Raw genomic sequence first — 114,405 nt, 5'->3', positions numbered from 1 at the left:
GCGGCCCGTCCGCCCCGTGACCCCCGGCGGCCCCGCCGCCCGGTGAGTCCGCGGGCGCCCAGGGCCTGCGCACCGCCCCGCGGACCCTCCCGGACCGGGAACGTGCCCGTCGCCGCCCTCGCGTACCCGTACCTGCATTCCGTAGCCGGATCCGCACCCGCACCCGCACTCGCACCCGCATTCGTACCTGAACCCGGACCCGCACCCGATGCGCGTCGTGCAGCGCCACCTCACGCTCCAACGGCCGCTCCGTGGCACCCGCCGCGCCCGCGCCGTCCTCGTACCTCTATTACTTCCGCTGCGGAAATAACATGCCCGCGGCCCTGAACAGGGAGTTCTCATGGCCACTGTCACCCAGACCGACATCACCGTCACCAAGATCGGCGGCCGCATCGGCGCCGAGATCGACGGCGTACGGCTCGGCGGCGACCTGTCCGACGCGACCGTCGCCGAGATCCGGGCCGCGCTCCTCGCCCACAAGGTCGTCTTCTTCCGCGGCCAGGACCACCTCGACGAGGACGGCCACGAGGCCTTCGCCGGGCTGCTCGGCGCCCCGGTCGCCCACCCCACCGTCCCCTCCGCCGACGGCCGCTACGCCCTCGGCATCGACTCCCACCACGGCGCCCGCGCCAACCAGTGGCACACCGACGTCACCTTCGTCCCCGCCTACCCGGCCTTCTCCATCCTGCGCGCGGTGACCATCCCGCCGTACGGCGGGAACACCCTGTGGGCCAACACCGCCACGGCCTACAGTCACCTCCCGGAGCCGCTGCGGGTCCTCGCCGACAGCCTGCGCGCCGTCCACACCAACGAGTACGACTACGCGGCCCTCAAGCCGGACGCCCTGCCCGAGGCCCTGGCCCAGTACCGCGACGTCTTCACCTCCACCACGTTCCGCACCGAGCACCCGGTGGTCCGCGTCCACCCCGAGACCGGCGAGCGCACCCTGCTGCTCGGCAACTTCGTCGAGCGCATCAACGGCCTCACCGGCCGCGACTCCCGCGTCCTCCAGGACCTCTTCCAGTCGCACATCGAGAGCCCCGAGAACACCGTCCGCCGGCAGTGGCGGGCCGGCGACGTCGCGATCTGGGACAACCGCGCCACCCAGCACTACGGCGTCGACGACTCCGACGACCACGAGCGCACCCTGCGGCGCGTCACCGTCGACGGCGACGTCCCGGTCGGCCCCGACGGCGAGCCCTCCCGCCTGCTCAGCCCGGAGACCGTCCCGGACCCGTCCTTCGGCATCGCCTCCGGCGCCTCCACCGGGGCCTGAGCCACCGCGGCCCGACCGCCTCGGCCCGGGCTGCGGCGGCCCGACCCGCCGCGCCCGGCCGCCGGGCCCGACCTGCCGGGCCGGCTCGCGCCCGCCCGCCCGCGCCCGCTCGCCCTCGCCCCCTCCCCGCCCGATCGCCCCGCTCCCGTACGACACCCAAGGAGCCCCCGTGCCCCGCTTGCTCGCCATCACCGGCAGCCCCTCCGCCCACTCCCGTACCGCCGTCGTCGCCGACCACGTGCTGCGCCGCCTGTCCCACTCCGGCTTCGACACCGCGCTGCTCGCCGTGCGCGAGCTCCCCGCCGCCGACCTGCTCGCCGCCCGCCGCGGCGAGCCCGAGATCCGCCGGGCGCTCGAAGCCGTCGCCGAGGCCGACGGCGTGGTCATCGCGACCCCGGTCTACAAGGCCTCGTACACCGGCCTGCTCAAGGCCTTCCTCGACCTGCTCCCGCAGGACGGCCTCGCCGGCAAGACGGTGCTGCCACTGGTCACCGGCGGCAGCCTCGCCCACGTCCTGACCATCGACTACGCCCTGCGCCCGGTGCTCACCGCCCTCGGCGCCCGGCACGTCACCGCCGGCCGGTTCGTCCTGGACTCCACCGTCGAACGCGGATCGGGCCCCGACCGGCTGCGGCCCGAGGTGGAGCTGGACCTCTTCCAGGCCGTCGACGAATTCGCCGGGGCCCTCGGCTCCGCGCCCGCCGCCGCACTCACCGCCACCCCGTAACCCAGCCGCCACCCCGCACCCCGCACCCCGCACCGACAAGGACCCGTCATGCCCGCTGCCTTCACCTCGACCACCACCTCCAGGCGCCAGTTCCTCGCCCTGCTCGGCATCTCGGCGGCCGCGGTGAGCTGCGGCACGGCCACCGCCAACGGCGGCGGATCCGGCGCGCAGGTCAAGACCCTGAAGTACCAGGGGGCGGTCGGGTCGGTCACGCTCCCCGAACTCGCCCTCGACCTCGGCTACTTCGAGGACGTCAAGCTCGAATGGGTCGGCAACACCATCAGCGGCCCCCAGGACATCCAGTCCGCGGCGACCGGCCAGACCCACTTCGGCAGCGCCTTCAACGGTGCGGTCATCAAGCTCGCCGCCGGCAAGGCCCCGATCAAGGCCGTCATCTCCTCCTACGGCTCCGACCAGCACTCCTACGGCGGCTACTACGTCCTGGAGGACAGCCCGATCCGCTCCGCCCGGGACCTGATCGGCAAGAAGGTCGGCATGAACACCCTGGGCGCCCACTACCAGGCACTGCTCGACATCTACCTCAGCCGCAACGGCCTCTCCAAGGCGGACGCGACCAAGGTCGAGGCCCTGGTGGTACCGCCCGTCAACACCGAGCAGGCGCTGCGGGCCAGGCAGATCGAGGTGGGTGTGCTCACCGGGATCCTGCGCGACAAGGCCCTCGCGACCGGCGGCATCCGCCCGCTGTTCACCGATGTCGAACTGCTCGGCCCGTTCAGCGCCGGCACCTACATCATGACCGAGCGCTTCATCAAGCAGAACCCGGACACCGTACGGACCTTCGTGACCGGCGTGGCCAAGGCCATCGAATGGGCCCGCACCACCCCGCGCGAGGAGGCCGTCGCCCGGATGACCGAGATCGTCAAGAAGCGCGGCCGCAACGAGGACACGACCGCCCTCCAGTACTGGCGCTCCTACGGCGTCGCCGAGACCGGCGGCCGGATACCGGACCAGGAGTTCCAGCTGTGGCTCGACTGGCTCGGTGAGCGAGGAGAGATCAAGCCCGGGCAGTTCAAGCCGTCGGACCTCTACACCAACGAGTTCAACGACCACGGGAAGGGCTGACCGGCATGGCGAAGATCGTCTTCGAGGGAGTGACCAAGACCTTCCCGACCAAGGACAAGAAGAACAAGAAGGGCAAGGGGGAGTTCACCGCACTCGACAGCATCGACCTGGAGATCGGGGCGGGGGAGTTCGTGGTGGTCGTGGGCCCCAGCGGCTGCGGCAAGTCCACGCTCCTGGACCTGCTCGGCGGACTGTCCCGGCCGACGTCCGGCCGGATCCTGCTCGACGGGAAGCCGGTCACCGGACCGGGCCTGGACCGGGGCATCGTCTTCCAGCAGTACGCCCTGCTGCCGTGGCGGACGGCGCTCGGCAACGTCGAATTCGGGCTGGAGGCGACCGGCGTCCCACGCCGTGAACGAGCGGACAGGGCCCGAGAGTTCCTGGACCTCGTCGGCCTCACCGGCTTCGAGGACCGGCACCCCCACGAACTCTCCGGCGGGATGCGCCAGCGCGTCGCGATCGCCCGCTCGCTGGCCTACGACCCGGACGTGCTGCTGATGGACGAGCCGTTCGCGGCGCTCGACGCGCAGACCCGCGAGTCCCTCCAGGACGAGCTGCGGCGCATCTGGCAGCGCACCGGCAAGACCGTCGTCTTCATCACGCACGGCATCGAAGAGGCGGTCTACCTCGGCCAGCGCGTGGCCGTCATGACCTCCCGTCCGGGCCGGGTCAAGGAGGTCGTCCCGGTCTCCTTCGGCGACCGCGACGGACTCCTGGGGGAGGCCCTGCGGTCCAGCCCGGAGTTCGCCCGCTACCGGCACGAGATCTGGAACCTCCTCCACGACGAGGTGGCCCGCGCCCAGCAACTGGAGAAGGAGGCGGCAACCGTATGACCACCGGAACCGACACCACCGTCCTGGCGGCCACGGGCCTCGCGGCCCCGGCCGGGTCCGTCCCCGAGGCGGCGGCCGACCCGGCCGCTGCCGGGGCGGCCCCGGCCGGAGCCCCGGTCCTCAAGACCCCGGCAACGACCACCCCGGCGCCGGCCGCGGCACCCGACCCGGATCCGGCATCCGACCCGGCCCCGGCACCCGCCCGCGTCCTCGCCCGCACGAAGTCCGGCGCACTGGCCGTCGTACGCGTCCTGAAGGCCGTAGCCGTCCGGACCGCCGCGATCCTCGCCCTGATCGCCCTCTGGGAGATCGCTCCGCGCGCCGGCCTGGTCGACGCCACCTTCCTGCCCCCGTTCAGCGAGGTGGCCGTGGCGTGGTGGGAGCTGCTCGGCGACGGCCAGCTCGCCGACCACACCAGGGCCAGCCTGGTCCGCTCCTTCGGCGGCTTCGGCATCGCCGTGGCCGTCGCCGTCCCGCTCGGCCTGCTCATCGGCTGGTACCGGCCCCTCGCGGACTTCCTCGGGCCGCTGCTGGAGGTCTTCCGCAACACCGCGGCCCTCGCGCTGCTCCCGGTCTTCGTGCTGCTCCTCGGCATCGGCGAGACCTCGAAGGTGTCGATCGTCGTCTACGCCTGCCTCTGGCCCGTCCTGCTCAACACCATCAGCGCCGTCCGGAACGCCGACCCCACCCTGATCCGGCTCGCCCGGTCGATGGACCTCTCCACGCCGCGCCTGTTCCAGAAGGTGATCCTGCCGTCCTCGGTACCGGCCATCTTCACCGGAATCCGGCTGGCCGGCGCCGTCTCCATCCTCGTCCTGGTGGCCGCCGAGATGATCGGCGCCAAGGCGGGACTCGGCTTCCTGATCAACGCCTCGCAGTTCAACTTCGCGATCCCGCAGATGTACGCGGGCATCGTCACGATCTCCGCCATCGGCCTGGCCTTCAACCAACTGCTGGTCACGATCGAACGCCGCCTCAGCACCTGGCGCGTCCCGGCCTGACGGCCCGCCCCGTCCCGCCCGCGCCCGCCCCCTGCCACTGAACACAAGGACCCGTCATGACCGCACCCCGGACCCTCCACCTCAACGCCTTCCTCATGAACGCCGGGCACCACGACGCCGCCTGGCGCCACCCCGACAGCAGCCCCGAGCGGGTCACCGACCTGCGGTACTTCCAGGAACTGGCCCGCACCGCCGAGCGCGGACGGCTCGACTCCATCTTCTTCGCCGACGGACTCGCCCTCTGGGGCAAGGCCCGCTACAACGCCCTCGGCGGCTTCGAGCCGCTCACCCTGCTGTCCGCCATCGCCGCCGTCACGGAGCACATCGGGCTCATCGCCACCGTCTCCACGACCTTCAACGAGCCCTTCCACACCGCCCGGAAGTTCGCCTCCCTCGACCACATCAGCGGCGGCCGCGCCGGCTGGAACATCGTCACCTCCGGCACGGTCGACGAGGCCCGCAACTTCAACCGCGACGAGCACCTGGAACACCGCGTCCGCTACGAGCGCGCCCGCGAGTTCCTCGACGTCGCCACCAAGCTCTGGGACAGCTGGGAGGACGACGCGATCGTCCTCGACAAGGAGCGCGGCATCTACGCCGACACCGACAAGCTCCACCCCGCCGCCCACCGCGGCGAGCACTTCTCCGTAGCCGGCCCGCTCAACGTCCCGCGCTCGCCCCAGGGCCACCCGCTGCTGGTGCAGGCCGGCTCGTCCGAGGACGGCAAGGAGTTCGCGGCCCAGTACGCCGAGGCCGTCTTCACCGCGCAGCAGACCCTCGCCGACGGCCAGACCTTCTACAAGGACCTCAAGTCCCGTCTGGCCAGGTACGGCCGCGTCGAGAGCGACCTGCTCGTCCTGCCCGGCATCGCGCCCGTCATCGGGTCCACCGAGGCCGAGGCGAAGGCCCTGGAGCAGCAGCTCACCGACCTCCAGGTGCCGGAGTACGGGCTCGCCCAGCTCTCCGGCATGCTCAATGTGGACCTCACCGGACTGCCCCTCGACGGCCCGCTGCCCGAGCTGCCCGAGGAGCGGGACATCAACGGCAACAAGAGCCGCTTCACCCTCGTCGCCGAACTGGCCCGCCGCGACGGCCTGACCCTGCGCGAGCTGATTGCCCGCCTCGGCGCCGGCCGCGGCCACCGCGTCTTCGCCGGCACCCCCGAGCAGATCGCCGACCAGCTGGAGCAGTGGTTCACCCAGGGGGCCGCCGACGGGTTCAACATCATGGCACCGGTCCTGCCCACGGGCCTGACCGACTTCGTCGACCAGGTCGTGCCGATCCTCCAGCGGCGCGGGCTCTTCCGCACCGAGTACACCGGCCGCACCCTGCGCGAGAACTACGGCCTCGCCCGACCGGCCAACCGCCACACCGGGGAGACCGGATGACCGGGCCGAACGGGCCCGCCGGGCTCACCACCGACGTGCTGGTCGTGGGCGGCGGCCCGGCCGCCACCTGGGCCGCCCTCAAGGCCGCCGAGGCGGGGGCCCGGGTCGTCCTCGCGGACAAGGGCTACTGCGGTACGAGCGGCGCGACGGCCGCCGGCGGCACCGGGGTCTGGTACGTCCCGCCCGAGCCCGCCGCCCGCGAGGCGGCCATGGCGAGCCGCGAGGGCCTCGGCGGCCACCTGGCCGACCGGCGCTGGATGGCCCGGGTCCTCGACGAGACCTACGACCGGGTCAACGAGCTGGCCACCGCAGGCCGTTACCCCTTCCCGACCGGCCCGGACGGGCAGCCGCTGCGCGGCGGCCTCCAGGGGCCCGAGTACATGCGGCGGATGCGCATCCGGGTCCGCCGCGCCGGGGTCCGCATCCTCGACCACAGCCCGGTGACCGAGCTGCTCACCGACGCGGACGGGGCCGTCGCGGGTGCCGCCGGATACCGCCGCCAGGCCCACGAGCCGTACCGGGTCCTGGCCGGCGCCGTGGTCCTCGCCACCGGCGGCTGCGCCTTCCTCAGCGGGGCCCTCGGCACCAACACCAACACCGGCGACGGCGCGCTGTTCGCCGCCGAGGCCGGGGCGGACCTCTCGGGCATGGAGTTCTCCAACGCCTACGGGATCGCCCCCGAGGGCACCTCGGTCACCAAGACCGCCTTCTACTCCTTCGCCACCTTCTACCAGGAGGACGGCGGCGTGCTGGAGGGCGCGGCGAGCCAGGGGGGCCGCTCGGTCATCGCCCGCGAACTCCTCACGGGCGCCAAGGTGTACGCGCGCCTCGACCGCGCCGACGACGAGGCCCGGGCGGCGATGCGCCGCGCGCAGCCCAACTTCTTCCTCACCTTCGACCGGCTCGGCATCGACCCCTTCACCGACCGCTTCGCCGTCACCCTGCTCGCCGAGGGCACGGTCCGCGGCACCGGCGGCATCCGGATCACCGGCGACGACTGCGCCACCGGCGTCCCCGGGCTGTACGCGGCCGGGGACGCGGCCACCCGCGAGGAGATCTGCGGGGGCTTCACCGGAGGCGGCAGCCACAACGCCGCCTGGGCCATCTCCTCGGGCAGCTGGGCCGGCCGGGGCGCCGCCGGACACGCCCTGTCCCTCGGCTCCGGCGACCGGGCCGCCCGCCGCCCCGTCACCGGCGCCGGCGGAGCGGGCCTGCGCCCGACGGGGAGCCCGGCCGGGCCCGGCGGCCACCGGGCGGCGGTGGCACTCGTACAGGCGGAGGTCCTCCCGTACGACAAGAACTACCTGCGCCGCGGTGACGTGCCGGCTGCGTCGCTGCGGACCCTCGACGCGGCCTGGTCCCGGCTGCGGGCCACGCTCCACGGTGAGGGAGCGGATCTGGTCAAGGCCCGGCAGGCGGCCGCGATGACGGCGCACGCGCGGTGGATGTACGCGGCCGCCCTCGCCCGGCCCGAGTCCCGGGGGATGGCCAGGCGCCTGGACCACCCGGACCGGGACCCGAGGTTGCACCACCGGATCGTGGTGGGCGGTCTGGACCGGGTGTGGACCCGGCCCGCGGCCCTGGCGGGTACGGGGAGCACGGGGAGCACAGGGGGCGCGGGGTGATCGAGCTGATCTCGGACGACCGGTGCATCGCCTGCGACAAGTGCATCGAGGTGTGTCCGACGGACGTGTTCGAGCGGGGGCCGCAGGGAATTCCGCTGCTCGCCCGGCACGAGGACTGCCAGACCTGTTTCCTGTGCGAGGCCAACTGCCCGGTGGACGCGCTGTTCGTGTCCCCGCTGACCCGGCCGCTGCCGGAGGACCCGGCCGTACGGGACGAGGCGGGGCTGGCGGGCCGCGGGCTGCTCGGCAGCTACCGGCGGGAGATCGGCTGGGGCGAGGGGCGGACCCCCGGGGCCCTGCGGGCGGTCGGGCCGGCCCTGGGCCCGGCGGCGCCACCGATCACGTCCTGAGCGGGCGGGGTCGAAGGAGGGAGGGGCCCGAAGGAGGGAGGGGCCCGAGGGGGAGAGGGGGCCGAAGGGGGAGGGCGGGTCCGCCGGAGCGCGGTGTTCCGGCGGACGCTCCCGTCCGCTCAGAGCGTCAGGACGATCTTGCCGCGGGTGCGGCCCGCGGCGCTGAGCTCCCAGGCCCTGGCCGCCTCGGCGAGCGGCAGGGCGTGCTCCACGTTGACCGTGAGGCTGCCCGCGTCGGCCAGTTCCGCCAGGAAGGTCAGGTCGGCGGTGTCGGGGCGCACCCACAGCTGGTGGGCGCCCTTGGCCGCGGCCTCGTAGTCGGCGATGGAGACCACCCGGTCGCGCTCCTTGACCAGCGACTGGAGCGTCTCGATGACGCCGTCGCCGTAGAAGTCCAGGCCCGCGTCGACGCCTTCGGGGGCCAGTTCGCGCACCCGGTCCGCCAGACCCTCGCCGTACAGCACCGGCTCGGCGCCGAGCGAGCGCAGGTAGTCGTGGTTGTGCGCGCCCGCCGTGCCGATGACGCGCAGGCCGAGCGCGACCGCGATCTGCACGCCGAAGGATCCGGTGCCGCCCGCCGCGGAGTGGATGAGCACGCTCTCCCCGGCCTTGAGGCCCGCTCGGGTCAGCGACTGGTAGGCGGTCAGACCGGCCAGCGGAAGGCCCGCGGCCTGCTCGAAGGTCAGCTCGCGGGGCTTGCGGGCCAGGGTGCGGACCGGGGCACTGACGAGTTCGGCGTAGGTGCCGAGCTCCACCCACTCCTTGCGGACGTACCCGTACACCTCGTCGCCGACGGCGAAGTCGAAGGTGTCCGGACCGACCGACTCGACGACTCCGGCGACGTCCCAGCCGGGTATGACCGGGTAGCGGACTTCGAGGATCGGGTCGAGGTATCCGGCGGCGAGCTTCCAGTCCACCGGGTTGACGCCCGCGGCCTTGACGCGGACGAGCACCTCGCCCGGCCCCACCTTGGGCTGCGGTACGTCAACGAGCTTGAGGCTGCCGGGAGTTCCGTATGCGCTGTACGTGATGGCCTTCATGATCGTCCCCAACGCGGGTCCGCGGCCGCGTATTCCGGGCCCTCCCCGCTCCGGCCGTTCAGGCCGGCAGCGTGTTGCGGTGCGAGCGGCGCCGGGCCGCGCTGAAGAGCGCCTGGATCTGCGTGCCCGCCTGCTCGATGTCGTCGAGGGGCGAGGGGAAGGGCAGCCGCACGTCGCGGTGGCCGCGCCGCTCCTCCAGTCGCAGGGTGATCCCGTACCGGTCCATGGCGACCGGCAGCGCGCGGACGACCGCGGCGGCGGTGGGCAGCGGCTGGACCAGGCGCAGCAGCAGGGTGACGAGGTCGTGGTGGTCGTCGAGGAGGTGCGTGAGCATGCCCGCCTCGTACGGGGCGAGCGGGTCGGGGCAGGCCGCGTCGAGCTCTTCGAGGCCGACGTGGGAGCGGCCGTCCGGGGTTTCGAGGACGGCCCGGTCGAACTCCATGCAGGTGGAGTCGGCGCCGGAGCCGGCGGACGCGTCGGAGTAGGGGTCAGCAGGCGGCCCAGCACGGTGACGCGGGCGCGCACCCGGTCCCGTACGGGTGTGGGGGCGACGTCGGTGAACTCCAGCCGGATCGCGGGCCGGTACTCGGCTTCGCCGCCGGGCTCGGCGGGGTGCAGGTGCAGCCGGCCCATCGGGTCCGCGCCGTCGAGGTGCCGGACCTCGGTGCGCAGCCCGTCGGTGACGACGGTCATGGAGTGGGCGGCGGTCAGGATCGACCGGATTCGCTCGGCATCGCTGGGCCGGGCGGCCGGGGTGGCGGGGGCACCGAACAGGCGCATGCGGATCTCTCCATCGTCCGAATAGGTTAGGCATGCCTAACCTAACCTATCTCGGTCTCCGAGAGTACCCGGCGTGGTTCGTGTCGTTGTTGGGCTGAACGGGTGAAACGCGAGAGGATGGGGGGATGCACATGAAGCGCGCGGCCGAGGCGGCCCGGTGAGCAGGTACGACGTCACCGACGAACAGTGGGAGGGGCTCGCGCAGGTGGTCCCCCTGCGCAGCCGCAACGAATGGCCCTCCCGGGTGGACCACCGCACGATCCCGAAGGTGCCCGGCGCGTCCGCGGCGGAGCAGCGGCGCTTCGTGGTGATCAGAGTTCAGATCTTCGCGGACGCGCGGGAGGTGGCGGAGTACCTGATCGCGCAGATCCCGGTGCTGCTCGACCTCACCGGCGCGGACAGCGAAGTGGCCAAGCGGATCCTGGACTTCAGCAGCGGCGTCGTCTTCGGGCTGGGCAGCGGGATGCACCGGGTGGACCGGAACGTCTTCCTGCTGGCGCCCGTGGGGACCGAGGTCGAGGGCATCGCGGCCGCGGCCGTCCCCCGATCGTAGGAAGGTCGCCGCGAGGGAACGGTTCGCCGGAGCCACGGGGGGTCCGGCGGCCCGTACCGTCCCGCGCATGGACGCCACCCTGGACGCGGCGGTGGGGCGCATCAGCGCCGCCACCGCCGTCGCGTTAGCCGACCCCCTCGCCGTTCCCGCCCAGGCCGACCCGGCGGACGGGGCCCCGACGGCCTCCGCCGCCGCTGCCTCCGCCGCCCCCGCCTCCGCCGTACGGGCCGATGCCGCCGCCGATGCCGCCGCCGAACCTGCGCGGCAGCAGCCGCACCGGCGGCCCGTGCTCACCGAGTTGCGGCTCTCCGCCTTCGGGCCGCACCGCGCCGCGGCCTTCCCGCTCGGGCCCGTCACCCTCTTCGCCGGGCCGAGCGGCAGCGGCAAGTCCCAGGCCCTGGCCGCCTACGAGGCCCTGGCCGCGCTGGGATCCGGCGCCACGCTGGAGGAGGCCTTCCCGGACCCGCGCGCACGCATCCCCGACCGGGCCGTCCCCGACGCGCAGCGGCGACGCGGATTCCGCCTCGGCTGCACAGTCGACGGCCCCGCCGGGCCGGTCCGGCTCGACCTCGCCGTCCAGGCCGAGCCCACGCTGCGGATCGTCGGCGAACGCCTCTCGCAGGACGGGCAGATCCTGCTCGCCACCGCCTTGCGCGACCCCGGGCGGCGCTCGGTCCAGGCCGCCTGGCTGACCGGCGGCGCCATCGGCGTCACCAGGGCCCCGCTGCCCGACGACCGGCTCGGCACGGCGCTGCTCCCGCTGCGCGTCGCCGGATCCACCGCCGGCCAGCGGCAGGTGCTGGCCGCCGCCGAGCAGGCGGTGGTGGCCCTGCGCTCGGTGTTCCCGTGCGACCCCCGCCCGGAGCGGATGCGCGCGGCCGTCCCGCGGGGGGAGGGCCGGCTGCTCGGCGACTGCGCCAACCTGGCCGACGTGCTGCGCCGGACCCGCCACGAATGCGGCACCCGGCACGCGCTGCTGGCCGGGGCCGCCCGCACCGGCTGCGCGGGACCCGTCGCCGGGCTGGACGTCCGGGCCCCGGCGGGCGGCCCCGTCACGGCGGTACTGGACCGCGGCCCCGCCCGTCCCGCCACGGAACTGGCCCGCCTCGGCGCGGGCGAACTCCGCTTCCTCGCGCTCGCGCTGGTCCTGCTGACCGGGCCGGGCGTGCTCGCCATGGACCCGGCCGCCGAACTGCTCTCCGCGCAGCAGGCCCTGACCGTGCTGGCCGACGGCTTCGACCGCGGCCTGGACCGGCGGCAGGGCGCCGAGCTGCTGCGCCTGGCCCTGCTGTCCGGCGGCCGCGGCCACATCCGGCTCGTCGCGGCGGTGGGCGAGGAGACCGCGGCCACCGCCCGCCGCCTCGCGGGCGTCTCGGTGGTAGACCTGACCACATGAACGAGACGCAGGAACCGCCCGGGCAGCGGCCCGACGAGCGGCCCGACGAGCGGCTGGACCGACTGCAGCGCCGGCTCGCACAGTTCGCGGCGGCGCGCGGCTGGGAGCCGTACCACACGCCCAAGAACCTGGCGGTGGCGCTGAGCGTGGAGGCGGCCGAACTGGTCGAGATCTTCCAGTGGCTGACACCGGAACAGTCGGCGAAGGTCATGGAGAAGCCGGAAACCGCCCACCGCGTGGCCGATGAGGTCGCCGACGTGCTCGCGTATCTGCTGCAGTTCTGTGAGGTCCTCGGGGTGGATGTGCTGGATGCGCTCGCCGCGAAGATCGAGAGGAACGAACTCCGCTTCCCTGTGGCGGGTCCACCGACACCGAATCGTCACTCTTCGGAGTGATGGGCTCATCCACAATCACGTTTGTGTCCACATTTTCCGAATACCCCTGGCTTTACTGACTCGTTGCCCTCACTCTGGGTAGTGGTGAGGATGGCGGGATGTCGTGCGGACGGGGGACGGCATATGGATGCGGTACGGCTCATCGCGGCCGGCCGGCACGCGCTGGCACAGAGCGGGGCTGCGTGGGACATCGTGGGCGAGGCCTGGCAGGCCCAGGCACTCGCGCAGGGAATCGGGAGCTGTCTGGCGGTCACCGGGCCGCCGGAGCTGAGATCGGAGGCACGGGGACTGGGGGAAGCGGGAGGCAGAGGATGCGGGGTGCTCGACCGGGCGGCCCTGCGCGGCGAGGGCAGCGCGCCCGAGTATCCGCCGCGGGCGGCACAGTTGAGCGAGGTGTCGGATGTCCGGCAGGCGCTGCTCGGGCTCCAGGCACTGCTGGGCGAGGTGGGCATAGCCCTGGTCGGGGTGGCCTGCGGGACGGACGAAGAGGCCCTGTACTGGCAGTGCATAGAGTCGATCGACGCGGCGGACGAATCGAGCGACCGGGTGCGGGCGATCCTGCGCCGCATGGCGGTCCGTGAGCGGGGGTCCGCCTCGGGCGTGGCCTGAAGCGGCGACGGGGGCGGCTCGGCCGTGGGAGGTTCGAGTGGGTCCCACCGTGCGCGGCGGGACCCGCACGGTCAGGACGACCGGTAGGAGGGGCGCCCGCCCTCGGGGGTGCGGTTCGTGGAGGACTGGAGATCGGCGTCGAGCTGCGAGAGGTCGGCGTTCAGCGCCGCCATCAGCTCTTCCATCTGCTGCAGCAGGCCCTTCGGCGCGCCGTCGCCCTGGGCGGGCACCGCGGACTCCTGGCGTGCCGGGTCGTGTGCCGCCTGCCCGGTCTGTCCGGTCTGGTGGGGGGTCTCCGGCCCGGCCTCGTGGGACATGGCGGCCTCCTCGTGCCCTGGCCCTTCCGGGGCGGAAGGGTGCGGTGGACGCACCGGCGAAAGCCCGCCGGGCGCGGGCCGGGCGGTCCGGCTCCGTCCGAGCCAACGATCCCCGTCCGGGCCGGTCACTGGCGGGCCCGGGGGCGGCGCGTCCGGTTGACGAGGATTCACCCTGCCGGGGCGGGAAGTGCAGGATGGGGTCATGGATCTCCGCATTTTCACCGAGCCCCAGCAGGGCGCGAGCTACGACACCCTCCTGACCGTCGCCAAGGCCACCGAGGACTTGGGCTTCGATGCGTTCTTCCGCTCCGACCATTATTTGCGGATGGGTTCCGCCGACGGCCTGCCCGGACCCACCGACGCCTGGATCACCCTTGCCGGCCTGGCCCGCGAGACCCGGCGGATCCGCCTCGGCACCCTCATGACGGCCGGCACCTTCCGGCTGCCCGGCGTGCTCGCCATCCAGGTGGCCCAGGTCGACCAGATGTCCGGCGGCCGCGTCGAACTGGGGCTGGGAGCAGGCTGGTTCGAGGACGAGCACAAGGCTTACGGGATCCCCTTCCCGGCGGACCGGATGTCCCGGCTGGAGGAGCAGCTGGCCGTCGTCACCGGCCTGTGGGCCACCGAGCCCGGCGCCACCTTCGACTACGCGGGCAGCCACTACCAGGTGGAGAACTCGCCCGCGCTCCCCAAGCCCGCCCAGGCGAAGGTGCCCGTCCTCATCGGCGGCCACGGCGCCAAGCGCACCCCGCGCCTCGCCGCACGGTACGCGGACGAGTTCAACATGCCGTTCGCCTCGGTCGCCGACAGCGAGCGGCAGTTCGGCCGGGTCCGCGAGGCCGCCGAGGAGGCCGGGCGCAAGGCCGACGACCTCGTCTACTCCAACGCTCTCGTGGTCTGTGTGGGCAAGGACGACGCCGAGGTGGCCCGCCGGGCCGCCGCGATCGGCCGGGAGGTGGACGAGCTCAAGGCGAACGGCCTGGCCGGCTCCCCGGCGGAGGTCGTGGAGAAGATCGGTGCCTACGGCGCCATCGGTGCCTCCCGCGTCTACCTCCAGCTGCTCGACCTCGACGACCTGGACCACCTGGAGCTGATCTCCGCCCAGGTGCTCTCCCAGCTCCGCTGAGGGGTACGGGAACCGATGCCGCGCGCGTCCGGTCCGCTCGCCGAAGCCCTGGGCCACAGGACCGTGCTCCTGGACGGCGGGCTCAGCAACCAGCTCGCCGCCCAGGGCTGCGACCTGTCCGGAGGCCTCTGGTCGGGCCGGGTGCTCGTCGAGCGGCCGGACCAGGTGGAGGCCGCCCACACGGCGTACGCGCGGGCCGGCGCCGAGGTACTGATCACCGCGAGCTACCAGGTCGGCTACGAGGCCTTCGCCGCCCACGGCCACGACCGCGCCGCGACCACCGCCCTGCTGCACCGCAGCGTGGCACTGGCCGCCCGGGCGGCCGAGGCCGCGGACCACGAGGTGTGGGTGGCCGCCTCGGTGGGCCCGTACGGGGCGGTGCTCGCGGACGGCTCCGAGTACCGCGGCCGGTACGGCCTGAGCGTGCGCGAGCTCGCCGCCTTCCACCGCCCCCGCATCGAGGCCCTGCTCGACGCCGGCCCCGACGTCCTGGCCGTGGAGACCCTCCCCGACCCGGACGAGGCCGAGGCGGTACTCGCCGTCCTCGCGGAAACGGACGCCCGCGCCTGGCTGAGCTACACCGTCGCCGGAGGCCGCACCCGGTCGGGACACCCGCTGCCCGAAGCCTTCGCGCTCGCCGCGCAGGCCCCGCAGGTCATCGCCCTCGGGGTCAACTGCTGCGACCCCGCGGAGGTCCTCCCGGCCCTGGAGGCGGCGGCCGCCCTCACCACCAAGCCCCTGCTGGCCTACCCCAACGACGGCTCCGTCTGGGAGGCGGCCACCGGCACCTGGCGGGCACCCGAGGTCATGCCCCCCTGGCCGACCGCCGCCTGGCGCCGCACCGGAGCCCGCCTCGTCGGCGGCTGCTGCCGCATCGGCCCCGCCCGCATCGCGGACCTGGCCCGCGAGCCGGACATGTGAGGGACCGGCAGTCATCGTCATCTGCGCATGAGTTCATGTCGCCGGCGACTGCGCCCGATGGGTCGCCCCGGTCTCGCCGTAGCGCCGCCGAGTTCTAGCTTTCGCAGCCGACGCCGTCGCCGTCGCGGTCGAGGTGGCGGGCGTAGCCGGGGTCGCCGCGGCGGATGGGGGCCGCGCCCGCCGCCTTCACGGCAGTGCAGTTCTTGTACGAGACGCTGCCGCCCCCGCTGCCGCCCGTCTCGTCGTCGGGCGCCGGGGCGGTCGTGGGTGCGGTCGTGGGTGCGGCCGACGGGGCGGCCGGCTTCGGGCGCAGGTCCGTTCCGGGCGCCGCGGGGCAGCCGGTGCCCGGCGCCACCAGGTGCACGGCCGGAGCGGCGCTCTGCGGCGCGAGTCCGGTGCCGGCCACGACGTCCTGGAAGCAGACGAGCCAGGTCCCGTGGTCGGTGGGGAGGGTGACGTCGGTGTAGGCGCTCAGCGCTTTGAGTTCGCCGTCGATCAGTTCCTCCACCGTCTTCTCCGCCTGCGCGTAGGGCCATCCGACGGCCGAGGGCATCTGCGGTTCGGCGCTCGGTGTGGGCGCCGCCGTCTGAGTCGGGCTCGGGCTCGTGCTCGGGGTGGGGGAGGCGGAGGCCGCCGCGGTGGCCTGCGGCTTGCCCTCGGCCTCCTTTGGCGGGTCCGACAACAGCGGTATCAGGAACCAGATGCCGGACAGCACGGTGGCGAGGATCTTCTGCGTCCGCTCCCACTGGCTCGTCCAGGCGAGCGCGATCCCCACGGGCGGAAGGAGGACGAGCGCCGTGATGATCAGGGCGGGGTGCTGCCACCAGCGCCGCGGCGGCTTGGGCGCAGGCGCAGGCGCGGGCACGGGGGCGTAGGCGTGCGGGGGCGGGTACATGGCGCTCCTGGAGGGCTGGTGCAGGGCGTGGGGGTGCAGGGTGTGGGGCGCGCGAGCCTATCCAGAAAGTTGAAGATTGTATGTGTTTTCTTCGAAGTCGGCGCGCGCGGACGCCACACCCCATGAAAACCGCTGGCCCGAGCACCACCCGGCGGTCATGCTGAACCGCATGTTCCTTACGATCACCACCACCGGGACCGCCGAGAATCCGGCGACTGACCTGGGCTTTCTCCTGCACAAGCACCCGGACCGGGTTCGCGTGGAGAACCAGTCCCACGGCACCGCCCACGTGTTCTACCCCGAGGCCACGGCCGAGCGGTGCACGGCGGCCCTGCTGCTGGAGGTGGATCCCGTCGCGCTCGTGCGGCGCGGGCAGGGCAAGGGCCGGGGCGGGGCGCCCGACGCCGCGCTCGCGCAGTACGTCAACGACCGCCCGTACGCCGCGTCCTCGCTGCTCGCCGTCGCGCTGAGCGGGGTGTTCCGCACCGCGCTCAAGGGGCAGTGCGCCCTGCGCCCGGAACTGCCGGAGCAGGTGCGGCCGCTGCGCATCGAGATCCCGGTGCTGCCCGCGCGCGGCGGGGCGGAGCTGGTGCACCGCCTCTTCGGACCGCTCGGCTGGGACCTCGTACAGGCCGAGGCCGTACCGCTCGACGAGCAGTTCCCGGAGTGGGGGGACTCCCGCTACGTACGGCTCGTACTGGAGGGTGAACTGCGCCTCGCCGACGCCCTGCGCCAGCTCTACGTGCTGCTGCCGGTGCTCGACGACTCCAAGCACTACTGGATCGCCCCCGACGAGGTCGACAAGCTGCTGCGCGCCGGAGACGGCTGGCTCGCCGCCCACCCCGAGAACGGGCTGATCAGCTCGCGCTACCTGGCCCGCCACAAGCGGCTGACCCAGGACGCCATCGAGCGCCTGGAGCTGGTCCGCCTCGCCGAGGCCGACGGCAGCGAGGTCGAGGAGATCGACAACGCCGTGGACGAGACCCGGGACACGGAGGAGCGGCCCGTGCCGCTCGCCGTGCAGCGGCGCGATTCGATCCTCGCCGCGCTGCGCGGCGCGGGCGCCGCCCGGGTCCTGGACCTCGGATGCGGCCAGGGCCAGCTGGTGCAGGCCCTGTTCAAGGACGTGTCCTTCACCGAGATCGTCGGCATGGACGTGTCCGTGCGGGCCCTGAACATCGCGGCCAAGCGGCTGCGGCTGGAGCGGATGGGCGAGCGGCAGAGCGCGCGCGTCACGCTCCTGCAGGGCTCGCTCGCGTACACCGACAAGCGGCTGGCCGGCTACGACGCGGCCGTGCTCAGCGAGGTCATCGAGCACCTGGACCTGGAGCGGCTGCCCGCGCTGGAGTACGCGGTGTTCGGCTCGGCCCGCCCCCGTACGGTCCTCGTCACCACGCCGAACGTCGAGTACAACGTCCGCTGGGAGACCCTGCCCGCCGGGCACGTCCGCCACGGCGACCACCGCTTCGAGTGGACCCGCGAGGAGTTCCGCGCCTGGGCCGGCCAGGTCGCGCAGCGCCACGGCTACGAGGTGGCGTACGTCCCCATCGGGGACGACGACCCCGAGGTCGGTCCGCCGACCCAGATGGCCGTCTTCACCCAGACCGAGACCATCGGCACCACCGACACCATCGACACCACCGACACCCCGAAGGAGGGCGAGGCAGCATGACCGACACCACCGACACCACCGACACCACCGACACCACCGACACGACCAGCACCACCGGCACCGAGACCCACCGCACACGTGTACTTCCCGTCACCGACCTGTCCCTCGTCGTCCTGATCGGGGCCACCGGATCGGGCAAGTCCACCTTCGCCCGCAGGCACTTCAAGCCCACGGAGGTCATCTCCTCCGACTACTGCCGGGGCCTGGTCTCCGACGACGAGAACGACCAGAGCGCCAGCCGGGACGCCTTCGACGTCCTGCACTACATCGCCGGCAAGCGCCTCGCCGCCGGCCGCCTCACCGTCGTGGACGCCACCAGCGTCCAGGCGGACGCCCGCCGGCAGCTGGTCCAGCTCGCCCGCGCGCACGACGTCCTGCCCATCGCCATCGTGCTGGACATGCCGGAGCAGGTCTGCGCCGAGCGCAACGCGGCCCGCCCCGACCGGGCCGGCCTGCCGCGCGCGGTCATCCAGCGGCACCGCCGCGACCTGCGGCGCTCGCTGCGCGGCCTGGAGCGCGAGGGCTTCCGCAAGGTCCACGTGCTGCGGTCCGTCGAGGAGGCCGAGACCGCCGAGGTGGTGCTGGAGAAGCGGTTCAACGACCTTACCCACCTCACCGGCCCCTTCGACATCGTCGGCGACATCCACGGCTGCGCCTCCGAGCTGGAGACCCTGCTCGCCAAGCTCGGCTACGCGGACGGGGTCCACCCCGAGGGCCGCACCGCCGTCTTCGTCGGCGACCTGGTCGACCGCGGCCCCGACAGCCCGGGCGTCCTGCGCCGCGTCATGGGCATGGTGAAGTCCGGCAACGCCCTGTGCGTGCCCGGCAACCACGAGAACAAGCTCGGCCGTTACCTGAAGGGCTCCAAGGTCCAGCGCACCCACGGTCTCGCCGAGACCATCGAGCAGCTGGAGAAGGAGCCGCCGGAGTTCGTCGAGGAGGTACGGGAGTTCATTCGCGGCCTCGTCAGCCACTACGTCCTCGACGGCGGCAGGCTGGTGGTCTGCCACGCCGGGCTGCCCGAGAAGTACCACGGCCGCACCTCCGGCCGGGTCCGCTCGCACGCCCTGTACGGGGACACCACCGGCGAGACGGACGAGTTCGGCCTGCCGGTGCGCTACCCGTGGGCCGAGGACTACCGCGGCAAGGCCGTCGTGGTCTACGGCCACACCCCGGTCCCGAACACCGCCTGGATCAACAACACCATCTGCCTGGACACCGGCGCGGTCTTCGGCGGGAAGATGACCGCCCTGCGCTGGCCCGAGCGCGAACTGGTCGACGTACCGGCCGAGAAGGTCTGGTACGAGCCGACGCGCCCGCTCGCCGCCGAGGCCCCGGGCGGCCACGACGGCCGTCCGCTCGACCTGGCCGACGTCCACGGGCGCCGGATCGTCGAGACCCGGCACCTGGGCAACGTCAACGTGCGCGAGGAGAACGCGGCGGCGGCCCTGGAGGTCATGAGCCGCTTCGCCGTGGACCCGCGGCTGGTCCCGTACCTGCCGCCGACCATGGCACCGACCGCGACCTCGCGCGAGGACGGCTACCTGGAGCACCCGGCCGAGGCCTTCGCCCAGTACCGCAAGGACGGCATCGCCCAGGTGGTGTGCGAGGAGAAGCACATGGGCTCCCGCGCCACCGTCCTGGTCTGCAAGGACGCCGACGCGGCCCGCGAGCGCTTCGGCGTCGACGGCCCGACCGGCTCCGTCTACACCCGCACCGGGCGGCCCTTCTTCAAGGATCCGGAGGTCACCGAGGAGGTCCTCACCCGGCTGCGCTCGGCGGTCACCGGCGCCGGCCTCTGGGAGGAGCTCGGCACGGACTGGCTGCTGCTCGACGGTGAACTGCTGCCCTGGTCGCTCAAGTCCACCGGCCTGCTGCGCAACCAGTACGCCGCCGTGGGCGCCGCCTCCGGCGCCGTCTTCCCAGGCGCCATCGCCGCCCTGGAGGCGGCCGCCGCGCGGGGCGTCGACACCGGCGCGCTGCTGGCGCGCCAGCGGGACCGGGCCACCGACGCGGCCGCCTTCACCGACGCCTACCGGCGCTACTGCTGGACCACCGACGGGCTGGACGGCGTACGGTTCGCGCCGTTCCAGCTGCTGGCGGCGGCCGGGCGGTCGCTGGCCGCGGTACCCCACGACGAGCAGCTGTTCTGGCTGGACCGGCTGGTCGCCGCGGACGAGGCGGCCGGTACCGGGCTGCTGCGCCGCACCGGCCGGATCCTGGTCGACACCGCGGACGAGGACTCCGTACGGGCGGGCACCGACTGGTGGCTGGAGCTGACGGCCGCCGGCGGCGAGGGCATGGTCGTCAAGCCGCTCCAGGCGTACGCCCGGGACGGCAAGGGCCGCCTGGTGCAGCCCGGGGTCAAGGTCCGCGGACGCGAGTACCTGCGGATCATCTACGGTCCGGAGTACACCCGCCCCGACCACCTGGAGCGGCTGCGCGAGCGCTTCCTCGGGCACAAGCGCTCGCTCGCCCTGCGCGAGTACGCGCTCGGGCTGGAGGCGCTGGACCGGCTGGCGGCCGAGGAGCCGCTGTGGCGGGTCCACGAGGCCGTGTTCGCGGTGCTCGCGCTGGAGTCGGAGCCGGTCGACCCCCGGCTCTGAGGGGGCGCGGCGTAAAGGCGGCACCCCCGTACGGCCGCTAATTAGGTCGTATGGGGGAACTTTCGCGGAGAACTCCGGGAAAACCACCGGCGGGATCGTTCATCCAGGGCAGCGGAATGTCCGCGACCCTGGAAGGACGGAACATCACCTATGAAGATGACCGCGCGCGGAAGCATTGCGGCGCTCATGACCTGTATGGCCGCGGCCGGCGCGGCCACTCCGGCCGTGGCCGACTCGGTCCCGGTCGGTGTCCCGCTCGACGCCGTGAGGACCACGCTGGGAGTGGACACCCCCCGCGTGGCCACCGGAGTGCCGGTCCCGGTCGTCGGCGCTCCCGAGGCGCCGGTCCACCACAAGGGGGACATGCTCCCCACCCCGCTCCTTCCCACGGTCCCGATCGCCACCGAGCTCGGCAACACCCTCGTCACCTCGCCGGTGCCGAACCTGCTGGGCAAGCCGGAGACGGACGGCGAGGGCTCCCTGGACGCCCCGGCCAGTACCGTGCGCACCCGGACGCCCGGGCTGGTCCTCGGCTCCCCGCTGACGATGCCGGACGGCTCCAACTTCGGCCTGCCGAACCTGACCAAGCCCGAACTGGGCCTCGTCGCACCGGAACTGACCGGAACGCCCACCGCGCTTTTGGGCCTCGGCACCCCCCGCTGAGCCGACGCCGCGTCAAAAAGCCGTTCGGTCTGGGAACGTGTACGGCATGGGATTCCATGTCGACTCCGAGACCGGGCGGCTTCGCCGCGTCATCCTCCACCGGCCCGACCTGGAGCTGAAGCGGCTCACACCGAACAACAAGGACGCGCTCCTCTTCGACGACGTGCTGTGGGTGCGCCGGGCCCGCCAGGAGCACGACGGCTTCGCGGACGTGCTGCGGGACCGGGGTGTGGAGGTCCACCTCTTCGGTGACCTGCTGTGCGAGGCCCTCGACATCCCGGAGGCGAGACACCTCGTACTGGACCGGGTGTTCGACGAGAAGGAGTACGGGCCGCTCGCCACCGACCACCTGAGGTCGGTCTTCGACGGGCTGCCGTCGACCGAGCTGGCGGAGGCGCTGGTCGGCGGGATGACCAAGCGGGAGTTCCTGGACCGGCACGCGGAGCCGGTGTCCGTGCGCTTCCACGCCCTGGATCTGGACGACTTCCTGCTGGGCCCGCTGCCCAACCACCTCTTCACCCGGGACACCTCCGCCTGGATCTACGACGGGGTGTCCATCAACGCGATGCGCTGGCCGGCCCGGCAGCGCGAGACCGTCCACTTCGAGGCGATCTACAAGCACCACCCGCTCTTCACCACCTCCGGCGCCTTCCACTACTGGTCGCAGGGGCAGGTGGACTACCCCTCCACCATCGAGGGCGGGGACGTGCTCGTCATCGGCAACGGCGCGGTGCTGATCGGGATGAGCGAGCGGACCACGCCGCAGGCGGTGGAGATGCTGGCGCGGGGCCTGTTCGCCGCCGGTTCGGCGACCTCGATCGTGGCGCTCGACATGCCGAAGCACCGGGCCTTCATGCACCTGGACACGGTGATGACGATGGTCGACGGAGATACGTTCACTCAGTACGCCGGGCTCGGGATGCTCCCCTCCTACACGATCGAGCCGGGCGACGGGGCGCACGACCTGAGGGTGACCGACCACCCGGCGGAGCAGATGCACCGGGCCGTGGCGGCGGCGCTCGGTCTGGACTCGATCCGGGTGCTGACCGCGACCCAGGACGTGCACTCGGCGCAGCGCGAGCAGTGGGACGACGGGTGCAACGTGCTCGCCGTGGAGCCGGGGGTGGTGGTCGCGTACGAGCGGAACGTGACGACCAACACGCACCTGCGCAAGCAGGGCATCGAGGTGATCGAGATCCCGGGCAGTGAGCTGGGGCGGGGCCGGGGCGGGCCGCGCTGCATGAGCTGTCCGGTCGAACGGGACGCGGTGGCCTGACGGCGGACCCGATAGAGGGTCTGTATATCAATACGGAGGATCGTATAGACTTCCATCATCCCCTGTCACCGTGACGCTGGAGCGACCCCATGGCCACCGACCTCACAGGCCGCAGTTTTCTCAAGGAGCTCGACTTCACGGCCGCCGAGTTCCGCGGCCTGATCGAGCTCGCCGCCGATTTGAAGGCGGCCAAGAAGGCCGGGGTCGAGCAGCGCCTGCTCCAGGGCAGGAACATCGCGTTGATCTTCGAGAAGACCTCGACGCGGACCCGCTGCGCCTTCGAGGTCGCCGCCGCGGACCAGGGCGCCCACACCACCTACCTCGACCCCGCCGGCTCCCAGATGGGCCACAAGGAGTCGGTCCGGGACACCGCGCGGGTGCTCGGCCGGATGTTCGACGGGATCGAGTACCGCGGTGACAGCCAGGAGGCCGTCGAGCAGCTCGCCGTCCACTCCGGCGTGCCCGTCTTCAACGGCCTCACCGACGACTGGCACCCCACTCAGATGCTGGCCGACGTCCTCACCATGACCGAGCACAGCACCAAGCCGCTGCACCGGATCGCCTTCGCCTACCTCGGCGACGCCCGCTTCAACATGGGCAACTCCTACCTCGTGACCGGCGCGCTGCTGGGCATGGACGTACGGATCGTCGCGCCCAGGGCGTACTGGCCGGCCGAGTCGGTGGTGGCCGCGGCGCGGGCGCTCGCGGCGGAGAGCGGCGCCCGGATCACCCTGACCGAGGAGGTCGCCGAGGGGGTCTCCCGGGCGGACTTCGTCGTGACCGACATCTGGGTGTCCATGGGGGAGCCCAAGGAGGTCTGGGACGAGCGGATCGCGGCGCTGTCCCCGTACGCCGTGACCATGGACGTGCTGCGCGCCACCGGGAACCCGGACGTGAAGTTCATGCACTGCCTGCCGGCCTTCCACGACCTCGGCACCAAGGTGGCACGGGAGATCCATGAGCGGCACGGGCTCGAATCGCTGGAGGTCACGGACGAGGTGTTCGAGTCGGAGCACTCCATCGTCTTCGACGAGGCCGAGAACCGGCTGCACACCATCAAGGCCGTGCTCGTCGCCACGCTCCGCCGCCCCGGCCGGAGTGACGCATAGTCATACGCCGGCCGGAGGGGTCCACCGCGCGGACAGGGTGAACCACACCGCCTCGGACGAACGTGTCGCGTTTCTGTGACGGCAGTCACGATCTGGTGATACCGTCGATCGTGTGAGCCCCTTCACCGGTTCCACACCAGCGACCGAACGGTGGCACCACCTCCGGGTCACCCGGCAGGACGGCGTCGCCACCGTCACCTTCGACCGCCCCGAGAAGCTGAACGCGCTCACCTTCGGCGCCTACGCCGACCTGCGTGATCTGCTCACCGAACTGTCCCGCGAGCGTTCCGTGCGCGCCCTCGTCCTGGGCGGCGAGGGGCGCGGTTTCTGCTCCGGCGGGGACGTGGACGAGATCATCGGTGCCACCCTCGCCATGGACACCGCCCAGCTCCTCGACTTCAACCGGATGACCGGCCAGGTGGTGCGCGCCATCCGCGAATGCCCCTTCCCGGTGATCGCCGCCGTGCACGGGGTGGCCGCGGGAGCCGGCGCCGTCCTCGCGCTCGCCGCAGACTTCCGGATCGCCGACCCCACCGCCCGCTTCGCCTTCCTCTTCACCCGCGTCGGTCTCTCCGGCGGTGACATGGGCGCCGCGTACCTGCTGCCCCGGGTCGTCGGCCTCGGCCACGCCACCCGGCTGCTGATGCTCGGAGAGCCCGTACGCGCCCCCGAGGCCGAGCGGATCGGCCTGCTCAGCGAGCTCACCGAGGAGGGCAAGGCCCACGTACGGGCCGCCGAACTCGCCGCGCACCTGGCGTCGGGCCCCGCCCTCGCCTACGCGCAGACCAAGGCGCTGCTCACCGCCGAGCTCGACATGCCGCTGGCGGCGTCCGTGGAACTGGACGCCGCCACCCAGGCCCTGCTGATGAACGGCCAGGACTACGCGGAGTTCCACGCGGCCTTCACCGGGAAGCGGCCGCCGGAGTGGAAGGGCAGGTAGCCACATGTCCGCGGGTTCCATGCGGGTAGCCGTCATCGGCGGGGGACCGGGCGGGCTGTACGCCGCCGCGCTGCTGGCCCGCCAGGGCCACACCGTCGAGGTCTGGGAACGGGGTGCGCCGGACGAGACCTTCGGCTTCGGCGTGGTCCTCTCCGACGAGACCCTCGGCGGCATCGAGCGCGGCGACACCGTGGTCCACGCCGCGCTGAGCGCCGAGTTCGTGCGCTGGGACGACGTGGACGTCGTGCACCGGGGCCGGCTGCTGACCTCCGGCGGCCACGGCTTCGCGGCCGTCGGGCGGCGCCGGCTCCTGGAGATCCTGCACGAGCGCTGCGCCGGGCTCGGCGTCCGGCTCCGCTTCCGTACCGGGCCGGTGACCGCCGCCGCGCTCGCGGCCTCGTACGACCTGGTGGTCGCGGCGGACGGCGTGCACAGTGCGACCCGGGAGGCGGGGGCCGCCCACTTCGGGCCGACCGTCACGGGCGGCCGCTGCCGCTACATCTGGCTCGCCGCCGACTTCGCCTTCGACGCCTTCCGCTTCGAGATCGCGGAGACCGAGCACGGCGTGATGCAGCTGCACGCCTACCCGTTCGCCCGCCCGTCGCCCGACCACCACCCCTCATCGGGGCCCTCCGGGCCGCACAGCCCATTCGGCGCCTCCACCGTGATCGTGGAGATGCGGGAGGAGGTGTGGCGGGAGGCCGGCTTCGACCTGTGCGACGAGATCGAGTCCGCGGCCCGCTGCGCCAAGATCTTCAGCGAGGCCCTGCGCGGGCGGCCGCTGCACGGCAACCGCTCGGCATGGACGCAGTTCCGTACCGTCGTCAACGCGCGCTGGTCCCACGGCAACGTGGTGCTGCTCGGCGACGCGGCCCACACCGCGCACTTCTCCATCGGGTCCGGCACCAAACTGGCGGTCGAGGACGCCCTCGCCCTGGCCGGGGCCCTGGCCGCGGAGGACGGCGTACCGCAGGCCCTCGCCGCGTACGAGACGGCGCGGCGGCCCGCGGTCGCCAGCACCCAGCGGGCGGCGGCCGCCAGCATGCGGTGGTTCGAGGAGATCTCCGGCTACGTGGAGCAGCCCGCCCGGCAGTTCGCCTTCAACCTGCTCACCCGCAGCCGCCGCGTCACCCACGACAACCTGCGGCTGCGCGACGAACGGTTCACCCGGGCCGTGGAACGCGACTTCGGCTGCCCGGACGACGCCACCCCGCCCATGTTCACCCCCCTCACCCTGCGCGGCCTGACCCTGCGCAACCGGGTCGTCGTCTCACCGATGGACATGTACTCGGCCGAGGAGGGCGTGCCGGGAGACTTCCACCTCGTCCACCTGGGCGCCCGCGCCCTCGGCGGCGCCGGCCTGGTGATGACGGAGATGGTCTGCACCAGCGCCGAGGGCCGGATCACCCCCGGCTGCGCCGGCCTCTACACCCAGGAGCAGGCGGCGGCCTGGAAGCGGATCGCCGACTTCGTGCACACCTCCGCGCCCGGCACCGCGCTCGGCGTCCAGCTCGGGCACGCGGGCCGCAAGGGATCGACGCGGGTGATGTGGGAGGGCATGGACGACCCCCTCCCGGAGGGCAACTGGCCGCTCGTGGCCGCCTCCGGGCTGCCCTACCGGCCGGGCGTCTCGGCGGTCCCGCGCGCCCTGACGCGCGCCGACATGACGGCGCTGCGCTCCGAGTTCGCGGCCGCCGCCGTCCGGGCCGCCGACTGCGGATTCGACCTCCTCGAACTGCACTGTGCCCACGGCTACCTGCTCTCCGGGTTCCTTTCCCCGCTGACCAACCACCGGGACGACGCCTACGGCGGGCCCCTGGAGAACCGCCTGCGCTTCCCGCTGGAGGTCTTCGACGCGGTCCGCGCGGTCTGGCCCGGGGACCGCCCGATGACGGTGCGGCTGTCGGCCACCGACTGGGCGCCCGGCGGCACCTCGCCCGAGGAGGCCGTGGAGATCGCGGCCGCCTTCGCCGCCCACGGCGCGGACGCCGTCGACGTCTCGACCGGCCAGGTGGTCGCGGACGAGACCCCGGAGTACGGGCGCTCGTACCAGACCCCGTTCGCCGACCGGATCCGCAACGCGCTCGGCGTCCCCGTCATCGCGGTCGGCGCCATTTCCTCCTGGGACGACGTGAACTCCCTGCTGCTGGCCGGCCGCGCCGACCTCTGCGCGCTCGGCCGCCCCCACCTCTACGACCCCCACTGGACGCTGCACGCGGCCGCCGACCAGTCCTACGAGGGGCCGGGCGCCCCCTGGCCCGCCCCCTACCGCGCGGGCAGCCGCAAGCCCCCGACGGGCCGCGGCTGAGGCCGGTTCGGCGGCCGGGCCTCACACGGGGACGACCACGGCGCGGTCCTCGACCGGGGTGTACCCCAGGCGCTGGTAGACGCCGTTGCTGGTGGGGTTGGCCAGGTCCGTGAAGAGGAGCACCTCCGAGGCGCCGGCCGCGTACGCCGCTTCGCTCGCCGCGTGGGTGACCCCGGCGGCGTAGCGACGGCCGCGCTCCCCGGGCGGGGTGTAGACCGGGCCGACGCGGCAGGCCGCGCCGATCGGGCGGGAGAAGGACGCCAGCGAGACGGGGGTTCCGGCGTGCTCCCACAGCAGGGTCCCGCCGTACGAGAGCCGGTCGCGCAGCGAGGCCTCGGAGGCGGGTCTCGGAATACCCAGCTCCACGTGGAAGGCCTCGATCCACTCCCGGAGCAGCGGGAGGTCCGCCCCGGTGGCGGGCCGGGCCCGCCCGGCCGGGGCGGGATCCGGGGCTACCAGGCCGGCCAGCCGGTACAGACGGAGGTCCTCGGCGATCCGGCCCGGCCGCCCCCAGGCCCCGGCCAGCGCCTCCGCGTCCGGGCGCCGGGCGTTGAACCCGGGGATCCCGGCGAGCAGCGGCTCGGTGACGAGCGCGTCCCCCAGCGCCCGGACCGCCTCTTGCGGCACCACGCCGAGCACCATCGGGAACGGCGGCGTGCACAGCAGTGCGCCGGCGACGGCCCCGTCGGCCCCGGTCCACCAGCCGAAGAGGGGAGCGCCGGAGCCGTAGGCGGCGGGCCCGCGCCGCTCCAGCCCGTCGGTCACGGTCAGCAGGAGGGTGTTGGAGACGGGCCGCGCGGCCACGGCCGGGCCCGCCGCGGCCCGATAGGCGGCGAGGTCTGAGGTGAAGGTCCAGGTCATGACCCATCCTGGCGAGGCGCGCAGGCCCCGCGCATCCGGATTTCCCGGGCGCCGGGGCCCGTCTCGTCGATCAGGCAGGGATCAGGCCGGGAGCATGCCGGGCCCGGCGCGCGCTCCGGCCTCTCACGGCTGCGCGAACCGCGCACCCGGTTCCCGCAGCCGCGCGTGCAGGTCGGCGAAGACGGCCGCCGACCGGTCGCCCGGCCAGTCCGCGGGCAGCAGCTCGCGCGGCAGGCCCGGGTCGGCGTACGGCAGGCGGCGCCAGGAGTCCAGGGCGAGGAGGTGGCCGCGGTAGGCCTCCTCCGGGGTCGGCTCCGGGCCCGAGTGGAGGGCGCGCAGAGCGGGTTCGTGCAGGTCGAGGAACTCCTCGTGCTGCTTGGCCAGGGACGCCAGGTCCCACCAGCGGGCCACCGCCTCGGCGGTCGGGGCGAAGCCGAGGTGCGCGCCGCGGAAGAGTTCCACGTACGGGGTCAGGTGCAGGCGCTCCAGCGTGTGCGCGGTCTCCTCCGACAGCCGGGCCGGGGCGATCCAGACGCCCGGCGCCACCGCGCCGAACCCGAGCCGGGCCAGCCGGGAGCGCAGCAGGTGCCGCTTGTGCCGTTCCTGCTCCGGCACGGAGAACACCGCCACCAGCCACTCGTCCGACAGCTGCGGGCTGCCGTAGATCCGGCGGTCGCCGTCGTCCAGCAGCTGCCGCGCCTCGTCGGAGAGCCCGTACGCCGCCGAGCCGTCCGCCGCCCGCTCGGGCAGCAGGAAGCCGCGCCGCTTCAGCCGGGACACCGACGAGCGGACCGACGGGGCGTCCACGCCGACCGCTCCCAGCAGGCGGATCAGCGCGGACACCGGGACCGGGCCCTCGAAGGCCCGCCCGTAGGCTCCGTAGAACGTGACGATCAGGGATCGCGGGGTGTGCTCGGCCACGGCTTCACTCTAGGACCTGTCGGGCGGGGTCGGGCCGGGCCCCGGGCTCCCGCAGGCGGAAGCGCTGCAGCTTGCCCGTCGCGGTACGGGGGAGTGCGGGCAGGAAGACGAAGGAGCGCGGGCACTTGTGCGGGGCCAGCTCCGCCCGCATGAAGGTGCGCAGGACCTCCTCCGTCAGCACCACGCCCTCGCGCGCGACGGTGTACGCCACCACGATCTGCCCGCGTCGCTCGTCCGGGCGGCCCACCACCGCCGCCTCCACCACGTCCGGGTGGCGCAGCAGGGCCTCCTCCACCTCCGGGCCGGCGATGTTGTACCCCGCCGAGACGATCATGTCGTCGGCCCGGGCGACGTACCGGAAGTAGCCCTCCGGATCGCGCACGTAGGTGTCGCCGGTCAGGTTCCAGCCGTCTCGTACGTACTCCCGCTGCCGGGGATCGGCCAGGTAGCGGCAGCCCACCGGGCCGCGCACGGCCAGCAGCCCCGGCTCGTCGTCCGCGACCGGCCGCCCGGACCGGTCCACCACGCGGGCCTGCCAGCCCGGGACCACCCGCCCGGTCGTACCGGGCCGGATGTCCTCGTCGGCGGAGGAGATGAAGATGTGCAGCAGCTCGGTCGCCCCGATGCCGTTGATGATCCGCAGGCCCGTGCGCTCGTACCAGGCCTGCCAGGTGGCGGCGGGCAGGTTCTCCCCGGCCGACACGCAGCGGCGCAGCGAGGACAGGTCGTAGGCGCCCACGTCGTACGGGCCCAGCGCGTCCAGCATCGTCCGGTACGCGGTGGGCGCGGTGAACAGCACGGTCACCCGGTGCTCCGCGAGCGCGGGCAGCAGCCGGCGCGGCACCGCGTCCTCCAGCAGCAGCGCGGACGCGCCGGCCCGCAGCGGGAAGACGACCAGCCCGCCGAGGCCGAAGGTGAACCCGAGCGGCGGACTGCCCGCGAAGACGTCGTCCGGGCGGGGGCGCAGCACGCTGCGGGAGAAGGTGTCGGCGACGGCGAGCAGGTCGCGGTGGAAGTGCATGCAGCCCTTGGGCTGCCCGGTGGTCCCGGAGGTGAAGGCGATCAGCGCGACGTCGTCCGCGGAGGTCGGCGCGGCCGGGAACGGCTCGCGGTGTCTCTCGGCCAGCCGGAGCAGATCGTCCGGGGCCCCGCCGCCGTACGCGGTGATCCGCAGCCCCGGCACCTCGGCCTTCACCAGGTCGTCCAGCACGTCCGCGTGGCACAGCGCGTGCCCCACGCGGGCCATCGCGCACACCGTGGCCAGCTCCTGCGCGCGCTGCTGGGGCAGCACGGTGACCGCCACCGCGCCCGCCTTCATCACCGCGAGCCAGCAGGCGGCGAGCCAGGGGCCGGTGGGCCCGCGCAGGAGCACGCGGTTGCCCGGGACGACACCGAGGTCGGCGGTGAGCACGTGGGCGAGGCGGTCCACGCGCTCGCGCAGTCCGCCGTACGTCCACACCTCGCCCGCGGTGCTGCGGATCGCCGGACGGTCGGCGCCCCCGGGCCCGAACCGGGCGATGGTGGCGTCGAGGAGCTCGGACCCGCAGTTCAGCCGGTCCGGGTAGGCCAGTTCGGGCAGATCGAAGACAAGCTCCGGCCAGGTGTCCGCGGGTGGCAGATGGTCACGGGCGAAGGTGTCGATGTGAGCGGAAGGGTTGAGGTCCAAGGCGGGTCGCCCCCTGCAGCGGTCCGGAATGGGTGGAGCCGGCCGTGCTGTTGCCCCACGAGCGTATCGTGATGGTGACGGCAGTCAACAGGACGCGATAGATGCGGGGACATTCGGATGACCGGATTCGCGCTCGGGGTGGACCAGGAGGAGTGGTGCGGGCAGTTGCGCGCACTGGCGGCCGATCGGCTCAGGCCGCTGGCCGAGAAGGGGGAACCGGGAAAGGTCAACCGGCCGCTGCTGGCGGCGCTGGGCGAGCTGGGCCTGCTGCAGCGGGTGTTCGCCTCGGGCGCGCTGGAACTGTGCCTGCTGCGGGAGTCCCTCGCCTACGGCTGTACGGAGGCCGAGACGGCCCTCGCGCTCCAGGGGCTCGGGGCGTACCCGGTCCTGCGGGCGGGGAGCGAGGCGCAGCGGGAGCGCTGGCTGCCGCAGGTGCGCGCCGGGCGGGCGGTGGCGGCCTTCGCGCTGAGCGAGCCGGGGGCGGGCTCGGACGCGGCCGCGCTGGCGCTGGCGGCCGAGCCCGACCCGGCCGCCCGGGGCGGCTGGCGGCTCAGCGGCGAGAAGCGCTGGATCTCCAACGCCCCGGAGGCGGACTTCTACACGGTGTTCGCCCGAACGGGTGAAGGGCCGGGCGCGAAGGGGGTGTCGGCCTTCCTGGTCCCGGCGGACCGCCCCGGACTCTCCGGTGAACCGCTGGACATGCTGTCCCCGCACCCCATCGGCTCCCTGTCCTTCGACGGGGTCCCGGTCGGCCCGCGGGACCTGCTCGGCGAGCCCGGGCGGGGCTTCCGCGTCGCGATGGACACCCTGAACCTCTTCCGGCCGAGCGTCGGCGCGTTCGCGGTGGGCATGGCCCGGGCCGCGCTGGACGCGACGCTCGCGTACACGGCGGGCCGGGCGGCGTTCGGCGGCACGTTGAGCGACCTCCAGGCGGTGGCGCACCGGGTGGCCGAGATGGCCACCCGCACGGAGGCGGCCCGGCTGCTGGTGTACGCGGCGGCCGGGGCCTACGACCGGGGAGCGGCGGACGTCCCGCGGCACGCGGCGATGGCGAAGCTGCTCGCCACCGAGACGGCCCAGTACGTGGTGGACCACGCGGTCCAACTGCACGGAGCGGTCGCCCTCCAGCGGGGCCACCTGCTCGAACACCTCTACCGGGAGGTACGGGCGCCGCGGATCTACGAGGGGGCGAGCGAGGTGCAGCGCACGATCATCGCGAAGGAGCTGTACGCGGCCCTGCCCGGGACGCAGAACGGCGCGCTGCCCGGGGCTCCGGCGGGGCCACTGCCCGGGGAACCGTCCGGGGAACTGTCGGGGGAGGTGGCCGCGCGATGAGTCTCGACCGGATCAATCCGGAGGAGCTGTCGCCCGCGACCGGCTTCTCGCACGCGGTCGCGGCGACCGGATCCCGGCTGGTGTTCCTGGCCGGCCAGACCGCGCTGGACGGCTCGGGCAAGGTGGTGGGGGAGGGCCTGGCGGAGCAGTTCGAGGTGGCGCTGGCCAACCTCCTGGCCGCCCTCGCCGCGGCGGGCGGCGCCCCGGCGGACCTGGCCCGGGTCACCGTGTACGCGGTGGACGTGGCGGCGTACCGGGAGAGGGCGGGCGAACTGGGCCGGATCTGGCGGAGATTGGCGGGCCGGGACTATCCGGCGATGGCCGTGATCGGAGTGGTCCGGCTCTGGGACGAGCAGGCCATGGTGGAACTCGACGGGGTCGCCGTCCTGCCGTAGCGGTGGGGGCGGTGCCCCGGCAGGTCCGGCCTGCCGGGGATCCGCCCCCGGTCACCGCAGGGTGAGCGGGGTCTCGGAGGCGACGCGCGAGAGCTTCTCCGGGTTGCGGACGTAGTAGAGGCCGATGATGCGGCCGTCCTCGACGCGGACCGCCATGATGCCGTCGATCACCCCGTCCAGGTGGACGACGAGGGCCGGGCTGCCGTTGACCACGGTGGGGGCGAGCGTGATCGGGCTCTTGTTCTTGCCGAGGCCGCCGATCATGAAGCGGGCCACCTTGTCGGCGCCGGCGATCGGCCGCAGCGCGGCCTGCTTGATGCCGCCGCCGTCGCTCATCAGCACGACGTCCGGGGCGAGCACGTCGAGGAGGCCCTGCGGGTCGCCGGTCTCGAGGACGCGCCGGAACGACTCCAGGGCCTCCCGGGTCTGGCGGGCGGAGACCGTCCGGCGGGGTCGGCGGGCGTCGACGTGCTTGCGGGCGCGGTGCGCGATCTGGCGGACGGCCGCGGGGCTCTTGCCGACGGCGGCCGCGATCTCGTCGTAGTCGACGTCGAACACCTCGCGCAGGACGAAGACGGCGCGCTCGGTCGGCGACAGCGTTTCGAGGACGAGCATCAGCGCCATCGACACGCTCTCGGCGAGCAGGGCGTCCTCGGCCACGTCGGGCGCGGTGAGCAGCGGCTCGGGCAGCCATGGGCCGACGTAGGCCTCCTTGCGGCGGCTCATCGTGCGCAGCCGGTTGAGCGACTGCCGGGTCGTGATCCGGACCAGGTAGGCGCGCTGGTCGCGCACCTGCTCCAGGTCGACCTCGATCCAGCGCAGCCAGGTCTCCTGGAGCACGTCCTCGGCGTCGGCCGCCGAACCGAGCATCTCGTAGGCGACGGTGAAGAGCAGGTTGCGGTGGGCGACGAACGTCTCGGTCGCCGCGCCGGCGGCCCGGTCGCTCATGTCCCGATCTCCGTCCTGGGCGGCCGGCCCTGGTCGCCGGCGGTCGTGAAGCGTGCATCCACGGCAAGGTCCTCACGGTGTTCTCGTACATGATGTCCCCTTCGCTTCGAGGGGTACGGCCTCAAGACACCGCGTGACCGAACGCTGTGACAGCTTGTGAGCCAGGTCACCCCGGCCGGCGGCGGTGGGCCGCCGGCCGTGGGGGCCGGCCGTGGGAGCTAGCCGCGTGCGCGGTTGCGGCGGCGGTACTCCTCCGTCGGGACGCCGCCGATGCCCCAGTCCTCCAGGTCGACCTCGTCGATGAGGACGAAGGTGGTGGACGGGTCCTTGTCGAGGACCCTGACCAGCAGGTCGGTCACGCCGGCGATGATCTCGGCCTTCTGGGCGGCGGTGGCGCCTTCGCGGGTGATCTTGACGTTGACGTACGGCACGGTGTGGATGTCCTTCCGGTGGAGGGGCGGGGGGTCGGCGGGGCGGGGGGGCGGGGGGTCGGAGGGGCTCAGGCGCGGCCGGTGACGTGGCCGCCGTCCACGCGCAGGGCGTGGCCCGTGACGAACCGGGCGCCCGCGAGGTAGAGCACCGCCTCGGAGACGTCGGAGACCTCGCCGACGCGGTTCAGCAGGGCGAGCCCGCCGAAGGAGTCCACGTCGGAGCCCGCGTGCAGCGGCGTGCGGATGATGCCGGGTGACACGAGGTTGACGCGGATGCCGTCGGCGGCGAGCTCTGCGGCCAGGCTGGTCGTCAGCGCGTGCACGCCGCCCTTGCTGACCACGGGCGCGGAGGACGGGAAGCCCGCCAGCCCGTGGTCCACCAGGACGGTGCCGATGTTGACGATGCTGCCGCCCCGGCCCTGTGCGCGCAGCGCCCGTACCACCGCCTGGGTGGTCAGGTAGGTCCCCTTGAGGTTGCCGGTCAGGAATCCGTCGAGCTCGTCCTCGGTGACCTCGGTGAAGGGCTTGGGGGCGAAGGTGCCCGCGTTGTTGACCAGGACGTCGATGCCGCCGAAGCGGTCGAGCGCGGTGCGGACGAGGGCCTCGCCGGTCGCCGGATCGGCGATCGAGCCCGCGACCCACGCGGTCCGCTCCGGGTGGCCGAGGCCGGCCGCGGCCTTGGCGAGGCGGTCGGCGTCCCGGCCGCCCAGGACGACGCTGGCGCCGCTCGCCAGGAAGGCGCGGGCGATGTCCAGGCCGATGCCGCTGGAAGAGCCGGTGACGAGAGCGGTGGTGGTGGGGGTGGTGGTGCCGGTGGGGGTGGCGGTGTCGGTCATGAGGCGTGTGCCTTTCGCGGCGGGTCGGTTCGTCCTGCTGACACCGGAAACCTACGAACTCTCAACCCATAACACCACGACGGAAATTGGAGCATGTCATAATCCCGCGTTATGGATGTGGACCTGCGTGACCTGGAACTCCTGGACGCCACCGCCGAGGCCGGCTCGCTGACCGCGGCCGCCGAGCGGCTCTACGTGAGCCAGCCCGCGCTCAGCCAGCGGCTCACCCGGCTGGAGGCCCGCCTGGGCATGCCCCTCTTCGACCGCAAGGGCCGCCGCCTGGTCCCCAACGCCGCGGGCCGCCGCCTGCTGGTCGCGGCCCGCCACGTCCTCGGCGAACTGGCATCGGCCTCCCGGGACCTGCGGGAGCTGCGCGACGGGCGCGACCGGCGGGTCCGCTTCACCGCGCAGTGCAGCACGACCTTCCCCTGGCTGCCGCCGGTGCTCCGCGCCTTCCGCGAGCGCGAGCCGGACATCGACGTGCGCATCGAGACCGTCCCCGACGACGCGCCGATCCCGGCGCTGCTCGCCGACCTGGTCGACGTCGCCCTGGTCACCAAGCCGGACCTGCAGATGGACCGGGTGTCGCTGACCAGGCTGTTCGAGGACGAGATGGTGGCCGTGGTGCCCGCCGGGCACCCGTGGGCCTCGCGCGCGCACCTGACCGCCCGTGACTTCGACGGCGCCGACCTGGTCCTCTACGACTTCTACGACCAGAAGCGCATCCCGTCGATGCCGCTGCCGATCCCCGCCGGGGCCCGCCCGGCCCGGATCACCACCATGCCGGTGGTGACCGACCTGGTGGTCGAGATGGTGGCGGGCGGCCAGGGCGTGACGGTGCTGCCCAACTGGGTGGCCGCCCCGTACGCGGCCTCGCACGACCTCGCCCTCGTCCGCATCGGCGCACGGCCGCTGACCCGCACCTGGTTCTGCGCCACCCGGACCGGACCGCGCCCGCCCCATCTGGAGGCGTTCGTCGAGGAGCTCACGTCCCGGCTCAAGGCCCCCGCGTCGCGGAACAGGACGCGCCCGGCACCTGACGGGTCGGCCGGCGGCCCACCGGCAGGTCCGCCGGCGCGTCCGCACGGGATGCGGCCCGCCGATCCCTGGTGTGGACTCTGAGTGCCGAGTGCCGAGTGCCGAGTGCCGAGTGCCGAGTGCCGAGAGTGGAGGAACACGCCGATGTCGCCGAGGTCCTGGACCTCATCCGAACGGCCTCCGGCCCGGTCTGGGCGCGGCCGCGGCACGGGTGCTCCATGACGCAGAAGCAGAACAAGGCGCGCGCCGGCGCCAACGAGCGGCCACGGCAGCACGGGACCGCCTTCGCCGCGCTCTGGGGAGCACTGATCGGCGCCCTGGCCGGCCTCACGGGAAGCACGCTCGCCTACTTCGAAGCCAAGGACACGCACCGCGAGGAGACCCACGCACGGCGGGCGGACATCCGGCGGGCCGCCTACGTCGAACTTGCGGCGAGCACGAACAAGTACGTGCAGCAGGCCACCCAGCTGCTGACCGTGAGCCTCGACCCCGCCAAGAGTCCGGAGCAGAGGCAACGTCAGTTCGAGGACAAGTTCGCCCCGGCCAACACCGACCTCTCGCGGGCCCTCACCACGGTGCGCCTCGTGACGACGCCGGAGGGCAGGAGCGACCTGAAGGAGATCGAAGCCCGCTCCGCCCAGGTGGGGGCCATGGCGACCGGGTACCCCGAGGGTCCCGAAGGCGTCGACCTGAAGAAGACCGACGCCGAGTTCGATGCGGCGGTGCGGCGGCAACTGGCGGCGCTGCAGACCTTCATGGACAGAGCCGCCGACGAATCGCTGTGACGGGACGGCCGCGAGACCGGCCGCGAGACCGGCGGGGCCGGCATCGTCCGAGTGGCGTAGGCCGGGGCCCGAGCTGTCGCCTTCGGTGCGGGATCCCCCCAGGATCGAAGGCATGCGATGGCGAAGGAAGCGCGGGGAGCCCGAGCGGGAGCCGTACCGGGCGACGGCGACGCCCTCGCCGGGCGAAGAGCGTCCCGAGGCGAGCCCGGCCGGGCTGGAAGGTGCCGCCGCGGCCGGCGACCCGGATGCCATGTACGACCTCGGCGTCCTGCTGGCCGATCACGGGGACACCGAGGGGGCCCGCGGCTGCTACCGGCGTGCCGCCGAAGCCGGTCACCTCGGCGCCATGGGTGACCTGGGTTGCCTGCTGTTGACGGAGCAGGACGTCGAGGGAGCCGGCGCCTGGTTCCGGCGTGCCGCCGAGGCCGGCGACCCCGGTGCCATGAGCAACCTCGGCGCCGTGCTGGCGGACCGGGGGGATACCGAGGAAGCCCACGCCTGGTGGCTGCGTGCCGCGACGCAGGGGCACTCCACCGCCATGTGCAACCTCGGCGTCCTGCTGGCCCGGCAAGGGGACTCCGCGGGAGCCCGCCTCTGGTACGGGCAGGCCGCCGACGCGGGCAACACCGACGCCATGCACCACCTCGGCTCCCTGCTGGAAGAGCAGGGGGACGCGGAGGCAGCCGAGACCTGGTACGAGCGGGCCGGCCTGACGGGCCACCCCGTCGCCTTGTTCAAACGCGGGGTCCTGCGCTACCAGGGGGGCGATGCCGACGGCGCCCGCGTGTGCTGGGAGCTCGCCGCCGACCGCGGCGACGCGCCCTCCATGTTCAATCTCGGCGCCCTGGACAACGAGCAAGGGGATGCCGAGGGGGCGATCGCGTGGTTCGTGCGGGCCGCGGAGGCCGGCGGGACCGACGCCATGCGCCTCCTCGGCTCCCTGCTGGAAGACGAGGGGGACGCCGAGGGAGCTCGATTCTGGTACGAGCGCGCCGAAGAGGCCGGCGACCCGGGGCACGAGCAACCCGGTGAAGGATGACGACGTGAACCCCCGGCCCCGGGCTGATCGGCAAGACGGGCCGGGTCCTGGGTTGTGTCGTCAAAGTCCCGTCTGGCCGGCGGGGCCAGGCACGCCCTTCGGGCGGCCGACGCTGCTTTGACGACACGCCCTAGCCCTCCAGCAGCCGGCCCATCCACTCCTCGATGCCGGCGACCGTGCGCGGCAGCGCGCCCGACATCAGGCGTGCGCCGTCCGCCGTGATGACCAGGTCGTCCTCGATGCGGACGCCGATGCCCCGCAGCTCCGCCGGGAGGGTCTCGTCGTCGGGCTGCAGGTACAGGCCCGGCTCCACCGTCAGGACCTGGCCCTCCTCCAGGATTCCGTCCAGGTACGTCTCCGCCCGCGCCTTCGCGCAGTCGTGCACGTCCAGCCCGAGCATGTGGCCGCTGCTGCACAGCGTGTAGCGCCGGTGCAGGTCGCCCTCCGCGTCCTTCAGGACGCCCCACTCCGCCAGGCCCTCCGCGATCACCCGCATCCCGGCCCGGTGGAAGTCCCCGAAGCTCGCCCCCGGGCGCAGCGCCGCGATGCCCGCCTCCTGGGCGGCGAGGACCAGCTCGTACACCTGCCGCTGGACGGGGGAGAAGCGGCCCGACAGCGGGAGGGTGCGGGTGATGTCCGCCGTGTAGAGGGTGTCCGTCTCCACGCCCGCGTCCAGCAGGAGCAGGTCGTCCCCGTTCAGCCGGCCGTCGTTGCGGATCCAGTGCAGGGTGCACGCGTGGGCGCCCGACGCCGCGATCGTCTCGTACCCGGTGCCGTTGCCCTCGGCGCGGGCGCGCAGGCCGAAGACGCCCTCGATCCACCGCTCCCCGCGCGGGTGCGCCAGGGCGCGCGGCAGGGCCCGTACGACGTCCTCGAAGCCCGCCGCCGTGTGGTCGACGGCCAGTTGGAGCTGCTCGACCTCCCAGGCGTCCTTCACCAGGCGCAACTCCGCGAGCGCGCAGGCGAGTTCCGCGTCGGAGGCGGCGTTGCGGCCTGCCGCTGATCCGAGCCCGTCCAGGTGTGCGCAGCGGATGCCGGTGAGGCGTTCCGCCTCCGCCAGGTCCGGCCGGCGGCCCACCCAGAACTCCCCGTACCGGCGGTCCCGGTAGAACTCCCCGTCGCCCTCCGCCCGCGGCGAGCGCGGCCGCAGGTACAGCACCGCCTCGTGGGCGTGCGGGCCCGACGGCTCCATGACCAGGACGTGGCCGGCCTGGTCCTCACCCGTGAGGCCCGTCAGCCAGGCGTACGCACTGTGCGGGCGGAAGCGGTGGTCGCAGTCGTTGGAGCGGACCTTCAGCTCGCCGGCCGGGACGATCAGACGCTCTCCCGGGAAGCGGGCCGAGAGCCGTGCCCGGCGGGCCGGGGTCACCGCGTGGCCGGGGACGCGCGCCGTGTCGGGCAGGGGGGACGCGGCCCAATCGCCCGCCATGTACCGGGACAACTCGGGGGACACCGGGCGGTCGTGACTGCCCGTGTTGAGGCGGGCGGAGGCATCGGCCACGAGGGCTCCTTCAAGAAAGATGCGAACTGGTGGGCGCACAGGTCTTGTCAGTGCAATTTCACATTACTATGTTACAGCTCACACCGCGGCACGTTAACCCCCGTCAAATGCCGTGTGACGCAGGGCAGTTCACGCACCACCCCCCACCTCACCCTCTCCAACCAGGAGTTCTCGGTGCTCAAGCACAGAGCTGTGCGCTCTTCCCTTCTCGCCTCCGCCGTAGCCGTGACCCTCCTCGCCACCGCGGGACAGGCCACCACCCAGGCCGCCGGGACCGCGGCCCCGGCCGCCTCCACCGGGGCCCTGACCGCCGCCCCGGCCGCCGCCGCCCACGGCCCCACGGGGAACCCCTTCGACGAGGTCGACCGCTTCGCCGACGCCAAGGACAACACCCCGGCGCCCGCCCCGGCCCCCGGCGGACAGGCTCTCGCCGGGCAGGTCCCCGGCGCGGCGACGGCCGGCGCCGCGCCCGCCCAGGACCTCGAGAAGCGCGGCACGGCGGCCAAGGCGGCCCCCACCGCGAAGAGCGTCGCCGCAGGCGTCCCCTGCACCCTCGACGGGATCACGAACCTCGGTCCGGAGCAGTTCGCCGACTTCCTCGCCGACCAGGCCGTCCTCGCCGACGGCTGCCTGCGCGGCCTCATCTGGACCTGGGACGCCCGCCTGACCCCGGTCATGTCGGACGCGCACGTCCAGGCCGTCTCCCGCCGGATATCCAGCCTGGCCGCCGCCCACGACGGCCGTAACTCCTCCCACCTGGAGGAGATGTTCACGTACCTGCACGCGGTCGCCTACCACGACTACTCGCGCACCGAGATCGACGTCACCGACGCCCCCACCGTCGACGCCATGCGCCGGGCCATCGCCGACTTCGCGGGCGCCGCCCGCACCTTCGACGCGACGCCCGCCAACGCCCGCACCCTGCGCGAGGCCCTCTACGCCGGCAGCGCCCCCGGCCTGCGCCACCACCAGCTCGGCCTCATCAAGAAGGTCCTGGCCGCCATGGACCCGGCCCACCCGGCCACCCACCGCGACGCCGGCTGGGCGGGCGCCGCGCTGGCCGCCCTCTCCGTCAACTACCTGGGCGTCTACCCGGGCAACCAGGACACGGCCTTCCACTCGGCCGTGGCGGGCGACGCCTCCTACCGCGCCACCTTCAAGGCCTTCTCCACGTACACGCACCTCAAGGACACGGCGAACGCCTGGGTGGTGCGCGACGCCCTCAGCGAGTACGCCCGCTTCGGCGAGGTCAACGGTCTCAGGGAGCCGGTCGTCGCCGACCTCGGCGCCCTGCTGGAGCCCGTCAAGGCCGCGTTCGGCAACGGCAGCGAGCCGTGGGCCAAGATCGTCTCCTGGCTCAACTACTACGAGGCCTGCAAGCCGTACGGCGTGTGCAAGGAGGACATCGAGAAGCAGCTCTTCCCGTACACCTACATCTACGACAACGGCGCCATCAAGGTCCGCACCGGCCTGGACCGGGCCACCGTCGACCAGCTCTACTACGCGAGCAAGCAGGTCAAGGCCCAGTACCACCGCGTGCTCGGCACCGACCAGCCGCTCGCGGGCGACCCCAACGCGACGCTGAACATCGTGCTCTACGGCTCCCGCGCCGACTACGTGAACTACCACCCGATCCTGACCGGGTACGACACCAACAACGGCGGCATCTACATCGAGAACGGCGCGACCTTCTACACCTACCAGCGCCGCGTCCCGCAGGACTCCTCCCTCACCCTCGAGGAGCTCTTCCGCCACGAGTACACGCACTACCTCAACGGCCGCTTCGCCGTCCCCGGCTTCTTCGGCCAGGGCCCCTGGTACGAGAGCGACCGCACGACAGCCATGGACGAGGGCACGGCCGAGTTCTTCGACGGCGCCACCCGCGACAACGGCATCGCCGTCCGCAAGTCCCTCGTCAAGAGCATCATCAGCGACACGGCCGGCGGCGGCCCGCGCATGAGCGTCGAGCAGCTGCTGAACGCCACCTACGACGGCGACGGCTTCCGCTTCTACAGCTACGCCGGCACGTTCTTCGAGTTCCTGTGGACCGAGAAGCCCTCGCAGCTGCGCGAGATGTACACGCACCTGCGGGCGAACGACGTCGAGGCGTACGACGCCTGGCGCCACCGGATGGGAGCGGACACCTACCTGCAGCGCGACTACGACCGCTTCCTGGACGCGCAGATCGCCAAGGTCGACCAGCTCTTCGTGCCGAACACCACCTTCACGCCGAACGACCAGCTGCGCGACTCCGCGCTCGCGTCGGTGAAGTCGACCTTCGCGACGGCCACCTACAACACCCCGGACTGCGTGGAGAACGGCGAGCCCGGCAAGCGCAGGTTCACCTGTACCGGCCGGATCACCGCGAACCTGAAGAACTGGCGCAGCGACGACCAGAACTTCAAGGACATGTCGGAAACGGTCGACTACTTCATCCTCGACCGGGCGGGCGCGGCCTCCAGCAACCTCGCCGACATGAACTGCTCCTTCGGCCCGCTGGAGATCTGGACCAACAACAAGGCGGGAACGTCGAGTTACAGCTGTGAGGGCCCCCTGCGCGGCTGACGGACACCCGACCGGCCCTGCGCCTGAGGAGGGTGCAGGGCCGGTCTGGGCAGGCACTAAAGAATGTGACATATTACTGCTGTGCTCAAGAGACACTCCCTGGACGCCGTGATCATCGGCGCCGGCGTCGTCGGGGCGGCGTGCGCGTACTACGCGGCCCGCGCCGGACTCTCCGTGGCCGTGATCGACCGCGGACCCGTCGCGGGCGGCACGACCGGCGCCGGCGAAGGCAACCTGCTCGTCTCCGACAAGGAGGCCGGACCGGAACTCGACCTCGCCCTGCTGTCCACCCGGCTCTGGACCGAACTCGCCGCGGTCCTCCCGCCGGAGATCGAGTACGAGTCCAAGGGCGGGCTCGTCGTCGCCCCGGACGAGACCACCGTGAAGGCCCTGCGCGGCTTCGCGGACGGCCAGCGCGCGGCCGGGGTCGAGGCGGTCGAGGTGGCGGCGGACGCCCTGCACGACCTGGAGCCTCACCTGGCCCCCGGCCTCGCCGGCGGATTCCACTACCCGCAGGACGCCCAGGTCCAGCCGGCCCAGGCGGCGGCCCGGCTGCTCGCCGCCTCGGGGGCCGAGGTGTACCTCGGCGAGGAGGTGACCGGCCTGCTCCTGGACCGGGGTGCCGTACGAGGGGTCAGCACCCCGCGCCGCGAACTCCTGGCCCCGGCCGTGGTGAACGCGGCCGGAACCTGGGGCGGCCGTGTCGCCGGGCTGGCCGGGGTCACCCTGCCGGTCCTCCCGCGCCGCGGCTTCGTCCTGGTGACGGAGCCGCTGCCGAGGGTGGTCCGGCACAAGGTCTACGCCGCCGACTACATCGCCGACGTCGCCAGCGGATCCGCCGCCCTGCAGTCCTCGGCGGTGGTCGAGGGCACCCCGTCGGGCCCGGTCCTGATCGGCGCCACCCGGGAGCGGGTCGGCTTCGACCGCGGCCTGTCGACGGAGGCGCTGCGCCGCCTGGCCTCCCAGGCCGCGGCGCTCTTCCCCGTCCTGGCCGACGTCCGGGTCATGCGCGCCTACCACGGCTTCCGCCCCTACCTCCCCGACCACCTCCCGGCGATCGGCCCGGACCAGCGGCGCCCCGGGCTGCTGCACGCCTGCGGCCACGAGGGCGCGGGCATCGGTCTGGCCCCCGCCACCGGACTGCTGATCGCCGCCGCCCTGACGGGAGCCGAACCCCCGCTCCCCGCACACCCGTTCCGCCCGGACCGCTTCGGTACGGACGCGGACGCGGGCGCGGCCGACCCCTCCGCCGACCCCTCCGCCGACACCCCCGAGGAGCACTCCTGATGCGCAGCCCCCGCTCCCTGGTCGGCGGCACCCCGGCGGCCGCGTACGAGATCACCTTCGACGGGCGGGACTTGACCGCCCTGCCCGGCCAGAGCGTCGCCGCGGTGCTCTGGGGCGCCGGCATCCTCGCGTGGCGGACCACCCGCGAGGGCGGCGCCCCGCGCGGCGCCTTCTGCGGGATCGGCAGCTGCTACGACTGCCTCGTCACCGTCAACGGCAGCCCGAACCAGCGCGCCTGCCTGGTCCCGGCCCGGCCGGGGGACACCGTCACCACCCAGGAGGGAACCGGCCATGCCGACCTCGCCGTCTGAGCCCACCGGCCCGGCTCCCGCTGCCGTTTCGGCAACCGGCCCGGCTCCCGCTGCCGTTTCGGCAACCGGCCCGGCTCCCGCTGCCGTTTCGGCAACCGGCCCAGCTGCTGCCGACCGCGCTCCGGCTGCCGCTCCGGACGCTGCTCCCTCTCCTGATGCCCGCCTCGCTGCGGCCGTCGGCCCGGCCGATGACGCTGCCGCTCCTGCCCCCTGCGGCTGTGGCGCTCCGGTTGCCGCTGCTGCCGTGCCTGCCGCCGCCCCGGCTGCCGCCGCCGGCCGTGCTCCGGCTGCCGCCGCCGCGCCTGCTCCCGCCGCCGCTCGCGCTCCTGACAGCGACGCCGCCGTCGACCTCGCCGTCGTCGGCGCGGGTCCGGCCGGGCTCGCGGCCGCCGTCACCGCCGCCGGCCTCGGCCTGCGCGTCATCGTCCTCGACGCCGGCGACCGTCCCGGCGGTCAGTTCTACCGCCATCCCGCCCCCGGCCTGGGCGCGGCCCGCCCCGGGGCCCTCCACCACGGCTGGGACGCGTTCGCGACACGCGAAGCCGCCCTGCGCGCCCACGAGTCGGCCGGCCGGATCACGTACCTCCCGCGCCACCACGTGTGGACGGTGGTCCCGGGCGGGGAGCCCGGGGCGGGCCCCGGGCCGGCCGCGCCCGCCACGGAGTGGATCCTGCACGCCGTCGCCGGCCACGCCCCCGAGGAACGGGCCGTACGCGTCACGGCCCGGGCCGTGCTCCTCGCCACCGGCGCCTACGAGCGGCAACTGCCCTTCCCCGGATGGACCCTGCCCGGGGTGGTCGGGGCCGGCGGGGCGCAGGCCATGCTCAAGAGCGGGCTGGTCCTGCCGGGCAAGCGGGTGGTCGTCGCGGGGAGCGGGCCGCTGTTGCTCGCCGTGGCCGGGTCCCTCGCCGCTGCCGGAGCCGCCGTGCCCGCCGTGGTGGAGGCCGCCTCCTACACCGCGTACGCGGGCCGGCTCCCCGTCCTGCTGCGCAACCCCGGCAAGCTCGCCGAGGCCGCCGTCCACGGCGGGGCGCTGGCCAGGCACCACGTCCGGCTCCTCACCCGGCACGCCGTCACCGAGGCCCACGGCACCGACCGCGTCGAGGCCGTCACCGTGGCCCGGCTCGACCGGGACTGGCGCCCGCTGCCCGGCACCGCCCGCCGCATCCCCTGCGACGCCCTCGCCGTCGGCCACGGGCTCGTGCCCCAGCTCGAACTCGCCACCGGCCTCGGCTGCGCCACCCGGCGCAGCTCCGACGGCACCGTCGCCCTCGTCCTCGACGCCGAGCAGCGGACCTCCGTCCCCGGCCTCTGGTCGGCGGGCGAGACCGGTGGCATCGGTGGCGCCCAACTGGCCCTGATCGAGGGCGAACTGGCCGCGCACTCCATCGCGGGTGCGGTGCACGGAGCACCGGGACACGCCCCGCGCGGCCGCCGAGTCCCCCGGCTGACCCGCGACCGCGCACGGCTGCGCGCCTTCGCCGACGCGATGGCCGCCGCGCACCGCCCCGGCGAGGGCTGGACCGGCTGGCTCCGCGACGACGCCGTCGTGTGCCGCTGCGAGGAGGTCCCGGCCGGCCGGATCCGCGAGGCCGCCGAGGACCTCGGCGCGCGGGACGCCCGCACCGTCAAACTCCTGACCCGGGCCGGCATGGGCTGGTGCCAGGGCCGGATGTGCGGCCCCGCCGTCTCCGCCCTCGCGGGCGAGGAGCCGGCGGCCGACCGGCGGCCGTTGTCCTGCCCGGTTCCGCTGCGCCACCTCGCCGAACTTCACACCGGCGACCGCTGATCGGGCCGCCCCGGCCCCTTGTGGGCGCCCCGCACCCACTAGTAAAATGTCACACACCACTCTAGGGAGCTCTCTCATGACCCACGCGCACACCCCCGCGCCCCGCACCCGCCCCTGGCACGGAATCATGGTCGCCACCGCGCTCCCCCTGCGCGAGGACCTCACCGTCGACTACGACGCCTACGCCGAGCACGTGGCCTGGCTGATCGCCAACGGCTGCGACGGCGTGGTCCCCAACGGCTCCCTCGGGGAGTACCAGACCCTCACCGACGAGGAGCGGGCGCGCGTCGTCCGTACCGCCGTCGAGGCGGCCGGCGACGGCGACCGCGTCATGCCCGGCGTCGCCGCCTACGGCAGCGCCGAGGCCCGCCGCTGGGCCGAACAGGCCGCCGAGGCCGGTGCCGGCTCCGTACTCCTCCTGCCGCCCAACGCCTTCCGCGCCGACGAGGAGACCGTGCGCGCCCACTACGCCGAGGTCGCCCGCGCCGGGCTGCCCGTCGTCGCGTACAACAACCCGTACGACACCAAGGTGGACCTGACCCCGGCCCTCCTCGCCCGGCTGCACGCCGACGGCTCCATCGTCGCCGTCAAGGAGTTCAGCGGCGACGTGCGCCGCGCCTACGAGATCGCCGAGCTCGCCCCCGGCCTCGACCTGCTCATCGGCGCCGACGACGTCCTGCTCGAACTCGCCCTCGCCGGCGCCGTCGGCTGGATCGCCGGCTACCCCAACGCCCTGCCGCAGTCCTGTGCCACCCTCTACCGGGCCGCCGTCGCGGGCGACCTCGACACCGCCCTGCCCCTCTACAAGTCCCTGCACTCCCTGCTGCGCTGGGACTCCAAGACCGAGTTCGTCCAGGCCATCAAGCTCTCCATGGACCTGGCCGGCCGCCCCGGCGGCGCCACCCGCCCGCCGCGCTTCCCGCTCACCGGCGAGACCGAGGCCGCCGTCCGCGCCGCCACCGAGAAGGCCCTCGCCGAGGGCCTCAACTAACCAGCTGGAGGGGACGCCTGATGCGTACGCGCCACGTCTACCACGCGGTGGACTCGCACACCGAGGGGATGCCGACCCGGGTGATCACCGGGGGAGTCGGGGTGATCCCCGGCGCCACGATGGCAGAGAAGCGGCTCCACTTCATCGAGCACCTGGACCACGTCCGGACCCTGCTCATGTACGAGCCGCGCGGGCACTCCGCGATGAGCGGCGCGATCCTGCAGCCCCCCACCCGCCCCGACGCCGACTTCGGCGTCCTCTACATCGAGGTGTCGGGCCTGCTCCCCATGTGCGGGCACGGCACCATCGGGGTCGCCACCGTCCTCGTCGAGACCGGCATGGTGCCCGTCGTCGAGCCGGTCACCACCGTCCGGCTCGACACCCCGGCCGGGCTGGTGAGCGTCGACGTCCGGGTCGAGGACGGAGCGGCGACCGCCGTCACCCTCACCAACGTCCCCTCCTTCAGCGTCGGCCTCGAGCTCAAGGCCGACGTCCCCGGCTTCGGCCCGGTCACCTACGACCTGGCCTACGGCGGCAACTTCTACGGCTTCGTCGAACTGGACGCCCTCGGCCTGTCCTTCGACCGTGCCCGCAAGGACGACCTGCTCGCCGCCGGACTCGCGGTCATGGACGCGATCAACTCCTCCGGCGACCGCCCCGTCCACCCCGAGAACCCCTCCATCGCCGGCGTCAAGCACGTCTACCTCGCCGCCCCGGGCTCCGACGCCCACCGCTCCCGGCACGCCATGGCCATCCACCCCGGCTGGTTCGACCGCTCGCCCTGCGGTACGGGAACCAGCGCGCGGATGGCACAGCTGCACGCCCGCGGCCTGCTGGAGCTGGACACGGACTTCGTCAACGAGTCCTTCATCGGCACCGAGTTCACCGGCCGCCTCGTCGGCGAGACCACCGTCGGCGGACTCCCGGCCGTGGTCCCCACCGTCACCGGCCGGGCCTGGATCACCGGCACCGCCCAGTACTTCCTCGACCCGGCCGACCCCTTCCCCGGAGGCTTCCTCCTGTGATCACCGTCCGCACGGTGGACTACCACACCGCCGGAGAGCCCTTCCGGATCGTCGACACCGGCGCGGAGGGCCTGCCCGTCCCCGGGGACACCGTCGCCGAGCGCTGCGCCACCGCCATCGGCCCGGGGGGATCGGGGACCGCCCCGCGCCGGGGCGCGCTGGACGGCGTACGGCGCCTGCTCGTGCAGGAGCCGCGCGGACACGCCGGGATGTACGGGGGGTTCGTGGTCCCGGCCGACGACGACGGGGCCCACTTCGGCGTGCTGTTCTGGCACAAGGACGGCTACTCCACCGCCTGCGGCCACGGCACCATGGCCCTCGGGGTCTGGGCCGTGGACACCGGCCGGGTCGCCGCCCCGGACGACGGGGACGTCCCGGTGCGCATCGACGTGCCCTCCGGGCGGGTCACCGCCACCGTCCACCGGGACGGGGGTCGCACCACCGGGGTCACCTTCCGCAACGTCCCGGCCCGGGTGGGCGCCCGCAAGGTCCCCGTCGCCACCTCGCTCGGACTCGCCGACGTGGACATCGCGCACGCCGGGGCCTGTTACGCCTCGGTCCGCGCCCGCGACCTCGGCCTGGACGTCTCCCGGGCCGCCCTGCCGGCCCTGGTGCGGGCCGGGCAGGAGGTCCGGGCCGCGCTGGCCGGCCATCCGGCCACCTGGCACCCCGACGGCCCGCTGCTGTCCGGGGTCTACGGGGTGATCCTGTACGAGGAGCTGCCCGACACCCCCTTCGGGCCGCACCAGCGCAACGTCACCGTCTTCGCCGACGGGCAGATCGACCGCTCGCCCTGCGGCTCCGGCACCTCGACGCGGCTCGCGCTGCTCGCGGAGGACGGGCGGCTCGGCCCGGGCGAGGACCTGCTGCACGAGTCGGTCACGGGCACGGTGTTCACCGGCCGGATGCCGGACGGCGGGGTCACCGAGGTCACCGGCACGGCCTACCGCACCGGCGAACACGCCTTCGTGGTGGACCCGCACGACGCGCTCGGCGCCGGGTTCCTCCTGTGACTCCGCCGCCTGCCGCGTCTCCCGTGCCGGGGATGCCGCAGCTGAGCGCCGAGGCCATGGCCGGGCTGATCACCCCGGCCGCGGCGGCCGACGCCCTCGCCGCCGCCCTGCTCGGCGGTCTCGACCCGGAGGGCTGCCCGCCGCGCTCCGCGATCGCCGTGCCCGGCGGAGGCGAACTGCTGCTGATGCCGGCCGCGTCCGGCGCGTACGCCGGCGTGAAGATCGCCGGGGTCGCGCCCGGGAACGCGGCCCGCGGACTGCCCCGGATCACCGGCTCGTACCTGCTGCTGGACGGGCCGACCCTGCGCCCGCTGGCCCTGTTCGACGGCGCGGCCCTGACCACCCTGCGCACCCCGGCGGTCTCCGCGCTCGCGCTGCGCCACCTGGCCCCGGCCGGGCGTCCGTTGCGGCTGGTGCTCTTCGGCTCCGGACCGCAGGCGTACGGGCACCTCGAAGCGACCCTCGCCGTACGGGAATTGGCGGAGGTGGTGGTGGTCGCCCGCAACCCCGGGGGCGCGCAGCGGCTTGCCGCGCACGCCCGCTCCCTGGGCACCGCCGCCCGGACCGGGGCCCCGAAGGAGGTGGCCGACGCCGATCTGGTCATCTGCTGCACCACGGCCCGCGAACCGCTCTTCGACGGGCGACTGGTCGGGCCGGCCGCCACCGTCGTCGCCGTCGGCTCGCACGAGCCGACCGCCCGGGAGACGGACACGGCCCTCGTGCGACGCGCGGCCGTGTACGTCGAGTCGCGCGCGGCGGCCCTGCGCGAGGCGGGGGACCTGCTGGTGCCGGAGGCCGAGGGGGCCATCGGGCCCGGTCACATCACCGGCACCCTCGCCGACCTGGTCGGCGGGCGGATGCCGGCGGGCGGGCCGCGGAGTTGTCCACAGCTCTTCAAGAGTGTGGGCATGGCCTGGGAAGATCTCGCTGTGGCGGTCGCGTTGTACGAGGCCGCCGGAGTGCGAGCAGCGCAACGTGACATTGTACGCTGGTCCTCTGCTCGTCGGTGGTGTCGGGGGTCTCGGAGGAAATGCAATGGGTGACCTGAAACAGCACAGTCTCATCAAGGCCCAGGAACGACTCCGCGACCAGGTCGGCCACGCACTCCGAGCCGCGCTGATAGCGGGTGAGCTGCGCCCCGGGAGCGTCTATTCCGCACCGGGCCTCGCGGCGGAACTCGGTGTCTCGGCCACGCCCGTGCGCGAGGCCATGCTCGACCTCGCGCGGGAGGGCCTGGTCGAGCCGGTCCGCAACAAGGGGTTCCGGATCACCGAGGTCAGTGAGCGCGACCTGGACCAGTTCACCGAACTGAGGACGATGATCGAGGTACCGACCATCGGCCGGATCACCAAGATCGCCACGGTCGAGCAGCTGGAGGCGCTGCGGCCCATCGCGGAGGAGATCGTCACCAGCGCCCGCGAACACAACCTCATCGGCTACCTGGAGGCGGACCGCCGCTTCCACCTGTCCCTGCTGGCCCTCGCGGGCAACGACCGGCTCGTCGAAACGGTCGGCGACCTGCGCAAGCGGTCCCGGCTCTACGGCCTGACCGGCCTGGACGAGGCCGGCAAGCTGGTCTCCTCGGCGCAGGAGCACATCGAGCTGCTCGACCTGATGATCAGCGGCGACGCCGCGGCGGCCGAGGCCTGCATGGTCCGCCACCTCGGCCACGTCCGCTCCCTCTGGGCGCAGGGCCGCGACGAACCGGTGGGCCGCACCCCGGGCGGCCTCGGCTCCGGCCTCTAGTGCCGTGAACGGGAGGGTGCGCCGGGCCGGGCGGCCCTGAGCCGGGCGGGTGGGCTCGTGGTGCCAGCGGGTGATGGTTGCGGACGAAGGTCGGTTCCGCTCGAAATTCGGCTAATAACACCGAGTCCTGTGTGCCGAATGAAGAGGTTGTGCCGACCGTGTTGAAGACTGCAATTCGGATCGCTTCCGCCGCCGTCCTGGTCACCGTCTCGTTGGGGTTCGGCTCACCCGCCGGCGCCGCGGCGGATCCGTACCCGGGCACCCCGCAGCAGATCCGTGACACCGGCCCCTGCGGCCCGACCGGCGGCTACCGTGCGTCGGAGTGGATGGAGACCACGACGGACCCCACGATCCGGCCGCAGGTGGACCTCGCCGCGGTGCGTGAGGCCTGGTACTGGCGGCACGACGTGAACACGCTGTGGCGGGGCGACTCGCGGGACCCCCAAACGATCTTCCCCAGCGGCTTCGCCCCACGGGGCTCGACCCTCACCCCGCTGTCGCAGTGGATCATCGGGGGCGCCGGGCAGCAGAACGCCGCTCACGTGAGCACCAGTTGTGAGCGGTGGGTGGCGCAGGAATTCGCCACGGGCGGCGGGGTCGACGGCTGGGTGTACGCGATCCAGGCTCCCGGCGGGATCGACGTCAACGCCACCGCGCGGCAGACCGGCATCCAGTCGACGCACCTGTGGAACAAGGAGATCGACTTCCCCGGCGGCATCGAAGGCAGGTTCATCGAGGGGGCTTGCCAGTACCACTTGGTCCGCCACGACCCGCAGACGAACGAGAGGGTCTACCGGAACCTCGGCTGTGTGACGAACAGCAACTTCCGTCCGGTCGTGAGCAAGGGCAAGGAAAAGGAACCGGCCGGTTCGCCGCACAGCTGATCCCCGGCGGGGGCGGGTGCCGCTCCGGCCGTTCGTGTGACGCGCAGCGCCAGGTGGTGACGGGGTGCAGACCCTCGACCGCCTGGCGCTGCGCGTTGTCGGGCAGTTGCCGCACTCGGGCTGCCCGGCAGCTCAACTCGCCTTCGGTTGCCCGGGTTTGGACACGGCTGGATAACGGCGGCGCCAACCCCTTGTCAGTGCAATTTCACATTACTATGTTACCGGTCACATCGTAGAGCGCGGCCCTTCACTGGAGTGACCCATGACCAAGCGCACCCAACTCGCCCTCGCCACCGCCCTGGTGGCAGCTCTCGCACTCGGCGCCTCGGGCTGCTCCGGAACCAAAAAGGGCTCGGCCGGCGCGGGTGCTTCCAACCCCGCCGCCGCCAACGACGGCAAGATCCTCGGCGGCACCCCGGTCAAGGGCGGCACCCTCACCGTCCTGTCCAACCAGGACTTCGCCCACCTCGACCCCGCCCGCAACTGGACCATGCCGACCATGGACTTCGGCACCCGGCTGCTCTACCGCACGCTCGTCACCTTCAAGGCCGAGCCCGGCAAGGCCGGCAGCGAACTGGTCCCCGACCTCGCCACCGACCTCGGCACCCCCTCCAATGGCGGCCGCACCTGGACCTTCACCCTCAAGGAGGGCGTGAAGTACGAGGACGGCTCGCCGGTCAGGGCCCAGGACGTCAAGTACAACGTCGAGCGCTCCTTCGCCCCCGACCTCACCGGCGGTCCCGACTACGCCGCCCAGTACCTGGCCGGCACCGAGGGCTACAAGGGCCCGCTCCAGGGGCAGCACCTGGACTCCGTCAAGACCCCCGACGACCGCACGATCGTCTTCGAACTCAAGCGTCCGGTGGCCGAGTTCTCCGCGACCGCCACCCTGCCGACCTTCGCGCCCGTCCCCCAGTCCCAGGAGAAGGGCACCCAGTACGACGCCCGCCCGTTCTCCTCCGGCCCGTACAAGATCGAGTCGTACGACCGCGACAAGAAGCTGGTCCTCGTCCGCAACGAGCACTGGGACCCGGGGACCGACACCGTCCGCAAGGCCTACCCGGACAAGTTCGTGGTCGTCATGGGCCTCAAGGGCGGCCAGATCGACGACCGGATCATCGCCGGCGAGGGCGCCGACGCCTCCACCGTGCAGTACGCCGACATGCGCCCCGAGAGCGCCCCCAAGGTGCTGCCCAAGCCCGAGGTCAAGGCCCGGCTGCTCGCCGAGTCCCAGGGCTGTACGGAGATGCTCCACCTGAACAACTCCCGCGCCCCGTTCAACGACCCCAAGGTCCGCGAGGCCATGCAGTACGCCGTCGACAAGGAGGCGATCGTCACCGCGGGCGGCGGCCCGGCGCTCAACGAGGTCGCCACCGCCTACCTGCCCCCGGCCCTCTCCGGCGGAAAGCAGGCCGACACCCTGAAGATCGCCCCCTCGGGCGACCCGGCCAAGGCCAAGGAACTCCTCAAGGCCGCCGGCAAGGAGACCCTCAAGGTCTCCCTCGCCGTCTCCACCGGCGACAAGGGCAAGGCCGAGGCCATCCAGCAGGGCCTGTCCCGCGCCGGCGTCGAGGTCGTCATCGACACCGTCGACCCGGGCGCCTACTACGACGTCATCGGCGACCTCTCCACCACCCCCGACATGACGCTCACCGGCTGGTGCCCCGACTACCCCTCCGGCTCCACCTGGATCCCCTTCGTCTTCGACGGACGCACCATCAAGGACAAGGGCAACCAGGGCAACTACAGCCAGTTCCGCGACGAGGCGACCATGAAGCGGATCGACGAGATCAGCGCCATGGCCGACGCCAAGGAGGCCAACCAGGCCTGGATCGACCTCGACGCGGCCCTGATGGCCAAGTCCCCGAACGTCCCGATCCTGCTGGAGCGCAAGCCGCTCCTCGTCGGCACCAACATCGCGGGTGCCTTCGGCCACCCCGTGTGGACCGGCACCATCGACTACGGGACGATCGGACTCAAGGACCCGTCGAAGAGCCAGGGCTGAGAGGGCGGAGAGACCGAAGGATCCCCTCAGCCATGACCGCCACCGCATCCGCCGCGGCCGGTCCGGAGGCGAACGAGGTCCCCCCGGGAAGCAGCCCCTGGCAGCTCGCCCGGCGGGAGCTCCGCCGCCGCCCCGCCGTCCGCGTCAGCCTCTGCGTCGTCCTCCTCTTCGTCCTCATGGCCCTGACCGCGCCCTGGCTGGGCGCGCTCGGCGGCTGGTCCCCGCACGAGTTCGACAAGTCCGCCATCGACCCCTACCTGGGGGGCCAGCCGCTCGGCTCCCTCGGCGGGATCAGCGCCGAGCACTGGCTCGGCGTCGAACCCGTCACCGGGCGCGACCTGTTCGCCCGCGTGGTCCACGGCGCGCAGGTCTCCCTCCTGATCGCCTTCGCCGCCACCGCCATCGTGGTCCTCGCCGGCACCGCCGCCGGGATCGCCGCCGGCTACTTCGGCGGCCGAACCGACGCGGTCCTGTCCCGGCTGATGGACCTGACCATGTCCTTCCCCTCGCTGATCTTCATGATCGCGATGCTGTCCGTCGCCAAGGACGTCAACCGGATCGTCCTGATGACCACCGTCATCGGGGTCTTCGGCTGGCCCGGCGTCGCCCGCGTGGTCCGCGGCCAGGCCCTCTCCCTCAAGCACCGCGAGTACGTCGACGCCGCCCGCGTGGGCGGCTCCGGCCCCTGGCGGATCCTGACCCGCGACATCCTCCCGGGCGTCGCCGGCCCGGTCATCGCCTACACCACCCTGCTCATCCCCGGGATGATCAGCACCGAGGCCGCCCTGAGCTACCTCGGCGTCGGAGTCCGGCCGCCCACCCCGTCCTGGGGCCAGATGATCGCCGAGTCCGTCGCCTACTACGAGACCGACCCCATGTACTTCGTCATCCCGAGCGTCTTCCTCTTCCTCGCCGTGCTCGCCTTCACCCTGCTCGGCGACGCGCTGCGCGACATCCTCGACCCGAGGGGCGGCCGCAGTTGATCCTCTACCTCGCCCGCCGGCTGCTCGCCCTCGCCGGCGTGCTCCTCGCCATCGCCGCCGTCACCTTCCTCATCTTCCACGTCCTGCCCTCCGACCCGGCCGCGGCCGCCTGCGGCAAGACCTGCAGCGCCGAGCGCCTGGCCGACGTACGCACGTACCTGCGCCTCGACCAGCCCCTGTGGCGGCAGTTCGCCGACTTCCTGACCGGCATCTTCACCGGCCGCACCCTCGGCACCGGGCAGTACGCCGTCGCCTGCGACTTCCCGTGCCTGGGTTACTCGTACGAGAACTCCCTCCCCGTGTGGGACCTGCTGATGGACCGGCTCCCGGTCTCCGCCTCCCTCGCCCTCGGCGCCGCCGTGCTGTGGCTGGTCCTGGGCCTGGGCGCCGGGGTGACCGCCGCCCTGCGCAAGGACACCGTCACCGACAAGGCCCTGATGGTCGGCGCGGTCGCCGCCGCCTCGCTGCCCGTGTACTTCACCTCGGTGATGCTCATCTACGGGGTCATCCGCATCGCCGGCCTGCTGCCGTACCCCACCTACCAGGCCTTCACCGACAACCCGTTCGGCTGGGCCTCGAACCTGCTCCTGCCCTGGACCGCACTCGCGCTGCTGTACGCCGCCATGTACGCCCGCCAGAGCCGCGGTTCGATGATCGAGGCGATGGCCGAGCCGTACATCCGCACCGCCCGCGCCAAGGGCATGCCCGAACGGACGGTCGTCGTCAAACACGGGCTGCGCTCCGGGATGACGCCCATCGTCACCATCTTCGGCATGGACCTCGGCAGCCTGCTCGCGGGAGCCGTCATCACCGAGTCCATCTTCGGACTCCCGGGCGTCGGGCGGCTGTTCTACGGCGCCCTGGTCAACTCCGACCAGCCCGTGGTCCTCGGCGTCACCCTGCTCGCCGCCTTCTTCATCGTCGTGGCCAACCTCCTCGTCGACCTCCTGTACGCCGTCATCGACCCGAGAGTGAGGTACTGATGACCGCTCCTGCTCCCGCTCCGCTCCTCGAAGTACGCGATCTGCGCGTCACGTTCACCACGGGGCGGGGGACCGTACGGGCCGTCGACTCGATCGGCTTCACCGTCGAGGCCGGCCGCACCCTCGGCATCGTCGGCGAGTCCGGCTCGGGCAAGTCCGTCACCTCGCTCGCCGTCATGGGCCTGCACCGGGGCGCGGTCGAGGTCAGCGGCTCCGTCGCCCTCGCCGGACGGGAACTGACCACCCTGTCCGAGCGGGAGCTCTCCCGGGTCCGCGGCCGCCGGATGGCCATGATCTTCCAGGACCCGCTCTCCAGCCTGCACCCCTACTACACGGTCGGCGAGCAGATCGCCGAGCACTTCCGGGTGCACTTCAAGGCCGGCCGCGCCGCCGCCCGCAAACGGGCCGTCGACATGCTCGGCGAGGTCGGCATCCCGGAACCGGCCCGCCGCGCGGGGGAGTACCCGCACCAGTTCTCCGGCGGCATGCGCCAGCGCGCGATGATCGCCATGGCCCTGGCCTGCGAGCCCGACCTGCTGATCGCCGACGAGCCGACCACCGCCCTGGACGTCACCGTGCAGGCGCAGATCCTCGAACTGATCGCCCGCCTCCAGCAGGAGCGCGGCCTCGGCGTCGTGATGATCACCCATGACCTGGGGGTCGTCGCCCGCGTCGCCCACGAGGTGCTGGTCATGTACGGCGGCCGGGCCGCCGAACAGGCCCCGGCCGACGACCTGTTCGCCGACCCCGCCCACCCCTACACCCGGGGCCTGCTCGACTCGCTGCCCCGCCTCGACACCGCCGACGACCAGCCGCTGCCCTTCATCCCCGGCTCCCCGCCCTCCCTCCTCGCGCCGGCCCCCGGCTGTGCCTTCGCCCCGCGCTGCCCCGGGGCGGCCGCGCGCTGCACCGACGTACGGCCGGAGCCGGAGGCGTACGGGGACGGGCCGGCGCGGACGGTGGCCTGCCACTTCGCCGGGGCCCCGGCCCGTACCGCCGAGGAGGCGGCCCGATGACGACCGACACCGCCACACCGCTGCTGTCCGTCCAGGACCTGACCATGACCTTCCCCGGCCGACGATCCGTGACCGGGCGCCGGGGGGCGCCCGTGCGCGCCGTCGACGGGGTCTCCTTCGACCTGGCGGCCGGGCAGACCCTCGGCCTGGTCGGGGAGTCGGGCTGCGGGAAATCCACCACCGGACGGATGCTGGTGCGGCTGCTGGAACCCACCTCGGGCCGGGTCGCCTTCGAGGGCAAAGACATCAGCCGGCTGTCCCAGGGCGCCATGCGCCCGCTGCGCAAGAGCATCCAGATGGTCTTCCAGGACCCGCACTCCTCCCTCAACCCCCGCCAGACCGTGGCCCGGATCATCTCCGACCCGCTGCTGGTCCAGGGCTGGAGCGCGGGGGACGCCCGCCGCCGCGCCGCCGAGCTGATGGAACTCGTCGGGCTGATCCCCGAGCACATCGACCGCTACCCGCACGAGTTCTCCGGCGGCCAGGCCCAGCGCATCGGCATCGCCCGCTCCCTGTCCACCAGCCCCCGGCTGATCGTCGCCGACGAACCGGTCTCCGCGCTCGACGTCTCCGTACAGGCCCAGATCGTCAACCTGATGGAACGGCTGCGCGCGGAACTCGGCCTCGCCTACGTGTTCATCGCGCACGACCTGTCGGTGGTCAAACGGGTCAGCGACCGGGTCGCCGTCATGTACCTCGGCCGGATCGTCGAGATCGGGGACAAGCAGTCCCTCTACGAGAACCCGCAGCACCCGTACACCCGGGCGCTGTTGTCCGCCGTGCCGCTGCCCGACCCGGCGGCGGAGCGGCGGAGGGAGCGGATCGTGCTGCTCGGCGACCCGCCGAGCCCGGCCGCTCCACCCCCCGGCTGCACCTTCCACCCGCGCTGCCCCAAGGCGCAGGAGATCTGCCGCACCGAGCGACCGCTGCTGCGGCCCGCCGCCTCCCGCGAGGTGGCCTGCCACTTCCCCGGCGACTGACGGGGGTCCCAGGGGAAGAGCAAGGGCCCCGGAGACAACGGCGTCTCCGGGGCCCTTCGCGTTGCCTCCAGCCCGCTCAGGCCGATTCGATGTCGTCGACGGCTGTCGAGATCTCTCGGCCGGACGGGCCACGGATGCAGGCGAGTTCCACCCAGTGCTTGATCCCGGTGGCGGACACACTGGGGAAGAAAGGGAGGACCCGGGGCCGGCACGACCGGCCCCGGGTCCTCCCGGGCTTTCGTCGTGCAGCGTGCCCGTACCATCTTTGATCACCTAGATGAGGCGGGTACTGAATGACCGACCAGCGGATACCGGGGCTCACCCGTCGCCATCCGGTGGTGACGGCCGCGTGCGCGGCCATCCTGCTCGGACTGCACACGGTGGCGGGCTTCTTCGTCCTCAACGCGCTGCTCACCGAGTCGGAAGGGCCCTGGGACCGCACGGTGACGGACACCGTGCGCCTGATGGCGGGGCTCGGACTGGTGGTGGAGCTCCTGGCCGTCGCGGTCACGGCGGCATGTGTGAACACGGGCCGGCTCGGTCGCTGGTGGTACGCGCCGGTGACGGCTCTGGTCCTCACCGCGCTGATCCGGATGGTCTTCGCCCCGCAGCCCTGACCGCCCGGCCGGGCACGCCCCGCCGGTGCCGAGGCCGGCGGGGCGCAGGGGACGCTGCTCAGGCCAGTTCGCGGCGGAAGAACTCCAGTTCCAGCGCCATCAGCTTCTCCCGGTTCCCGCCCGGGAGCATGTGGGTGACGCCGGGCAGGGCCAGCAGCTGGTGCGGGCGGCCCGCGTCGGTCAGCGCCTGCGACAGGCGCAGGGTGTGCGACGGGTGGACGTTGTCGTCGGCCAGGCCCGTGATCAGCAGCAGCGGCCGGGACAGGCCGGGGGCGTCCGCGATCAGGGAGTCCCGCTCGTAGACCTCCGGGTGGTCCTGCGGGAGACCCAGGTACCGCTCGGTGTACGCCGTGTCGTAGTACCGGAAGTCGGTCGGCGGGGCCCCGGCCGCCGCCGCGTGGAAGACGTCCGGGCGGCGCAGCACCGCCATGGCCGCGAGGTAGCCGCCGTAGGACCAGCCGCGCACGCCGACCCGGCCGAGGTCGAGGTCGCCGTGACGGGCGGCGAGCGCGTGGAGCGCCGCGACCTGGTCGTCGAGGGTGACGTCGGAGAAGCCGCGGTACATGGCGTGCGTGTGGGCGGGGGAGACGTTCGCGGTCCCGCGGTTGTCGACGGTCACCACGGCGAAGCCCTGGTCGGCCCACCACTGGCGGGCCTGCCAGCGCCGCGGTTCGGCGCTGACGTCCTGCGCGCAGGGGCCGCCGTAGCTGTCCATCAGCACGGGCAGCCGCCGGCCGGGGACGTGGTCGCGGGGCAGGACCAGGGCCGTGGGGATGCCGTGCTCGGTGACCCGCTCCAGGATCGGGACCACCCGGTAGGGCATCGGCTCCGACAGGTCGGCGGGGACCAGCTCGCGCCCGTCGGCGGTGCGTACGAGGCGCCGTACCCCGTCGGCGTCGGCGGAGGTCAGCAGCAGCGTCCCGGCCGAGGCGGACACGGTGTGCACCCCGGGCCCGTCGGCGACCGGGGCCAGCTCCCCGGTGGCCGGGTCCAGCAGCAGCACCTGCTGCTCGGAGGGGTCGCGCAGGGCGGCCTCGACGAGCAGCCGGTCCTCGTGGACCCCGGCCACGCGGCGGACCTGGATCCCGTCCCCGGTGAGCAGTTCGCCGTCCACCGCCAGGGCGCGGGCGGCGCCGCCGGGGGTGTCGGCGGCGGTCAGCATCCGGCCGTCGGCGAGGCGGGCCGGGGTGCCGGGGACCAGCGGGTCCACCCACTGCGGGTGCGTGGTGCGGGACAGCTCGCGGGTGCGGCCGGTGGCCGGGTCGGCGGAGAGCAGCAGGACGGTCTGCTGGAGCCGGTCCTGGACGGTCAGCAGGATCTCCTCGGCCGACTCCCAGCCGGCGTCGGAGACGTAGGGGTAGGTTGCGGCGTCCCAGTCGAGCCGGATCCGGGTCCCTTCCCCGCCCCCGCCCTCGCCCTCGCTCGCGCCCGCGCCCGCGCCGAGGACCCAGAGCTGGACGTCGGCGTTGGGTCCGCCCGCCACCGGGTAGGCGAAGTCCTCGGCCGGGAGCTCGGGGTGGGCCGGGTCGGTGAAGTACCGCCGCTGGAGGGCGGATTCGTCGACGCGGGCGGCCAGCAGGGTGACTCCGTCCGGGGACCACCAGTGACCCCGGGCGCGGTGCAGTTCCTCGGCGGCGGCAAACTCGGCGACGCCCCAGCGGGCCCCGTCGTCCGGGCTGACCCGGCCGCCCGGGGCGACGTACAGGGCGTCGTCGGCGACGTACGCGGTGCGCGAGCCGTCGGCGTTCGGCCTCGGGTCCATGGCGGGTCCGGCGGCCGGGATCTCCTTGGGCGCTCCGCCGTCGGCGGCGACCTCGAAGAGCCGCCCGTACAGCGCGAAGACGGCGCGCAGGCCGTCGCCGGAGAGGGCGTACGAGCCGATCCCGGCGGCGACGAGCCGGATCCGCTGGCGCAGCCGGCGCTCGGCGACGGGGAGGGGGCCCGGCTCGGGGCACAGCTCGCGGGGATCGGCAAGCCGGGACTCGGCTCCGGTGGCGGTGTCGAGCACCCAGAGGCTGTCGAAGGGGTCGGTGGGACCGGTCGAACGGAGGAACCAGAGCAGTCGGGCGTCGTCCCCGAAAGTGAAGGCGCGCGGGGCGCCGTAGGTGAATCGGGCCGTGGTCGCGGAGAGCCTGAGGAAGTCATCCATGATCATAGTGTGACATGTGAAATGTCACCTACACTAGGCCGTTCGAGTGGTGGCGCCTGGGGTGCGGGCTTAGCGTCGAAAGCGTGGAGCCGAACGCATCGCCGAGCAACCACGGGACCGACGGCAAGGTCCGAGGAAGCGGAAACGGACTCGCCCTGTTCGTCATCGCCTCCTGCCAGCTCATGGTGGTGCTCGACATCACGATCGTGAACATCGCCCTGCCGCACATCCAGACCGCCCTCGACTTCTCCACCGAAAGCCTTTCCTGGGTCGTCAACGCCTACACCCTCGCCTTCGGCGGTCTGCTGCTCCTCGGCGGGCGCACCGGCGACATCCTCGGCCGAAAACGCGTCTTCATCTTCGGTGTCCTGCTCTTCGGCCTCGCCTCCCTGCTCGGCGGCTTCGCCCAGAACGAAGGCCAGTTGATGGCCGCCCGCGCCCTCCAGGGTGTCGGTGGCGCCATCGCCTCCCCGACCTCCCTCGCACTGATCACCACGACCTTCCGTGAAGGCCCCGCCCGCAACCGGGCGTTCGGCGTGTTCGCCGGCGTCTCGGCGGCCGGCGGCGCGATCGGCCTGCTCGCGGGCGGGGTGCTCGTCGAATGGCTCAACTGGCGCTGGGTGTTCTTCGTCAACGTCCCCATCGCCGTGGTGATCGCGGCGCTGGCCGTGAAAGTCATCCGCGAGTCCGAACGCCACCCCGGACACTTCGACTTCGCGGGCGCGCTGCTGTCCACCCTCGGCATGGTCTCGCTCGTCTACGGCTTCATCCGGGCCTCCCAGGACGGCTGGCGCGACCCGGTGACGCTCGGCTCCTTCGGCGCCGCCGTGGTCCTGCTGACCCTGTTCATCCTCAACGAGCGGCGCTCGCCCCAACCGATCACCCCGCTGCACATGTTCGCCGACCGCAACCGGGCCGGTACCTACGGCATCATGCTCATGCTCGCCTGCGCGATCTTCGGCATGTTCTTCTTCCTGACCCTCTTCGTGCAGATCGTGCTGGGCTTCAGCCCGATCCAGGCCGGCCTCGCCTTCCTGCCGGTCAGCGTCGTGATCGCGATCGGCGCCGGCATCACCTCGCAACTGCTGCCGAAGTACGGGCCCAAGCCGTTCATGGTCATCGGCGCGCTGTCCTCGGCGGCCGGACTCGGCTGGCTCACGCAGACCGACATCCACTCCACGTACCTGGGCAGCATCCTGGGCCCGATGCTGCTCTTCGCCCTCGGCATGGGCCTGCAGTTCGTCTCGCTGACCCTGATGGCCCTGTCCAACGTCCCCGACCGGGAGTCGGGCGCGGCCTCCGGTCTGCTGAACACGACCCAGCAGGTGGGCGGCTCGCTCGGCCTGTCGATCCTGGTGACCGTCTACGGCACGGCGAGCCGCAACGAGGCCAAGGAGCAGCTTCCGAGCTTCCTCGGCACGGCCACCCCCGAACAGAAGGCCTTCCTCGTGCGCACCGGCCAGTTCCCGAAACCGTGGAGCGACCAGGTGCTCACCTCGGGCATCAGCGCGGCCTTCGTCGTGGCCTCCCTGTTCACCCTGGTCGGAGCGCTGATCGCGCTGTTCGCGATCCAGGTCCGCCCCTCGGACCTCGAACGCCTCCAGGGCAACCACAGCCCGACGGCGGACCGCAGATAGGACGTGTCCGCTACCCGTCCAGACGGCTGCCGAGGCGGCTGTCGAGGCGGCTGACCCGGCAGCGCGCCGGGCCGTTCGTCCGCAGGGTGATCCCGGCGCCGACCGGGATCTCGGTGTCCACGGCCTCGAACTCGTAGGCCCGCAGGATCATCGCCAGCGCGATCACCGACTCCAGCATCGAGAAGTGCTGTCCGATGCAGGCGCGCGGGCCGCCGCCGAAGGGGAACCACGCGTAGCGCGGCCGCGCCGCCTCCGCCTCCGGGGTGAAGCGCTCGGGGTCGAAGCGGTCCGGGTCCGGCCAGTGTTCGGGGTGGCGGTGCGTCACCCAGGGGGCCAGGATCACGTCCGCGCCCGCGGGGACGGCGTACTCCCCGATCCGGGTGGCCGCGACGGCCTTGCGGCCGATGACCGGCGCGGCCGGGTACAGCCGCATGGCCTCCTTGAGGACCTGGGTGAGGTACGGGAGCCGGTCCAGGTCGGCGGCCTCGGGCGTACGGTCGCCCAGGACGCGGGAGATCTCCTCGCGGGCCCGGTCCTGCTGCTCCGGGTGGCGGGCCAGCAGGTGCAGGGCGAAGCAGAGGGAGGTGGCGGTCGTCTCGTGCCCGGCCAGCAGGAAGATCAGGATCTGGTCGCGCAGCTCACCCGCGTCGAACTCCCCGTCGTCCGAGCTCTTGGCGGCGGCGAGCAGCGTCAGCAGGTCCTCGCCGGGGGTGTCGGCGCCGGCCCCGCGCCGCTCGGCGATGATCTTGTCGCACACCCCGTAGAGCTCGTCCATCGCGGTGGCCGCCCGCTTGTTGCCCGGCGTGGGCCAGTGGCGCGGGATGTTGGCGGGGGAGTAGCCGCGGCGCAGCACGTAGTCGGTGATGACCGGAAAGCGCCGGGCCACCACGTCGGCGGTGGTCTCGACGTCGGTGCCGAAGAGGATCCGGGCGACGGCGCGCAGGGCGAGGTGCATCATCTCGTCGGAGACGTCGACGACGCCGTCCGGGGCCTCCTCCCAGGCGGCGAGCACCGACGCGGTCTCGGCGGCGACGGCCCCGGCGTAGCCGTCCACCCGGCGCCGGGTGAACAGCGGCTGGACCAGCCGGCGCTGGCGGAGGTAGTCCTCGTCCTGACTGGTCAGCAGCCCGTTGCCGAAGGACTCCCGGACCTCCTGGTAGAAGGGGTTCTCCTTGCGGAAGTTGGCCGCCTCGGAGGCGAGGACCTGCTGCGCGCCCTCGGGGGAGAAGACGCAGTACAACTCGGCGCGCAGCCCGGGCGGGCCGGCGGTGATCCGAACGACGTCACCGTGCCGCTGCTGGGCCCGCAGATAGGTGCCGAGGGAGTCCGACTTGAGCTCGAAGAGCGACCCGAGCAACGGGACCCCCGCGAGACCGGGAACCTCCGTACCCGCATCGACCCCTGCGTTCGCTCCGACTGCCATGGCCGCCCCCTCGTCCCGTACCGAAGGCCCGATTCTGCCGCTCAGCCCCCACCCGTGGCGAGGCCCGTAGCCCATCAGGCCGAATACCGACGCCGGGCCACTCAACGCGGGAGCCCCCGGTCCTCCGAGACGGGAGGTGGGGGCTTCGTGAAGCGCGGGCCGGTGACGGTGAGTGTTTCCGCCTCGGTCAGCGGCGCCAGCGGTCGGGACTGGGGCCCTTGCAGGTGTAGAGCTTGCCGTTCTGCTTGCCGGTGCCGGTCGCTCCGGGCGTCGAGCAGTACGCGCCTGGTGTGACGGTGCCGCTGCTGCTGCCGCCCGTGCTCGAACCGCCCGAAGAGGAGGTACCGGAGGTGTCGTCGTCACTGCTGTCGCGCGTCGGCTCGGGCTTCGGGTGAAGGTCGGTGGAGGTTGTGGCCGGGCAGGCGGTGCCCGGTGCGACCACGTGGACGCTCGGGTCTGCGGACTTCGGAACGAGCTTGGTGCCGGCGGACGGACCCTGGAAGCAGACGACTCAGGGGACAGTTCGTCGTGCCCGAGCTCAGCCCTTCTCTCCGATGGCCGCCCGTAGCCAGTCGAGCGTGCCCTGCCCGAGCAGCTCCTCGGCGAGCCGCTTGCCCGTCTCGGTCGTGAGTCTGGCCTGGCTGTTGTCGATCCACCGCTGCGCGGCCTGGTACCCCTGGGCCTTGTACTCGATGCCCTGGAGCATGCACTCCAGCTTGTCCGCGTCGCGCGCGCAGACCGCCTCCGGCGAGTCCTTTCCCTCGTACTCGGCGACCAGGTCCTGGATCGCCGACGCGAGCACGTCCGGCATGCCCGCGGTCTGATCGGCGGTCACGGCCTCCGGGTCAGCGCTGGTCGCGTACTTCTTCCCCAGGTGGTTCACGTCCCCGGTGCGGGTCTCCTGGGTGTCGTGCCAGACAGCGAGGAAGGCCGCTCGCGCGGGGTCGGCGCCTTCCAGCTTCGCAATGATCGAGGCGATCAGCGAGGTGCGCCAGGAGTGCTCGGCGACGCTCTCGGGGTCGTTGACGCCGGCCATCCACCAGCCCGTGCGGCGGGTGTGCTTGAGGGTGCCTGCCTCGTAGAGGAAGCGCGCCACCGCGGACAGGTCGTCAGCCACTGTGTCTCCTTCTTACGCCTCGGCAAGGCGGATCGCGTACCGGATGCCCTCCAGCTCTCGGCGCGCACGCGTCGAGGCCGTGGTGCCATCCAACAGCACGGGCAGTTGGGACCGCAGCGCGCGCCCGGCATCCGAGCTGGTACGGAGGAGTCCCGGGCGCGCGGTGAGCAGCGCCCACAGCGTGTGCACGTTGAGGTCGAAGAAGCCGTGCGGTGGCGCGAGGGCCCCGACCAGGTGCCGGAGCAGTCGGTGTCCGTGCCAGGTCACCGTGCGGGGAGCGGCGATGAAGTCGTCGGACAGCTCGGGGTGTGCTGACTCCCCGATCCAGTACGCCCAGTAGCTGAGGTTGGCCGCCTCACCGGCCTCGTCGTCGTCCAAGTCCGTGGAGATGAAGTGCTGCATCCGATCTCGATTCCCCTGCCGTGCGGCCACAGCGGCAACGGAGCGGGAGGTGAGCCACTGGGTGAGCCAGTCGGATGGCCGCTCGGTCTTTCGCTGCTGGGCGAGCCAGTCGGAGGTGTCCGCCGCATCGTCGTAGCCGGCGAGGTAGAGAGCCTGTCGGCGGAGGAGGAACTGGCGCCCGGTGTGGGCTTCCTCGGCCATGCGCCGCATGTGGCCGAAGAACCTGCGGCGCTCCTCACTGGTGAGCTCGGGCCGGGAGGCGACGGGACCGCGGCGAGTACGCGGCGGGGGCCGGAGGGCGTGCATCGGCTCTGGGGTGACCCCGTTCAGCGGCCAGGCGAGCACCTCGACAAGATCACGCCGCATGACTCATGCTCCCAGGGGGCTGTCAGCTGGTGTCCCCTCGTCGTCCAGGGCGCCGGCCAGCAAGACGTCAACTTCCAGGGCCTTCTCCAAGGCCAAGAGCAGGGCGGGGCCGGCACCCATCCGCATCAGCCGGTTCCGGTGCACCAGCATCTGGCCGACGGCCAGGGCTGTCAGGGGGCGTCGGCCGCTTTCCCATCCGGCGACGGTGTCCGCCGAGACGGAAAACGCCTCGGCGAGGGTCTCCTGGGTGTGGCCGAGTTGCTCGCGGATGACGCGGAACACGTAGCCGGAAACCATGCCGCCGCGGCCTCGCCGCCGGCTTCCCTGACTGCCGGTCAGGGTGGTGGTCGGGTTGGTGCCCATGACGCTCCCTTTGCGTAGCCGTGCAGTCAAGTAACCCGTACTGGCGGTCACTTCGAGCGCATCCGCCCGGATTCTACGCTCAAATCCGTGGTCACCCGACTGCTCAGCGTAGCGGTTGTGGATGCGGTGAGAGCCGCCGCAGGAGGCCGTTCAAAACCCCTGACGACGGTAGGGAGCACCCCGTGACGAGCCCCACCCTTCGCGGCGTATGGAGCATCACCACACCGGACACCGCAGGCTCAGGCCTGCACGCGGTGGGTGAGCCCAGCGCCGAACTCCTCGACCGCGCTCTGGTCGGTTGGGAGCACTTCACCAGCACCACGGACGAGAAGCCGTCCGAGGGCTGAGGTGTACGAATACGTGCCACACCGCCTGCTCCGCAAGCACGTCCGCGACATCGCGTCCGGCGCCGAGGGAGAGCTGATGGCAGTCATCAACGAGAACGTGTCCGAAACAGCCGTTGAGCGGTGGGCAGAGCTCGCCTACATCCGGCTCGCGTCCGGCCGTGAGATCACCACCGTCATCGACAACATCGAATCGGCATGAGCGAGCTCGGCCGACAGACGCTCTACGTCACGGCCCTGGCCGTCGTGACCGCAGCGATCCTTCTCGGCACCCGCCGACCCTGCCACCTCCGGCACCAAGGAGACGCCATGTCCACCCCCTGCCCGCCCCCGCCCCCGTGCAGCTCCGGCAAGGGCCAGAGCCCGACGCCGGCTCACAGCGCCACCACGACCCTCACCGTGCCCTCGAACCCCCGCGCACTGCTGAGCGACGCCGAGTTCAACGTTGTCATGCACACCGTCCTCGACGGCAACCCGGACATGACCCCGAACGACGCCGGACGGATCGTCACGGAAGCGCTCAAGTTCGTCAGCGTTGCAGCGGCGTTCCCCGCGGTGCCGATCACCCCGTCGCTGGAGGTGGACGAGGGCTGGCACGCGCTGATCCTCCACACTCACCTGTACGCCCGCCTCTGCTCGCGCCTCGGCCGGTTCGTCCACCACTACCCCGAGCGCCCCGACCCGGCACGCTACGACCCGCACGTCCTGACACGCACCACGGTGCTCATCGAGCAGGCCGGGTACACCGCCGACCCCGAGCTGTGGACCGGCCCCGGCGAAGCACTCGTCACCGTCGGGGCGAAGGCCTTCCACACGCCGATGCCCGGCGGCTGCGGCCCCATCAACCCCGGCAACTGCGCGACCCACGGCGGCGGCGAAGGAGAGCAGGTTCGGCGCCACGCCGACGAAAGGGTGAGGACATGACTGCGGACGAGGCCCACCAGCTCCATGCCGCCATGAGGCAGTTCGGGATTCCCGGGGCCGTGACCCCGCTCGACACGGACGACCTCGACTGCCCCTGGTTCGTCGTCGATGAGGCAGGCCGGGACATCACGGCCCACGTCCTCGTCCAGGTAGCGGCGGCACGCAGGAGGCAGCCGACGCGGGGCTTCGTCATCGCGCGCTGACACCATCCAGTCCCGGTCGGCCGCTCCCGGCCGGGACTGCTCTTGACCGCCTGGCGAACCTTCGTATCCGCCCCAGCCAAGCGCGGACATGCTTACGAAGTGGCCGCCCGAGGCCTTCGCTGTCTGCCCCTACGTCATGCCGCCCTGCCGGTACGCCGCAGGGTCCACCCTGACCGACAGACCCGAAGCTGTATGTGCTTTTAGTCTGAAGTTGCCATTCTGGAATGGGCGGTTGATGGGCGCTCGGAACGCGAAAAGCCCCCACTGGCCGGCTCGGTGCCGGGGCGGGGGCTGGGCGCGTGTGGGGGTGGCTAGAGGGCGACGCTGGCGGAGACCTCGATGGTCGTTTCGGACCCGGTCACGAAGTAGAGGGTGAGCTTCTTGATGTCCTTGCCCGTCTCGTACACCAGGTGCAGATCCGTGGTCTTGCCTACGCCCAGGTTCTTGCTCAGCGGCTCAGCCCTGTAGATGTACATAAGATTGAATCTTGTACCGGTCGGTACGCAGGATGAGCCACCAATACGACGAAGCCATCGCCCTGGACGCGAGGGACCTGCGCCTATGGCCTGCGCTTTTCTGGGCAAGTAGGCATGAAATGCCTGAGGCCCTGTCACCCTTCGTGAAAGGGTGACAGGGCCTCGCGTACGTACGGCTTCCTAGATGTCGCGGAAGATCTCGATCTGGGCGCCCACCGAGTTGAGGCGTTCCGCCAGTTCCTCGTAGCCGCGGTTGATGACGTAGACGTTGCGCAGGACCGAGGTGCCCTCGGCCGCCATCATCGCGAGGAGGACGACCACCGCCGGGCGCAGGGCCGGCGGGCACATCATCTCCGCCGCGCGCCAGCGGGTGGGGCCCTCGACCAGGACGCGGTGGGGGTCCAGCAGCTGGAGGCGGCCGCCGAGGCGGTTCAGGTCGGTCAGGTAGATGGCCCGGTTGTCGTACACCCAGTCGTGGATCAGGGTCTGGCCCTGGGCGACGGCGGCGATGGCCGCGAAGAAGGGGACGTTGTCGATGTTCAGCCCGGGGAAGGGCATCGGGTGGATCTTGTCGATCGGGGCTTCGAGCTTCGAGGGCCGGACCGTGAGGTCGACCAGGCGGGTGCGCCCGTTGTCGGCGCTGTACTCCGCCGAGCGGTCGTGGTCGAGGCCCATCTCCTCCAGTACCGCGAGCTCGATCTCCATGAACTCGATCGGGACCCGGCGGATGGTCAGCTCCGACTCCGTGACGACCGCGGCGGCGAGCAGGCTCATCGCCTCGACCGGGTCCTCGGAGGGGGAGTAGTCCACGTCCACGTCGATGTTCGGGATGCCGTGGACGGTGAGCGTGGTGGTGCCGACGCCCTCGACCTTGACGCCCAGCGCCTCCAGGAAGAAGCACAGGTCCTGGACCATGTAGTTGGAGGAGGCGTTGCGGATGACGGTGACGCCGTCGTGCCGGGCGGCGGCCAGCAGCGCGTTCTCGGTGACCGTGTCCCCGCGCTCGGTCAGCACGATCGGGCGGTCGGGGGAGACCGCGGTCGCGACCTTCGCGTGGTAGATGCCCTCGGTCGCGGTGATGTCCAGGCCGAACCGGCGCAGGGCGATCATGTGCGGCTCGATGGTGCGGGTGCCGAGGTCGCAGCCGCCGGCGTAGGGCAGGCGGAAGGTTTCCATCCGGTGCAGCAGGGGGCCGAGGAACATGATGATGCTCCGGGTCCGGCGCGCCGCGTCCGCGTCCATGGCCTCCATGTCGAGGCGGGCCGGCGGGATCAGCTCCAGGTCAACGCCGTCGTTGATCCAGCGGGTACGGACGCCGATGGAGTTCAGGACCTCCAGGAGGCGGTAGACCTCCTCGATGCGGGCCACCCGCCGCAGCACCGTACGTCCCTTGTTGAGCAGCGAGGCGCAGAGCAGGGCGACGCACGCGTTCTTGCTCGTCTTGACGTCGATGGCGCCGGAGAGGCGGCGGCCGCCGACCACGCGCAGGTGCATCGGGCCCGCGTAGCCCAGGGAGACGATCTCGCTGTCGAGCGCTTCACCGATTCGGGCGATCATCTCAAGGCTGATGTTCTGATTGCCGCGTTCGATCCGGTTCACCGCGCTCTGGCTGGTGCCGAGTGCATCCGCAAGCTGACTCTGTGTCCAGCCCCGGTGCTGCCGGGCGTCACGGATGAGCTTGCCGATGCGTACGAGGTAGTCGTCTGCCATGGGTGCACCGTATCTCAGATATGAGATGCGGCCTGCGTCGGGTGTGGCAGAAGGGTGGTACAGCCGGGCGTGTCGGGGCGGGTGTTATCGAGCGTCAGGTTCCATGACGGGGTCTCCTTGCGCGTGATGGTCGACGATCCGGCCCAGCAGACGGGTGAGTTGCTCCCGCTCCGACGGGGACAGCGGGGCGAGCAACTCCCCCTGGGCCGCGTCGAGGATGTGCTCCAGCCGGTGCAGCCGCCGCCGGCCGAGCGGTGTGAGGGTGATGACATTGCGCCTGCGGTCCTCGGGGTCGGGGGCCCGCTCCACCAGTTCGCGCTCGGCGAGTTCGTTGATGACGGCGACCAGGTCGCTGCGGTGGATGCCGGTGCGGCCGCTCAGGGTGGCCTGGCTCGCCGGACCGGACTCCTCCAGGGCAACGAGGGCCGCATAGTGCCATTTACGGGCATCTGCCCGATTGAGCGCCTCGGATACCAGCCGCTGCGCGTGGGTGGAGGCCTGCCCCAGCAGTCGGCTGGGCAGCTCGCGCAGCCGTGCCGGGACGGCCCCGTTCTCTTCCGTGGTCATGGGGCGATGTTACCCATGGTGTTAGTGCCACCAACGGTACGGCCCGCCCACGGTGACCGATGGCACCCCACGGTGACCCATGGCACCCCACGGCGACCCGCGGCGGTCCGCTCGGCCCTCGACCTGAAGCCGCCACCGCCACCGCGCCCGGGTCGCGGCCCGAGGATATGACCCGTCATGTCGGTCATGCCCGCCGAATCAGGGCAGGCCGAGGCCGCCGGCGGACCCGCGGTCCGGCCGGGCCGGGGGCATGCCTCGGCGTCCCAGCGGGTGTCCTGTCTCAGTGAAGTTAGTCGCTGGAAGTGGGGCTGACCTGGACGGACTATCTTCCGTGAGACGTGTCGGCTCTCGACTGCCCAGTGAAGCTGGCGCCAGCAGGCAGGGGGTGTCCATTGCAGCGCGGAAGCTCCAGCGGCGGGCACCGACAAACCTGCGCGGACGGTTGTCGTACTGGGAAGGCACAATCGGCGCATGTCTGAGATCTTCGTCGACCTGGGAAAAGTCAATGCGCCGTCGGGTGTCCTGGTCCTCGGCATGGCTGGGTGGATCGACCAGTGGCGGGACCTGGGGCAGCCCCTGTCCGAGCGCGCCAGGACGGCTGCTGCGAGGGGAGGAGGCCATCTTCGGGAGTGGTTGTGCGAGGCGGTCGCGGTTCCGGCAGCCGACGACCGGCCCTTGATGGTGCGGGCGAGCACTTCGCCGTCTCCGTTCGACGAGGAACCGACGATCGCGACCCTGGAGATCGGTCTTGGTGTTCCGTGGCCTAAGACCGCGGACCGGTCGGCACCGGTCCGACTCGGGGACCTGCCCGTCGACCGGTGCGGCATGGTTGTCGGCGATGCCGCAGGGCTGGACGCGTGGACGGGAATGGACGCCGAGCCGGCGGACGGGCTCGCCGATGTCTTCTACTGGGGCCTGTACGCGGACGACGCACATGCGCAGTTCGGTGGTGAGCGGATCGCGCAGCACGGCGTCGACGGACCGCATGGGTGGCTGGACCTCCCGGTGGCTGAGGCGGCCGCACGTGCGGCCGAACTCGCCGCCTGGCGGGACCGCCTCCACGGCAAGGGCCTCATGGTCTCGGTCGACAAGCACACCGATTTCCACCGCTTCCAGCGGGCCGGGTGGCACCATCCGCTCCACGTCGGTGCGATCGACGTCGGCGGTTGCCGGGTGCTCGGCATTGAATGGGACCAGGGCGACCACTCGATGAGGCACCGCGGCGAGCGGGACGCCGGCCAGGTCTATCCGGTCACGCTCGAAGCTGACGAGGCGGGGACGACAGTGATGCGATGGACCATCCCGCCCTACGACCTCGGCGACGAAGACGAGTGATGAGACCCGTGACACGAGTTGCGAGATCACACGGGCTAAGCGGGTCAAGAGTGCCATTTCGCAGCGTAGCGCTGAGGGCAGCGCGAGCGGACGTAGTGGCGGAGCAGTGAGTAGGACACGGAGACGTCGTGGTCGTCCATGAGATTCAGCCAGATCTGTTTCGGTCCGAGGCCCTGATCCAGCATGGCCTGGATGGGCTCCATGAGGTCGGCGTCGAGATGCGAATGGTCCCGTTCGACTCCTCGGGGAGGCGGCTGCATCGTGTCCAGGGCGAGGCGGACGAGACGGCGAGGGAGGCCGTGCCGCAGGGCCAGGTCCTGAATGGTGTGGCCTCTGCGGGCGTCGATGTAGATGAGCAAAGCGAGATGGGGCTGGCCTGGGAACAGCTCGGTTCGAGCAGTGCGCGGGTTGGGCTTCATGCGGCCGCGCGGGGAGCTGGCGTCAGCGAGCGCCCGGTCCAAATGCTGCTCGGAGCGGCCGGAAACCGCAGACAGGCGGTCCAGCTGGGGCTTGCCGAACCAGAAGGGCGGTCCGCTGAGGAAGCAGTGGAGGTAGCTCGGCTTGAGATGGTTCGCGCGCGCGAGACGGCGGACGTAGGAGTCGGTGATCTCGCCGACGCAGGGGCGCAGCCGGACGGGCAGCGGAGCCAGCAGGCGAGGCAGCTCTGGCAGTGGGCGGGACACTTCAGCGGCCCTTCTTCGCCGCTTCCGCGGCATGGTCCAGGGGGATCGCGTCGAGCCCTGCCTTGGTCACGCGTTCTGTGCCGCTGAGGATGGCGTCGATCGCGGCGCCCCGGATCGCGTGGGAGAGCGCGCCGATCATGCCGTCGGCCCGCTTGTGGAGGTAGCGGTCCAGCGTGACCAGGCTGCCCGGCGGGTGATCATGCAGCAGCAGGGTCTTCTCCATGGTTGCGACCAGCCCCTTCCACTCGGCGCCGTAGGGGAACGGGCGAGTGGGGACGAGGGTGAAGCGGCCTGCGATCTGGGCGCCCCGGGTGCCGGCCAGGAGTTCGCTGGTCTCAAGGTTGATCCCTGCATAGACGAACGTCGCGGGGATGCGCTCGGAGAAATACTTCAGGGTGTCGGAGACCTCGGCCCCGGCCCGTGTGACCTGCGAGACGTTGTGGATTTCGTCGACGAGGACCAGACCGGTGCGGGTGTCCGTGCAGACGCCGACCACCGCTTCGATGATGTCGGTCATGTTTGACCTGGCCCGGACCGGCAGCCCCAGGAAGCGCGCGAACTCGGCCGCGATCATGCGGGCGGACGCCGCGGGTGGGACGGTGATGTAGAGCACCGGGATGCGGTCGGTGACGTTCGGGTGGCGGGCTCGGTCGAGGAGTTCGTGGGCGAGCCCGAGCTGGGTGATCGCGCTGGTCTTGCCCGTTCCGGGGAGCCCGGAGACCATCAGGCCGCGGCGGGCGCTGATCGCGTGCCGGTTGAGCAGGACCAGCCGTCGGCCGCAGACCACGGTCTTCTCGACGAACGAGGTGGCGACCACCAGCATCCGTGCGTGGTGGTCGAGCCGGTCGTCGTCATAGAGCGCCCGCTCGGTCGGGGACAGCTTGGCCAGCTCGAGAGGAGTCAGCAGGACCGGAGGGCTGGGTGGGCCGGCGGCGAACTTCCGCCATCCGTCCAGGGTGGTCAACTGCCGGTTGGCCTCGGCATCCGCTTCCTGGAGCGTGGTGTGCCGGGTTGCCGGTCCGGAGATGGTCACGGACGCCTCCAGGGGTTCGCGAGCGGGTCGAACAGACCCAGCGGGATGACTTCGGCCAGCTCGGTGTCCGCCTGGCCCCCCTGAACGGTCTCGTCGGCGGGCGGATCGGGGGTCGGCCGGTCAGGGGCGGTGGCCCGGGTTCGTGCGGCGACGCGCCGGGACCGTTTGGCCGCAGGCCCCTGCTTCAGGGCGGGTCCCTCGTAGGCGCGCCGCAGCAGCGCGGCGGCGGCGTCCGCGACCTGTTCTTCCGTGCCGCCGGGGACCTGCTCGCGGGCGTGGTCCCAGGCCAGTTCCCCGAACGGGACGCCGACGCGGTGCAGGTGTTTCCAGAACACAGTGATCCACCGATTGCGCTGGCGGTCGCGTACCCAGATCCGGGAGATGTCGTAGGGGTCGTGGTGGATCTCCCACAAGCCCTTCTTCTCCCTCACCCCGGAGTGCTGGCGGCGCAACGGACCCAGTTCGCCGTCGTCGTAGGTGCGGTGCTTGATCCGGATGCCGTAGCTGTTGATCGCCTGCCAGCGTTCAGGCAGCAACTCGACGTAGTCCTCGCCGTCCAGCGGAACCGGGACGTAGCCGCAGGACTGAAGCAGCGTCGTGTACTTCTCGTTCGGCGAGAACGCGCGCCCCGGCGCCTGCGGATCACGCAGCCCGTCGTGCGGCCTGGTCTGCCAGACGACGATGACCCACTCATCGAGCAGGCTCTGGAGTTCAGGAAGAGACCACAGCGGCCCGTCCTCCAGTTTCCGGCCGCGGCGGTCCGTGGTCGATCCGGTGTAGCCCGCGACGAACTGGGCGAACAGCGTGGCCACCGAGCCCAGAGTCTTCTCGATCGTGCCCTTGTCGGTCGGCGTCGCCTTGTGGGCCGGTTGCAGGTTGATGCCCAAATACCGGCAGGAGGCCCGGAAGTTCCGGGAGATGAACACCTTGCCGTGGTCGCAGACGATCGTCTCCGGCACGATCACCGGCCGCGCCGCCGCGTGCTCCAGGCGCTCGTCCAACGTCAGCAACCGCCGGTGCGGCAGCACCGAACGGGACATCCGCAGGGCCTCCGACCAGCCGGGCCGCATCGCCTCCGGGGTGACGCTGCGAGCCAGCAGCGCGGACGCGTCCGCGGCCTTCGTGGTCGGCCGCAGCGCCGCCGCAGTGATCGACCTCGTCGCGATGTCGACCATCGCAGTCAGCTCGACCTTCTCCGCGATGCCGTCGTCCAGGCGCACCAGCACATCCAGCGGGGTCGAGTCGATCTGCATCAGCTCGCCCGGTGCACTGGCCGGAACCTCCCTGAACGGGCCGGGAGGTCGGGCCTTGACCGACCGGCGTGTGCGGGCCGAACCCGTCGCGTGCGTGCCCGTCGCCAGCTTGCTGTTGAGCCGGTAGAGAGTGGCCCGGGAAGGGACCTCAACACCTGTGGCGTCCTCACGGCCTGCCAGGATCTCCTTGGTCCGCCAGACGATGAATCCGATCGTCTTCGACGAGTCCTCGGCCGTCTCGTCGATCGCCTGCCGCATCGCCTGCACCACCGCCGCGTCGATCTTGCCGAAGGCCGGCATCTGCTTGGCCGACCGACCGTCGGCCAGTCCGACCAGCCCGTCACGCTGGTAGCGCTGGCGCCGCTGCTTGATCCCGCTGGCCGTCACCTTGTGGCCGGCCGCCGTCAACTCGGCCGCCTTGGCCCGTTCGCGCTCAGCCAATGAGTGCTGTCTCGGGTCGAACTCCGGCCGGGTTACGGCCTCATCGGATGCCCCCGGCGGCAGCCCGTGCAGCACCTCCAGGATGTGGCCCTCCCACCAACGTGCCTGTTCAGTCGCTGTCTCGGGAAACTCCGCGAGCCGGGCTGTAGGCGGGACCTTCCGTCCCTGCCTATTCAATGGGCATCCCTTTCGACCTGGCCCACGACCGTGCGTGGACCCAGCAACTGGACCGTCAGGTCCTCGGCGACCAGTTCCTGACGCCAGAGCAGATGGAACAGCGCGGGCAGCGTGGCGAGCCGGTCGCCCGCCGCGTCGGCCCCGGGCAGCAGCGGCCCCGGCGTCGCGAAGATCTCCCGCAGGCGGTCCGCAGCCGTGGGGTGCAGGCACCGCGGGTGTCGGTAACGGGACAGCCACCGGACGTTCGCCAGCAACACCGGCTCCGGCGTCCCGACCCGCTCGAAGTGCCAACCCGCCTGAGCGCAGGCGATCCGCGTCACCTCGAACGCTTCCGCGTCCTTCGGCTCGATCCGCTCGTCCGCGCGGACATCGACGACCACGGCCGAGCCGTCCACCCGGCGCACGAAGTAGTCCGGAGCGTGCCGACGCTCCCGTGCCCCGTCGTGCCAGTGCAGCCAGAAGGGCTGCGAGGCGATCCCCGCCACCTGCGGATCGAAGTCCATGAGCACGAGCCGGTCCCGCTCAAGCCAGGACTCGAAGCCCACGTGCTGCCCAGTCGTCGCCGCCCAGTACCAGCCGGCGAAGTGACGTTCCCCACGAGACCACCGGAACGGCCGCACCGGTGCCGCTTCCTCGAATCGAGCCGTCACACAGTCCAGCAGAGGACGGCGCTGCCGCTGACCTATGGCGTCCACGTACGCCAGCTCGACGTACGGCCCTGCAAGATCCACCCCAGCCGGTACGGCCACCAGCACCCCCAGTGCGTTTAGCCCGTACGGCTAGGTTCACTGAGACGGAAGGCCGAACGACTGGGTTCGCTGAGTAAACGCCTCGATTGGATGAGAGCGGTCACCGGGCGTGCGCCTCGTTCTCGCACCCGGACATGTACTAGAGTTATCTCGACATCGAGATATCTGCCGAAGGCGTACCGCAGCCGCCCCCGCTGGTAAGGGTTACCTAACTTAGCCTTACCTTAGCGGATTGGCCAAGGGGCGTGGCGGCAGGATTGCGGTAATACGCGCGAATTCATGCATGAAGGAGACTGTCGTGTCGGCGAACAGCTTCGACGCCCGCAGCACGCTGCAGGTGGGCGACGAGTCGTACGAGATCTTCAAGCTGGACAAGGTCGAGGGCTCCGCCCGCCTTCCCTACAGCCTGAAGGTCCTGCTGGAGAACCTGCTCCGTACCGAGGACGGCGCGAACATCACCGCCGACCACATCCGGTCGCTCGGCAACTGGGACTCGCAGGCCCAGCCCAGCGAGGAGATCCAGTTCACGCCGGCTCGCGTGATCATGCAGGACTTCACCGGTGTCCCCTGCGTCGTGGACCTCGCCACGATGCGCGAGGCCGTGAAGGCCCTCGGTGGCGACCCGGCGAAGATCAACCCGCTCTCGCCCGCCGAGATGGTCATCGACCACTCGGTCATCGCCGACAAGTTCGGCACGAAGGACGCCTTCGCGCAGAACGTCGAGCTGGAGTACGGCCGCAACAAGGAGCGCTACCAGTTCCTGCGCTGGGGCCAGACCGCCTTCGACGACTTCAAGGTCGTCCCCCCGGGCACCGGCATCGTCCACCAGGTCAACATCGAGCACCTGGCGCGCACGGTCATGGTCCGCAACGGCCAGGCGTACCCCGACACCCTCGTCGGCACCGACTCGCACACCACCATGGTCAACGGCCTGGGCGTGCTGGGCTGGGGCGTCGGCGGCATCGAGGCCGAGGCCGCGATGCTCGGCCAGCCGGTCTCCATGCTGATCCCGCGCGTCGTGGGCTTCAAGCTGACCGGCGAGCTGCCGACCGGCACCACCGCCACCGACCTCGTGCTCACGATCACCGAGATGCTGCGCAAGCACGGCGTCGTCGGCAAGTTCGTCGAGTTCTACGGTGAGGGCGTCGCCGCCACCTCCCTCGCGAACCGCGCCACCATCGGCAACATGTCGCCGGAGTTCGGCTCCACCGCCGCGATCTTCCCGATCGACGGCGAGACGCTGAAGTACCTGCGCCTGACCGGCCGCGACGCCCAGCAGGTCGCGCTCGTCGAGGCGTACGCCAAGGAGCAGGGTCTGTGGCTGGACCCGGCCGCCGAGCCGGACTTCTCCGAGAAGCTGGAGCTCGACCTCTCCACGGTCGTCCCCTCCATCGCCGGCCCGAAGCGCCCGCAGGACCGCATCGTCCTCGCCAACGCCTCCCAGCAGTTCGCGCTGGACGTGCGCAACTACGTCGAGGACGACGACGAGGCGGGCAAGGAGTCCTTCCCGGCCTCCGACTCCCCGGCCACCGTCGACGGCGTGCCGACCCGCCCGACGCTGGTCACCCTGGCCGACGGCTCGTCCTTCGAGATCGACCACGGCGCCGTCACCGTCGCCGCGATCACCTCCTGCACCAACACCTCGAACCCCTACGTCATGGTCGCCGCGGCGCTCGTGGCCAAGAAGGCGGTCGAGAAGGGTCTCTCCCGCAAGCCGTGGGTCAAGACCACCCTGGCCCCGGGCTCGAAGGTCGTCACCGACTACTTCGACAAGGCCGGCCTGACCCCGTACCTCGACAAGATGGGCTTCAACCTCGTCGGGTACGGCTGCACCACCTGCATCGGCAACTCCGGTCCGCTGGACGAGGAGATCTCGAAGGCGATCAACGAGCACGACCTCGCGGTCACCTCGGTGCTCTCCGGCAACCGCAACTTCGAGGGCCGGATCAACCCCGACGTCAAGATGAACTACCTGGCCTCCCCGCCGCTGGTCGTCGCGTACGCCATCGCGGGCTCCATGAAGGTGGACGTCACCAAGGACGCCATCGGCATCGACACCGACGGCAACCCGGTCTTCCTCAAGGACATCTGGCCCTCCGAGGCCGAGGTCAACGACGTCGTGGCGAACGCCATCGGCGAGGACATGTTCAGCAAGTCCTACCAGGACGTCTTCGCGGGCGACGCCCAGTGGCAGGCGCTGTCCATCCCGACCGGCAACACGTTCGAGTGGGACCCGCAGTCCACCTACGTCCGCAAGCCCCCTTACTTCGAGGGCATGACGATGGAGACCACCCCGGTCTCCGACATCGCCGGCGCCCGCGTGCTGGCGAAGCTGGGTGACTCGGTCACCACCGACCACATCTCCCCGGCCGGTGCGATCAAGGCCGACACCCCGGCCGGCAAGTACCTCACGGAGCACGGCGTCGAGCGCCGCGACTTCAACTCGTACGGTTCCCGCCGCGGCAACCACGAGGTCATGATCCGCGGTACCTTCGCCAACATCCGCCTGCGCAACCAGATCGCGCCGGGCACCGAGGGCGGCTTCACCCGCGACTTCACCGTCGAGGGCGCGCCGGTCTCCTTCATCTACGACGCCTCGCAGAACTACCAGGCCGCCGGCATCCCGCTGGTCATCCTGGCGGGCAAGGAGTACGGCTCCGGCTCCTCCCGCGACTGGGCCGCCAAGGGCACCGCGCTGCTCGGAGTCAAGGCCGTCATCGCCGAGTCCTACGAGCGCATCCACCGCTCCAACCTGATCGGCATGGGCGTCCTGCCGCTGCAGTTCCCGGAGGGCGCCACGGCGGCCTCCCTGGGCCTGACCGGCGAGGAGACCTTCGCCTTCACCGGTGTGGAGGAGCTGAACAACGGCACCACCCCGCGCACCGTCAAGGTGACCACCGGCACCGGTGTGGAGTTCGACGCGGTCGTCCGCATCGACACGCCGGGTGAGGCGGACTACTACCGCAACGGCGGCATCATGCAGTACGTGCTCCGCAACCTCATCCGAGGCTAAGGGCGCGCCAAGCGGAGCCGCTCTCCGCTTGTCGGCACCATAGGGCCGTATCCCCGTTAAGGGGGTACGGCCCTTCCGCGTTTAGTGACGGCGGTGCCAGGTGACGGACAGGTCTCAACTCGGAAAAGCTGGTGGTCATCCTTGTGCACGATCTTGCTGAGGCGAGCGGAAGTGGACTATACCTGTGCGCGTCCAGGTCGCTTCACAGGAGCGCCCCCGGACCCGGAGGACAGCGGGGATCTGCGGCGTCGTCCGCATGCGCGGCAACTGCCGTGATTTCCCGCCTCCTTCACACTTCTGACGAAGGCGAGGACATGAGCATGGCATCCACCGGTGAGGGCCTCGGCCGCCGTGATCTGATCAAGCGCTCTGCGGCACTCGGCCTGATCACCGTGCCGACGATGGGCTTCCTGTCCGCCTGCGCGTCGGGCGGCGGCGAGCCCACCAGCGGACCGTCCAAGGCCGCGACCAGCGCGCAGAACCCCTTCGGAGTCGCGAAGGGCAGCAAGATGGACGTCGTCGTCTTCAAGGGCGGATTCGGCGACGACTACGCCAAGGCCTGGGAGGCCGCCTTCGACAAGAAGTGGGGCACCACCAGCTCCCACCTAGGCACCCAGGAGATCACCGGAAAGCTCCAGACCCGCTTCAACGGCGGCAACCCGCCGGACGTCGTCGACAACTCCGGCGCCCAGAAGATCAAGCTGGACGTGCTCTTCAAGAGCAACCAGCTCGCCGACCTCACCCCGGTCCTCGACGCGCCCTCGCTCGACGACCCGGGCAAGAAGGTCCGGGACACGCTGATCGCGGGCACCATCGAACAGGGCACGCAGGGCGGCAAGTTCGTCTCGCTGAACTACGTCTACACCGTCTACGGCTTCTGGTACTCCGGCAAGCTCTTCAAGGAGAAGGGCTGGACGGCGCCCAAGACCTGGGATGAGTTCCTCGCGGTCTGCGCCAAGGCCAAGGAGGCCGGCCTCGGCGGCCTCGCCCACCAGGGCAAGTACCCGTACTACATCAACGTCGTCATCATGGACCTGATCGCCAAGAAGGGCGGTCTGGACGCCATGAAGGCGATCGACAACCTGGAGCCGAACGCCTTCGAGGGCAACGCGGCGGCCCTCGCCGCCGTCGAGGCCGTCTACGAGGTGGTCGAGAAGGACCTGCTGCTCCCCGGCACCAACGGTCTGACCCACACGGAGTCCCAGACCGCCTGGAACCAGTACAAGGCCGCCTTCATCCCCTCCGGCTCCTGGCTGGAGAACGAGCAGCTCAAGCAGACGCCCGAAGACTTCGACATGCAGTTCCTGCCGGTCCCGCTGCTGGCCGACAGCAAGCTGCCCTTCGAGGCCATCAGGGCCGGCGCCGGCGAGCCCTTCATCGTCCCGGAGAAGGCCGCCAACAAGGCCGGCGGCCTGGAATTCATCCGTTCGATGCTGTCCCGCGAATGGTCGACCATGTTCGCCCAGCAGGCCAACTCGCTCACCGTGGTCAAGGACGGCGTCGACCCGGGCGTGAAGCTGCGGCCGGGCACCCAGTCGGCCGTGACGGCCCTCAAGACGGCGGGGACGAACACGTTCAACTACCTCTACCCCGACTGGTACAGCGAGATGGACACGGCGATCCAGGACGCGTCCAATGAGCTGATGGCCAAGCGGATCCAGCCGAAGGAGTGGATCAAGCGGGCCCAGGCTGCGGTAAACAAGGCGGCGCAGGACCCGAACGCCAAGAACAACCGTCGCAGCTGACTGCGCGCTCCACCGGTCACCGGGCACACCAGGGACGGACACCATGAGCCAAGTAGCCCAGGGCAGGGGACGGGGCGGCTTCATCGCCGGCTTCCTCCTCGCACCCCTCGCGCTGTACCTGACCTTCGTCATCTGGCCGTACGTACAGACGTTCGGCTATTCCTTCACCAACTGGACGGGCCAGTCGCCGACGTTCGACTTCGTCGGAGTGGACAACTACTCGGCCCTGATGAAGGACGAGGTCTTCCGCGGCGCCCTGTGGAACAACCTGCTGCTCCTGGTGTTCGTCCCGGTCGTCACCATCCTGCTCGCCCTCTTCTTCGCCTTCATGGTGAACGCGGGCGGGCGGGGCGGGGCCGGCGGTGTGAAGGGCGTGCGGGGATCGGGCTTCTACAAGATCGTCTACTTCTTCCCGCAGGTTCTCTCCCTCGCCATCCTCGCTGTGCTGTTCGGCGCCGTGTACCGCACCGACGAGGGCGGCCTGCTCAACGGCGTCCTCATCAAGCTCGGCCTGGTCGACCGGCTGCACCCGATCGAATGGCTGAACGAGCCGAACCTCGTGCTCTGGTGCCTGCTCCTCGTGGTCGTCTGGCACGGCGTCGGCTTCTACCTCGTGCTGTTCTCGGCGGCCATGCAGTCCGTCCCCAAGGACATCTACGAGGCCGCCCTGCTCGACGGGGCGGGGCGCGCCCAGACCTTCCTCAAGGTCACCCTGCCCCTGCTGTGGGATTCTGTGCAGACCTCCGCGGTCTATCTGGGGATCGCCGCGATGGACATGTTCGTCCTGGTGTCGACCATGACCTCGGGCCAGTTCGGCGGCGGACCCGACCACCACAGCGAGGTCATGGCGACGGTGCTGATGAGGAACTTCCTCTACTTCGGCAAGAGCGGCTACGCCTGCGCCATGGGCGTGGTCATGCTCGTCCTCACCATGATCCTTTCCGTCATCACGCTGCGCGCCACCCGCCGCGAGCGCATCGAGTTCTGAGCGGGAGACCCCCATGACCACAGTTGTCAAGGCTCCGGGCGAGGCCGCCGCCGAGCGGTCCGGCGGAGCCGGCCCGAGCGGGGAACGGCGCGGTGGACGCTCCGAGGGCCTGGTCCTCAACGTCTTCTCCCACGGCTTCCTCGCCGTCTGGGCCATACTGATCGTCCTGCCCCTGATCTGGCTGGCGCTCGGCTCCTTCAAGACCGACGCGCAGATCGGAGGCTCGGCCCTCAGCTGGCCCTCCAGCTGGAACGTCGACGCCTTCGGCCGGGCCTGGGACAAGGGCATCGGCGACTACTTCGCCAACACCCTGATCGTGATGGTGTTCTCGGTCCCGCTGACGATGCTGCTCGGCTCGATGGCGGCGTACGTGCTGGCCCGCTACCCCTTCCCGGGCAACCGGTTCATCTACTACTTCTTCGTCAGCGGGGCGATGTTCCCCGTCTTCCTGGCGCTCGTCCCGCTGTTCTTCATGGTCAAGCGGTTCGACATGCTGAACACGTACCAGGGCCTGATCCTCGTGTACGTCGCCTACTCGATGCCGTTCACCGTCTTCTTCATGCACTCGTTCTTCCGCACGCTGCCGACGGCGGTGCACGAGGCGGCGGTGATCGACGGGGCCTCGGACACCCGGATCTTCTTCCAGGTGATGGTGCCGATGGCCAAGCCCGGCCTGATCAGCGTCGGGATATTCAACATCCTGGGCCAGTGGAACCAGTACATCCTGCCCTCCGTGCTGATGCAGCCCCAGACGGGATCGGACCCCGAGCGCTACCTGCTCACCCAGGGCCTGATCCAGCTCCAGCAGCAGCAGGGGTACGAGACCGACCTGCCGGTGCTGTTCGCCGGTGTGACGATCGCGATGATCCCGATGCTGGTGGTCTACCTCTCCTTCCAGCGCCAGATCCAGGCGGGCCTCACCTCGGCGACGCTGAAGTAGGGGCAGCGGGTCCGGCCTCCGGAGCCCTGTGTCAGGAGCCGCCGGAGGCCTTCCGTAGCCTGTACAGCCTCCCGGAACCCGGGTCGCCGACCTCCTGCTGGATGCGGGGCTGCCGGGTTGTGCCGCCGACGCTCCACGCGGGCCGGCTGCACCCGGGGACGTCCACGCGGACCTTCTGCGTCCAGACGTCCCGGCCGGACTCGTACGACCAGGTCCCCGAGCCCGAACAGCTCGGCGCCGGGCCGGCGGGGTCGGTGTGGTGGCGCCCGCCGACGCCGGAGGCCGTGACCCGGCCGTCCGGGGAGAAGACCAGGGTGCCGCCCGTGTGGTCGACCCAGCTGCCGACCATGGTCCGCGGACCGATCGCCGGCGGCTCGTAGGCGGGCAGCAGACCGACGGCGAGTCCGAACGCGCCCAGCAGTCCCGTGCCCGCCACCACCGCCGTGCCCCACAGCGCCACCCGCCCCGTCAGCCCCTCGCGCCGGGGCAGGGCGATCAGCGCGCCCAGCGAGAGCGAGGCCGTGGCCGAGACCCAGAAGACCAGCGTGGGCCGCGTCTGCGCGTCGTTGTACGCGGCGATGCCGAAGACGGGCGGCGCCAGCAGGGCCGCCACCATCAGCGGTGCCGGGAACCAGGCCGCGCGCCCGCCGAGCAGGCGGCCGGCGAGGTCGGACAGGGCGACCGCCGGCAGCACGAGGACCAGCGACAGCAGGAACGCGATGACGGCGACGAGGGGCCAGGCGGAGAACAGGGCCCCGGTGATGGAGGCGTGGTCGGGGGGTTCGTCCGGCGGCGGCTGCGTCCGTACGTACAGCAGGACCACTACGACGGCGAGTGCCACCTCCAGGTTCCCCACCAGCGTCGAGACCAGCAGAACCCTGCCGTACGACCGTTTCTGATGCACGCTCGATCCCCCCTCGCGGCACGACGGACGAACGCGCCGGCCCGGCCGGCGGCGTCCTGGATCCATACTGCCAGCCGGGCTGAACGTGTTCAATTCATTCTTCGCGCCCACCTCACCCGGGCACCGTGGCTCCTACAGCCAGGTGTTGAACCGGCGGATGTACCAGGTCTTCACGAGCTGGGTGAGTGTGCAGTACGCGAGCAGTACGCCGGTCAGCCACGGGAAGTAGCTCGCCGGCAGGGCGACGAAGCCCAGCGAGGGAGCCAGCGGCGAGAAGGGCAGCCAGAGCCCGGTCAGCACCGCGAGGACGGTCATCACCATCACCGGCCAGGAGGCGCGGGACTGGATGAAGGGGATCTTCCGGGTGCGGATCATGTGGACGATCAGGGTCTGCGAGAGCAGGCCCTCGATGAACCAGCCGGACTGGAACAGGGACTGGCTCGCCCCGCTGTCGGCCCCGAAGACGTGCCACATGATCAGGAACATCGAGATGTCGAAGATCGAGCTGGCCGGGCCGATGGTGACCATGAACCGGCCGATGCCCTTGGCGTCCCAGTTGCGGGGCCTGCGCAGGTACTCCTCGTCCATCCGGTCCCACGGGGTCGCCAGCTGCGAGATGTCGTAGACCAGGTTCTGGACCAGCAGCATGATCGCGAGCATCGGCTGGAAGGGGATGAAGGCGCTCGCCACCAGCACCGAGAAGACGTTGCCGAAGTTCGACGACGCCGTCATCTTGATGTACTTGATCGTGTTGCCGAAGGTGGTCCGGCCCTGGACGACGCCCTGCTCCAGGACGGTCAGGTCCTTCTCCAGCAGGATGATGTCCGCCGACTCCTTGGCGATGTCGACGGCGGTGTCCACCGAGATGCCGACGTCGGCGTCCCGCAGCGCGGCCGCGTCGTTGATGCCGTCGCCGAGGAACCCGACGGTGTGCCCGTCGGCCTGCAGGGCCCGTACGATCCGGGCCTTCTGGACCGGGTTGACCTTGGCGAAGACCGTCGTACGGGCGGCCAGCGCGCGCAGTTCCGTCTCGTCGAGGCCGTCGATCTCGCTGCCGGGCACGACTTGCCCGACGTCGATGCCGACGTCGGCGCAGACCCGGGCGGCCACGAGGTCGTTGTCGCCGGTGACCACCTTCACCGCGATGCCCTTGTCGGCCAGGCCCTGGAGGGCGCGGGCGGCGTCGGCCTTCGGCGGGTCGAGGAAGGCGAGGAAGCCGACCAGGGTCAGCCGGTCCTCGTCGGCGACGGTGTAGGCGGAGCGCGCGCCGTCGGTCGCGCGGGTGGCCACGGCGAGGACCCGCAGGCCCTGGCGGTTGTTGTCCTCGGCGATCCGGGTGACGTGCCGGCGCAGCTGCCCGGTCAGCTCGACGGTCTCACCGCGGTCCTTCATGTGTGTGCAGAGGTCCAGGACCTCCTCGACCGCACCCTTGGTGATCAGGACGTGCTCGCCCGGCCCGACGTCGCCCACGAGGGAGTCGCGGGCCAGGACCACGGACATCCGGCGCCGGGCGAAGTCGAAGGGGATCTCGTCGACCATCGAGAACCGTGCGTCGACGACAACCTCCTCGGCCTCGTCCACGCGGTCGATGACCGCCTGGTCCATCAGGTTCTTCAGGCCGGTCTGGAAGTGGGCGTTGAGGTAGCCGTACTCCAGGACCTCGCCGTCCTCGTCGCCGTGCACGTCCAGGTAGCGGTCCAGGACGATCCGGTCCTCGGTGAGGGTGCCGGTCTTGTCCGTGCAGAGCACGTCCATCGCGCCCAGGTTCTGGATCGCGCCCAGCCGCTTGACGACCACCTTGCGCCGGGACATGGCGACCGCGCCCCGCGCCAGGTTGGCGGAGACGACCATCGGCAGCATCTCGGGCGTCAGGCCGACGGCGACGGCGATGCCGAAGAGGAACGCCTCGTCCCAGTCGCCCTTGGTGAAACCGTTGATCATGAAGACGACCGGGACCATCACCAGCATGAAGCGGATCAGCAGGAAGCTGACCTTGCGCACGCCGGTGTCGAAGCTGGTCTGCGGGCGCTCGCCGACGAGCGAGCCGGCCATGGAGCCGAACCAGGTGTCGGCGCCGGTGGCGACGACGACCCCGGTGGCGGTGCCGGAGGTGACCGAGGTCCCCATCAGGGCCAGGTTGTCGGCCTCGACCGGGTCGGTGGTCTCGTGCTGCCCGAGGTCCTGCGCGCGGGTGTCGGCCTTGGCGACCGGCAGGGACTCGCCGGAGAGCGCGGCCTGGCCGACCATCAGGTCCTTGGCGGTGATCAGCCGCAGGTCGGCCGGGACCAGGTCGCCGGCGGCCAGCTTGACCACGTCGCCGGGGACCACCTGGTCCATGGGCACCTCGAAGGTGGTGGGTGCGGAGCCGCTGCCGGCCCGGCGCTGCACCGCGCAGGTGGTGGTGACGAGCTTCTTCAGCGCGTCGGCCGCGCGGCCCGAGCGGAACTCCTGCCAGAAGCGCAGCAGCCCGCTGATCCCCACCATCACGGAGAGGATGACGACGCCCGGGTCCGCGGGGTCCTGCCAGTACATGACCGCGGCCAGGAAGACCAGGACGGCGATGAAGGGGTTCCAGTACGCCTTCGCCAGCTGGACGTACCAGCGCGGGGCGCGCTCCCGGGCGACGACGTTCGAGCCGTGGCGCTCCAGGCGCAGGGCGGCCTCGACATGGGTCAGGCCGGCGCGCGAGGCGTCGACGGACTGCAGGACCTGGACGCCCGGGCGGGCGCTGATCCCGGCGAGGCGCTCGCCGGCGAGCCGGGTACGGGACTCCAGCTCGGCGGCCCTGCGCTCGCGGCGGGAGCTGCCCGGCGGTGCGAGCGTGGTCGGAGTACGGGGGGTGAGCATGGTCATGACGAATACCTCCCTCCACGGTGCCCGGACAGCACGAAGCCGAGCGGTCACGCGGAGTGGTCATGGGTCGGCGTGCAGCGGCCCCGCGGGGCGCCGGACACGCCGACGGGCATGGATGACGCACGCCTGGCACGGCTGCCCGGGCATGCGGAAGGAAAGAAAAAGGGGGAAGGGAGCAAAAAGGGGGAAGGGAGGGGATGCGGAGGAAACGCAAACGCAGCAGCGCACGGGACAGCGGTCCACCGCTGCCGTGCGCACTCGGGAAGGGTCAGCCGTTCAACAGGTCAGCCGACGAGAGCGCTGCAAGGACTTCGATCGGGACTCATCCCGAACACCTCCTTGCGTAGCGCGGTCATTGCACGGCGCCCGGTCCGGCCGGAAGGGCCGCAGAGGACCGGCGCCTCAGCGACCGTAGCACGATCAGTGGGCCGGTTCTCTCCCCCTTTCGGCCAGTAGTGGTCGTTTCGTGCCGTGTCAGCCTCTTGACGTGTGGAGGTGCAAAGGCTCGACTTAAGGTTCACAAGTTGGAGAGACGCCGGGGTCTCGGGGCGCGCAGCCGCGATGTGTCCCGGCCGGGGGGCGACGCTGGCCGTCGCTTATGGGCAGGAGTGGATGAGTCGTGCAGACTCCCGGATCGCAGTCGTCGCTGCATCGCGCGAATCTCGAACGGGTCGTGCGGGCGGTGCGGCTCGCGGGATCGCTGACCCAGGCGGAGATCGCCCGTGCCACCGGACTGTCGGCGGCCACGGTCTCCAACATCGTCCGGGAGCTGAAGGACGGCGGGACCGTCGAGGTCACCGACACCTCGGCCGGCGGCCGGCGCGCGCGCAGCGTCTCGCTCAGCGGTGACGCGGGCATCGTCATCGGCGTCGACTTCGGCCACACCCACCTGCGGGTGGCGGTGGGCAACCTCGCCCACCAGGTGCTGGCCGAGGAGTCCGAGCCGCTGGACGTCGACGCCTCCTGGGCGGAGGGCTTCGACCGGGCGGAAGCCCTGGTCGGGCGGCTGATCGCGGGCATAGGGGTCGGGCTGGAGAAGGTCATCGGCGTCGGGCTCGGCGTGCCCGGCCCGATCGACGTGGAGTCCGGGACCCTGGGCTCGACCGCGATCCTGCCGGGCTGGGCGGGGATCAACCCCCGCCAGGAGCTCTCGCAGCGCCTCGGGGTGCCCGTGTACGTGGACAACGACGCGAACCTCGGAGCCCTCGGCGAACTCGTTTGGGGGAGCGGGCGGGGAGTGAAGGACCTGGCCTACATCAAGGTGGCCAGCGGCGTCGGCGCCGGCCTCGTCATCAACGGTCAGATCTACCGCGGACCCGGCGGCACGGCGGGCGAGATCGGGCACATCACGCTGGACGAATCGGGCCCGGTCTGCCGCTGCGGCAACCGCGGCTGCCTGGAGACCTTCGCCGCCGCCCGGTACGTCCTGCCGCTGCTCCAGGGCACGCACGGACCGGAGTTGACGATGGAGCGGGTGGTCGAGCTGGCCCGCGAGGGGGACCCGGGCTGCCGCCGGGTGATCACCGACGTGGGCCGCCACATCGGCAGCGGAGTGGCAAGCCTGTGCAACCTCCTGAACCCGAGCCGGGTGGTGCTGGGCGGCTCGCTGGCGGAGGCCGGTGAACTCGTCCTCGCCCCCATCCGCGAATCAGTGGGGAGGTACGCGATCCCCAGCGCGGCCCGGCAACTGTCGGTGCTGACGGGCTCCCTGGGCGGGCGCGCCGAGGTGCTGGGCGCACTGGCACTCGTACTCAGCGAGATGGGCGATTCGACACTTTTGTCAGACCATGGAAGTGGAGTGCGAGCACCAGCCGTCTTGTCTTCAGGTAGATAACGGATGGCACCGTTGTCATCTCGTTAAGGATTCACTCCTTGACGGCAAAACGCGGCCGGGGTTGACTCACATCCACCTCGGCCGCAGTGCTGCGGCCTCGTCAGGGAGGTTCAAGTAATGAACACGCGTATGCGCAGAGCCGCCGTTGCTGTTGCCGCCGGTGCCATGGCCGTTTCGCTCGCCGCTTGCGGCAGTGCGAAGGAGGCCGGCGACAAGACGAAGGAATCGTCCGGCGCTGCCAAGGGCGACGCGATCAAGGTCGGTCTGCTCCTGCCGGAGAACCAGACCGCGCGTTACGAGAAGTTCGACAAGCCGCTGATCGAGAAGAAGGTCGCGGAGCTCACGGGCGGCAAGGGCGAGGTCGTTTACGCCAACGCCAAGCAGGACGCGACCACGCAGAACTCCCAGGTCGACACGATGATCACCAACAAGGTGGACGTCCTCATCGTCGACGCGGTGGACTCCAAGGCCATCGCCGGCTCGGTCAAGAAGGCCAAGGAGGCCGGCATCCCGGTCGTGGCCTACGACCGCCTGGCCGAGGGCCCGATCGACGCTTACACCTCCTTCGACAACGAAGAGGTCGGCAAGGTCCAGGGCAAGGCGCTCCTGGAGGCGCTGGGCGACAAGGCCAAGGACGGCCAGATCGTCATGATGAACGGTTCGGTCACCGACCCGAACGCCAAGCTCTTCAAGTCCGGTGCGCACTCCGTCCTCGACGGCAAGGTGAACGTCGGCAAGGAGTACGACACCGTCGAGTGGAAGCCGGAGAACGCCAACACCAACATGGCGGCCGCGCTCTCCGCGCTCGGCAAGGACAAGGTGGTCGGCGTCTACTCCGCCAACGACGGCATGGCGGGCGGCATCATCACCGCCCTCAAGGCCGCCGGCGTGTCCCCCCTGCCGCCGGTCACCGGCCAGGACGCCGAACTCGCCGGTGTGCAGCGGATCGTCGCGGGCGAGCAGTTCATGAGCGTCTACAAGCCGTACGCCCCCGAGGCCGAGGCCGCCGCGAAGATGGCCGTCGCCCTCGCCAAGGGCGAGAAGCTCGAGGGTGTCACCACCTCGACGGTCGACAGCCCGACCAACAAGGGCGTCCCGTCCGTGCTGATCCCGGTCGTCTCGCTCACCAAGGGCAACATCAACGACACCGTGGTCAAGGACGGCGTCTACACGATCGCCGAGATCTGCACCGACAAGTACGCGGCGGCCTGCGCCGCCCTCGGCCTGAAGTAACGGCCCCCGCCGCCTCCTCGCGAGGTGGCCCCCCGTGCCTGACCGGCGCCCCGCCTTCCATCCCCGCCACTGGCGGGGCGCCGGGCAGAAACGTTCCCCCATTCGCCCCGCTCCTGCTCTTTTGCACGACATCCCCGCCGGTCAGGCGGCGAAGGAGATGGTTCATGTGTCCGCTGCGCCCGTGCTGGCGTTGCGAGGGGTCTCGAAGCGGTTCGGCGCCGTTCAGGCCCTGACCGACGTAGAACTCGAGATCCACTCCGGTGAAGTGGTCGCCCTGGTCGGCGACAACGGCGCCGGCAAGTCCACGCTGGTCAAGACGATCGCCGGCGTGCACCCCATCGATGACGGCGTCATCGAGTGGGAGGGGCGCCCGGTCTCCATCGGCAAGCCCCACGACGCCCAGAACCTGGGCATCGCGACGGTGTACCAGGACCTGGCGCTGTGCGACAACATCGATGTCGTCGGCAACCTCTTCCTCGGCCGCGAGCTCAAGAAATTCGGCATCCTCGACGAGGTGGAGATGGAGCGCCGCGCCCGCGAGCTCCTGACCACCCTGTCCATCCGGATCCCCAGTGTCCGTATCCCCATCGCCTCGCTCTCCGGCGGTCAGCGCCAGACCGTGGCGATCGCCCGTTCCATGCTGGGCGAGCCCAAGCTCGTCATCCTCGACGAGCCCACCGCCGCCCTCGGCGTCGAGCAGACCGCACAGGTCCTCGACCTGGTGGAGCGGCTGCGCGAGCGCGGCCACGCCGTCATCCTCATCAGCCACAACATGGCCGATGTGAAGGCCGTCGCCGACAAGGTCGCGGTCCTGCGGCTGGGCCGCAACAACGGTGTCTTCAACGTCGCCGACACCTCGCAGGAAGAGATCATCTCCGCCATCACCGGTGCCACGGACAACGCCGTGACCCGCCGGGCGGCCCGCACCGGGGAGGCCCGCAAGTGAGCACCCAGAACCCCGCCACCGATCCACTGGGCAAGGGCCCCGCCGACCGGCCGGAGCACATCGACCCGGTCAACCCCGCGGCCGCTCACGACGCCATCCCGGCCGTGGACCCGCGTCTGCTCGTCAGGGAAGAGGGCCTCGCCGGGTACGTGGGCGAGTTCAAGCGCCGGATGAAGGCCGGTGACCTGGGCTCCCTCCCGGTCGTGATCGGCCTGATCGTCATCTGGTCGATCTTCCAGGGGCTGAACTCGAACTTCCTCTCCCCGGAGAACCTCACCAACATCGCGATCACGATGACCGCCACCGGCATGATCGCCATCGGCATCATCTTCGTGCTGCTGCTCGGCGAGATCGACCTGTCGGTCGGCTCGGTCAGCGGTGTCTCGGGCGCGATCGTCGCCGTCCTCGCGGTCACCAACGGCGTGAACGAGTGGCTGGCGATCCTGGCCGCGATCGCCGGTGGCGCCCTGATCGGCTGCATCCACGGCTTCTTCTTCGCCAGGCTCGGCGCCCCGGCCTTCGCCGTCACCCTGTCGGGCCTGCTGTTCTGGCTGGGCGCGATGCTGCAGATCCTCGGCAGCAACGGCACGATCAACATCGACTCCGACGGCGTGGTCGGCCAGCTGACCACGTACTTCTTCTCGGACGTGGCCGTCGCCTACGGGCTGGCCGCACTCGCGGTGGCCGGCTACTTCCTCGCGGCCTTCCTGGACGCGAGGCGCCGCGAGGCCGCCGGGATGCCCTCCCGGCCGCTCGTCGAGATCCTGCTGCGCACCGGCATGCTCGCGCTGTTCGCCTTCGTCCCCGCCGTGCTGTTCAACCAGTACAAGGGCCTGCCGCTCGCGGTGGTGGTCTTCCTGCTGGCCCTGATCGTCACGGACTTCGTGCTGCGCCGCACGACCTTTGGGCGAAACGTTTTCGCACTGGGTGGCAGCGTCGAGGCCTCCCGCCGCGCGGGCATCAACGTCACCCGGATCCGGATCACGGTCTTCGCGATCTCCAGCACTTTCGCCGCCATCGGCGGTCTGTTCTGGGCCTCCAAGATCGCGGCAGCCAACCAGAGCGCCGGCGCCGGCGACCTGCTGATGAACGTGATCGCGGCGGCCGTCATCGGCGGCACCAGCCTCTTCGGCGGCCGGGGCCGGACCTGGAACGCCCTCCTCGGCGTCATGGTCATCGTCTCGATCCAGTACGGTCTGGCCCTGGAGGGCATCGCGACGCCGATCCAGTACATGATCACCGGTGCGGTGCTGCTGGCCACCGTGGTGATCGACTCGATCACCCGCAAGACCCAGAAGACGGCCGGACGCGCCTGACGGTGCGTCCGACTGCGCGCCGGAGCGACGTCCGGCGGTAAGAACGGTCACAGTGCCCGGTGCCACTTCGCGTGGCGCCGGGCATCCGTGCGTACAAGTGGCGGGTACTCCTGTGCGGGTATACGCCCGTTTGTGATGTGTGGCCGCACAGTCGTGCGTACATGTATGACAAAGGTGTGACTCTGCCGGGACGGCCCGATGACCGGGCCCACGGGCGGAACATTAGACTCGACAGACCAGCAAGCAACTGCAAGGAGGCACGGGTGCTGCTGACCCGCATCAAGGGACCGCGCGATCTGGACCGGCTCAGCCAGGAGGAGCTCGAACAGCTCGCCGCCGAGATCAGGTCCTTCCTCGTCGACGCCGTCTCCAAGACCGGCGGGCACCTCGGCCCCAACCTCGGGGTGGTCGAACTGACGATCGCCCTGCACCGGGTCTTCGACTCGCCCAAGGACAAGGTCCTCTTCGACACCGGCCACCAGGCCTACGTCCACAAGCTGCTCACGGGCCGCCAGGACTTCGCGGGCCTGCGCTCCAAGGGCGGCCTGTCCGGCTACCCCTCGCGCGCCGAGTCCGACCACGACGTGATCGAGAACTCGCACGCCTCCACCGTGCTGGGCTGGGCCGACGGCCTGGCCAAGGCCAACGAGGTGCTGGGCCGCGAGGACCACCACGTCGCCGCCGTCATCGGCGACGGCGCGCTGACCGGCGGCATGGCCTGGGAGGCGCTGAACAACATCGCCGCCGCCAAGGACCGCCCGCTGGTCATCGTCGTCAACGACAACGAGCGCTCGTACGGGCCCACCATCGGCGGCCTCGCGAACCACCTGGCCACCCTGCGCACGACGGACGGCTACGAGCGCTTCCTGGCCCGCGGCAAGGAGATCCTGGAGCGCACCCCGGTCGTCGGGAAGCCGCTCTTCGAGACCCTGCACGGCGCCAAGAAGGGCCTCAAGGACTTCATCGCCCCGCAGGGCATGTTCGAGGACCTGGGCCTGAAGTACATCGGGCCCATCGACGGCCACGACATCGAGGCCCTGGAGTCCGCCCTGCAGCGCGCCAAGCGCTTCAGCGGCCCGGTCATCGTGCACTGCCTCACCCAGAAGGGCCGGGGCTACGAGCCGGCCGTCCAGGACGAGGCGGACCGTTTCCACGCCGTCGGCGTCATCCACCCCGACACCGGCCTGCCCGTCTCCACCGACGCCGCCAGCTGGACCTCCGTCTTCGCCGACGAGATGGTCAAGCTCGGCAAGGAGCGCAAGGACATCGTCGCGATCACCGCGGCCATGCTCCAGCCGGTCGGCCTGAAGAAGTTCGCGGACGCCTTCCCGGACCGGATCTACGACGTCGGCATCGCCGAGCAGCACGGCGCCACGTCGGCGGCGGGCCTGGCGACCGGCGGCGCCCACCCGGTCTTCGCGGTGTACGCCACCTTCCTCAACCGCGCCTTCGACCAGGTCCTGATGGACGTCGCCCTGCACAAGTGCGGGGTCACCTTCGTCCTGGACCGGGCCGGTGTCACCGGTACGGACGGCGCCTCCCACAACGGCATGTGGGACATGTCGATCATGCAGGTGGTGCCCGGTCTGCGCCTGGCCGCCCCGCGTGACGCCGAGCAGCTGCGCGCCCAGCTGCGCGAGGCCGTCGAGGTCAAGGACGCGCCGACCGTCGTGCGCTATTCCAAGGGCGTCGTCGGCCCGGCCGTCCCGGCCGTCGGCCGCATCGGCGGCATGGACGTGCTGCGCGCTCCCGGAGCCGACGTCACCCGTCCGGACGTACTGCTCGTCTCGGTCGGTGCGCTCGCCCCGATGTGCCTGGAGATCGCCGCTCTGCTGGACAAGCAGGGCATCACCACGACCGTGGTCGACCCGCGCTGGGTCAAGCCGGTGGACGAGGCCCTGGCGCCGCTGGCCGACCGCCACCGCGTGGTCGTCACCGTCGAGGACAACGGCCGGACCGGCGGCGTCGGCTCCGCCGTCTCGCAGGCCCTGCGGGACGCGGGGGTCGACGTACCGCTGCGCGACTTCGGCATCCCGCAGCGCTTCCTCGACCACGCCTCCCGCAAGGAGGTCATGGCCGAGATCGGGCTGACCGCGCCGGACATCGCCCGGCAGGTCACGGGCCTGGTCGCCAAGCTGGACGGCCGCTACGACAGCGAGCCGGCCGCCGCCGTCGACTAGGAATCCGGGGCGCCCCCGTCAATGGCCGGTACGGCCACTTGACGGCGGCCCCTAGATCGCGGCGCGGTTGCACGTCACGGGCCGGGAGATCACTCTTGAGGAGTGGGCCTCCCGGCCCGTTCGCGTGCGTCGACACCTTTCGGAGGTGCGTCGGTGAGTAGGGATATGAACAGCCCCTTCCGCACCAAGACGGTGGAGCAGTCCATCCGTGACACGGAGGAGCCGGAACACGCGCTCCGGAAGTCGCTCTCCGCCTGGGACCTGACGGTGTTCGGTGTGGGTGTCATCATCGGCACCGGCATCTTCGTCCTCACGGGCATCGCGGCCCGGAACAACGCCGGCCCCGCCACCGCCCTCGCCTTCGTGGCAGCAGGCATCGTCTGCGCCCTCGCGGCGCTCTGCTACGCCGAGTTCGCGTCCACCGTGCCGGTGGCCGGGTCGGCGTACACGTTCGCGTACGCCTCGATCGGCGAGCTGCCCGCCTGGATCATCGGGTGGGACCTCGTGCTCGAGTTCGCGCTCGGCACCGCCGTCGTGGCGGTCGGCTGGTCCGGGTACGTGCGCAGCCTCATGCACACCAACCTCGGCTGGGACATGCCCGCCGCGCTCTCCGGGCCAGATGCGGGCGGATCCTTCGACCTGCTGGCGTTCCTGCTGATCCTGGTGCTGACGGCGGTCCTGGTCATCGGGACGAAGCTGTCGGCGCGGATCACCGCGATCGTGGTCGCCATCAAGGTCACCGTGGTGATGCTGGTGATCATCGCCGGCCTGTTCTTCATCACGGCCGACAACTACTCCCCCTTCATCCCTCCGGCCGAACCGCAGCCCGCGGGCAGCGGCTGGCATGCTCCGCTGGTCCAGGTGCTCTTCGGCTACGCGCCCACCAACTTCGGCGTCATGGGCATCTTCACCGCGGCCTCGCTCATCTTCTTCGCCTTCATCGGCTTCGACGTCGTGGCCACCGCGGCCGAGGAGACCAAGAACCCCCAGCGGGACATGCCGCGCGGCATCCTCGGCTCGCTGGTGATCTGCACCGTGCTCTACGTCGCCGTGACGCTGGTCGTGACCGGCATGCAGAAGTACTCGGAGATGTCGCCGACGGCTCCACTCGCCGAAGCCTTCAAATCCGTCAACCAGCCCTTCTTCGCCGGCGCCATCAGCCTCGGGGCGTCCGTCGGTCTGATCACCGTGAGCATGATCCTGCTACTCGGCCAGACCCGGGTGTTCTTCGCGATGAGCCGTGACGGACTGCTGCCGCGCGTCTTCTCCGTCACTCACCCGAAGTACCGCACCCCCTACCGCGCGACCCTCCTGCTCGGTGGCGTCATCGCCGTCGTCGCGGGCTTCACCAGCCTCAAGAAGCTCGCGGAACTGGTGAACATCGGCACCCTGTTCGCCTTCGTGGTGGTCGCCCTCGGCGTGATCATCCTGCGCCGGACCCGCCCCGACCTGCACCGGTCCTTCCGCACTCCGTGGGTGCCCTTCGTCCCGATCCTGTCGATCGCGGCCTCGCTCTGGCTGATGCTCAACCTGCCGACCGAGACCTGGCTGCGCTTCGGGATCTGGATGGCGATCGGCATCGTCGTCTACTTCGCCTACGGACGCCGCAACAGCCGCCTCGGCAAGGTCGGCGCGGACGCGAAGTTCTGACGTTCCGGATGTGAGAAGCCGGAAGACCGGAAGACCGAAAGGCTGAAAGGCCGGAAAAGCCGGAAGCCGGCCGAACGGGTCACCCGTTCGGCCGGCTCCGTGTGCGCGGGCCCGACTAGGCCGGGACGCTCGCCACGCCGGGGGCGAGGAACTTCTTGCCGTTCACGCGCTCCGAGACACCCTCGCGGTCCAGGTACGGCGTCACGCCGCCCAGGTGGAAGGGCCAGCCGGCACCGGTGATGAGGCAGAGGTCGATGTCCTGGGCCTCGGCCACGACACCCTCCTCCAGCATCAGGCCGATCTCCTGCGCCACCGCGTCCAGGACGCGGTCGCGGACCTGCTCCTCGGTCAGGACGACATCGCCCTGGACGAGGAGGGCGGCGACCTCGGGGTCCAGCTCCGGCTTGCCGGAGTCGTAGACGTAGAAGCCGCGCTTGCCGGCCTTGACGACCGCGGCCAGGTTCGGGGAGACGATGAAGCGCTCCGGGAAGGCGCGGTTCAGGGTCTCGGAGACGTGCAGACCGATCGCAGGTCCCACGAGCTCCAGGAGGACCAGCGGGGACATCGGCAGGCCGAGCGGCTCGATGGCCTTCTCCGCCGTGACGACCGGGGTGCCCTCGTCGATGACGTTCTGGATCTCGCCCATGAAGCGGGTCAGGATCCGGTTCACGACGAACGCCGGGGCGTCCTTGGTGAGAACGGCGGTCTTCTTCAGCTTCTTGGCGACACCGAAGGCGGTGGCCAGCGAGGCCTCGTCGGTCTGCTCGCCGCGGACGATCTCCAGCAGCGGGAGGATCGCGACCGGGTTGAAGAAGTGGAAGCCGACCACGCGCTCCGGGTGCCGGAGCTTGGAGGCCATCTCCGACACCGACAGCGAGGAGGTGTTGGTGGCGAGGATCGCGTGCGCCGGGGCGACCGCCTCGACCTCCGCGAACACCTTCTGCTTGACCGACATCTCCTCGAACACGGCCTCGATGATGAAGTCCGCGTCCGCGAAGCCCTCGGCCTTGTCCAGGACACCCGTCACCAGGGCGGTCAGGCGGTTGGCCTTGTCCTGGTTGATGCGGCCCTTGCCGAGCAGCTTCTGGATCTCGGCGTGGACGTAGCCCACGCCCTTGTCCACGCGCTCCTGGTCGATGTCGGTGAGGACCACCGGCACCTCCAGGCGGCGCAGGAAGAGCAGCGCCAGCTGCGAGGCCATCAGGCCCGCGCCGACGACGCCGACCTTGGTGACCGGACGGGCCAGGGACTTGTCCGGGGCACCGGCCGGGCGCTTGCCGCGCTTCTGGACCAGGTTGAAGGCGTAGATGCCCGAGCGCAGCTCGCCGCCCATGATGAGGTCGGCCAGGGCCGTGTCCTCGGCGTCGAAGCCGGCCTGGAGGTCGCCCGACTTGGCCGCGGCGATGATGTCCAGCGCGCGGTAGGCGGCGGGAGCGGCGCCGTGCACCTTGGAGTCCGCGATGAAGCGGCCCTTGGCGACGGCCGCGTCCCAGGCCTCGCCGCGGTCGATCTCGGCGCGTACGACCTCGGTGGTGCCGTTCAGGACGTTCGCGGTCCACAGGAGCGACTGCTCCAGGAAGTCCGCACCCTCGAACAGTGCGTCCGCGATGCCCAGGTCGAAGACCTGCTTGCCGCGCAGCTGCTTGTTCTGGTTGAGCGAGTTCTCGATGATCACCGAGACCGCGCGCTCGGCGCCGATCAGGTTCGGCAGGATGGCGCAGCCGCCCCAGCCGGGAACCAGGCCGAGGAAGACCTCGGGCAGCGAGAAGGCCGGGATGGCCTTGGAGACGGTGCGGTAGGTGCAGTGCAGACCGACCTCGACACCGCCGCCCATCGCCGCGCCGTTGTAGTACGCGAACGTCGGGACCGCCAGCGCCGACAGGCGCTTGAAGACGTCGTGGCCGCCCTTGCCGATGGCGAGCGCCTCGTCGTGCTTCTTCAGCAGCTCGACGCCCTTGAGGTCGGCGCCGACCGCGAAGATGAACGGCTTGCCGGTGATGCCCGCGCCGACGATGGAGCCGGCGGTGGCCTCCTGCTCGACCTGGTCGATCGCCGCGTTCAGGTTGGCGAGGGACTGCGGGCCGAAGGTGGTCGGCTTGGTGTGGTCGAAGCCGTTGTCCAGCGTGATGAGCGCGAAGCGCCCGGCGCCGAACGGCAGGTCCAGGTGGCGGACGTGCGCGGACGTGACGACCTCGTCCGGGAACAGCTCGGCCGCGCCCTTCAGGAGCTCAGCGGTGGTGCTCACTTGGAGTCTCCCTCGGCGTTGAAGTTCGGGTTCTCCCAGATGACCGTGGCGCCCATGCCGAAGCCGACGCACATGGTGGTCAGGCCGTAGCGGACGTGCGGCTGCTCCTCGAACTGCCGGGCCAGCTGCGTCATCAGGCGCACGCCGGAGGAGGCGAGCGGGTGACCGAAGGCGATCGCGCCGCCGTACTGGTTCACGCGGGCGTCGTCGTCGGCGATGCCGTAGTGCTCCAGGAAGGCGAGCACCTGCACGGCGAAGGCCTCGTTGACCTCGAACAGGCCTATGTCCTCGATGGACAGGCCGGCCTGGGCGAGGGCCTTCTCGGTGGCCGGGATCGGGCCGTAGCCCATGACCTCGGGCTCGACACCCGCGAAGGAGTACGAGACCAGGCGCATCTTGACCGGGAGGTTGTTCTCGCGGGCGAAGTCCTCGGACGCGATGATCGCGGCGGTGGCACCGTCGTTGAGACCGGCGGCGTTGCCCGCGGTGACCCGGCCGTGCGTACGGAACGGGGTCTTCAGGCCGGCCAGGTTCTCCAGCGTGGTGCCCGGGCGCATCGGCTCGTCGGAGGTGACCAGGCCCCAGCCCGTCTCACCGGCCGCCTCGTTGGTGTTGCGCACCGAGATCGGGACCAGGTCCAGCTGGATCTTGCCGTCGGCGTACGCCTTGGCGGCCTTCTCCTGCGAGCGCACGGCGTACTCGTCGGCGCGGAGCTTGGTGATCGTCGGGTACCGGTCGTGCAGGTTCTCGGCGGTCATGCCCATGAACAGGGCGGACTCGTCGACCAGCTTCTCGGAGACGAAGCGCGGGTTCGGGTCCACGCCCTCGCCCATGGGGTGGCGCCCCATGTGCTCGACACCGCCGGCGAGGGCGACGTCGTACGCACCGAAGGCCACGCCGCCCGCGACGGCGGTCACGGCGGTCAGCGCGCCGGCGCACATACGGTCGATGGAGTAGCCCGGGACGGACTGCGGGAGGCCCGCGAGAATGCCGGCCGTACGGCCCAGCGTCAGGCCCTGGTCGCCGATCTGCGTGGTCGCGGCGATGGCGACCTCGTCGATCTTCGCGGGGTCCAGGTCCGGGTTGCGGCGCAGCAGCTCCCGGATCGCCTTGACGACGAGATCGTCGGCGCGGGTCCCGTTGTAGATGCCCTTCGGGCCCGCCTTGCCGAACGGGGTGCGGACGCCGTCGACGAAGACGACGTCCCTGACGGTACGAGGCACGTTGGCTCTCCTCCAGGTGCGGGTGTGCACTGCTGCGCGCGGGGACGTTCGGCAGGTATTGCTGAGCGCCCGCTCACCCGACCATGCTACTTGCGGGTAACCAATGTGCACACCCCCTCCCGGAGGAGCGGCGAAGGTCACACTCGGCCCGCCGCTCCACGACCCCGCGCCCCGACCGATCGGACCCGTCCGGCCAACCCGTTCAGGTCACGTGCACCGGCCCCCCGGCCGCGATCGTGGCGTTCGCCCCGGCCCAGTCCCGATCCTGACCCGGTCGGAGCGTCCCCTCCGGCCGAGTCGACGGATCGGATGCGAGTCATGCCCCCCATCACCCCCGTGAACCACCAGGTCCCGCACACCTCGACGGTCCCCGCCAACGCGGGCCAGGCCGTCAAGCTGTTCGTGCGGGAGTACGACGGCACCCCGCCCGGCCCCAACGCGCAGCGCAAGGCCGTCCTGATGCTGCACGGCCGGAGCGTGCCGTCGGTCGTGGCCTTCGACCTCCAGCACGACGGCGCCAAGTACAGCTGGGCCCAGTACCTGGCCAAGGCGGGATTCGACGTGTTCCTCATGGAGCTCACGGGATCGGGCCTGTCGCCGCGTCCGGAGATGGACCGGCCCTGCAACACCAACCCGCAGCACCAGGGCCTCCTGATGCCCAACCCGCTGTCGACCGCCTGCACCCCGCCCTACCCGCACGAGCTGGGGAACTCGAAGAGCGAGTGGGGCGAGGTCGACACGGTCGTCGAGTGGATCAGGGCCCAGCGGGGCACGGCCAAGGTCGCCCTCGTCGGGCAGTCCGCCGCCTCCTTCGTGTTCGGGCCGTACGCGATCCAGAACCCCGGGAAGGTGGAGAGCCTGCTCCTCCTCGCGCCGATCTACCCGCCCGCGGGCCGGCCCGGCGTGCCGCCGAACGGCTTCGGCGCCCCGGTCGCGTCGTTCCCCGTGTCCAGCCCGCCCTCCCTGTTCGGCTTCCCGATGAACCTGTCCAGCCGGACGGGCCTCGAAAGCGCCTGGGACAAGGAGGTCCGGTCCCCGAAGCAGCGGGCCGCGGGCATGGTCGAGGCGGTGTGGAAGGAGTGCATGGCCCTCGACCCGGTCGGCAGCACCTGGGGCGGCCCGACGGCCGGGCAGCCCGAGGGCGTGCTGCGGTTCCGCAACTCCTACTGGTGGGGCTGGAACCAGGACACCGTCCCGGTCGGCGGCGTGCTCGGGGACGAGGTCCCGGTGATGATCGTCTACGGGGAGCACGACCAGACGGCGAACTCGCCCACCTTCTCCGTCCCGGCGCTCTACGACGCGATCCCGGGCGTCCGCAAGCTGATGTTCCGGGTCGCCTGCGCCGGGCACTCCATGGTCTGGGAACGCCAGTCCAAGGTCCTGCACCACCTGTCCAGGCAGTGGCTGGGGCACACCAGGATCGACGACCTGGAGAAGGGCAGCTACTACGTGGACGAGGACGGCGCGTACACGGACACCGTGTAGCAAAGCCCCCCGGCACCGGGCCGGGGGGCTTCATCGCATCGCACCGGGTCGCGGTCCGCCCGGTCCGGTCAGGCGGTGGCGGTGGCCGCCAGGGCCGTCACCAGGACCGGGGTCACCTGCTCGATCTGCCAGGGCCGGGCACCGTAGCCCGCGAGGGCCTCGGCCACCGCGTCCGCCTGGAGCCGCTGCGGCGGCTCCCAGCAAAGCCGGCGGACCGTGTCCGGGGTGATCAGGTTCTCCTGCGGCAGGTTCAGCTCCTCCGCCAGCGCCGAGACGGCGGCGCGGGCCGCCGACAGCCGGGCCGCGGCAGCCGGGTCCTTGTCCACCCAGGAGCGCGGCGGCGGCGGACCGGCCGGGGTCGCACCCGGCTGCGGCAGCTCGTTCTCGGGCAGGGCCTTCGCCCGGTCCACGGCGGCCATCCACTGGTCCAGCTGACGCCGGCCCATCCGCTGCCCGTATCCGGGCAGGGCGGACAGGGTGTGCACGTTCGCCGGCAGGGCGAGGGCGGCCTCGACGATCGCGGCATCGCCCAGCACCTTGCCCGGCGACACGTCACGCCGCTGCGCGATCCGGTCCCGGGACTCCCACAGCTCCCGTACGACCGCCATCTGGCGGCGGCGGCGCACCTTGTGCATGCCGGACGTACGGCGCCACGGGTCCTTGCGGGGCGGCGCGGGCGGTGCGGAGGCGATGGCGTCGAACTCCTGGTGGGCCCAGTCGAGCTTGCCCTGCCGGTCCAGCTCCTTCTCCAGTGCGTCCCGCAGGTCCACCAGCAGCTCCACGTCCAGCGCGGCGTAGCGCAGCCACGGCTCGGGGAGCGGGCGGGTGGACCAGTCGACGGCGGAGTGGCCCTTCTCCAGCGCGTAGCCGAGAACGCTCTCGACCATCGCGCCGAGCCCGACCCGCGGGAAGCCGGCGAGGCGGCCGGCCAGCTCGGTGTCGAACAGGGAGGTGGGCACCATGCCTATTTCGCGCAGGCACGGCAGGTCCTGGGTGGCGGCGTGCAGGATCCACTCGGTGCCGGACAGGGCTTCGCCCAGTGCGGACAGGTCGGGGCAGCCCACCGGGTCGATCAGCGCGGACCCGGCACCCTCGCGGCGCAGCTGCACCAGGTAGGCGCGCTGGCCGTAGCGGTATCCGGAGGCTCGCTCGGCGTCGACGGCGACGGGGCCGGTGCCCGCGGCGAACGCCGCGACCACTTCGGCGAGGGCGTCCGCGTCGGCGACCACCGGAGGGATGCCCTCGCGGGGCTCCAACAACGGAATCGGCAGCCCACCGGGCGGAACAACGACGTCGTCCGGGGGGCCGCCCCCGGTGGTGGTGCGCAGGTCTGCTGCGGTCTCTTGGGCGTCGGTCACCGGTCAAGGGTATCCGTGTATACGACGCGCCCGTCGCCGGAACGTTCCGGCGACGGGCGCGATGCGTATGCGGGGAGTTTTCCGGCGGTTCCCGGGAGGTCCCCCGGACCGGGTCCGGGGGAGGTTATCCGGGAGCTCCGGCCCCCGTTCAGTGGATGATCCCGGTCCGCAGGGCCACGGCGACCATTCCGGCACGGTCACCGGTGCCCAGCTTGCGGGCGATCCGGGCGAGGTGGGACTTGACGGTCAGGGCGGACAGGCCCATCGAGACGCCGATGGCCTTGTTGGACTGGCCCTCCGCGACGAGGCGCAGGACCTCGACCTCGCGGCCGGAGAGCTCTCGGTAGCCGCCCGGGTGGCTCGGGGCACCCGGGGGGCGGCGGTGCATACGGGCGGCGGCAGCGCCGATGGGGGCGGCGCCGGGCCGGGTGGGGAGCCCGATGTTGGTCCGGGTGCCGGTGACGACGTAGCCCTTCACTCCGCCCGCGAGGGCGTTGCGTACGGCGCCGATGTCGTCGGCGGCGGACAGGGCCAGGCCGTTGGGCCAGCCGGCGGCGCGGGTCTCGGAGAGCAGGGTGAGACCGGAACCGTCGGGCAGGTGTACGTCGGCCACGCAGATGTCGCGCGGGCTGCCGACGCGGGGGCGGGCCTCCGCGATGGACGACGCCTCGATCACGTCACGTACTCCGAGGGCCCACAGATGGCGGGTGACGGTGGAGCGGACGCGCGGGTCGGCCACGACGACCATGGCCGTCGGCTTGTTCGGGCGGTAGGCGACCAGGCTTGCGGGCTGCTCGAGAAGAACGGACACCTAGGCCTCCTGGGGGAGTGGCGGGACGGCCGGCTCGGGGAAGGAAGCCGGTGCGAACCGTACGGATGGTCACTGACTCCTTCGGCACGTCACCCGCCCGGCTTTAGGAAATGATCACGATTTGGTGAGTAACAATTCGGGCAATTCGGACGCACGATCGATCATCGGGTGATCAGAAGCCCACAATGGATGCCGCGTTCCGACACGGCGTCGCGGGCCTCGATCGGCCGTTCCCGTCCCGTTCCCGGTTTCGGGTCCCCGGCGTTCCGAGGCGGCCGTCCGGCCCCGTGCCTACGGGTGGTGCGGACCGCGCCGCTGTGGCAGGGAGACCACGCCGGTCGCGGTGTCCGTCGGACCCACCGGCGGCAGCCCCGCGATCTGGCACAGCAGCTCGCACCACGCCGCCAGGTGCGCCGAGGTGTCCGGCACCCCGCCCACCCCCTCGCGCGGCGTCCACGAGGCCCTGATCTCGATCTGCGTCGCCGGCCGCCGCTCCGCGAGCCCGCCGAAGTAGTGCGAGCTCGCCATGGTCACGGTTCCGCTCGCCTCCCCGTACGTCAGCCCGCGCGCGTCCAGGGCGCCCGTCAGCCAGGACCAGCACACCTCCGGGAGGAGGGGGTCCGAGGCCATCTCCGGCTCCAGCTCAGCCCGTACGAGCGTCACCAGGCGGAAGGTCCCCTGCCAGGCGTCGTGTCCGGCCGGGTCGTGGAGCAGGATGAGCCGGCCGTCGGCCAGGTCGTCCTCCCCGTCCACCACCGCGGCCTCCAGGGAGTAGGCGTGCGGCGCCAGTCTCTGGGGCGGTTTCGTGGGGTCGATCTCGATCCCCGGACGCAGGCGCGCCTTCTTCAAGCCGTCGACCGCCCGCCGGAACGGGAGCGGGACGGAGGTCTCCTTCGCGCTGTCCATGCCGTCAGCGCCATCTGAAAATCGTCCCTGAGCCGCAGCCATGCGGGGAAGACTAGGCGGAACGAGCGCCCCCGCGGCGCAGGGACACCCGCGCCGGGGCGGGCACTTCTTCATACGTGCGAAGATTTGGGTCGTGAGCGCCAACGACCTTCCCCTCACGCCAGGCTCCGCCGGCGCCGGGGAGACCCCATTCACGGGCCAGCCGAGTCAGACGTACGATTCCGCCTTCCTGAAGGCGTGCCGGCGGGAGCCGGTGCCGCACACCCCGGTGTGGTTCATGAGGCAGGCGGGGCGCTCGCTGCCGGAGTACCGCAAGCTGCGCGAGGGCACGCAGATGCTCGAATCCTGCATGCGCCCCGACCTGGTCACCGAGATCACGCTGCAGCCGGTGCGTCGCCACAACGTGGACGCGGCGATCTTCTTCTCCGACATCGTGGTCCCGCTGAAGGCCATCGGCGTCGACCTGGACATCAAGCCGGGCATCGGCCCGGTCGTCGCCCAGCCGATCCGCCGCCGCGAGGACCTCGCACAGCTGCGCGACCTCACCCCTGAGGACGTCTCGTACGTCACCGAGGCGATCGGCATGCTCACGGGTGAACTGGGCTCCACGCCGTTGATCGGCTTCGCCGGTGCGCCTTTCACCCTCGCGAGCTACCTCGTCGAGGGCGGCCCGTCGAAGAACCACGAGCACACCAAGGCCCTGATGTACGGGGACCCGCAGCTGTGGGCCGACCTGCTGGACCGCCTCGCGGAGATCACCTCGGCCTTCCTGAAGGTCCAGATCGAGGCCGGCGCCTCCGCCGTCCAGCTCTTCGACTCCTGGGTCGGCGCGCTCGCCCCGGCGGACTACCGCCGCTCGGTCATGCCCGCGTCGGCGAAGGTCCTGGAGTCCGTCGCCTCGTACGGGGTCCCGCGCATCCACTTCGGCGTGGGCACGGGCGAGCTCCTCGGCCTGATGGGCGAGGCCGGCGCCGACGTCATGGGCGTCGACTACCGGGTCTCGCTGGACGAGGCCGTCCGCCGCGTCGGCCCCGGCAAGGCGCTCCAGGGCAACCTGGACCCCGCGGTGCTCTTCTCCACCCCGGAGGCCGTCGAGGCCAAGACGGATGAGGTCCTCGCGGCCGCGGCCGGCCTGGAGGGCCACGTCTTCAACCTGGGCCACGGCGTCCTCCCGACGACGGACCCCGACGCCCTGACCCGCCTGGTGGACTACGTCCACACCAAGACGGCCCGCTGATCGCCGTTGCCGGGGGCGGAGCCCCCGGCAACGGGCGGAGCCCGGTCAGACGCCCGCCGAGCGGACCGCCGTGACGGCCTTGCGGGCTGCCACCAGGATGGGGTCCCAGACCGGGGAGAACGGTGGGGCGTAGCCGAGGTCGAGGGTGGCCAGCTGTTCCACCGTCATGCCGGCCGTGAGGGCGACCGCCGCGATGTCCACGCGCTTCGCGGAGCCCGCGCCGCCGACGATCTGGACGCCGAGCAGGCGGCCCGTGCGGCGTTCCGCCAGCATCTTCACCGTCATCTCCGCCGCGCCCGGGTAGTAGCCGGCCGTGTTGGTGGAGGTGATGGTGGCCGTCACGAAGCGCAGGCCCGCCTCCAGCGCGTCCCGCTCGCGCAGGCCCGTACGGGCGATCTCCAGTTCGCAGACCTTGCTGACCGCCGTGCCGACCACCCCGGGGAAGGTCGCGTAGCCGCCGCCCACGCCCGATCCGATGACCTGGCCGTGCTTGTTGGCGTGCGTGCCCAGCGGGATGTGCCGGGTGCGGCCCGCGATCAGGTCCAGGACCTCCACGCAGTCGCCGCCCGACCAGATGTTCTCGTAGCCCCGGACGCGCATCGAGAAGTCCGTGAGGATGCCGCCCGACGGGCCGAGCGGGAGGCCGGCCGCGCGGGCGAGCGCGGTGCGGGGCTCCACGCCGATGCCGAGCACGACGACGTCCGCCGGATACTCCTCGCCCGCCGCCGTGGCCACCGCCCGGGCCCGGCCCTCCTCGTCGGTGAGGATCTTCGTCACCTCGGCCCGGGAGACCGTACGGATCCCCATGCTGTTCATCGCGCTGTGCACCAGGCCGCCCATGTCCGGGTCCAGCGTGGCCATCGGCTGCTCGCCCCGGTGCAGCACGGTGACCTCGTAGCCCCGTCCCACCAGGGCCTCGGCCATCTCCACGCCGATGTAGCCCGCGCCGACCACGACCGCCCGGCGGCCCTCGGTGCGTTCCAGCGCGTCCATGAGGCGCTGGCCGTCGTCGAGGGTCTGGATGCCGTGGACCCCGTGCGCGCCGATGCCGGGGAGCCGGGGGCGGATGGGGCGGGCGCCCGTCGCCAGGACGAGCTGGTCGTAGCCCGTCCAGGATTCGGTTCCGCTGTCCAGATCGCGGGCACGGACCCGCGATCCGGGGAGGTCGAGCTCCACGACCTCCGTGCGGGTGCGCAGGTCGATGTCCCGGGCGCGGTGCTCCTCGGGAGTGCGGGCGATCAGGTCGTCGCGCTCGTCGACCAGGCCGCCGACCCAGTAGGGGATGCCGCAGGCGGAGTACGAGGTGAAGTGCCCGCGCTCGAAGGCGACGATCTCCAGCTCCGCCGGTCCCTTGAGCCTGCGGGCCTGTGACGCGGCGGACATCCCCGCCGCGTCACCGCCGACCACCACCAGTCGTTCCGTCGTCATCGCCCGTACCGCCCCTTCACCGCCATCGGATGGTGAACACGCTACGGGCGAACGTCCGTTCAGTCCTGCACGTCGGCCCCGGTGTCCGAAGTCGCCGGCCGGGCCGCCGGAACGACCGGTGCCGGTGCCGGTACCGGTGCCGGTGCCTGCGCCGGGGTCGAGGCCGGGGACGCCTTCGGCCGCGCCGGCCGCCGCGACCGGTACAGCCGGACCACGAACAGCACCAGGGCGGCCGTCAGCGCGAAGGGCAGCAACGCGCCCACCGCCACCGTCAGGTAGCGCACGATCCTCGTGAAGACGTCCCAGCCGCCGGCCAGGGCGCCCAGGAAGGTGGGCTCCTTCTCCTTCTTCTCGACCGCCTCCGGCTTCACGGCCGGCTCCGAGACCTCCAGCGTGATCGTGCCCATCGAGGTCTGGTCCTTCAGCGCCGTCTGCTGCGCCAGCAGCGACTCCAGGTCCGACTGGCGCCGGCTCAGCTCGCTCTCCAGCATCACCACGTCGCTCAGCGTCGAGGCCTTGCCCATCATGTCGCGCACCCGCGCCACGCTGGCCTGCTGCGACGCGACGCGGCTGCCGATGTCGGCGACCTTCTCGGTGACGTCCTGCGCGTCGACCTTGCGGTGCAGGAGCTTCCCGCTGCCCTCCATGGCGCCGAGCACGGCGTCGTAGCGCTCGCCGGGCACCCGCAGGGTCACCGTCGAGGTCATCCGGCCGTCCTCGCCGCGCCGGGTGGACTCGTTGCCGACGTAGCCGCCGGCCCCGTCGGCCGCGGTGCGGGCCGCGGCGAGCGCCTTCTGGGCGTCCGTCGTCTCGATGCCGAGCGTCGCCGTACGGATGACGTTGGGGCGGACCACCGCGGGCGGGGCGTTCTTGTCGGCCGGGGAGGCGGCCGGCGCCGGGGCCGCCGCGGCGCCCTGCGCGCCCTCCGGAGCCTTTCCGCCGGAGGCGGGCGCGGGCGCGACCGCCGCCTTGTCGGCCGAGGTGGCCCGGCCCTCGTCGGCCGCTCCGCAGCCGGTGAGCGCGAGCGCGCCCGCCAGGGAGAGGGCGGCCAGGGTTGCTGCTGGGCGTCGTCGCATCGTGTAAACCCCCGAGGATCGGCTGATGTTGCCGTTTCGACGTCCAGAGTCCCGTCGCGGGTTTCGCTTCCGCGGTTCCGGCCCGGTCCCGATGCGGTCACGGTCCGGCCTCGGAGATCGATCTGAGACGATGTGTCCATGCACGAAGCGGACATGCGTACGGATCGGCCGGGCGGCGCCACCCGGCCGGCCCGCGAAGGCGCCGGCGGCGCCCCCGGCCCCCTCGGCCATGTCGTCGTCATCGGCGGCGGCATCGCGGGCCTCGCGGCGGCCCACCGGCTGCTGGCCGGAGGCGTCCGCGTCACGCTGCTGGAGGCCGGACCGCGGCTCGGCGGCAAGCTGTACGCCGGCGAACTCGCCGGGGCCCGCGTCGACCTCGGCGCCGAATCGATGCTCGCCCGCCGCCCGGAGGCCGTGGCCCTCGCCGAGGCCGTCGGCCTCGGCGCAGCCGTACAGCCGCCCGCCACCGCCACCGCCCACCTGTGGACCCGCGGCGCGCTGCGGCCGATGCCCCGCGGGCACGTCATGGGAGTCCCCGGCGACCTGGGACCGCTCGCCGCCTCCGGGGTGCTCTCCGCCGAGGGGCTGGCGCGCATCGAGGCCGAGCGCACGCTGCCGCCCGTCGAGATCGGCGACGACGTCGCCGTCGGCGAGTACGTCGCCGCCCGGCTGGGCCACGAGGTCGTCGACCGGCTGGTGGAACCGCTGCTCGGCGGGGTCTACGCCGGCAACGCCTACCGCATCTCCATGCGGGCCGCCGTACCCCAGCTCTTCGAGGCCGCCCGGACGCACGCCCTGCTGGGCGACGGCGTACGGGAACTGCAGCGCAGGGCGCAGGCGCAGCCCCAGCAGGCCGGTCCGGTCTTCGCCGGCATCGACGGCGGCATCGGACGGCTCCCGCTCGCCGTGGCCGAGGCCTGCCGCTCCGCCGGGGCGCGGATCGTCACCGGCGCCCCCGTCCGCGAGGTCACGCGTACGACGGAAGGCTGGCGGGTCGTGGCCGGCGCCGAGGTCGTCGAGGCCGACGGCGTGGTCCTGGCCACCCCGGCCGGGCCCGCCGCGCGGCTGCTGGACCGGCTCGCGCCGACGGCCGCGGCCGAGCTGCGCGGGGTCGAGTACGCCTCGATGGCCCTGATCACGATGGCCTTCCGGCGCTCCGACCTGCCGGCCGCCGTCTCCGGCGGCGGCGCCAGCGGGTTCCTCGTACCGCCCGTCGACGGCCGGACCATCAAGGCCTCCACCTTCTCCAGCAACAAGTGGGCCTGGGCCGGGTCGGATCCGGAGCTCTTCCTGCTGCGCACCTCGGTGGGCCGCCACGCCGACGAGGAGGACCTGGAACGCGAGGACGGCGAGCTCGTGGAGGTCTCCCTCGCCGACCTCGGCGAGGCCGTGGGCCTGACGGCCCGGCCGGTCGCCTCGACCGTCACCCGCTGGGACGGCGGGCTGCCCCAGTACCCGGTCGGCCACCTCGGCCGGGTCGCCCGGATCCGCGGCGCCGTCGCGGCCCTGCCCGGCCTCGCGGTGTGCGGCGCGGTCTACGACGGGGTGGGCATTCCGGCCTGCATCGCGAGCGCCGGCGCGGCCGCGGACGCGGTGATCGCCTCGCTCGGGACGCGTTCCGGTACCCCTGGCACCGACCACTGATCAGCGCACGGGACAATGGGAACATGACTGCACCAGAGAAGATTCCCAACGCGGGGAAGAAGGCGAAGGACCTCAACGAGGTCATCCGCTACACCCTGTGGTCCGTCTTCAAGCTGAAGGACGTCCTGCCGGAGGACCGCGCCGGTTTCGCCGACGAGGTCCAGGAGCTGTTCGACCAGCTGGCCGCCAAGGACATCACCGTCCGCGGCACCTATGACGTCTCCGGCCTGCGTGCCGATGCCGACATCATGATCTGGTGGCACGCCGAGACCGCGGACGAGCTGCAGACCGCGTACAACCTGTTCCGCCGCACCAGGCTCGGCCGCGCGCTGGAGCCGGTGTGGTCGAACATGGCCCTGCACCGCCCGGCCGAGTTCAACAAGTCGCACATCCCGGCCTTCCTGGCCGACGAGGTCGCGCGCGACTACGTCAGCGTGTACCCCTTCGTGCGCAGTTACGACTGGTACCTGCTGCCCGACGAGGACCGCCGCCGCATGCTCGCCGACCACGGCAAGATGGCCCGCGGCTACCCGGACGTGCGTGCCAACACCGTCGCCTCCTTCTCGCTGGGCGACTACGAGTGGATGCTGGCCTTCGAGGCGGACGAGCTGTACCGCATCGTCGACCTGATGCGTCACCTGCGCGCCTCCGAGGCCCGCATGCACGTCCGTGAAGAGGTGCCCTTCTACACCGGACGCCGCAAGTCCGTCACCGATCTGGTGGCCGGGCTCGCCTGATACCTCCCCTGGGGGGAAGGACCGGAGGACGACCGACACCGTCAAGGTGAGTTCCTCCGGTGGATCGGGAGGCCATGCCCCCGAAACGACGCAGCCGGAGATCCCGCCCGGAAGTTCAGACGACTGGTGGCAGCAGCGCCCTGCGGGCGCCCGCTGCCCGGTCGTCCAGCGACACCGGTGCGGGCTCCGGATGCGGCGCACACCTGACGCGCCACCCGGGGGTGGAGCCCGTCAGCAGATACCGCTCCACGTGACGGTCCACGCAGTCATTGCGTCCGCCGACCACTCCGTGGGAGCCGGACCCCGTCTCCGTCACCAGTGAGGACCCGGCGCCGAGCCGCCGCTGGAGCTCCAGCGCGCCCGGGTACGGCGTCGCTCCGTCCCGCTCCGCCGCGACCACGAGCGTCCGCGGCAGCCGCTCCGGCTGGGCCCCGACCGCCACCGGCCGCTGCCGCTCGCGCACCGGCCAGTAGGCGCAGGGGAGGTTCAGGAAGGCGTTGGCCCAGGTCTCGAAGGGTGCCGTGCGGGCCAGCTCGGTGTTGTCGCGGTCCCAGGTCGCGAAGTCCGCGGGCCAGGAGGCGTCGTTGCACAGCACCGCCGTGTAGACCGCCGTCGCGTTCTCGGCCGCGGCGGCCACCGCCGGGTCCGGGGCGGCCTGCGCGGTCAGCTCCGCCGGATCGCCGCGCAGGAAGGCCGCCAGGGCCGCCGCCCGGTCCGGCCAGACGTCGTCGTAGTACGCGGCCTGGAGGTAGGCGGCCCGGAGTTCGCCGGTGCCGACGGCCCCGCCGGCGGGGGTACGGGCCACCGCGTCCCGGACGCGCTCGTAACTCGCCTGCACGGCCGCCGGGGTGGCGCCGAGGCGGTACGTGCCGTGGTGCCGGGCCACCCAGGCGCGGAAGTCGTACCAGCGGCGCTCGAAGCCGGGCGCCTGGTCGAGGTTGTTGCGGTACCAGACGCGGCGCGGGTCGGGATCGACCGCCGAGTCGAGGACCATCCGGCGGACACGGCCCGGGTGGAGGGTGGCGTAGACGGCGCCGAGGTAGGTGCCGTACGAGGAGCCCAGGAAGGTCAGCTTCTCCTCGCCGAGCGCGGCCCGCAGCACGTGCAGGTCGCGGGCGTTGTTCAGGGTCGTGTAGTACGGCAGGGCCGCGCCGGCCCGCCGCGCGCAGCCGTGGGCGTAGGCCCGGGCGGCCTCGACGCGCTGCCTCTTGTCCGCGGGGGAGGGGTCGGCCGGCTCCGGGGTGGGGCCCTTGGTGCGGGCGGCCGGGTCCTGGCAGGACAGCGGGGCGGAGCGGCCGACGCCGCGCGGGGCGTAGCCGACGAGGTCGTAGGCGGCGGCGATCCGCTCCCAGCCGGCGAGGCCGGCGACGAGCGGGAACTGCATGCCGGAGGCGCCGGGGCCGCCCGGGTTGTGGACGAGCGCGCCCTGGCGGTCGGCGCCGCGGGCGCGGGTGGCGGGGACCCGGCTGACGGTGAGGGAGATCTGCGGGCCGTCGGGGCGCGCGTAGTCGAGCGGGACGCGCAGGGTGGCGCACCGGACCGGGGCGGGGAGCCGCTCGGCGTCGGGGCAGCCGCGGAAGTCGAGGCCGCCGCTGCCTCCGGCCGCTGCCGTGGCCGCCGCGCGCTGGGCGGCGAGGGCGGCGCCGGCGGCCTCGGCGGCCGTCCCGCCGAGCGGGTCGCGCGGGGCGGGCCCGGCGGGCCCCGCGGCGTGGGCGGGGAGGTGGGCCGGGGCGCAGAGGGCGAGGGAGAGCGCGGCCACGGCGGCTCCGTGGCGTGCGTGCCTCGTCCGCATGGCGGCCCCCTCATCTCATCCGATGAATCGATGAAAGGCACGGGCTGCGCCCGTGTAAAGGATCACCGGCCGGTGTCGGCCGCAATGGCCCCGATGCCGCGCCCTACGCCCCCGGTTGCCGTACCGGGTGGTCAGGAACTGCTGGAGCTGGAGCAGCTGGAACCGGACGAACTGCTGCAGCTCGAGCTGCTGCTGGAGCAGCTGGAACCGCTGCTGCCGGAGGACCCGCAGCCGGATCCCGAGGAGCCGCCGCAGCTCGAACCGCCACCGCCGCAGCTCGAACCGCCACTGCCGCCGTCGCTCGTGGCGCACCAGAGGACCGGCAGCAGCTCGGCTGCGGATCCGTACGACGCCCCGTCCGTGCTGCGAAACCGCGGGCCCGACTGGGCCGCGGCCAGCCGGGTGCCGCGGATGGCGGGCACCAACTGCTGCCGCAGGTACGGGTCCCGCAGACCGCGCAGCCCGAACAGTGCGGTCTGCACGTACGGGGTCGGGTCGTTGCGGTGCGCGGAGCGGGTCGCGAGCAGCGCCCGCCGCCCCGCCGGGGTGACCCGGCTCTTGGCCCGGGCCGCGCAGATCAGGCCCACGAGGATGCCGGCCACCAGGACGACCAGCACCTTCGCGATGAACGGCACCTGGGGGCCGGAATCGACGACGAAGCCCACGAAGGTCAGCACCAGCGACACCGGGATCAGGAGCGCGCACACGGCGGCCTGGAGCAGCGCCAAGCGGCGCCACGGCCGCCCGGATCCGGGCGGGGAGAGCAGCCCGCGTGCGGCCAGCGCGTCCCCGATCTCCTGGACGGCCGGGTCGCACATGGCGGTGTAGCGCACCTGGTAGAGCCACCCCGAGGGCGCCCCCTGGTGGGCCTGGAGGACGGCGCGTTCGGTGGGGTTGGTGGCCCACGACCCGGGGTGTACCTGGACGATGCCGGGACCGCCGACCACGAGTCGGCCGTCCCCGAGCATGGAGACGAGCGCGACGTCCACGACGGTGCCGGGGCCGCCCACCACGAAGGCGGCCTCGGACAGGTCGTGGAGCCCGGCCGCAGGTCCGGCCGAGGCGGGCCGGGAGCTGCGCAGCCCGCGCATCAGCAGGAACGAGGAGACGATGACGGCGATCCAGATCGCGAGGGCGAGGAGGTTCATGCCGCCCTCCCCACGAGCGTCCGGGCCCAGCGCACGATCCGGCCGGGCGGCCTGGCCCCGGCCCGGTCCCGCCACCAGGCGGTGAGCCGGCGCCGGGCGGCCGGATCGGCCGGCAGGTCCCGGATCAGCAGGTGCTCGGCGAAGTCCAGCGCGTCCCGGCGGTAGCCGGCGGTCATGGGGCGGCCCTTGGCGTAGGCGAGGAAGGCCTCGCGGTACGGGTCCCGGCCGCCCAGGATCCCGGGCAGCTCGGGAGCCAGCCGGGCCACCACGTCGGCCCGCTTGGCGGCCAGGGCCCGGGCCTGTACCCGGATGCGCAGCCGGTCGAACCCCTCGGGCACCGGGGTCCCGGCCACCAGGGCCGACAGCAGCGCGGCCTGCCCGAGCGCCACCCGGGTCCGGGCGGGCTCAGTGTCGCCGAGGAACTCCGCCTCCGCGGCGGGCTCCTGTGCGGCAGCCTCCGGTGCCGCTTCCGGCACGCCGACGCCCGGGACCTCCGTCGCGGGGGCGGTGGCCGCGGGGCCCGCGGTTGCGGGGCCGGCGGTTGCGGGGCCTGCGGTCGCGGGGCCTGCGGTCGCGGGTCGCGTCGTCGCGGCGCCCGCCGTCACCACTGCGCGGATCGCGGTCAGTTCGTCCGCGAGTTCCTGCTCCGGCGGGAAGTCGTCGTCGCGTTCCAGCAGGACGCCCGGCGGGTCCACCCGGGAGCGCAGCTCGGCCAGCAGGTCGAGGACCACCGGCGGCACCGGGTGCGCGTGCGTGTCGTGCCAGACGCCGCCCCGCTCCACACCGCCCGCCACGTGCACATACGCCAGCGCCTCCAGCGGGATCCCGTCCAGGACGGCGGCCGGGTCCTCGCCCCGGTTGACCCGGTTGGTGTGCAGGTTGGCCACGTCGATCAGCAGCCGGACACCGGTCCGCTCGACCAGCTCCGTCAGGAACTGCCCCTCGGTCAGCTCCTCGCCCGGCCACGAGAACAGCGCCGCGATGTTCTCCAGGGCCAGCGGCACGGGCAGGGCGTCCTGCGCGATCCGTACGTTCTCGCACAGCACGTCCAGCGCGTCGCGGGTGCGCGGCACCGGCAGCAGGTGCCCGGCCTCCAGCACGGGCGAGGAGGTCCGTACGAAGGCGATGTGCTCGGTGACCAGCGGCGCCCCCAGCGCCACCGCCCGCTCGCCGAGCGCCGCGAGCTTCTCCGGGTCGGGGCGGTCGGCGCCGCCGAGCCCGAGCGAGACCCCGTGCGGCACGACACGCGTACCGCGCTCGCGCAGCCGCAGCAGCGCCTCGGGCAGGTGGCCGGGGCATACGTTCTCGGCCACCACCTCGACCCAGTCCAGGCCGGGCAGCCGCTCGACCGCTTCCGCGATCTCCGGCCGCCAGCCGATGCCCACCCCCAGGTGTGCCATGGGCTTCATGTCCCCTCGCCCCCTCTCGTCGCATCGTGTGCCGATGTCATGACCCCGGCGGAGTCGGGCCAACCGCCGGAAGGGACGTTCAGAGGAACATTTGAGGTTCCCGCCGGCCGGGGAAGGCCGTCAGAGCCGGGAGCGCAGCGCCGGATGGTCGGCGACCACCGTCGCGCTGCCCGGAGCGATCTCGGTGAACCCGGCGTCGCGCACCACGGGCAGCCCGCTCCCGCTCAGCTCCGCCCACCGCTCGCGCGCGGCCGTCCGTACCGCCAGGCGGAAACCGGAATCCTGCCAGGCGGCCCGCTCCGCCTCCGTCAGCTCCCACCACGCCAGCTGCGCCGCGTGCCCGGCCTGGGCCATCGCCTTGCCGGCGGACATGTCGAGGTCGGGGTTGAGCCACAGCACGGGCAGGGCCGGCTCGGTGACCGCGGCGACCGGCTCCGGGTCGTCCAGATCGGTGCCCGACACCTGGAGCTTGGCCAGCTCCTTGGGCCAGCCGTCGAGGGGCACCGGCGGGAAGACCCGTACCTGCGCGCCGTCGCCGTCCACCGTGACGCCCGGCAGGGTCTCCGCCTTGCGCCACTCCGCCCCGCGCGCCCGCCGGACCACCTTGCGGATCCGGGCGTCCTGCCAGTCGCGGACCGCCCCGGCCCACTCGCCCTCGCCCCGCGCCCGTTCGTCGGTGAGCAGGACCAGCACCGCGCGGGCCGCCGTCTCCAGGGCGTCCGTGCGGGCGGGCGGCTCGGCCTTCTCGATCCGCACCACCAGCGGCAGGACGAACTGCGGGGCCTCGTCGCGCCGTACGTGTTCCTGCCGGAACGGGCTGTCCGCCCCGACCGCGGGCACGTCGGAGATGTCGTTCGTGTGCTGGCTGCTCATCCCGCCAAGGATGCCAGGCTCCGCCTTGAGGATGATGTCCCGGGTGGCCGGCCCGGGTGAGGATCGATGCCATGAAGAGTGATCTTTTCGCGTCCGAGAACCTGGCCCAGGCGGCCGTCACCCCTGGCATGAGCCTGCAGAACGCCAAGTCCGTCAAGTACAACGTCAACGGTGAAATGCTGGCCCGTCAGGGCTCGATGGTCGCCTACCGCGGCAACCTCCAGTTCGAGCGCAAGGGCCAGGGCATAGGCGGCATGCTCAAGCGCGCCGTGACGGGCGAGGGCCTGGCCCTGATGTCCGTACGCGGTCAGGGCGAGGCCTGGTTCGCCCACCAGGCGGGCAACTGCTTCATCATCGACTTCGAGCCGGGTGACGCCCTCACCATCAACGGCCGCAACGTGCTCTGCTTCGACCCGACCCTGTCCTACGAGATCAAGATGGTGAAGGGCGCCGGCATGACCGGCGGCGGCCTCTTCAACAGCCTCTTCACCGGCACCGGCAAGCTCGCCGTGGTCTGCGACGGCAACCCGATCATCATCCCGGTCACCGCCCAGTCCCCGGTCTACGTCGACACGGACGCGGTGGTCGGCTGGAGCGCCGCTCTGGAGACCGGCCTGCACCGCTCCCAGTCGGTCGGCTCGATGATCCGCGGCGGCTCCGGCGAGGCCGTCCAGCTGATGCTGCGCGGCGAGGGCTTCGTCATCGTCCGCCCGAGCGAGGTCACCGAGACGGCGGCGTCGCACTGAGGGCACCGACCGCAACGCACCTGACCGGCGTGGGCCGCCGCTACGGACCACGGCGGCCCTGGGTGCTGCGCGGGATCTCGCTGGAGCTGCCGCACGGCGCCCTGGTCAGGGTCGAAGGCGGCAACGGCGGCGGCAAGTCCACCCTGCTGCGGCTCGTCGCCGGGATCGACGCACCGACCGAGGGACGCGTGGGCGGCCGCCCGCGCCGCACGGCCTACGTCCCCGAGCGCTTCCCGGCCGCGCTGCCGCTCGGCGCCGCCGCCTACCTGACCCACCTGGGCCGGGTGCACGGGCTCCGGGGAGCCGAGGCGGCCCGGCGGGCGGAGCACTGGCTGGAGCGGTTCGGGGCCGCCGGGCACGCCCGCACCCCGATGGCCGAACTGTCCAAGGGGACCAGCCAGAAGGTGGCCGTCGCCCAGGCCCTGCTCGCCGAACCGGGGCTGCTCGTTCTCGACGAGGCCTGGACCGGGCTGGACGCCTCCGCCCGGACCGA

The 114,405-nt window shown here is 72.0% G+C and carries 98 protein-coding genes and 2 pseudogenes (1 of these 100 running past the window's edge); 64 read left to right on the top strand and 36 right to left on the bottom strand.

All coding sequences use genetic code 11. The features are described 5' to 3' along the window. Positions 1 to 340 precede the first annotated feature (340 nt). From OG534_RS08275 to OG534_RS08240, 8 genes are all read left to right on the top strand, one after another. A complete protein-coding gene (locus tag OG534_RS08275; RefSeq protein WP_326587435.1) occupies positions 341 to 1,276 on the top strand; it encodes a TauD/TfdA dioxygenase family protein in 936 nt (311 codons plus the stop codon). A gap of 169 nt (positions 1,277 to 1,445) precedes the next feature. Next, positions 1,446 to 2,003: an NADPH-dependent FMN reductase gene (gene ssuE, locus OG534_RS08270; protein ID WP_326587434.1), complete on the top strand. Its 558-nt coding sequence runs from the start codon at positions 1,446 to 1,448 to the stop codon at positions 2,001 to 2,003. A 48-nt stretch (positions 2,004 to 2,051) separates the two neighbouring features. Further along, positions 2,052 to 3,086, top strand: a complete 1,035-nt coding sequence (locus OG534_RS08265) for an ABC transporter substrate-binding protein (protein WP_326587433.1) — start codon at positions 2,052 to 2,054, stop codon at positions 3,084 to 3,086. 5 nt (positions 3,087 to 3,091) lie between these two features. Continuing rightward, complete coding sequence (locus OG534_RS08260) at positions 3,092 to 3,919, top strand: ABC transporter ATP-binding protein (protein ID WP_326587432.1); 828 nt, start codon at positions 3,092 to 3,094, stop codon at positions 3,917 to 3,919. Beyond that, the gene (locus tag OG534_RS08255; RefSeq protein WP_326587431.1) at positions 3,916 to 4,920 is read left to right on the top strand and encodes an ABC transporter permease; all 1,005 of its coding nucleotides are present in this window, start codon (positions 3,916 to 3,918) and stop codon (positions 4,918 to 4,920) included. The genes OG534_RS08260 and OG534_RS08255 overlap by 4 nt, the downstream gene beginning before the upstream one ends. A 56-nt stretch (positions 4,921 to 4,976) precedes the next feature. Next, a complete protein-coding gene (locus OG534_RS08250; protein WP_326587430.1) occupies positions 4,977 to 6,308 on the top strand; it encodes an LLM class flavin-dependent oxidoreductase in 1,332 nt (443 codons plus the stop codon). Beyond that, positions 6,305 to 7,933: an FAD-binding protein gene (locus tag OG534_RS08245; RefSeq protein ID WP_326587429.1), complete on the top strand. Its 1,629-nt coding sequence runs from the start codon at positions 6,305 to 6,307 to the stop codon at positions 7,931 to 7,933. Before OG534_RS08250 ends, OG534_RS08245 begins: the two co-directional genes overlap by 4 nt. Further along, positions 7,930 to 8,283: a ferredoxin family protein gene (locus OG534_RS08240; protein ID WP_326587428.1), complete on the top strand. Its 354-nt coding sequence runs from the start codon at positions 7,930 to 7,932 to the stop codon at positions 8,281 to 8,283. Before OG534_RS08245 ends, OG534_RS08240 begins: the two co-directional genes overlap by 4 nt. A gap of 119 nt (positions 8,284 to 8,402) precedes the next feature. Here the strand turns inward: OG534_RS08240 and OG534_RS08235 are convergent, their stop codons facing one another. Further along, positions 8,403 to 9,323: an NADP-dependent oxidoreductase gene (locus tag OG534_RS08235; protein WP_326587427.1), complete on the bottom strand. Its 921-nt coding sequence runs from the start codon at positions 9,321 to 9,323 to the stop codon at positions 8,403 to 8,405. Between the two features lie 58 nt (positions 9,324 to 9,381). Then, positions 9,382 to 10,103 (bottom strand): annotated as a pseudogene (locus tag OG534_RS38665) (DUF2470 domain-containing protein). Positions 10,104 to 10,260: 157 nt separating this feature from the next. On the opposite strand from OG534_RS38665, the gene OG534_RS08225 reads away from it, so the two are divergent. The 4 genes from OG534_RS08225 to OG534_RS08210 all read left to right on the top strand — a co-directional run bounded on the left by OG534_RS08225 (position 10,261) and on the right by OG534_RS08210 (position 13,056). Further along, positions 10,261 to 10,656 (top strand): cell division protein SepF, encoded by a 396-nt coding sequence (locus OG534_RS08225; RefSeq protein WP_326587425.1) that lies wholly within the window; start codon positions 10,261 to 10,263, stop codon positions 10,654 to 10,656. A 67-nt stretch (positions 10,657 to 10,723) separates the two neighbouring features. Beyond that, the gene (locus OG534_RS08220; RefSeq protein ID WP_326587424.1) at positions 10,724 to 12,052 is read left to right on the top strand and encodes an ATP-binding protein; all 1,329 of its coding nucleotides are present in this window, start codon (positions 10,724 to 10,726) and stop codon (positions 12,050 to 12,052) included. Continuing rightward, entirely contained in the window at positions 12,049 to 12,447 is a 399-nt protein-coding gene (locus OG534_RS08215) for a nucleotide pyrophosphohydrolase (RefSeq protein WP_326587423.1), read from the top strand. Before OG534_RS08220 ends, OG534_RS08215 begins: the two co-directional genes overlap by 4 nt. A gap of 123 nt (positions 12,448 to 12,570) precedes the next feature. Beyond that, the gene (locus OG534_RS08210; RefSeq protein ID WP_326587422.1) at positions 12,571 to 13,056 is read left to right on the top strand and encodes a DUF6099 family protein; all 486 of its coding nucleotides are present in this window, start codon (positions 12,571 to 12,573) and stop codon (positions 13,054 to 13,056) included. Positions 13,057 to 13,127: 71 nt separating this feature from the next. On the opposite strand, the gene OG534_RS08205 is transcribed toward OG534_RS08210, so the two are convergent. Next, the gene (locus OG534_RS08205) at positions 13,128 to 13,373 is read right to left on the bottom strand and encodes a hypothetical protein (RefSeq protein WP_326594041.1); all 246 of its coding nucleotides are present in this window, start codon (positions 13,371 to 13,373) and stop codon (positions 13,128 to 13,130) included. A 202-nt stretch (positions 13,374 to 13,575) separates the two neighbouring features. On the opposite strand from OG534_RS08205, the gene OG534_RS08200 reads away from it, so the two are divergent. Next, the gene (locus tag OG534_RS08200) at positions 13,576 to 14,499 is read left to right on the top strand and encodes an LLM class F420-dependent oxidoreductase (RefSeq protein WP_326587421.1); all 924 of its coding nucleotides are present in this window, start codon (positions 13,576 to 13,578) and stop codon (positions 14,497 to 14,499) included. A gap of 15 nt (positions 14,500 to 14,514) precedes the next feature. Next, positions 14,515 to 15,420 (top strand): homocysteine S-methyltransferase, encoded by a 906-nt coding sequence (gene mmuM, locus OG534_RS08195; RefSeq protein WP_326587420.1) that lies wholly within the window; start codon positions 14,515 to 14,517, stop codon positions 15,418 to 15,420. Between the two features lie 94 nt (positions 15,421 to 15,514). Here the strand turns inward: mmuM and OG534_RS08190 are convergent, their stop codons facing one another. Continuing rightward, complete coding sequence (locus OG534_RS08190; protein ID WP_326587419.1) at positions 15,515 to 16,315, bottom strand: excalibur calcium-binding domain-containing protein; 801 nt, start codon at positions 16,313 to 16,315, stop codon at positions 15,515 to 15,517. A 169-nt stretch (positions 16,316 to 16,484) separates the two neighbouring features. Between OG534_RS08190 and OG534_RS08185 the strand changes: the two genes are divergently transcribed. The 7 genes from OG534_RS08185 to OG534_RS08155 all read left to right on the top strand — a co-directional run bounded on the left by OG534_RS08185 (position 16,485) and on the right by OG534_RS08155 (position 26,889). Beyond that, positions 16,485 to 17,987 (top strand): 3' terminal RNA ribose 2'-O-methyltransferase Hen1, encoded by a 1,503-nt coding sequence (locus OG534_RS08185; RefSeq protein ID WP_326587418.1) that lies wholly within the window; start codon positions 16,485 to 16,487, stop codon positions 17,985 to 17,987. After that, complete coding sequence (locus OG534_RS08180; RefSeq protein ID WP_326587417.1) at positions 17,984 to 20,593, top strand: polynucleotide kinase-phosphatase; 2,610 nt, start codon at positions 17,984 to 17,986, stop codon at positions 20,591 to 20,593. The genes OG534_RS08185 and OG534_RS08180 overlap by 4 nt, the downstream gene beginning before the upstream one ends. Before the next feature lie 156 nt (positions 20,594 to 20,749). After that, on the top strand, positions 20,750 to 21,256 hold the full coding sequence (locus OG534_RS08175; protein WP_326587416.1) for a hypothetical protein: 507 nt from the start codon (positions 20,750 to 20,752) through the stop codon (positions 21,254 to 21,256). A gap of 46 nt (positions 21,257 to 21,302) precedes the next feature. Then, positions 21,303 to 22,532: an arginine deiminase gene (locus OG534_RS08170; RefSeq protein ID WP_326587415.1), complete on the top strand. Its 1,230-nt coding sequence runs from the start codon at positions 21,303 to 21,305 to the stop codon at positions 22,530 to 22,532. 89 nt (positions 22,533 to 22,621) lie between these two features. After that, on the top strand, positions 22,622 to 23,641 hold the full coding sequence (argF, locus tag OG534_RS08165) for an ornithine carbamoyltransferase (protein ID WP_326587414.1): 1,020 nt from the start codon (positions 22,622 to 22,624) through the stop codon (positions 23,639 to 23,641). Between the two features lie 112 nt (positions 23,642 to 23,753). Beyond that, positions 23,754 to 24,581: an enoyl-CoA hydratase family protein gene (locus OG534_RS08160; RefSeq protein WP_326587413.1), complete on the top strand. Its 828-nt coding sequence runs from the start codon at positions 23,754 to 23,756 to the stop codon at positions 24,579 to 24,581. 4 nt (positions 24,582 to 24,585) lie between these two features. After that, positions 24,586 to 26,889 carry a bifunctional salicylyl-CoA 5-hydroxylase/oxidoreductase gene (locus OG534_RS08155; RefSeq protein ID WP_326587412.1) on the top strand — a complete coding sequence of 768 codons (2,304 nt, stop codon included), beginning with the start codon at positions 24,586 to 24,588 and terminating at the stop codon, positions 26,887 to 26,889. Between the two features lie 21 nt (positions 26,890 to 26,910). Here OG534_RS08155 and OG534_RS08150 read toward each other — a convergent pair whose 3' ends face one another. From OG534_RS08150 to OG534_RS08140, 3 genes are all read right to left on the bottom strand, one after another. After that, positions 26,911 to 27,750 carry a GNAT family N-acetyltransferase gene (locus OG534_RS08150; RefSeq protein ID WP_326587411.1) on the bottom strand — a complete coding sequence of 280 codons (840 nt, stop codon included), beginning with the start codon at positions 27,748 to 27,750 and terminating at the stop codon, positions 26,911 to 26,913. Positions 27,751 to 27,873: 123 nt separating this feature from the next. Then, positions 27,874 to 28,671 carry a PaaX family transcriptional regulator gene (locus OG534_RS08145; protein ID WP_326587410.1) on the bottom strand — a complete coding sequence of 266 codons (798 nt, stop codon included), beginning with the start codon at positions 28,669 to 28,671 and terminating at the stop codon, positions 27,874 to 27,876. Positions 28,672 to 28,675: 4 nt separating this feature from the next. After that, the gene (locus OG534_RS08140) at positions 28,676 to 30,337 is read right to left on the bottom strand and encodes an AMP-binding protein (RefSeq protein ID WP_326587409.1); all 1,662 of its coding nucleotides are present in this window, start codon (positions 30,335 to 30,337) and stop codon (positions 28,676 to 28,678) included. A 117-nt stretch (positions 30,338 to 30,454) separates the two neighbouring features. On the opposite strand from OG534_RS08140, the gene OG534_RS08135 reads away from it, so the two are divergent. Continuing rightward, the gene (locus OG534_RS08135; protein ID WP_326587408.1) at positions 30,455 to 31,672 is read left to right on the top strand and encodes an acyl-CoA dehydrogenase family protein; all 1,218 of its coding nucleotides are present in this window, start codon (positions 30,455 to 30,457) and stop codon (positions 31,670 to 31,672) included. Next, the gene (locus OG534_RS08130) at positions 31,669 to 32,067 is read left to right on the top strand and encodes a RidA family protein (protein ID WP_326587407.1); all 399 of its coding nucleotides are present in this window, start codon (positions 31,669 to 31,671) and stop codon (positions 32,065 to 32,067) included. The genes OG534_RS08135 and OG534_RS08130 overlap by 4 nt, the downstream gene beginning before the upstream one ends. Before the next feature lie 51 nt (positions 32,068 to 32,118). On the opposite strand, the gene OG534_RS08125 is transcribed toward OG534_RS08130, so the two are convergent. From OG534_RS08125 to OG534_RS08115, 3 genes are all read right to left on the bottom strand, one after another. Further along, positions 32,119 to 33,015 carry an RNA polymerase sigma-70 factor gene (locus OG534_RS08125; protein WP_326587406.1) on the bottom strand — a complete coding sequence of 299 codons (897 nt, stop codon included), beginning with the start codon at positions 33,013 to 33,015 and terminating at the stop codon, positions 32,119 to 32,121. 218 nt (positions 33,016 to 33,233) lie between these two features. Beyond that, on the bottom strand, positions 33,234 to 33,446 hold the full coding sequence (locus tag OG534_RS08120; protein ID WP_326587405.1) for a tautomerase family protein: 213 nt from the start codon (positions 33,444 to 33,446) through the stop codon (positions 33,234 to 33,236). A gap of 68 nt (positions 33,447 to 33,514) precedes the next feature. Beyond that, the gene (locus OG534_RS08115) at positions 33,515 to 34,282 is read right to left on the bottom strand and encodes an SDR family NAD(P)-dependent oxidoreductase (protein ID WP_326587404.1); all 768 of its coding nucleotides are present in this window, start codon (positions 34,280 to 34,282) and stop codon (positions 33,515 to 33,517) included. 111 nt (positions 34,283 to 34,393) lie between these two features. Here OG534_RS08115 and OG534_RS08110 point away from each other — a divergent pair, with 111 nt between their 5' ends. From OG534_RS08110 to OG534_RS08100, 3 genes are all read left to right on the top strand, one after another. Continuing rightward, positions 34,394 to 35,404 carry a LysR family transcriptional regulator gene (locus OG534_RS08110; RefSeq protein WP_326587403.1) on the top strand — a complete coding sequence of 337 codons (1,011 nt, stop codon included), beginning with the start codon at positions 34,394 to 34,396 and terminating at the stop codon, positions 35,402 to 35,404. A gap of 134 nt (positions 35,405 to 35,538) precedes the next feature. Continuing rightward, complete coding sequence (locus OG534_RS08105; RefSeq protein ID WP_326587402.1) at positions 35,539 to 36,105, top strand: hypothetical protein; 567 nt, start codon at positions 35,539 to 35,541, stop codon at positions 36,103 to 36,105. A gap of 112 nt (positions 36,106 to 36,217) precedes the next feature. Beyond that, positions 36,218 to 37,144 carry a tetratricopeptide repeat protein gene (locus OG534_RS08100; RefSeq protein WP_326587401.1) on the top strand — a complete coding sequence of 309 codons (927 nt, stop codon included), beginning with the start codon at positions 36,218 to 36,220 and terminating at the stop codon, positions 37,142 to 37,144. Between the two features lie 130 nt (positions 37,145 to 37,274). Here the strand turns inward: OG534_RS08100 and OG534_RS08095 are convergent, their stop codons facing one another. Continuing rightward, the gene (locus OG534_RS08095) at positions 37,275 to 38,645 is read right to left on the bottom strand and encodes an aminopeptidase P family protein (RefSeq protein WP_326587400.1); all 1,371 of its coding nucleotides are present in this window, start codon (positions 38,643 to 38,645) and stop codon (positions 37,275 to 37,277) included. Between the two features lie 174 nt (positions 38,646 to 38,819). Between OG534_RS08095 and OG534_RS08090 the strand changes: the two genes are divergently transcribed. From OG534_RS08090 to OG534_RS08015, 16 genes are all read left to right on the top strand, one after another. After that, positions 38,820 to 41,210, top strand: coding sequence for a collagenase (locus tag OG534_RS08090; protein ID WP_326593523.1), 2,391 nt, complete (start codon positions 38,820 to 38,822; stop codon positions 41,208 to 41,210). A gap of 81 nt (positions 41,211 to 41,291) precedes the next feature. Then, positions 41,292 to 42,497 carry an NAD(P)/FAD-dependent oxidoreductase gene (locus tag OG534_RS08085; protein ID WP_326587399.1) on the top strand — a complete coding sequence of 402 codons (1,206 nt, stop codon included), beginning with the start codon at positions 41,292 to 41,294 and terminating at the stop codon, positions 42,495 to 42,497. Next, positions 42,497 to 42,808, top strand: coding sequence for a (2Fe-2S)-binding protein (locus tag OG534_RS08080; RefSeq protein ID WP_326587398.1), 312 nt, complete (start codon positions 42,497 to 42,499; stop codon positions 42,806 to 42,808). The genes OG534_RS08085 and OG534_RS08080 overlap by 1 nt, the downstream gene beginning before the upstream one ends. Positions 42,809 to 43,052: 244 nt before the next feature. Further along, positions 43,053 to 44,597 (top strand): FAD-dependent oxidoreductase, encoded by a 1,545-nt coding sequence (locus tag OG534_RS08075; protein WP_326587397.1) that lies wholly within the window; start codon positions 43,053 to 43,055, stop codon positions 44,595 to 44,597. 76 nt (positions 44,598 to 44,673) lie between these two features. Further along, a complete protein-coding gene (locus OG534_RS08070) occupies positions 44,674 to 45,588 on the top strand; it encodes a dihydrodipicolinate synthase family protein (protein ID WP_326587396.1) in 915 nt (304 codons plus the stop codon). A gap of 20 nt (positions 45,589 to 45,608) precedes the next feature. After that, on the top strand, positions 45,609 to 46,613 hold the full coding sequence (locus tag OG534_RS08065; protein ID WP_326587395.1) for a proline racemase family protein: 1,005 nt from the start codon (positions 45,609 to 45,611) through the stop codon (positions 46,611 to 46,613). Next, positions 46,610 to 47,626, top strand: coding sequence for a proline racemase family protein (locus OG534_RS08060; protein ID WP_326587394.1), 1,017 nt, complete (start codon positions 46,610 to 46,612; stop codon positions 47,624 to 47,626). The genes OG534_RS08065 and OG534_RS08060 overlap by 4 nt, the downstream gene beginning before the upstream one ends. A 32-nt stretch (positions 47,627 to 47,658) precedes the next feature. Next, a complete protein-coding gene (locus tag OG534_RS08055; protein ID WP_326587393.1) occupies positions 47,659 to 48,669 on the top strand; it encodes an ornithine cyclodeaminase family protein in 1,011 nt (336 codons plus the stop codon). Next, on the top strand, positions 48,662 to 49,372 hold the full coding sequence (locus tag OG534_RS08050; protein ID WP_326587392.1) for a GntR family transcriptional regulator: 711 nt from the start codon (positions 48,662 to 48,664) through the stop codon (positions 49,370 to 49,372). The genes OG534_RS08055 and OG534_RS08050 overlap by 8 nt, the downstream gene beginning before the upstream one ends. 158 nt (positions 49,373 to 49,530) lie before the next feature. Next, complete coding sequence (locus tag OG534_RS08045; RefSeq protein WP_326587391.1) at positions 49,531 to 50,256, top strand: scabin-related ADP-ribosyltransferase; 726 nt, start codon at positions 49,531 to 49,533, stop codon at positions 50,254 to 50,256. 262 nt (positions 50,257 to 50,518) lie between these two features. Further along, positions 50,519 to 52,261, top strand: coding sequence for an ABC transporter substrate-binding protein (locus tag OG534_RS08040; protein WP_326587390.1), 1,743 nt, complete (start codon positions 50,519 to 50,521; stop codon positions 52,259 to 52,261). A 32-nt stretch (positions 52,262 to 52,293) separates the two neighbouring features. Further along, positions 52,294 to 53,244 (top strand): ABC transporter permease, encoded by a 951-nt coding sequence (locus tag OG534_RS08035; RefSeq protein WP_326587389.1) that lies wholly within the window; start codon positions 52,294 to 52,296, stop codon positions 53,242 to 53,244. After that, positions 53,241 to 54,227 (top strand): ABC transporter permease, encoded by a 987-nt coding sequence (locus OG534_RS08030; RefSeq protein WP_326587388.1) that lies wholly within the window; start codon positions 53,241 to 53,243, stop codon positions 54,225 to 54,227. Before OG534_RS08035 ends, OG534_RS08030 begins: the two co-directional genes overlap by 4 nt. Further along, on the top strand, positions 54,227 to 55,243 hold the full coding sequence (locus tag OG534_RS08025; protein WP_326587387.1) for an ABC transporter ATP-binding protein: 1,017 nt from the start codon (positions 54,227 to 54,229) through the stop codon (positions 55,241 to 55,243). The genes OG534_RS08030 and OG534_RS08025 overlap by 1 nt, the downstream gene beginning before the upstream one ends. Further along, a complete protein-coding gene (locus OG534_RS08020; RefSeq protein WP_326587386.1) occupies positions 55,240 to 56,223 on the top strand; it encodes an ABC transporter ATP-binding protein in 984 nt (327 codons plus the stop codon). The genes OG534_RS08025 and OG534_RS08020 overlap by 4 nt, the downstream gene beginning before the upstream one ends. 293 nt (positions 56,224 to 56,516) lie before the next feature. Further along, a complete protein-coding gene (locus tag OG534_RS08015) occupies positions 56,517 to 56,840 on the top strand; it encodes a hypothetical protein (protein WP_326587385.1) in 324 nt (107 codons plus the stop codon). Positions 56,841 to 56,898: 58 nt separating this feature from the next. On the opposite strand, the gene OG534_RS08010 is transcribed toward OG534_RS08015, so the two are convergent. Beyond that, positions 56,899 to 58,989, bottom strand: coding sequence for a S9 family peptidase (locus OG534_RS08010; protein WP_326587384.1), 2,091 nt, complete (start codon positions 58,987 to 58,989; stop codon positions 56,899 to 56,901). Positions 58,990 to 59,171: 182 nt separating this feature from the next. Here OG534_RS08010 and OG534_RS08005 point away from each other — a divergent pair, with 182 nt between their 5' ends. After that, a complete protein-coding gene (locus OG534_RS08005; protein ID WP_442807220.1) occupies positions 59,172 to 60,626 on the top strand; it encodes an MFS transporter in 1,455 nt (484 codons plus the stop codon). 10 nt (positions 60,627 to 60,636) lie between these two features. Here the strand turns inward: OG534_RS08005 and OG534_RS08000 are convergent, their stop codons facing one another. The 4 genes and pseudogenes from OG534_RS08000 to OG534_RS07985 all read right to left on the bottom strand — a co-directional run bounded on the left by OG534_RS08000 (position 60,637) and on the right by OG534_RS07985 (position 64,297). Next, positions 60,637 to 62,049 carry a cytochrome P450 gene (locus tag OG534_RS08000; protein WP_326587382.1) on the bottom strand — a complete coding sequence of 471 codons (1,413 nt, stop codon included), beginning with the start codon at positions 62,047 to 62,049 and terminating at the stop codon, positions 60,637 to 60,639. 187 nt (positions 62,050 to 62,236) lie between these two features. Then, positions 62,237 to 62,491: a hypothetical protein gene (locus tag OG534_RS07995; protein ID WP_326587381.1), complete on the bottom strand. Its 255-nt coding sequence runs from the start codon at positions 62,489 to 62,491 to the stop codon at positions 62,237 to 62,239. Between the two features lie 96 nt (positions 62,492 to 62,587). Then, positions 62,588 to 63,166, bottom strand: coding sequence for an HD domain-containing protein (locus OG534_RS07990; RefSeq protein WP_326587380.1), 579 nt, complete (start codon positions 63,164 to 63,166; stop codon positions 62,588 to 62,590). Between the two features lie 12 nt (positions 63,167 to 63,178). After that, positions 63,179 to 64,297, bottom strand: a pseudogene (locus OG534_RS07985) (helix-turn-helix domain-containing protein). A gap of 182 nt (positions 64,298 to 64,479) precedes the next feature. Here OG534_RS07985 and OG534_RS07980 point away from each other — a divergent pair. The 4 genes from OG534_RS07980 to OG534_RS07965 are packed head-to-tail and all read left to right on the top strand — an operon-like array spanning position 64,480 to position 65,768. Next, entirely contained in the window at positions 64,480 to 64,644 is a 165-nt protein-coding gene (locus tag OG534_RS07980) for a hypothetical protein (RefSeq protein ID WP_326587379.1), read from the top strand. Position 64,645: 1 nt separating this feature from the next. Beyond that, complete coding sequence (locus tag OG534_RS07975) at positions 64,646 to 64,843, top strand: hypothetical protein (RefSeq protein WP_326587378.1); 198 nt, start codon at positions 64,646 to 64,648, stop codon at positions 64,841 to 64,843. After that, entirely contained in the window at positions 64,840 to 65,565 is a 726-nt protein-coding gene (locus OG534_RS07970; RefSeq protein WP_326587377.1) for a glycine-rich domain-containing protein, read from the top strand. The genes OG534_RS07975 and OG534_RS07970 overlap by 4 nt, the downstream gene beginning before the upstream one ends. After that, positions 65,562 to 65,768 carry a hypothetical protein gene (locus OG534_RS07965; protein ID WP_326587376.1) on the top strand — a complete coding sequence of 69 codons (207 nt, stop codon included), beginning with the start codon at positions 65,562 to 65,564 and terminating at the stop codon, positions 65,766 to 65,768. The genes OG534_RS07970 and OG534_RS07965 overlap by 4 nt, the downstream gene beginning before the upstream one ends. A gap of 311 nt (positions 65,769 to 66,079) precedes the next feature. Here OG534_RS07965 and OG534_RS07960 read toward each other — a convergent pair whose 3' ends face one another. The 3 genes from OG534_RS07960 to OG534_RS07950 all read right to left on the bottom strand — a co-directional run bounded on the left by OG534_RS07960 (position 66,080) and on the right by OG534_RS07950 (position 68,521). After that, on the bottom strand, positions 66,080 to 66,244 hold the full coding sequence (locus tag OG534_RS07960) for a hypothetical protein (RefSeq protein WP_326587375.1): 165 nt from the start codon (positions 66,242 to 66,244) through the stop codon (positions 66,080 to 66,082). 180 nt (positions 66,245 to 66,424) lie between these two features. Next, positions 66,425 to 67,954: a helix-turn-helix domain-containing protein gene (locus OG534_RS07955; RefSeq protein WP_326587374.1), complete on the bottom strand. Its 1,530-nt coding sequence runs from the start codon at positions 67,952 to 67,954 to the stop codon at positions 66,425 to 66,427. Between the two features lie 84 nt (positions 67,955 to 68,038). Beyond that, on the bottom strand, positions 68,039 to 68,521 hold the full coding sequence (locus OG534_RS07950) for a MarR family winged helix-turn-helix transcriptional regulator (protein ID WP_326587373.1): 483 nt from the start codon (positions 68,519 to 68,521) through the stop codon (positions 68,039 to 68,041). A 471-nt stretch (positions 68,522 to 68,992) separates the two neighbouring features. On the opposite strand from OG534_RS07950, the gene OG534_RS07945 reads away from it, so the two are divergent. Beyond that, positions 68,993 to 69,856, top strand: coding sequence for a hypothetical protein (locus OG534_RS07945; protein ID WP_326587372.1), 864 nt, complete (start codon positions 68,993 to 68,995; stop codon positions 69,854 to 69,856). A 44-nt stretch (positions 69,857 to 69,900) separates the two neighbouring features. Here the strand turns inward: OG534_RS07945 and OG534_RS07940 are convergent, their stop codons facing one another. The 4 genes from OG534_RS07940 to OG534_RS07925 all read right to left on the bottom strand — a co-directional run bounded on the left by OG534_RS07940 (position 69,901) and on the right by OG534_RS07925 (position 74,192). After that, complete coding sequence (locus OG534_RS07940) at positions 69,901 to 70,539, bottom strand: hypothetical protein (RefSeq protein WP_326587371.1); 639 nt, start codon at positions 70,537 to 70,539, stop codon at positions 69,901 to 69,903. A 1-nt stretch (position 70,540) separates the two neighbouring features. Continuing rightward, positions 70,541 to 71,572: an ATP-binding protein gene (locus OG534_RS07935; protein ID WP_326587370.1), complete on the bottom strand. Its 1,032-nt coding sequence runs from the start codon at positions 71,570 to 71,572 to the stop codon at positions 70,541 to 70,543. Further along, entirely contained in the window at positions 71,569 to 73,083 is a 1,515-nt protein-coding gene (locus OG534_RS07930; protein WP_326593522.1) for a Mu transposase C-terminal domain-containing protein, read from the bottom strand. Before OG534_RS07930 ends, OG534_RS07935 begins: the two co-directional genes overlap by 4 nt. 356 nt (positions 73,084 to 73,439) lie before the next feature. Beyond that, positions 73,440 to 74,192, bottom strand: coding sequence for a TnsA-like heteromeric transposase endonuclease subunit (locus OG534_RS07925; protein ID WP_326587369.1), 753 nt, complete (start codon positions 74,190 to 74,192; stop codon positions 73,440 to 73,442). 298 nt (positions 74,193 to 74,490) lie between these two features. Between OG534_RS07925 and acnA the strand changes: the two genes are divergently transcribed. From acnA to OG534_RS07905, 4 genes are all read left to right on the top strand, one after another. Next, positions 74,491 to 77,205: an aconitate hydratase AcnA gene (acnA, locus tag OG534_RS07920; protein ID WP_326593521.1), complete on the top strand. Its 2,715-nt coding sequence runs from the start codon at positions 74,491 to 74,493 to the stop codon at positions 77,203 to 77,205. A gap of 314 nt (positions 77,206 to 77,519) precedes the next feature. Continuing rightward, positions 77,520 to 78,950, top strand: coding sequence for an N-acetylglucosamine/diacetylchitobiose ABC transporter substrate-binding protein (gene ngcE / locus OG534_RS07915; RefSeq protein ID WP_326587368.1), 1,431 nt, complete (start codon positions 77,520 to 77,522; stop codon positions 78,948 to 78,950). Positions 78,951 to 78,993: 43 nt separating this feature from the next. Further along, positions 78,994 to 79,938, top strand: coding sequence for a carbohydrate ABC transporter permease (locus tag OG534_RS07910; RefSeq protein WP_326587367.1), 945 nt, complete (start codon positions 78,994 to 78,996; stop codon positions 79,936 to 79,938). Between the two features lie 13 nt (positions 79,939 to 79,951). Further along, entirely contained in the window at positions 79,952 to 80,878 is a 927-nt protein-coding gene (locus OG534_RS07905; protein WP_326587366.1) for a carbohydrate ABC transporter permease, read from the top strand. Positions 80,879 to 80,909: 31 nt separating this feature from the next. On the opposite strand, the gene OG534_RS07900 is transcribed toward OG534_RS07905, so the two are convergent. Further along, complete coding sequence (locus tag OG534_RS07900) at positions 80,910 to 81,782, bottom strand: hypothetical protein (RefSeq protein WP_326587365.1); 873 nt, start codon at positions 81,780 to 81,782, stop codon at positions 80,910 to 80,912. A 132-nt stretch (positions 81,783 to 81,914) separates the two neighbouring features. Then, the gene (mgtA, locus tag OG534_RS07895; protein WP_326587364.1) at positions 81,915 to 84,635 is read right to left on the bottom strand and encodes a magnesium-translocating P-type ATPase; all 2,721 of its coding nucleotides are present in this window, start codon (positions 84,633 to 84,635) and stop codon (positions 81,915 to 81,917) included. A gap of 619 nt (positions 84,636 to 85,254) precedes the next feature. On the opposite strand from mgtA, the gene OG534_RS07890 reads away from it, so the two are divergent. From OG534_RS07890 to OG534_RS07865, 6 genes are all read left to right on the top strand, one after another. Continuing rightward, positions 85,255 to 86,469, top strand: coding sequence for an ROK family transcriptional regulator (locus OG534_RS07890; RefSeq protein WP_326587363.1), 1,215 nt, complete (start codon positions 85,255 to 85,257; stop codon positions 86,467 to 86,469). A 117-nt stretch (positions 86,470 to 86,586) separates the two neighbouring features. Beyond that, positions 86,587 to 87,702 (top strand): sugar ABC transporter substrate-binding protein, encoded by a 1,116-nt coding sequence (locus OG534_RS07885; protein ID WP_326587362.1) that lies wholly within the window; start codon positions 86,587 to 86,589, stop codon positions 87,700 to 87,702. Positions 87,703 to 87,859: 157 nt separating this feature from the next. Continuing rightward, positions 87,860 to 88,648: an ATP-binding cassette domain-containing protein gene (locus OG534_RS07880; protein WP_326587361.1), complete on the top strand. Its 789-nt coding sequence runs from the start codon at positions 87,860 to 87,862 to the stop codon at positions 88,646 to 88,648. Positions 88,649 to 88,674: 26 nt separating this feature from the next. After that, positions 88,675 to 89,964 (top strand): sugar ABC transporter permease, encoded by a 1,290-nt coding sequence (locus OG534_RS07875; RefSeq protein WP_442807219.1) that lies wholly within the window; start codon positions 88,675 to 88,677, stop codon positions 89,962 to 89,964. Positions 89,965 to 90,227: 263 nt separating this feature from the next. Next, positions 90,228 to 92,144 (top strand): 1-deoxy-D-xylulose-5-phosphate synthase, encoded by a 1,917-nt coding sequence (dxs, locus tag OG534_RS07870; RefSeq protein WP_326587360.1) that lies wholly within the window; start codon positions 90,228 to 90,230, stop codon positions 92,142 to 92,144. 165 nt (positions 92,145 to 92,309) lie between these two features. Next, positions 92,310 to 93,794, top strand: coding sequence for an amino acid permease (locus OG534_RS07865; RefSeq protein WP_326587359.1), 1,485 nt, complete (start codon positions 92,310 to 92,312; stop codon positions 93,792 to 93,794). 115 nt (positions 93,795 to 93,909) lie between these two features. On the opposite strand, the gene OG534_RS07860 is transcribed toward OG534_RS07865, so the two are convergent. Both OG534_RS07860 and OG534_RS07855 read right to left on the bottom strand, forming a co-directional pair. After that, positions 93,910 to 96,039 (bottom strand): 3-hydroxyacyl-CoA dehydrogenase NAD-binding domain-containing protein, encoded by a 2,130-nt coding sequence (locus tag OG534_RS07860; RefSeq protein ID WP_326587358.1) that lies wholly within the window; start codon positions 96,037 to 96,039, stop codon positions 93,910 to 93,912. Then, positions 96,036 to 97,262 (bottom strand): thiolase family protein, encoded by a 1,227-nt coding sequence (locus tag OG534_RS07855; protein ID WP_326587357.1) that lies wholly within the window; start codon positions 97,260 to 97,262, stop codon positions 96,036 to 96,038. The genes OG534_RS07860 and OG534_RS07855 overlap by 4 nt, the downstream gene beginning before the upstream one ends. Before the next feature lie 318 nt (positions 97,263 to 97,580). On the opposite strand from OG534_RS07855, the gene OG534_RS07850 reads away from it, so the two are divergent. Next, positions 97,581 to 98,747, top strand: coding sequence for an alpha/beta fold hydrolase (locus tag OG534_RS07850; RefSeq protein ID WP_326587356.1), 1,167 nt, complete (start codon positions 97,581 to 97,583; stop codon positions 98,745 to 98,747). Between the two features lie 68 nt (positions 98,748 to 98,815). Here the strand turns inward: OG534_RS07850 and OG534_RS07845 are convergent, their stop codons facing one another. The 3 genes from OG534_RS07845 to OG534_RS07835 all read right to left on the bottom strand — a co-directional run bounded on the left by OG534_RS07845 (position 98,816) and on the right by OG534_RS07835 (position 101,864). Then, positions 98,816 to 100,105 (bottom strand): ribonuclease D, encoded by a 1,290-nt coding sequence (locus OG534_RS07845; RefSeq protein ID WP_326587355.1) that lies wholly within the window; start codon positions 100,103 to 100,105, stop codon positions 98,816 to 98,818. A gap of 148 nt (positions 100,106 to 100,253) precedes the next feature. Beyond that, the gene (locus OG534_RS07840) at positions 100,254 to 100,916 is read right to left on the bottom strand and encodes a helix-turn-helix transcriptional regulator (protein ID WP_007267191.1); all 663 of its coding nucleotides are present in this window, start codon (positions 100,914 to 100,916) and stop codon (positions 100,254 to 100,256) included. Between the two features lie 291 nt (positions 100,917 to 101,207). Further along, entirely contained in the window at positions 101,208 to 101,864 is a 657-nt protein-coding gene (locus tag OG534_RS07835; protein ID WP_326587354.1) for a DUF3000 domain-containing protein, read from the bottom strand. A 91-nt stretch (positions 101,865 to 101,955) separates the two neighbouring features. Here OG534_RS07835 and hemE point away from each other — a divergent pair, with 91 nt between their 5' ends. Then, entirely contained in the window at positions 101,956 to 103,059 is a 1,104-nt protein-coding gene (hemE, locus tag OG534_RS07830; protein ID WP_398563094.1) for a uroporphyrinogen decarboxylase, read from the top strand. A gap of 45 nt (positions 103,060 to 103,104) precedes the next feature. On the opposite strand, the gene OG534_RS07825 is transcribed toward hemE, so the two are convergent. Together OG534_RS07825 and OG534_RS07820 are read right to left on the bottom strand one after the other, a co-directional pair. Then, positions 103,105 to 104,487 carry an FAD-dependent oxidoreductase gene (locus OG534_RS07825; RefSeq protein ID WP_326587353.1) on the bottom strand — a complete coding sequence of 461 codons (1,383 nt, stop codon included), beginning with the start codon at positions 104,485 to 104,487 and terminating at the stop codon, positions 103,105 to 103,107. A gap of 59 nt (positions 104,488 to 104,546) precedes the next feature. Further along, the gene (locus OG534_RS07820; RefSeq protein ID WP_326587352.1) at positions 104,547 to 105,563 is read right to left on the bottom strand and encodes a DUF4349 domain-containing protein; all 1,017 of its coding nucleotides are present in this window, start codon (positions 105,561 to 105,563) and stop codon (positions 104,547 to 104,549) included. Between the two features lie 138 nt (positions 105,564 to 105,701). Between OG534_RS07820 and hemG the strand changes: the two genes are divergently transcribed. Both hemG and hemQ read left to right on the top strand, forming a co-directional pair. Further along, entirely contained in the window at positions 105,702 to 107,207 is a 1,506-nt protein-coding gene (gene hemG / locus OG534_RS07815; protein ID WP_326587351.1) for a protoporphyrinogen oxidase, read from the top strand. Positions 107,208 to 107,230: 23 nt separating this feature from the next. Further along, positions 107,231 to 107,944, top strand: coding sequence for a hydrogen peroxide-dependent heme synthase (hemQ, locus tag OG534_RS07810; protein ID WP_326587350.1), 714 nt, complete (start codon positions 107,231 to 107,233; stop codon positions 107,942 to 107,944). 115 nt (positions 107,945 to 108,059) lie between these two features. On the opposite strand, the gene OG534_RS07805 is transcribed toward hemQ, so the two are convergent. The 4 genes from OG534_RS07805 to OG534_RS07790 form a co-directional block, all read right to left on the bottom strand. Then, positions 108,060 to 109,736: an alpha/beta fold hydrolase gene (locus tag OG534_RS07805; RefSeq protein ID WP_326587349.1), complete on the bottom strand. Its 1,677-nt coding sequence runs from the start codon at positions 109,734 to 109,736 to the stop codon at positions 108,060 to 108,062. A gap of 131 nt (positions 109,737 to 109,867) precedes the next feature. After that, positions 109,868 to 110,884 carry a TIGR04222 domain-containing membrane protein gene (locus OG534_RS07800; RefSeq protein WP_326587348.1) on the bottom strand — a complete coding sequence of 339 codons (1,017 nt, stop codon included), beginning with the start codon at positions 110,882 to 110,884 and terminating at the stop codon, positions 109,868 to 109,870. Next, positions 110,881 to 112,293, bottom strand: a complete 1,413-nt coding sequence (locus OG534_RS07795; RefSeq protein WP_326587347.1) for a DUF692 domain-containing protein — start codon at positions 112,291 to 112,293, stop codon at positions 110,881 to 110,883. The genes OG534_RS07800 and OG534_RS07795 overlap by 4 nt, the downstream gene beginning before the upstream one ends. Positions 112,294 to 112,413: 120 nt before the next feature. Continuing rightward, on the bottom strand, positions 112,414 to 113,166 hold the full coding sequence (locus OG534_RS07790; protein ID WP_326587346.1) for an aminoacyl-tRNA hydrolase: 753 nt from the start codon (positions 113,164 to 113,166) through the stop codon (positions 112,414 to 112,416). Positions 113,167 to 113,237: 71 nt separating this feature from the next. Here OG534_RS07790 and OG534_RS07785 point away from each other — a divergent pair, with 71 nt between their 5' ends. Together OG534_RS07785 and OG534_RS07780 are read left to right on the top strand one after the other, a co-directional pair. After that, positions 113,238 to 113,912, top strand: a complete 675-nt coding sequence (locus OG534_RS07785; protein WP_326587345.1) for an AIM24 family protein — start codon at positions 113,238 to 113,240, stop codon at positions 113,910 to 113,912. 29 nt (positions 113,913 to 113,941) lie between these two features. After that, positions 113,942 to 114,405, top strand: partial view of an ATP-binding cassette domain-containing protein gene (locus OG534_RS07780; RefSeq protein ID WP_442807047.1) — the 5' portion only. 364 nt of this gene lie beyond the right edge of the window; only the first 464 of its 828 coding nucleotides appear in the window; its start codon is at positions 113,942 to 113,944; its stop codon lies beyond the right edge, outside the window.

This window comes from Streptomyces sp. NBC_01294 (genome assembly GCF_035917235.1).
Lineage (GTDB): Bacteria > Actinomycetota > Actinomycetes > Streptomycetales > Streptomycetaceae > Streptomyces > Streptomyces caledonius.
Note: the sequence above shows the minus strand (reverse complement) of the source record. Positions and strands in the feature narration are given on the sequence as shown.

Excerpts from the sequence above, each read along its gene's own strand:
- OG534_RS08275 (WP_326587435.1), top strand. The coding sequence starts at position 341 with ATGGCCACTGTCACCCAGACCGACATCACCGTCACCAAGATCGGCGGC.
- OG534_RS08265 (WP_326587433.1), top strand. The coding sequence starts at position 2,052 with ATGCCCGCTGCCTTCACCTCGACCACCACCTCCAGGCGCCAGTTCCTC.
- OG534_RS08260 (WP_326587432.1), top strand. The coding sequence starts at position 3,092 with ATGGCGAAGATCGTCTTCGAGGGAGTGACCAAGACCTTCCCGACCAAG.
- OG534_RS08255 (WP_326587431.1), top strand. The coding sequence starts at position 3,916 with ATGACCACCGGAACCGACACCACCGTCCTGGCGGCCACGGGCCTCGCG.
- OG534_RS08250 (WP_326587430.1), top strand. The coding sequence starts at position 4,977 with ATGACCGCACCCCGGACCCTCCACCTCAACGCCTTCCTCATGAACGCC.
- OG534_RS08245 (WP_326587429.1), top strand. The coding sequence starts at position 6,305 with ATGACCGGGCCGAACGGGCCCGCCGGGCTCACCACCGACGTGCTGGTC.
- OG534_RS08235 (WP_326587427.1), bottom strand. The coding sequence starts at position 9,323 with ATGAAGGCCATCACGTACAGCGCATACGGAACTCCCGGCAGCCTCAAG.
- OG534_RS08220 (WP_326587424.1), top strand. The coding sequence starts at position 10,724 with ATGGACGCCACCCTGGACGCGGCGGTGGGGCGCATCAGCGCCGCCACC.
- OG534_RS08215 (WP_326587423.1), top strand. The coding sequence starts at position 12,049 with ATGAACGAGACGCAGGAACCGCCCGGGCAGCGGCCCGACGAGCGGCCC.
- OG534_RS08210 (WP_326587422.1), top strand. The coding sequence starts at position 12,571 with ATGGATGCGGTACGGCTCATCGCGGCCGGCCGGCACGCGCTGGCACAG.
- OG534_RS08205 (WP_326594041.1), bottom strand. The coding sequence starts at position 13,373 with ATGTCCCACGAGGCCGGGCCGGAGACCCCCCACCAGACCGGACAGACC.
- OG534_RS08200 (WP_326587421.1), top strand. The coding sequence starts at position 13,576 with ATGGATCTCCGCATTTTCACCGAGCCCCAGCAGGGCGCGAGCTACGAC.
- mmuM (WP_326587420.1), top strand. The coding sequence starts at position 14,515 with ATGCCGCGCGCGTCCGGTCCGCTCGCCGAAGCCCTGGGCCACAGGACC.
- OG534_RS08190 (WP_326587419.1), bottom strand. The coding sequence starts at position 16,315 with ATGTACCCGCCCCCGCACGCCTACGCCCCCGTGCCCGCGCCTGCGCCT.
- OG534_RS08185 (WP_326587418.1), top strand. The coding sequence starts at position 16,485 with ATGTTCCTTACGATCACCACCACCGGGACCGCCGAGAATCCGGCGACT.
- OG534_RS08180 (WP_326587417.1), top strand. The coding sequence starts at position 17,984 with ATGACCGACACCACCGACACCACCGACACCACCGACACCACCGACACG.
- OG534_RS08175 (WP_326587416.1), top strand. The coding sequence starts at position 20,750 with ATGACCGCGCGCGGAAGCATTGCGGCGCTCATGACCTGTATGGCCGCG.
- OG534_RS08170 (WP_326587415.1), top strand. The coding sequence starts at position 21,303 with ATGGGATTCCATGTCGACTCCGAGACCGGGCGGCTTCGCCGCGTCATC.
- argF (WP_326587414.1), top strand. The coding sequence starts at position 22,622 with ATGGCCACCGACCTCACAGGCCGCAGTTTTCTCAAGGAGCTCGACTTC.
- OG534_RS08155 (WP_326587412.1), top strand. The coding sequence starts at position 24,586 with ATGTCCGCGGGTTCCATGCGGGTAGCCGTCATCGGCGGGGGACCGGGC.
- OG534_RS08150 (WP_326587411.1), bottom strand. The coding sequence starts at position 27,750 with ATGACCTGGACCTTCACCTCAGACCTCGCCGCCTATCGGGCCGCGGCG.
- OG534_RS08135 (WP_326587408.1), top strand. The coding sequence starts at position 30,455 with ATGACCGGATTCGCGCTCGGGGTGGACCAGGAGGAGTGGTGCGGGCAG.
- OG534_RS08130 (WP_326587407.1), top strand. The coding sequence starts at position 31,669 with ATGAGTCTCGACCGGATCAATCCGGAGGAGCTGTCGCCCGCGACCGGC.
- OG534_RS08125 (WP_326587406.1), bottom strand. The coding sequence starts at position 33,015 with ATGAGCGACCGGGCCGCCGGCGCGGCGACCGAGACGTTCGTCGCCCAC.
- OG534_RS08115 (WP_326587404.1), bottom strand. The coding sequence starts at position 34,282 with ATGACCGACACCGCCACCCCCACCGGCACCACCACCCCCACCACCACC.
- OG534_RS08110 (WP_326587403.1), top strand. The coding sequence starts at position 34,394 with ATGGATGTGGACCTGCGTGACCTGGAACTCCTGGACGCCACCGCCGAG.
- OG534_RS08105 (WP_326587402.1), top strand. The coding sequence starts at position 35,539 with ATGACGCAGAAGCAGAACAAGGCGCGCGCCGGCGCCAACGAGCGGCCA.
- OG534_RS08100 (WP_326587401.1), top strand. The coding sequence starts at position 36,218 with ATGCGATGGCGAAGGAAGCGCGGGGAGCCCGAGCGGGAGCCGTACCGG.
- OG534_RS08080 (WP_326587398.1), top strand. The coding sequence starts at position 42,497 with ATGCGCAGCCCCCGCTCCCTGGTCGGCGGCACCCCGGCGGCCGCGTAC.
- OG534_RS08070 (WP_326587396.1), top strand. The coding sequence starts at position 44,674 with ATGACCCACGCGCACACCCCCGCGCCCCGCACCCGCCCCTGGCACGGA.
- OG534_RS08065 (WP_326587395.1), top strand. The coding sequence starts at position 45,609 with ATGCGTACGCGCCACGTCTACCACGCGGTGGACTCGCACACCGAGGGG.
- OG534_RS08055 (WP_326587393.1), top strand. The coding sequence starts at position 47,659 with ATGCCGCAGCTGAGCGCCGAGGCCATGGCCGGGCTGATCACCCCGGCC.
- OG534_RS08050 (WP_326587392.1), top strand. The coding sequence starts at position 48,662 with ATGGGTGACCTGAAACAGCACAGTCTCATCAAGGCCCAGGAACGACTC.
- OG534_RS08040 (WP_326587390.1), top strand. The coding sequence starts at position 50,519 with ATGACCAAGCGCACCCAACTCGCCCTCGCCACCGCCCTGGTGGCAGCT.
- OG534_RS08035 (WP_326587389.1), top strand. The coding sequence starts at position 52,294 with ATGACCGCCACCGCATCCGCCGCGGCCGGTCCGGAGGCGAACGAGGTC.
- OG534_RS08025 (WP_326587387.1), top strand. The coding sequence starts at position 54,227 with ATGACCGCTCCTGCTCCCGCTCCGCTCCTCGAAGTACGCGATCTGCGC.
- OG534_RS08020 (WP_326587386.1), top strand. The coding sequence starts at position 55,240 with ATGACGACCGACACCGCCACACCGCTGCTGTCCGTCCAGGACCTGACC.
- OG534_RS08015 (WP_326587385.1), top strand. The coding sequence starts at position 56,517 with ATGACCGACCAGCGGATACCGGGGCTCACCCGTCGCCATCCGGTGGTG.
- OG534_RS08010 (WP_326587384.1), bottom strand. The coding sequence starts at position 58,989 with ATGGATGACTTCCTCAGGCTCTCCGCGACCACGGCCCGATTCACCTAC.
- OG534_RS08005 (WP_442807220.1), top strand. The coding sequence starts at position 59,172 with ATGGTGGTGCTCGACATCACGATCGTGAACATCGCCCTGCCGCACATC.
- OG534_RS08000 (WP_326587382.1), bottom strand. The coding sequence starts at position 62,049 with ATGGCAGTCGGAGCGAACGCAGGGGTCGATGCGGGTACGGAGGTTCCC.
- OG534_RS07970 (WP_326587377.1), top strand. The coding sequence starts at position 64,840 with ATGAGCGAGCTCGGCCGACAGACGCTCTACGTCACGGCCCTGGCCGTC.
- OG534_RS07965 (WP_326587376.1), top strand. The coding sequence starts at position 65,562 with ATGACTGCGGACGAGGCCCACCAGCTCCATGCCGCCATGAGGCAGTTC.
- OG534_RS07960 (WP_326587375.1), bottom strand. The coding sequence starts at position 66,244 with ATGTACATCTACAGGGCTGAGCCGCTGAGCAAGAACCTGGGCGTAGGC.
- OG534_RS07955 (WP_326587374.1), bottom strand. The coding sequence starts at position 67,954 with ATGGCAGACGACTACCTCGTACGCATCGGCAAGCTCATCCGTGACGCC.
- OG534_RS07950 (WP_326587373.1), bottom strand. The coding sequence starts at position 68,521 with ATGACCACGGAAGAGAACGGGGCCGTCCCGGCACGGCTGCGCGAGCTG.
- OG534_RS07945 (WP_326587372.1), top strand. The coding sequence starts at position 68,993 with ATGTCTGAGATCTTCGTCGACCTGGGAAAAGTCAATGCGCCGTCGGGT.
- OG534_RS07930 (WP_326593522.1), bottom strand. The coding sequence starts at position 73,083 with ATGCGGCAGGCGATCGACGAGACGGCCGAGGACTCGTCGAAGACGATC.
- ngcE (WP_326587368.1), top strand. The coding sequence starts at position 77,520 with ATGAGCATGGCATCCACCGGTGAGGGCCTCGGCCGCCGTGATCTGATC.
- OG534_RS07910 (WP_326587367.1), top strand. The coding sequence starts at position 78,994 with ATGAGCCAAGTAGCCCAGGGCAGGGGACGGGGCGGCTTCATCGCCGGC.
- OG534_RS07905 (WP_326587366.1), top strand. The coding sequence starts at position 79,952 with ATGACCACAGTTGTCAAGGCTCCGGGCGAGGCCGCCGCCGAGCGGTCC.
- mgtA (WP_326587364.1), bottom strand. The coding sequence starts at position 84,635 with ATGACCATGCTCACCCCCCGTACTCCGACCACGCTCGCACCGCCGGGC.
- OG534_RS07885 (WP_326587362.1), top strand. The coding sequence starts at position 86,587 with ATGAACACGCGTATGCGCAGAGCCGCCGTTGCTGTTGCCGCCGGTGCC.
- OG534_RS07880 (WP_326587361.1), top strand. The coding sequence starts at position 87,860 with ATGGTTCATGTGTCCGCTGCGCCCGTGCTGGCGTTGCGAGGGGTCTCG.
- OG534_RS07865 (WP_326587359.1), top strand. The coding sequence starts at position 92,310 with ATGAACAGCCCCTTCCGCACCAAGACGGTGGAGCAGTCCATCCGTGAC.
- OG534_RS07850 (WP_326587356.1), top strand. The coding sequence starts at position 97,581 with ATGCCCCCCATCACCCCCGTGAACCACCAGGTCCCGCACACCTCGACG.
- OG534_RS07835 (WP_326587354.1), bottom strand. The coding sequence starts at position 101,864 with ATGGCTGCGGCTCAGGGACGATTTTCAGATGGCGCTGACGGCATGGAC.
- OG534_RS07825 (WP_326587353.1), bottom strand. The coding sequence starts at position 104,487 with ATGACGACGGAACGACTGGTGGTGGTCGGCGGTGACGCGGCGGGGATG.
- OG534_RS07820 (WP_326587352.1), bottom strand. The coding sequence starts at position 105,563 with ATGCGACGACGCCCAGCAGCAACCCTGGCCGCCCTCTCCCTGGCGGGC.
- hemG (WP_326587351.1), top strand. The coding sequence starts at position 105,702 with ATGCACGAAGCGGACATGCGTACGGATCGGCCGGGCGGCGCCACCCGG.
- hemQ (WP_326587350.1), top strand. The coding sequence starts at position 107,231 with ATGACTGCACCAGAGAAGATTCCCAACGCGGGGAAGAAGGCGAAGGAC.
- OG534_RS07805 (WP_326587349.1), bottom strand. The coding sequence starts at position 109,736 with ATGCGGACGAGGCACGCACGCCACGGAGCCGCCGTGGCCGCGCTCTCC.
- OG534_RS07800 (WP_326587348.1), bottom strand. The coding sequence starts at position 110,884 with ATGAACCTCCTCGCCCTCGCGATCTGGATCGCCGTCATCGTCTCCTCG.
- OG534_RS07795 (WP_326587347.1), bottom strand. The coding sequence starts at position 112,293 with ATGAAGCCCATGGCACACCTGGGGGTGGGCATCGGCTGGCGGCCGGAG.
- OG534_RS07790 (WP_326587346.1), bottom strand. The coding sequence starts at position 113,166 with ATGAGCAGCCAGCACACGAACGACATCTCCGACGTGCCCGCGGTCGGG.
- OG534_RS07785 (WP_326587345.1), top strand. The coding sequence starts at position 113,238 with ATGAAGAGTGATCTTTTCGCGTCCGAGAACCTGGCCCAGGCGGCCGTC.